This window comes from Streptomyces canus (assembly GCF_030815415.1).
Taxonomy (GTDB): Bacteria; Actinomycetota; Actinomycetes; order Streptomycetales; family Streptomycetaceae; genus Streptomyces; species Streptomyces canus_F.
In genome coordinates, this window is the sequence record NZ_JAUSWW010000001.1 from 8,315,032 (window position 1) to 8,430,374 (window position 115,343).

93 protein-coding genes, 3 rRNA genes, 5 pseudogenes and 2 riboswitches (2 of these 103 only partly in view) are annotated in these 115,343 nt (G+C 70.0%); of the genes and pseudogenes, 59 read left to right on the plus strand and 42 right to left on the minus strand.

The features are described 5' to 3' along the window. Positions 1–716: the 3' portion of an ROK family transcriptional regulator gene (locus tag QF037_RS38490; protein ID WP_307033358.1), read on the plus strand. 457 nt of this gene lie to the left of the window's left edge; the window shows 716 of its 1,173 coding nt (coding positions 458–1,173); its start codon lies beyond the left edge, outside the window; it ends in the stop codon at positions 714–716. A 25-nt stretch (positions 717–741) separates the two neighbouring features. On the opposite strand, the gene QF037_RS38495 is transcribed toward QF037_RS38490, so the two are convergent. From QF037_RS38495 to QF037_RS38505, 3 genes are all read right to left on the minus strand, one after another. Beyond that, positions 742–1,491: an SDR family oxidoreductase gene (locus QF037_RS38495; RefSeq protein ID WP_307033360.1), complete on the minus strand. Its 750-nt coding sequence runs from the start codon at positions 1,489–1,491 to the stop codon at positions 742–744. Between the two features lie 91 nt (positions 1,492–1,582). Continuing rightward, the gene (locus tag QF037_RS38500; protein ID WP_307033363.1) at positions 1,583–2,149 is read right to left on the minus strand and encodes a sigma factor-like helix-turn-helix DNA-binding protein; all 567 of its coding nucleotides are present in this window, start codon (positions 2,147–2,149) and stop codon (positions 1,583–1,585) included. Positions 2,150–2,199: 50 nt separating this feature from the next. Then, positions 2,200–2,502, minus strand: coding sequence for a sigma factor (locus QF037_RS38505; protein ID WP_307033365.1), 303 nt, complete (start codon positions 2,500–2,502; stop codon positions 2,200–2,202). Positions 2,503–2,724: 222 nt separating this feature from the next. After that, positions 2,725–2,855: riboswitch (FMN riboswitch) on the plus strand. Between the two features lie 146 nt (positions 2,856–3,001). On the opposite strand from QF037_RS38505, the gene QF037_RS38510 reads away from it, so the two are divergent. The 9 genes from QF037_RS38510 to QF037_RS38550 all read left to right on the plus strand — a co-directional run bounded on the left by QF037_RS38510 (position 3,002) and on the right by QF037_RS38550 (position 10,284). Continuing rightward, on the plus strand, positions 3,002–3,607 hold the full coding sequence (locus tag QF037_RS38510; protein ID WP_307033367.1) for a riboflavin synthase: 606 nt from the start codon (positions 3,002–3,004) through the stop codon (positions 3,605–3,607). Next, positions 3,604–4,245, plus strand: a complete 642-nt coding sequence (locus tag QF037_RS38515) for a nicotinamide mononucleotide transporter family protein (protein ID WP_307033369.1) — start codon at positions 3,604–3,606, stop codon at positions 4,243–4,245. Before QF037_RS38510 ends, QF037_RS38515 begins: the two co-directional genes overlap by 4 nt. Next, positions 4,242–5,540 carry a bifunctional 3,4-dihydroxy-2-butanone-4-phosphate synthase/GTP cyclohydrolase II gene (locus QF037_RS38520; protein ID WP_307033371.1) on the plus strand — a complete coding sequence of 433 codons (1,299 nt, stop codon included), beginning with the start codon at positions 4,242–4,244 and terminating at the stop codon, positions 5,538–5,540. Before QF037_RS38515 ends, QF037_RS38520 begins: the two co-directional genes overlap by 4 nt. Positions 5,541–5,557: 17 nt before the next feature. Next, positions 5,558–6,043, plus strand: coding sequence for a 6,7-dimethyl-8-ribityllumazine synthase (ribH, locus tag QF037_RS38525; protein WP_086764975.1), 486 nt, complete (start codon positions 5,558–5,560; stop codon positions 6,041–6,043). A 34-nt stretch (positions 6,044–6,077) separates the two neighbouring features. Beyond that, positions 6,078–6,350 (plus strand): phosphoribosyl-ATP diphosphatase, encoded by a 273-nt coding sequence (locus tag QF037_RS38530; RefSeq protein ID WP_307033373.1) that lies wholly within the window; start codon positions 6,078–6,080, stop codon positions 6,348–6,350. Between the two features lie 47 nt (positions 6,351–6,397). After that, a complete protein-coding gene (gene hisG / locus QF037_RS38535; protein ID WP_307033375.1) occupies positions 6,398–7,255 on the plus strand; it encodes an ATP phosphoribosyltransferase in 858 nt (285 codons plus the stop codon). A 14-nt stretch (positions 7,256–7,269) separates the two neighbouring features. Then, on the plus strand, positions 7,270–7,713 hold the full coding sequence (locus tag QF037_RS38540; RefSeq protein ID WP_307033377.1) for a PH domain-containing protein: 444 nt from the start codon (positions 7,270–7,272) through the stop codon (positions 7,711–7,713). 175 nt (positions 7,714–7,888) lie between these two features. Continuing rightward, entirely contained in the window at positions 7,889–9,217 is a 1,329-nt protein-coding gene (locus QF037_RS38545; protein WP_307033379.1) for a hemolysin family protein, read from the plus strand. Next, positions 9,214–10,284: a hemolysin family protein gene (locus QF037_RS38550; RefSeq protein ID WP_307033380.1), complete on the plus strand. Its 1,071-nt coding sequence runs from the start codon at positions 9,214–9,216 to the stop codon at positions 10,282–10,284. The genes QF037_RS38545 and QF037_RS38550 overlap by 4 nt, the downstream gene beginning before the upstream one ends. A gap of 129 nt (positions 10,285–10,413) precedes the next feature. On the opposite strand, the gene QF037_RS38555 is transcribed toward QF037_RS38550, so the two are convergent. Further along, positions 10,414–12,279 carry an AAA family ATPase gene (locus tag QF037_RS38555; protein WP_307033382.1) on the minus strand — a complete coding sequence of 622 codons (1,866 nt, stop codon included), beginning with the start codon at positions 12,277–12,279 and terminating at the stop codon, positions 10,414–10,416. A gap of 433 nt (positions 12,280–12,712) precedes the next feature. Continuing rightward, positions 12,713–13,333 carry a uridine kinase family protein gene (locus QF037_RS38560; protein WP_307033384.1) on the minus strand — a complete coding sequence of 207 codons (621 nt, stop codon included), beginning with the start codon at positions 13,331–13,333 and terminating at the stop codon, positions 12,713–12,715. 434 nt (positions 13,334–13,767) lie between these two features. Between QF037_RS38560 and QF037_RS38565 the strand changes: the two genes are divergently transcribed. From QF037_RS38565 to QF037_RS38575, 3 genes are all read left to right on the plus strand, one after another. Beyond that, positions 13,768–15,132: a peptidase C39 family protein gene (locus tag QF037_RS38565; RefSeq protein WP_307033386.1), complete on the plus strand. Its 1,365-nt coding sequence runs from the start codon at positions 13,768–13,770 to the stop codon at positions 15,130–15,132. Between the two features lie 99 nt (positions 15,133–15,231). Continuing rightward, on the plus strand, positions 15,232–15,372 hold the full coding sequence (locus tag QF037_RS38570; protein ID WP_307033388.1) for an SCO1431 family membrane protein: 141 nt from the start codon (positions 15,232–15,234) through the stop codon (positions 15,370–15,372). A gap of 62 nt (positions 15,373–15,434) precedes the next feature. Beyond that, positions 15,435–16,097: a TetR/AcrR family transcriptional regulator gene (locus tag QF037_RS38575; protein ID WP_307033390.1), complete on the plus strand. Its 663-nt coding sequence runs from the start codon at positions 15,435–15,437 to the stop codon at positions 16,095–16,097. 65 nt (positions 16,098–16,162) lie between these two features. Here QF037_RS38575 and QF037_RS38580 read toward each other — a convergent pair whose 3' ends face one another. After that, the gene (locus tag QF037_RS38580) at positions 16,163–17,401 is read right to left on the minus strand and encodes a glycoside hydrolase family 18 protein (protein WP_307033392.1); all 1,239 of its coding nucleotides are present in this window, start codon (positions 17,399–17,401) and stop codon (positions 16,163–16,165) included. A gap of 335 nt (positions 17,402–17,736) precedes the next feature. On the opposite strand from QF037_RS38580, the gene QF037_RS38585 reads away from it, so the two are divergent. Both QF037_RS38585 and QF037_RS38590 read left to right on the plus strand, forming a co-directional pair. Further along, on the plus strand, positions 17,737–18,945 hold the full coding sequence (locus tag QF037_RS38585; protein WP_307033394.1) for an acyl-CoA dehydrogenase family protein: 1,209 nt from the start codon (positions 17,737–17,739) through the stop codon (positions 18,943–18,945). Between the two features lie 341 nt (positions 18,946–19,286). Then, complete coding sequence (locus QF037_RS38590) at positions 19,287–20,216, plus strand: hypothetical protein (protein WP_307033396.1); 930 nt, start codon at positions 19,287–19,289, stop codon at positions 20,214–20,216. A gap of 148 nt (positions 20,217–20,364) precedes the next feature. Here the strand turns inward: QF037_RS38590 and QF037_RS38595 are convergent, their stop codons facing one another. Further along, the gene (locus tag QF037_RS38595; protein WP_307033397.1) at positions 20,365–20,799 is read right to left on the minus strand and encodes a hypothetical protein; all 435 of its coding nucleotides are present in this window, start codon (positions 20,797–20,799) and stop codon (positions 20,365–20,367) included. Between the two features lie 268 nt (positions 20,800–21,067). Between QF037_RS38595 and QF037_RS38600 the strand changes: the two genes are divergently transcribed. The 4 genes from QF037_RS38600 to fxsA all read left to right on the plus strand — a co-directional run bounded on the left by QF037_RS38600 (position 21,068) and on the right by fxsA (position 25,220). After that, positions 21,068–21,508 carry an Lrp/AsnC family transcriptional regulator gene (locus tag QF037_RS38600; protein WP_030677853.1) on the plus strand — a complete coding sequence of 147 codons (441 nt, stop codon included), beginning with the start codon at positions 21,068–21,070 and terminating at the stop codon, positions 21,506–21,508. 148 nt (positions 21,509–21,656) lie between these two features. Further along, positions 21,657–23,255: an amidohydrolase gene (locus QF037_RS38605; RefSeq protein ID WP_307033400.1), complete on the plus strand. Its 1,599-nt coding sequence runs from the start codon at positions 21,657–21,659 to the stop codon at positions 23,253–23,255. A 537-nt stretch (positions 23,256–23,792) separates the two neighbouring features. After that, a complete protein-coding gene (locus tag QF037_RS38610) occupies positions 23,793–24,587 on the plus strand; it encodes a polyprenol monophosphomannose synthase (protein ID WP_046262069.1) in 795 nt (264 codons plus the stop codon). A 78-nt stretch (positions 24,588–24,665) separates the two neighbouring features. Further along, the gene (gene fxsA / locus QF037_RS38615; protein WP_307033402.1) at positions 24,666–25,220 is read left to right on the plus strand and encodes an FxsA family membrane protein; all 555 of its coding nucleotides are present in this window, start codon (positions 24,666–24,668) and stop codon (positions 25,218–25,220) included. Between the two features lie 105 nt (positions 25,221–25,325). Here the strand turns inward: fxsA and QF037_RS38620 are convergent, their stop codons facing one another. The 4 genes from QF037_RS38620 to yczE form a co-directional block, all read right to left on the minus strand. Further along, positions 25,326–25,700 (minus strand): RNA polymerase-binding protein RbpA, encoded by a 375-nt coding sequence (locus QF037_RS38620; RefSeq protein WP_307033404.1) that lies wholly within the window; start codon positions 25,698–25,700, stop codon positions 25,326–25,328. Positions 25,701–25,955: 255 nt separating this feature from the next. Then, the gene (locus QF037_RS38625) at positions 25,956–27,302 is read right to left on the minus strand and encodes an MFS transporter (protein WP_307033406.1); all 1,347 of its coding nucleotides are present in this window, start codon (positions 27,300–27,302) and stop codon (positions 25,956–25,958) included. A 56-nt stretch (positions 27,303–27,358) separates the two neighbouring features. Continuing rightward, entirely contained in the window at positions 27,359–28,126 is a 768-nt protein-coding gene (locus QF037_RS38630; RefSeq protein ID WP_307033408.1) for a glycerophosphodiester phosphodiesterase, read from the minus strand. Continuing rightward, complete coding sequence (gene yczE / locus QF037_RS38635; protein WP_307033410.1) at positions 28,123–28,776, minus strand: membrane protein YczE; 654 nt, start codon at positions 28,774–28,776, stop codon at positions 28,123–28,125. Before yczE ends, QF037_RS38630 begins: the two co-directional genes overlap by 4 nt. 99 nt (positions 28,777–28,875) lie before the next feature. Between yczE and QF037_RS38640 the strand changes: the two genes are divergently transcribed. Beyond that, positions 28,876–30,375 (plus strand): SCO1417 family MocR-like transcription factor, encoded by a 1,500-nt coding sequence (locus QF037_RS38640; protein ID WP_307033412.1) that lies wholly within the window; start codon positions 28,876–28,878, stop codon positions 30,373–30,375. A 107-nt stretch (positions 30,376–30,482) separates the two neighbouring features. Here the strand turns inward: QF037_RS38640 and QF037_RS38645 are convergent, their stop codons facing one another. Further along, positions 30,483–32,039 (minus strand): ATP-binding cassette domain-containing protein, encoded by a 1,557-nt coding sequence (locus QF037_RS38645; RefSeq protein WP_307033414.1) that lies wholly within the window; start codon positions 32,037–32,039, stop codon positions 30,483–30,485. A gap of 40 nt (positions 32,040–32,079) precedes the next feature. After that, the gene (locus QF037_RS38650) at positions 32,080–32,274 is read right to left on the minus strand and encodes a hypothetical protein (protein ID WP_307033415.1); all 195 of its coding nucleotides are present in this window, start codon (positions 32,272–32,274) and stop codon (positions 32,080–32,082) included. Positions 32,275–32,536: 262 nt separating this feature from the next. Here QF037_RS38650 and QF037_RS38655 point away from each other — a divergent pair, with 262 nt between their 5' ends. The 3 genes and pseudogenes from QF037_RS38655 to QF037_RS38665 all read left to right on the plus strand — a co-directional run. Further along, positions 32,537–32,929: an ankyrin repeat domain-containing protein gene (locus QF037_RS38655; protein WP_307033417.1), complete on the plus strand. Its 393-nt coding sequence runs from the start codon at positions 32,537–32,539 to the stop codon at positions 32,927–32,929. Positions 32,930–33,229: 300 nt separating this feature from the next. Next, positions 33,230–34,648, plus strand: coding sequence for a HEAT repeat domain-containing protein (locus QF037_RS38660; RefSeq protein ID WP_307033419.1), 1,419 nt, complete (start codon positions 33,230–33,232; stop codon positions 34,646–34,648). Between the two features lie 141 nt (positions 34,649–34,789). Further along, a pseudogene (locus QF037_RS38665) lies at positions 34,790–34,989 on the plus strand (glycosyltransferase family 1 protein); the annotation flags it as partial. Positions 34,990–35,056: 67 nt separating this feature from the next. Here the strand turns inward: QF037_RS38665 and QF037_RS38670 are convergent. From QF037_RS38670 to QF037_RS38690, 5 genes are read right to left on the minus strand one after another with little or no spacing between them, the layout of a single operon-like run. Beyond that, complete coding sequence (locus QF037_RS38670; RefSeq protein WP_307033421.1) at positions 35,057–35,926, minus strand: 5-oxoprolinase subunit C family protein; 870 nt, start codon at positions 35,924–35,926, stop codon at positions 35,057–35,059. Next, positions 35,923–36,540, minus strand: coding sequence for a 5-oxoprolinase subunit PxpB (gene pxpB, locus QF037_RS38675; RefSeq protein WP_307033423.1), 618 nt, complete (start codon positions 36,538–36,540; stop codon positions 35,923–35,925). The genes QF037_RS38670 and pxpB overlap by 4 nt, the downstream gene beginning before the upstream one ends. Beyond that, positions 36,537–37,295, minus strand: a complete 759-nt coding sequence (locus tag QF037_RS38680) for a LamB/YcsF family protein (RefSeq protein WP_307033425.1) — start codon at positions 37,293–37,295, stop codon at positions 36,537–36,539. The genes pxpB and QF037_RS38680 overlap by 4 nt, the downstream gene beginning before the upstream one ends. A gap of 32 nt (positions 37,296–37,327) precedes the next feature. Beyond that, positions 37,328–38,149, minus strand: a complete 822-nt coding sequence (locus tag QF037_RS38685; RefSeq protein ID WP_307033427.1) for a putative hydro-lyase — start codon at positions 38,147–38,149, stop codon at positions 37,328–37,330. After that, positions 38,146–39,441 carry an MFS transporter gene (locus QF037_RS38690; RefSeq protein ID WP_307033428.1) on the minus strand — a complete coding sequence of 432 codons (1,296 nt, stop codon included), beginning with the start codon at positions 39,439–39,441 and terminating at the stop codon, positions 38,146–38,148. The genes QF037_RS38685 and QF037_RS38690 overlap by 4 nt, the downstream gene beginning before the upstream one ends. A gap of 130 nt (positions 39,442–39,571) precedes the next feature. On the opposite strand from QF037_RS38690, the gene QF037_RS38695 reads away from it, so the two are divergent. From QF037_RS38695 to QF037_RS38710, 4 genes are all read left to right on the plus strand, one after another. After that, a complete protein-coding gene (locus QF037_RS38695; RefSeq protein ID WP_307033430.1) occupies positions 39,572–40,267 on the plus strand; it encodes a GntR family transcriptional regulator in 696 nt (231 codons plus the stop codon). 77 nt (positions 40,268–40,344) lie between these two features. Continuing rightward, positions 40,345–41,871: a hypothetical protein gene (locus QF037_RS38700; protein ID WP_307033432.1), complete on the plus strand. Its 1,527-nt coding sequence runs from the start codon at positions 40,345–40,347 to the stop codon at positions 41,869–41,871. Positions 41,872–41,902: 31 nt separating this feature from the next. Then, entirely contained in the window at positions 41,903–42,778 is an 876-nt protein-coding gene (locus QF037_RS38705) for a hypothetical protein (protein ID WP_307033434.1), read from the plus strand. Between the two features lie 37 nt (positions 42,779–42,815). Continuing rightward, positions 42,816–47,471: a hypothetical protein gene (locus tag QF037_RS38710; RefSeq protein ID WP_307033436.1), complete on the plus strand. Its 4,656-nt coding sequence runs from the start codon at positions 42,816–42,818 to the stop codon at positions 47,469–47,471. 33 nt (positions 47,472–47,504) lie between these two features. Here QF037_RS38710 and QF037_RS38715 read toward each other — a convergent pair whose 3' ends face one another. Beyond that, positions 47,505–48,053: a hypothetical protein gene (locus tag QF037_RS38715; protein WP_307037582.1), complete on the minus strand. Its 549-nt coding sequence runs from the start codon at positions 48,051–48,053 to the stop codon at positions 47,505–47,507. A gap of 419 nt (positions 48,054–48,472) precedes the next feature. Here QF037_RS38715 and QF037_RS38720 point away from each other — a divergent pair, with 419 nt between their 5' ends. The 5 genes from QF037_RS38720 to QF037_RS38740 all read left to right on the plus strand — a co-directional run bounded on the left by QF037_RS38720 (position 48,473) and on the right by QF037_RS38740 (position 56,677). Then, complete coding sequence (locus QF037_RS38720) at positions 48,473–51,400, plus strand: nitrate- and nitrite sensing domain-containing protein (RefSeq protein ID WP_307033438.1); 2,928 nt, start codon at positions 48,473–48,475, stop codon at positions 51,398–51,400. Further along, positions 51,397–51,831, plus strand: coding sequence for a roadblock/LC7 domain-containing protein (locus QF037_RS38725; protein WP_307033440.1), 435 nt, complete (start codon positions 51,397–51,399; stop codon positions 51,829–51,831). Before QF037_RS38720 ends, QF037_RS38725 begins: the two co-directional genes overlap by 4 nt. 9 nt (positions 51,832–51,840) lie before the next feature. After that, positions 51,841–52,236, plus strand: a complete 396-nt coding sequence (locus QF037_RS38730; RefSeq protein ID WP_266832806.1) for a DUF742 domain-containing protein — start codon at positions 51,841–51,843, stop codon at positions 52,234–52,236. 219 nt (positions 52,237–52,455) lie between these two features. Further along, positions 52,456–56,088 carry a hydantoinase B/oxoprolinase family protein gene (locus QF037_RS38735; RefSeq protein ID WP_307033443.1) on the plus strand — a complete coding sequence of 1,211 codons (3,633 nt, stop codon included), beginning with the start codon at positions 52,456–52,458 and terminating at the stop codon, positions 56,086–56,088. Beyond that, a complete protein-coding gene (locus QF037_RS38740; protein ID WP_307033444.1) occupies positions 56,069–56,677 on the plus strand; it encodes a GTP-binding protein in 609 nt (202 codons plus the stop codon). Before QF037_RS38735 ends, QF037_RS38740 begins: the two co-directional genes overlap by 20 nt. Positions 56,678–56,774: 97 nt before the next feature. Here QF037_RS38740 and glpK read toward each other — a convergent pair whose 3' ends face one another. From glpK to QF037_RS38765, 5 genes and pseudogenes are all read right to left on the minus strand, one after another. After that, positions 56,775–58,286 carry a glycerol kinase GlpK gene (gene glpK, locus QF037_RS38745; RefSeq protein WP_307033446.1) on the minus strand — a complete coding sequence of 504 codons (1,512 nt, stop codon included), beginning with the start codon at positions 58,284–58,286 and terminating at the stop codon, positions 56,775–56,777. Between the two features lie 22 nt (positions 58,287–58,308). After that, entirely contained in the window at positions 58,309–59,034 is a 726-nt protein-coding gene (locus tag QF037_RS38750) for an MIP/aquaporin family protein (protein WP_307033448.1), read from the minus strand. A 303-nt stretch (positions 59,035–59,337) separates the two neighbouring features. Further along, positions 59,338–59,573 (minus strand): annotated as a pseudogene (locus QF037_RS38755) (diguanylate cyclase); the annotation flags it as partial. Between the two features lie 60 nt (positions 59,574–59,633). Continuing rightward, positions 59,634–60,824: a lipid-transfer protein gene (locus QF037_RS38760; RefSeq protein ID WP_307037584.1), complete on the minus strand. Its 1,191-nt coding sequence runs from the start codon at positions 60,822–60,824 to the stop codon at positions 59,634–59,636. Further along, positions 60,821–61,249: a Zn-ribbon domain-containing OB-fold protein gene (locus tag QF037_RS38765; RefSeq protein WP_307037586.1), complete on the minus strand. Its 429-nt coding sequence runs from the start codon at positions 61,247–61,249 to the stop codon at positions 60,821–60,823. Before QF037_RS38765 ends, QF037_RS38760 begins: the two co-directional genes overlap by 4 nt. Positions 61,250–61,347: 98 nt before the next feature. Here QF037_RS38765 and QF037_RS38770 point away from each other — a divergent pair, with 98 nt between their 5' ends. Together QF037_RS38770 and QF037_RS38775 are read left to right on the plus strand one after the other, a co-directional pair. Then, a complete protein-coding gene (locus QF037_RS38770) occupies positions 61,348–62,148 on the plus strand; it encodes a M15 family metallopeptidase (protein WP_307033450.1) in 801 nt (266 codons plus the stop codon). Between the two features lie 47 nt (positions 62,149–62,195). Beyond that, positions 62,196–62,732 carry an NUDIX domain-containing protein gene (locus QF037_RS38775; RefSeq protein WP_307033453.1) on the plus strand — a complete coding sequence of 179 codons (537 nt, stop codon included), beginning with the start codon at positions 62,196–62,198 and terminating at the stop codon, positions 62,730–62,732. A 1-nt stretch (position 62,733) separates the two neighbouring features. Here QF037_RS38775 and QF037_RS38780 read toward each other — a convergent pair whose 3' ends face one another. Further along, on the minus strand, positions 62,734–65,100 hold the full coding sequence (locus tag QF037_RS38780; protein WP_307033455.1) for a glycoside hydrolase family 31 protein: 2,367 nt from the start codon (positions 65,098–65,100) through the stop codon (positions 62,734–62,736). A 213-nt stretch (positions 65,101–65,313) separates the two neighbouring features. Here QF037_RS38780 and QF037_RS38785 point away from each other — a divergent pair, with 213 nt between their 5' ends. Together QF037_RS38785 and QF037_RS38790 are read left to right on the plus strand one after the other, a co-directional pair. After that, positions 65,314–67,281 (plus strand): acetoacetate--CoA ligase, encoded by a 1,968-nt coding sequence (locus tag QF037_RS38785; RefSeq protein ID WP_307033457.1) that lies wholly within the window; start codon positions 65,314–65,316, stop codon positions 67,279–67,281. Between the two features lie 130 nt (positions 67,282–67,411). Continuing rightward, the gene (locus QF037_RS38790; protein ID WP_307033459.1) at positions 67,412–68,305 is read left to right on the plus strand and encodes a hypothetical protein; all 894 of its coding nucleotides are present in this window, start codon (positions 67,412–67,414) and stop codon (positions 68,303–68,305) included. A 66-nt stretch (positions 68,306–68,371) separates the two neighbouring features. Here the strand turns inward: QF037_RS38790 and ptsP are convergent, their stop codons facing one another. Both ptsP and QF037_RS38800 read right to left on the minus strand, forming a co-directional pair. Then, positions 68,372–70,042: a phosphoenolpyruvate--protein phosphotransferase gene (ptsP, locus tag QF037_RS38795; protein WP_307033461.1), complete on the minus strand. Its 1,671-nt coding sequence runs from the start codon at positions 70,040–70,042 to the stop codon at positions 68,372–68,374. Between the two features lie 79 nt (positions 70,043–70,121). Then, complete coding sequence (locus QF037_RS38800; protein ID WP_266895217.1) at positions 70,122–70,571, minus strand: PTS sugar transporter subunit IIA; 450 nt, start codon at positions 70,569–70,571, stop codon at positions 70,122–70,124. Positions 70,572–71,128: 557 nt separating this feature from the next. Here QF037_RS38800 and QF037_RS38805 point away from each other — a divergent pair. From QF037_RS38805 to QF037_RS38865, 13 genes and pseudogenes are all read left to right on the plus strand, one after another. Continuing rightward, a 16S ribosomal RNA gene (locus tag QF037_RS38805) occupies positions 71,129–72,654 on the plus strand. A 315-nt stretch (positions 72,655–72,969) separates the two neighbouring features. Continuing rightward, positions 72,970–76,093, plus strand: a 23S ribosomal RNA gene (locus tag QF037_RS38810). Positions 76,094–76,188: 95 nt separating this feature from the next. After that, a 5S ribosomal RNA gene (gene rrf, locus QF037_RS38815) occupies positions 76,189–76,305 on the plus strand. Together the 16S, 23S and 5S rRNA genes form the textbook arrangement of a ribosomal RNA operon. Before the next feature lie 108 nt (positions 76,306–76,413). Next, a complete protein-coding gene (locus QF037_RS38820; protein WP_307033463.1) occupies positions 76,414–77,022 on the plus strand; it encodes a CDP-alcohol phosphatidyltransferase family protein in 609 nt (202 codons plus the stop codon). A gap of 112 nt (positions 77,023–77,134) precedes the next feature. Then, positions 77,135–79,630, plus strand: a complete 2,496-nt coding sequence (locus QF037_RS38825) for a mannose-1-phosphate guanyltransferase (protein ID WP_307033465.1) — start codon at positions 77,135–77,137, stop codon at positions 79,628–79,630. A gap of 99 nt (positions 79,631–79,729) precedes the next feature. Beyond that, complete coding sequence (locus tag QF037_RS38830; protein WP_307033467.1) at positions 79,730–80,644, plus strand: DUF881 domain-containing protein; 915 nt, start codon at positions 79,730–79,732, stop codon at positions 80,642–80,644. Beyond that, the gene (locus QF037_RS38835) at positions 80,641–80,973 is read left to right on the plus strand and encodes a small basic family protein (RefSeq protein ID WP_003988855.1); all 333 of its coding nucleotides are present in this window, start codon (positions 80,641–80,643) and stop codon (positions 80,971–80,973) included. The genes QF037_RS38830 and QF037_RS38835 overlap by 4 nt, the downstream gene beginning before the upstream one ends. 5 nt (positions 80,974–80,978) lie before the next feature. Further along, on the plus strand, positions 80,979–81,806 hold the full coding sequence (locus QF037_RS38840) for a DUF881 domain-containing protein (RefSeq protein WP_307033470.1): 828 nt from the start codon (positions 80,979–80,981) through the stop codon (positions 81,804–81,806). 61 nt (positions 81,807–81,867) lie between these two features. Beyond that, complete coding sequence (locus tag QF037_RS38845) at positions 81,868–82,761, plus strand: FHA domain-containing protein (protein ID WP_307033472.1); 894 nt, start codon at positions 81,868–81,870, stop codon at positions 82,759–82,761. Between the two features lie 45 nt (positions 82,762–82,806). Further along, positions 82,807–83,544: a transcriptional regulator FtsR gene (gene ftsR, locus QF037_RS38850; protein WP_307033474.1), complete on the plus strand. Its 738-nt coding sequence runs from the start codon at positions 82,807–82,809 to the stop codon at positions 83,542–83,544. Positions 83,545–83,621: 77 nt separating this feature from the next. Continuing rightward, positions 83,622–84,095, plus strand: a complete 474-nt coding sequence (locus tag QF037_RS38855) for a bifunctional nuclease family protein (RefSeq protein ID WP_004002801.1) — start codon at positions 83,622–83,624, stop codon at positions 84,093–84,095. A gap of 251 nt (positions 84,096–84,346) precedes the next feature. Further along, positions 84,347–84,994: a MerR family transcriptional regulator gene (locus QF037_RS38860; RefSeq protein ID WP_307033476.1), complete on the plus strand. Its 648-nt coding sequence runs from the start codon at positions 84,347–84,349 to the stop codon at positions 84,992–84,994. A gap of 57 nt (positions 84,995–85,051) precedes the next feature. Beyond that, positions 85,052–86,564, plus strand: a pseudogene (locus tag QF037_RS38865) (DNA polymerase IV). Positions 86,565–86,746: 182 nt separating this feature from the next. Here QF037_RS38865 and QF037_RS51120 read toward each other — a convergent pair. Beyond that, a pseudogene (locus QF037_RS51120) lies at positions 86,747–86,890 on the minus strand (PRC-barrel domain-containing protein); the annotation flags it as partial. A 98-nt stretch (positions 86,891–86,988) separates the two neighbouring features. Continuing rightward, positions 86,989–87,085, plus strand: a riboswitch (glycine riboswitch). A gap of 173 nt (positions 87,086–87,258) precedes the next feature. Here QF037_RS51120 and gcvP point away from each other — a divergent pair. Continuing rightward, complete coding sequence (gene gcvP, locus QF037_RS38875; protein WP_307033483.1) at positions 87,259–90,144, plus strand: aminomethyl-transferring glycine dehydrogenase; 2,886 nt, start codon at positions 87,259–87,261, stop codon at positions 90,142–90,144. A 61-nt stretch (positions 90,145–90,205) separates the two neighbouring features. On the opposite strand, the gene QF037_RS38880 is transcribed toward gcvP, so the two are convergent. The 4 genes from QF037_RS38880 to QF037_RS38895 form a co-directional block, all read right to left on the minus strand. Then, positions 90,206–91,270, minus strand: coding sequence for an ABC transporter ATP-binding protein (locus QF037_RS38880; protein WP_307037588.1), 1,065 nt, complete (start codon positions 91,268–91,270; stop codon positions 90,206–90,208). Positions 91,271–91,371: 101 nt separating this feature from the next. Then, positions 91,372–92,226 carry an ABC transporter permease gene (locus QF037_RS38885; RefSeq protein WP_307033485.1) on the minus strand — a complete coding sequence of 285 codons (855 nt, stop codon included), beginning with the start codon at positions 92,224–92,226 and terminating at the stop codon, positions 91,372–91,374. Beyond that, on the minus strand, positions 92,223–93,068 hold the full coding sequence (gene modA / locus QF037_RS38890) for a molybdate ABC transporter substrate-binding protein (RefSeq protein ID WP_307033487.1): 846 nt from the start codon (positions 93,066–93,068) through the stop codon (positions 92,223–92,225). The genes QF037_RS38885 and modA overlap by 4 nt, the downstream gene beginning before the upstream one ends. Positions 93,069–93,247: 179 nt before the next feature. Beyond that, complete coding sequence (locus tag QF037_RS38895) at positions 93,248–93,643, minus strand: TOBE domain-containing protein (RefSeq protein WP_307033489.1); 396 nt, start codon at positions 93,641–93,643, stop codon at positions 93,248–93,250. Positions 93,644–93,747: 104 nt separating this feature from the next. On the opposite strand from QF037_RS38895, the gene QF037_RS38900 reads away from it, so the two are divergent. Then, complete coding sequence (locus QF037_RS38900) at positions 93,748–94,344, plus strand: DUF1707 SHOCT-like domain-containing protein (protein ID WP_307033491.1); 597 nt, start codon at positions 93,748–93,750, stop codon at positions 94,342–94,344. Here the strand turns inward: QF037_RS38900 and QF037_RS38905 are convergent. Both QF037_RS38905 and QF037_RS38910 read right to left on the minus strand, forming a co-directional pair. Continuing rightward, positions 94,322–94,849 carry a hypothetical protein gene (locus QF037_RS38905; protein WP_307033493.1) on the minus strand — a complete coding sequence of 176 codons (528 nt, stop codon included), beginning with the start codon at positions 94,847–94,849 and terminating at the stop codon, positions 94,322–94,324. The two genes, QF037_RS38900 and QF037_RS38905, sit on opposite strands and share 23 nt — an antisense overlap. Positions 94,850–94,984: 135 nt before the next feature. Further along, the gene (locus QF037_RS38910; RefSeq protein ID WP_307033495.1) at positions 94,985–96,943 is read right to left on the minus strand and encodes an amino acid transporter; all 1,959 of its coding nucleotides are present in this window, start codon (positions 96,941–96,943) and stop codon (positions 94,985–94,987) included. Positions 96,944–98,452: 1,509 nt separating this feature from the next. Here QF037_RS38910 and QF037_RS38915 point away from each other — a divergent pair. From QF037_RS38915 to QF037_RS38930, 4 genes are read left to right on the plus strand one after another with little or no spacing between them, the layout of a single operon-like run. Then, positions 98,453–99,748 (plus strand): extracellular solute-binding protein, encoded by a 1,296-nt coding sequence (locus QF037_RS38915; protein ID WP_307033497.1) that lies wholly within the window; start codon positions 98,453–98,455, stop codon positions 99,746–99,748. A gap of 6 nt (positions 99,749–99,754) precedes the next feature. Next, positions 99,755–100,753 carry a carbohydrate ABC transporter permease gene (locus tag QF037_RS38920; RefSeq protein ID WP_307033499.1) on the plus strand — a complete coding sequence of 333 codons (999 nt, stop codon included), beginning with the start codon at positions 99,755–99,757 and terminating at the stop codon, positions 100,751–100,753. Next, a complete protein-coding gene (locus QF037_RS38925; protein ID WP_307033501.1) occupies positions 100,750–101,577 on the plus strand; it encodes a carbohydrate ABC transporter permease in 828 nt (275 codons plus the stop codon). The genes QF037_RS38920 and QF037_RS38925 overlap by 4 nt, the downstream gene beginning before the upstream one ends. Positions 101,578–101,633: 56 nt before the next feature. Then, positions 101,634–102,680 (plus strand): endo-1,4-beta-xylanase, encoded by a 1,047-nt coding sequence (locus tag QF037_RS38930; protein WP_307033503.1) that lies wholly within the window; start codon positions 101,634–101,636, stop codon positions 102,678–102,680. 99 nt (positions 102,681–102,779) lie between these two features. Here QF037_RS38930 and QF037_RS38935 read toward each other — a convergent pair whose 3' ends face one another. From QF037_RS38935 to QF037_RS38950, 4 genes are all read right to left on the minus strand, one after another. Then, complete coding sequence (locus QF037_RS38935) at positions 102,780–103,826, minus strand: LacI family DNA-binding transcriptional regulator (protein ID WP_307033505.1); 1,047 nt, start codon at positions 103,824–103,826, stop codon at positions 102,780–102,782. 211 nt (positions 103,827–104,037) lie between these two features. Continuing rightward, on the minus strand, positions 104,038–104,244 hold the full coding sequence (locus tag QF037_RS38940) for a DUF5999 family protein (protein ID WP_046258677.1): 207 nt from the start codon (positions 104,242–104,244) through the stop codon (positions 104,038–104,040). Positions 104,245–104,523: 279 nt separating this feature from the next. Further along, positions 104,524–105,108, minus strand: a complete 585-nt coding sequence (locus QF037_RS38945; protein ID WP_307033507.1) for a hypothetical protein — start codon at positions 105,106–105,108, stop codon at positions 104,524–104,526. A gap of 205 nt (positions 105,109–105,313) precedes the next feature. Next, positions 105,314–105,532, minus strand: coding sequence for a hypothetical protein (locus tag QF037_RS38950; RefSeq protein ID WP_307033509.1), 219 nt, complete (start codon positions 105,530–105,532; stop codon positions 105,314–105,316). Between the two features lie 127 nt (positions 105,533–105,659). Between QF037_RS38950 and QF037_RS38955 the strand changes: the two genes are divergently transcribed. After that, the gene (locus tag QF037_RS38955) at positions 105,660–107,180 is read left to right on the plus strand and encodes a glutamate--cysteine ligase (protein WP_307033511.1); all 1,521 of its coding nucleotides are present in this window, start codon (positions 105,660–105,662) and stop codon (positions 107,178–107,180) included. A gap of 60 nt (positions 107,181–107,240) precedes the next feature. On the opposite strand, the pseudogene QF037_RS38960 reads toward QF037_RS38955, so the two are convergent. After that, positions 107,241–109,011: pseudogene (locus QF037_RS38960) on the minus strand (substrate-binding and VWA domain-containing protein). 187 nt (positions 109,012–109,198) lie between these two features. Between QF037_RS38960 and QF037_RS38965 the strand changes: the two are divergent. After that, positions 109,199–110,008 carry a CPBP family intramembrane glutamic endopeptidase gene (locus tag QF037_RS38965; RefSeq protein WP_307033513.1) on the plus strand — a complete coding sequence of 270 codons (810 nt, stop codon included), beginning with the start codon at positions 109,199–109,201 and terminating at the stop codon, positions 110,006–110,008. Positions 110,009–110,105: 97 nt separating this feature from the next. Here the strand turns inward: QF037_RS38965 and QF037_RS38970 are convergent, their stop codons facing one another. Continuing rightward, complete coding sequence (locus QF037_RS38970; RefSeq protein WP_307033515.1) at positions 110,106–110,915, minus strand: PhzF family phenazine biosynthesis protein; 810 nt, start codon at positions 110,913–110,915, stop codon at positions 110,106–110,108. 163 nt (positions 110,916–111,078) lie between these two features. Here QF037_RS38970 and QF037_RS38975 point away from each other — a divergent pair, with 163 nt between their 5' ends. Together QF037_RS38975 and QF037_RS38980 are read left to right on the plus strand one after the other, a co-directional pair. Continuing rightward, positions 111,079–111,864: a cyclase family protein gene (locus tag QF037_RS38975; RefSeq protein ID WP_307033517.1), complete on the plus strand. Its 786-nt coding sequence runs from the start codon at positions 111,079–111,081 to the stop codon at positions 111,862–111,864. Beyond that, positions 111,861–113,489, plus strand: coding sequence for a thiamine pyrophosphate-binding protein (locus tag QF037_RS38980; RefSeq protein ID WP_307033519.1), 1,629 nt, complete (start codon positions 111,861–111,863; stop codon positions 113,487–113,489). Before QF037_RS38975 ends, QF037_RS38980 begins: the two co-directional genes overlap by 4 nt. 28 nt (positions 113,490–113,517) lie before the next feature. Here the strand turns inward: QF037_RS38980 and QF037_RS38985 are convergent, their stop codons facing one another. Both QF037_RS38985 and QF037_RS38990 read right to left on the minus strand, forming a co-directional pair. Next, complete coding sequence (locus tag QF037_RS38985; RefSeq protein ID WP_307033521.1) at positions 113,518–114,150, minus strand: response regulator transcription factor; 633 nt, start codon at positions 114,148–114,150, stop codon at positions 113,518–113,520. Then, a protein-coding gene (locus tag QF037_RS38990; protein WP_307033523.1) for a sensor histidine kinase crosses the window boundary here: on the minus strand, positions 114,147–115,343 show its 3' portion. The gene runs 27 nt beyond the window's last position; the window shows 1,197 of its 1,224 coding nt (coding positions 28–1,224); its start codon lies beyond the right edge, outside the window; the stop codon is at positions 114,147–114,149. Before QF037_RS38990 ends, QF037_RS38985 begins: the two co-directional genes overlap by 4 nt.

Genomic DNA, 115,343 nt, shown 5'->3' on the forward strand with positions numbered 1-115,343 from the left:
CGGCCACGGGCGAACTCCGCGACTCCACCGGCCTGCCCGAATGGCACCGCCGCCTGGTCGCCGCCCTCCAGGAGCGCCTCCCCGAGGCCCGTGTCCACGTCGAGAACGAGACCAACCTCGCGGCGCTGGCGGAACAGCGGGAGGGGGCGGCTCGGGACCGGGACACGTTCGTGCTGCTGTGGCTGGGACACGGGACGGGGGCGGCGGTGGTGCTGGACGGTTCGTTGCGCAGGGGCGCCTCCGGGGGGACGGGGGAGATCGGATTCCTGCCGGTGCCCGGGACGCGGGGGCTGCCCTCGGCGACGGGGTGCGACGGCGGGTTCCACTCGCTGGCGGGGTCGGCGGCGATCGCGGAGCTGGCAGCGGAGTACGGAGTGGTGGGGGCCGCGTCCGGGGCCGAGCCGGTGGCGGCCGTGCTGGTGGCCAGGGCGGTGGCGGAGGGAGCGGACGGTTTCCTGGGCGCGCTGGCGGACCGGCTCGCTGTCGGGGTCTCGTCCGTCGTGGCCGTCCTGGACCCCGGGTGTGTGGTTCTCGGTGGGGAGGTCGGGCAGGCGGGCGGGGAGGAACTCGCCGCCCGCGTGGAACGGCGAGTCCGCCGGATGTCACCCCTGCCGACCGAGGTACGTCCCAGCGTTCTCGGCGGTGAGGCCGTCCTGCGCGGTGCCCTGCTGACGGCCCGGGACCGGGCGCAGGACGACCTGTTCGCTCCCCGCTAGGGACGCGGGGCTGTGCCGGCCGTACTCAGCCCTTGCTGCCGGGCCTGGCCGCCAGATACTCCTCGAACGTCCCCTTCCCCACAGCCTGTTCCGGCGCCAGATGCCCACCCGCCCGGAAGCCCCGGTACGCCTTCCCCGCCAACGGCACGTTCACCACAGCCCGGCGGCGCCCCGTCGCCTTCACATAAGCCCGAGCCAGCGACTCGAACGACCGCACCTGGGGCCCACCCAGGTCCGCCACCCGCCCCGCGGGCGACCCGGCCGCCAACTCGGCCAGCCGGTCCGCGACTTCGGCCACCTCGACCGGCTGGTCGCTCACACCTGCGGGAAGCAGCATGACCGGCGACTTGGCCATCGCCCGGAACACCCTCACCAGCAGATCGTGGAACTGGGTCGCCCGCAGCACGGTCCACCCCAGCCCCGACTCCTCGACCTGCTTCTCCACGGCGAGCTTGATCCGGTAGTACGGGAACGGCACCTGGTCGATGCCGACGATCGAGATGTAGACCAGATGTCCCACCCCCGCCCGCCGCGCCGCGGCGATCAGGTTCGCGGCCGCCTTCTCGTCCCCACCGGTCGGTGTGGTCGCACAGTGCACGACCGTGTCCACACATTCGACGGCCGCGTCCAGCGCGGCGCCCCCCTCTCGCAGGTCGACGGCGTACGGCTGGGCGTGCCGGCTGAGCACCCGCACCTCGTGTCCGTCCGCCCGCAGCCGTTCGGCGACGAGCCGGCCGAGCGTTCCGGTACCGCCGGTCACCAGGATCGTGGTCATGCTGGTCAGTCCCTTCGGACGCCGGACGCTCCCGGGCGGAGCGCCCCTCGCCGAGTGAGACCACGTACCCCCGGCGAAATGTGACAGGCCGCTACGGGTGGGCGAGCTGACCGCGTACGAATTCCAGCATGTCCGAGTTCAACACGGCCCGTACGTCGCCGATCAGCCCGTCCCGCAGGTCGAAGGTGACCAGGGCGGTGAGCGCCTCGCCCGTCCACAGTGCGACCCCGGTCCCGCCGTTGACCTCCGCCGTCGTGAGCCGCAGGTCGGCGCCCCACTTCTGGAACGAACCCAGCGCGAAGCGGACCACCTTCTCGCGGCCCTCGACCGGCCGCCGGGCCGCGGACACCTTGCCGCCGCCGTCGCTCCACCAGGTCGCATCGGCGGCGAGCAGCTTCTCCGGACCGGCGAGATCGCCTTCCCGGGCCGCCGTGACGAACGTCGCGACCAGCTTCTCCTGCCGCTCGGGCGCGGCCTCGAACCGCGACCGCGGTTCGCCCACCCGCTGTACCGCCCTGCGGTGCAACTGACGGCAGTTGGCCTCGCTCAGATCGAGGACGTCGGCGATCGCCCGGTATCCGTAGGCGAACGCCTCCCGCAGCACGTACACAGCCCGCTCGGTCGGCGTGAGCCGCTCCAGCAGGACCAGCAGCGCCATCGACACGGCGTCGCGCTGCTCGGCGGACTCTGGGGGTACCTCCCACGCCCTTAAGGCAGTGGGGGAGGGCCGAGCGTGCCGTCCGAGGTGACGACGGGCTCCGGCAGCCAGCTTCCGACGTAGGTCTCGCGCCGTGCCCTGGCAGAGGTCAGCCGCGTCAGACAGAGATTGGTGACGACCTTCGCGAGCCAGGCCCCGAGGTGCTCGATGCCGCCCCGGTCGGCGCCGCTGAAGCGCAGAAAGGCGTCCTGGACGGTGTCCTCGGCCTCTTCCGCCGAGCCCAGCAGGCGATAGGCCAGGCCGAACAGCCGCGGACGGTGGCTCTCGAACTCGTCGGCGATAGCACTCGTCATGCCTGTCACCCTGCCATGCCGGGGCGGTGAGGGACCCGGCGGCGGGCAAGGGCCGTCGTCACCGCCGCCGGGCCGTCTGCGGAGATCCAAAAAGGACTAGACCAGAGGGTCCAACAGGTCGGGCGTGTTGAGAAGTCCAGCGACACCACCTGTGAGCCACTCCACATCACTCACCCGTATGGACCTCGATCAGCCGTGGCACACTGGCTCTGTACCTTAAAGCAGCGCACTCCGGGGTCGGTGAAAGTCCGAACCGGCGGTTACAGTCCGCGACCCGGTCACTTCCAGTGACCGGTTGACCAGGTGAAATTCCTGGACCGACGGTTAAAGTCCGGATGGGAGGCAGTGCGCGGCGGGCGGGCATTCGTGCGCGTCGCCGTATCTACTCGTCCATGTGGGCGGGTCTGTCCGGCGTCGCCCCCAGTGCTCCTGCCCGTTCATTCTGTCGTCATCGACAGCCCCGGAGTCCGTGCCCCGATGTGGCAGGAGGACCCGGGAAGTGTTCACCGGAATCGTCGAAGAGCTGGGCGAGATCACCGCCGTCGAGAACCTCGGCGATGCGTGTCGCTTCCGCCTGCGAGGCCCCGTCGTCACCGAGGGCGCGAAGCACGGTGACTCGATCGCCGTCAACGGCGTCTGCCTCACCGTCGTCGAGCACGAGGGCGACGAGTTCACCGCGGACGTCATGGCCGAGACCCTCGACCGCTCCAGCCTCGGCGCCCTCGCCGTCGGCTCCCGCGTCAACCTCGAGCGCCCCACCGCCGTGGGCGCCCGTCTCGGCGGCCACATCGTGCAGGGCCATGTCGACGGCACCGGCCAGGTCCTGGAGCGCAAGCCGTCCGAGAACTGGGAGATCGTCAAGGTCTCCCTCCCCGCGGACCTCTCGCGCTACGTCGTGGAGAAGGGCTCCATCACCGTCGACGGCATCAGCCTCACCGTCGTCGACGCAGGCCCCGACTACTTCACCGTCAGCCTCATCCCGACCACCCTCGACCTGACCACGCTCGGCCACAAGCAGCCCGGCGACCCGGTCAACCTCGAGGTCGACGTCGTCGCCAAGTACGTCGAGCGGCTGCTCGCGAGCACCCAGGGAGCGGGCCGGTGAACTGGCTGAACTCCGAGGCGTTCACCGCCTTCGACCAGCACATCCTCTGGTCGGACATGATCGGCAACATCACCGGCCTGGCCGCCCTCGCCCTCGGCTGGCGGCGCTCCATCTGGAGCTGGCCCGTGCAGTTCCTGGCCGGCCTCATCCTCTTCGGCGCGTTCTACGGCCATCTGACCGGCAGCGCGGGCAAGCAGGCGATCGTCATGGTCGTCGCCCTGTACGGCTGGTGGCAGTGGAACCGCAACAAGGGCGAGACCGGCGACGGCCACATCGTTCCGCGGTTCGCCACCTGGACCGAGCGCGCGGTGATGGCCGGAGCGGCCGCCGCCGGCACCGTCGCGGTCGCCCTGCTCTTCAAGGCGTACCCGAGTCTGTCCTGGGACCCTTGGCCGGACGCCTACATCTTCGTCGGCACCGTCGTCGCCATGTACGCCCAGGCACGCGGCATGGTCGAGTTCTGGTTCGCCTGGCTCCTGGTCGACCTGGTCGGCGTCCCCCTCAACTTCGCCAACGGCTACGCCTTCTCCGGCTTCGTCTACGTCATCTACGGCGCGCTCGTCCTGTGGGGCATGCGCGACTGGTGGCTGCGCTCCCGCCAGGGCGCGCGGCCCGCTCTGGAAGGAGCGCCGGCATGAGCACGGCACCGATCCTGTACAGCACCGACGGCTTGGAAGACCTCACGCTCGACCCGATCGAGCAGGCCATCGCCGACATCGCCGCCGGCCGCCCGATCGTCGTGGTCGACGACGAGGACCGGGAGAACGAGGGCGACCTCGTCATCGCCGCAGAGAAGGCGACCCCCGAGATCGTCGCCTTCATGATGAGCGAGTGCCGCGGCCTGATCTGCGCCCCCATGGAGGGCGAGGAGCTGGAGCGGCTCGAACTGCCGCAGATGGTCGCGGACAACACCGAGTCGATGAAGACCGCGTTCACCGTCTCCGTGGACGCCTCCGCCGCTCACGGGGTGAGCACCGGCATCTCGGCCGCCGACCGCGCGACCACGCTCCGGCTGCTGGCGGGCGGTGACGCCGAGCCCACCGACTTCGTGCGCCCCGGCCACGTCTTCCCGCTCCGCGCCAAGGCCGGCGGGGTCCTCACGCGCAACGGCCACACCGAGGCCGCCGTCGACCTCGCCCGGCTCGCGGGCCTGCGCCCGGCCGGCGCCATCGTCGAGATCGCCGGCGAGGACGGCCGCATGCTGCGGCTGCCCGAGCTGATCCCGTTCGCCCGCAAGCACGGCCTGACGATCATCTCCATCGAGGACCTGATCGCCTACCGCCGGACCGCCGAGCCCACCGTCCGCCGCGAGGCCGAGGTCCACCTGCCCACCTCCCACGGCGAGTTCACGGCGTACGGCTACCGCTCCACCGTCGACGGCGTCGAGCACGTCGCCCTCGTCCACGGCGAGATCGGCGACGGCGAAGACGTCCTGGTGCGCGTCCACTCCGAGTGCCTGACCGGCGACATCTTCGGTTCCGCGCGCTGCGACTGCGGACCCCAGCTGGACGCCTCCCTGGCCCGCATACAGGACGAGAGCAGGGGAGTGGTGGTCTATCTGCGCGGCCATGAGGGGCGCGGCATCGGACTGGTCTCCAAGCTGCGCGCGTACGAGCTCCAGGAGCGCGGCCGCGACACCCTCGACGCCAACCTGGAACTCGGCCTGCCCGCCGACGCCCGGGACTACGGCGCGGGCGCCCAGATCCTCGAGGACCTCGGGGTGCGCAGTGTGCGCCTGATGACCAACAACCCCGACAAGTCCGACGCCCTTCTGCGCCACGGCCTCAAGGTCAACGGACGGGAGCCGATGCCGGTACAGGCGGGCGAGCACAACCTCACCTACCTGCGGACCAAGCGGGACCGGATGGGACACGACCTGCCCTGGCTGGAGACGCCCGCGACGGCGTCGACGTCCACCTGCAGCAACCAGTAACGAGGAGATCAGAGAACGTGAGCGGCAAGGGTGCACCGGAGCTGTCCGTACGCAACGTGGGTGACCTGCGGGTCGCCGTCATCGCGGCGCAGTGGCACGAGAAGGTGATGGACGGTCTGGTGGACGGCGCCCTGCGCGCCCTGCACGACCTGGGGATCGACGAGCCGACCCTGCTCCGGGTCCCCGGCAGCTGGGAGCTCCCGGTCGTCGCCAAGGTCCTCGCGGGCCGCGGCTACGACGCGATCGTCGCCCTGGGCGTCGTGATCCGCGGCGGCACCCCCCACTTCGAGTACGTGTGCCAGGGCGTGACCCAGGGCCTCACCCAGGTCTCCGTCGACACCGGAGTCCCCATCGGCATGGGCGTGCTGACCTGCGATACCGAGGAGCAGGCCCTGGACCGGGCGGGCATCGAGGGCTCCAACGAGGACAAGGGGCACGAGGCGGTGACGGCGGCCGTGGCGACGGCGGCCACCCTCCGCTCAGTATCTGAACCGTGGCGCTGACGGAACCCGGGTGTGGCATAGGCTGAGCGTCACCATGTCCAATAAGACGTTCGAGGAGCTCTTCTCCGAGCTCCAGCAGAAGGCCGCCACCGGCGACCCCGCCACTTCCCGCACCGCAGAGCTGGTCGGCAAGGGCGTCCATGCCATCGGCAAGAAGGTCGTCGAAGAGGCCGCAGAGGTCTGGATGGCCGCCGAGTACGAGGGCAAGGAGGCGGCCGCCGAGGAGATCTCGCAGCTGCTGTACCACGTCCAGGTGATGATGGTCGCCCGCGGCATCTCCCTGGACGACGTCTACGCCCACCTGTGAATCCGTCCGTTCCGCACCCACCCCGTCACGCGAAGGAAGCCGACCTCATGCTGCGCATCGCCGTCCCCAACAAGGGTTCCCTGTCAGGCCCTGCGGCGGAGATGCTGCATGAGGCCGGCTACCAGCAGCGCCGGGAGTCCAAGGAGCTGCGGATCGTCGACCCGGTGAACGAGGTCGAGTTCTTCTACCTCCGCCCCCGCGACATCGCGATCTACGTCTCCTCCGGCCGCCTCGACATCGGCATCACCGGCCGTGACCTGCTGATCGACTCCGGCGCCAAGGCCGAGGAGATCCTCCCGCTCGGCTTCGCCCGCTCCACGTTCCGCTTCGCCGCCAAGCCGGGCACGGCCGAGGGCGTCGAGGACCTCAAGGGCAAGACGGTCGCCACCTCCTACGAGGGCATCGTCGAGGGCCACCTCGCCGACAGCGGCGTCGACGCCTCCGTCGTCCACCTCGACGGCGCCGTCGAGACCGCCATCGAACTCGGTGTCGCCGAGGTCATCGCGGACGTCGTCGAGACCGGCACCTCGCTGCGCAACGCGGGCCTGGAGGTCTTCGGCGAGCCGATCATGAAGTCCGAGGCGGTCGTGATCCGCCGGGTGGACGCCGACACCTCCGCCGAGAGCGAGCCCAAGGTCCAGCAGTTCCTGCGCCGCCTCCAGGGCGTCCTCGTGGCCCGGACGTACGTGATGATGGACTACGACTGCCGGGTCGAGCAGCTCGAGAAGGCCGTGGCGTTGACGCCGGGCCTGGAGTCCCCGACCGTCTCCCCGCTGCACAACGAGGGCTGGGTCGCCGTCCGTGCGATGGTTCCGGCCAAGGAAGCGCAGCGGATCATGGACGACCTGTACGACATCGGCGCACGGGCGATCCTGACGACGTCCATCCACGCCTGCCGTCTCTGAGGGGCCGCGCAGCCATGTCCGACGTTCCCACCCTCCCCGTCACCTTCCGGCCGGGCCGCACCAGGGCCGTCCTGCTCACCGCCGCCGTCGCGCTCTTCGTGGTCATCACGGCGATCGCGCTGCTGCTGGAGAAGCTCGGCCCGGGCGAGCGCCTGAGCTTCATCTTCACCGCCGCGCTCCTGGCCGGTGTGCTGGCCCTGCTCGCCCGGGTGAAGGTGGTCGCCGACGAGTCCGGCGTCACCGTCGTGAACATCGCCGGCAAGCGGCATCTCGACTGGGCCGAGATCGTCCAGGTCAATCTCCGGCCCGGCGACCCCTGGGTGTTCCTCAACCTCACCGACGGCACCAGCCTGCCCGCCCTCGGCATCCAGCCCGGTATCGCCAAGCAGCAGGCCATCGCCGACGCCCGCGCACTGCGCGCCCTCGTCGAGTCCCGCGGCCCGGGGGATCTGCCGTAGAGGGCCATGTCTTGATTAATCTGTTGGCGGAGGCGTTTTCGTTGGCGCCTCCGCCGCTGAGGTTCCCCCCGGTCCTCAGAGGCCCACTGCTATCCGAGGAGTGATTCCCTCCAGCGATGGACGGATCGTCCTGTAGTACCTGCGCCGCCCCCTCCCGGCATACCGAGGCGGCGGCATGACCATCCCCCTGCTGCTCCTGGCAGCCGCCTTCCTGCTGATTCTCGCCAACGGCTTCTTCGTGGCCGCCGAGTTCGGCCTCGTGACGGTCGAGCGACCGGACGCCGAGAGGGCCGCGGCCGAGGGCGACAAGCGAGCCCGTACGGTCGTGGAGTCGCTCAAGGAGCTCTCCTTCCAGCTCTCCGGCACCCAGCTCGGCATCACCATCACCTCTCTCGTCGTCGGCATGCTCGCCGAACCGGCGCTCGCGGAGCTGCTGCACGGCCCGTTCGCCGCGCTCGGTGTCCCCGAGGGCGCCGTCTCCGGTGTCACCGTGGTCGTCGGCATGCTGCTGGCCTCCGCCGTGCAGATGGTGATCGGCGAACTCGTGCCCAAGAACTGGGCGGTGTCCAAGCCCTTGCAGGTCGCACGTTTCGTGGCCGGCCCGCAGCACGCCTTCGCGCGTCTGTTCCGCCCGGTCATCGCCGCGCTGAACGCCGTCGCCAACCGTCTCGTCCGCGCCCTGGGCGTCGAGCCCACCGAGGAGCTGGCCTCCGCCCGCACCCCCGGCGAGCTCGTCTCCCTGGCCCGGCACTCGGCGCAGGCCGGCGCCCTGGAACAGGACACGGCCGACCTCTTCGTACGGACCCTGTCGCTGGCCGAGCTGACCGCACAGCACGTGATGACCCCGCGCGTGAAGGTCAGTTCGCTCCAGGTGTCCGCGACCGCCGAGGACGTGGTCAACCTGACCCGTGCCACCGGCCTGTCCCGCTTCCCCGTCTACCGGGAGAAGATCGACGAAATCGTCGGCATGGTCCACCTCAAGGACGCGCTGGCCGTTGCGGCCCACGACCGGCTGCGCACCCCGGTCGCCAGGATCGCCCGCCCGGCCCTGCTCGTGCCGGAGACCCTTCCGGTCCAGCCGCTGCTGGCCCGGCTGCGCAGCGAGCAGCCCATCGCCGTCGTCGTCGACGAGTACGGCGGCACGGCCGGTGTGGTCACCCTGGAGGACATCGTCGAGGAGATCGTCGGCGAGGTCCGCGACGAGCACGACGGTCTGGACGTCCCCGAACTCGCCGCCGCCCCGTCGGAGGACGGCCAGCCCGCCTGGGACGCCGACGGCAGCTGCCGTGTCGACATCCTCCAGCGCATAGGCCTCGACGTGCCCGAGGGACCGTACGAGACGGTCGCCGGGCTCGTCGCCGATCTGCTCGGCCGGATCCCGGCCGTGGGCGACCGGGCCGAACTTCCCGGCTGGCGGCTCTCGGTACGCCAGGTCGGGCACTACCGCGCCGAGCGCGTACGAATGGTCAGGACGGCCCCCGCGGTTGTGGAGGCCGCCCGATGAGCGTGCTCCAACTCCTGTTCGCCGCCCTGCTCGTGCTCGCCAACGGCTTCTTCGTCGGCGCCGAGTTCGCCCTCGTGTCCGTCCGGCGCAGTCAGATCGAGCCGCTCGGCACGGCCCGGGCCCGGCAGGTGCTGTACGGCCTGGAACGGCTGCCGCAGATGATGGCCGCGGCCCAGTTCGGCATCACCATCTGCTCGCTGACGCTGGGCGCGGTCGCCGAGCCGACCGTCGCCGAGTTGCTGGAGCCGGTCTTCGAGTGGATCCACATGCCGCACGGCATGATCCACCCGCTCGGCTATGTCATCGCCCTCGCCGCGGTGGTCTTCTTCCACCTCGTCATCGGCGAGATGGTCCCGAAGAACCTCGCGATGGCCGCCCCGGAGAAGGCCGCGCTGTGGCTGAGCCCCGGTCTGGTCGCCTTCGCCCGCGTCTGCCGGCCGATCACCATCGCCCTCGGTGCCTGCGCCCAGGGCATCCTGCGTCTCTTCCGCGTCGAGCCCAAGGACGAGGTCGAGGCGGTCTTCACCAGCGAGCAGCTCAACCGGCTGGTGGAGGACGCGGGTCAGGCGGGCCTCCTGGACCCCGAGGAGCAGGAACGCCTCGAGGACGCCCTGGAACTGGGCTCCCGCCCGGTCACGGACGTCCTGCTGAAGCGTGAGTCACTGGTGACGGTGGGGCCCTCGGTCACACCCGGCCAGGTCGTGGAGCTCACGGCCCGCACCGGCTACTCCCGCTTCCCGGTCGTGGCCGACAACGGCGCCTTCATGGGCTACCTGCATGTGAAGGACGTACTGGACCTGGAGGAATCGGAGCGGGCGGTGCCCCAGCACCTCTGGCGCAAGATGACGACCCTGCGGTCCGAGCTCCCCCTGGACGACGCCCTGACGGTCATGCGCCGAGCGGCGACGCACCTGGCCCAGGTGACGGACGCGTCGGGCAGGGTCCTGGGCCTGGCGGCCTTGGAGGACGTACTGGAACTCCTGGTGGGCGAGGTGACCGACCCGGCCCACCGGGAGACACCGCCGCAACCGAGGATGGCCGAGCAGAAGGAAACGGTACCGAGCTGACGCGGGTTCCCCGCACCCACCCAGGGGCGCGGGGCCGTGTCGATGTGCGGCTCCGCCGCGTGGGCGCGACAAGCCACGACGGGCCCGCAGTCGCGCGACGTCAGAAGTCACCGTGCTCTTGGGCGGAGCTCACATCGCCGACGGATCCTGGGGACCCCGCCCCGACAGCACTTCCCCGTACGCCTGCATAAGATCCGGCAGCCGCAGTGTCGACAAGTCGTCCCGCGTCAGCATCCCCGGATAGGTCGACAACCGAAGATCCCGGTACGCGCAGCTCTTCTCGTACAGCGTCCGCAGGAACCGCCCGTTCCCCAGCTCGTCGATCCACCCCTGGTCCACCACATGCCCGGCGATCGACCGCAGCTCGTCGAGGGCCTCCTCGTCCCACACGTCACCGTTCTCATGGGCCAGCACCTCGCCGATGGAGGTGAGTTCGAGGGGCCGGTACGAGGGGAAGTCCACCCGGGTGGTGAAGCGGGAGGACAGTCCGGGGTTGGCGGTGAGGAGCCGGTCCATGCCCTCGGGGTAACCGGCGAGGATGACGACCAGGTGGTCCCGGTTGTCCTCCGCCCGCTTCAGCAGCACCTGCAAGGCTTCGTCGCCGTACGCGTCGCCCTTGCCGTAACCGGAGTTGGAGAGCGCGTACGCCTCGTCCACGAAGAGCACCCCGCCGATCGCGGAGTCGATGAGCTCGTTGGCCTTCACGGCGGTCTGTCCGAGGTACTCGCCGACGAGGTCGGCGCGCTGCGCCTCCACGAGGTGGTCGCCGCCGAGCAGCCCGAGGGCGTAGAAGACGCGGCCCAGGATGCGGGCGACCGTGGTCTTGCCGGTGCCCGAGGGGCCGGAGAAGACGAAGTGCCGCTTGGGCGGCTGGACCGGCAGACCCTGCCCGGCGCGCAGCCGCGCCATGTTCAGCTGGGCCGACAACGCCTTGACCTGGCGTTTCACGGGTTCCAGCCCCACCATGCGCTCGAGTTCGGTGAGCGCCTCCTCCAGTAAGACGGGGTCGGTGGGGCCGGCGGGCAGCGCCTGAGTCGGGACGATCTTCTCGCGCACCGAAGGGTCGGTCACCGAGGGCAGCGGGCCGGCGGGCGGCAGGTCGGGGTCGGAGAACTTGAGGTCACGTCCGTCGGTGCCGCCGAAGAGCGGGTCGAGGCCGTCCGGTCCCTCCAGGACGTCCTGGGCGCCGGAGAGGGCGATCGAGGCGAGGTCCGCCGCGGCGTCGTCGTAGCCATCGCCCTCGGAGATCGCGGCGAGCCGGGCCGAGGTGTCCATGAACGCCGGGTCGACGCGGTGCACGGCACGGTAGAGGGGGAGGGCGGCGGCGGAGCGGCCGGTGCCTTCGTGCGCGCGGGCGAGCCAGTAGCGCAGCTCCTTGCGCTGGGGCTGTTCGCTGCGACAGCGCATCAGGGCCGCCGAGAGAAGCGGCTCGGCCTGTCCGAACATCTCCAGGCGCACCCGGGCCATGCCGCCGAACAGACCCGCCTCGATGCCCAGCAGGGAATCGTCGATCAGCGGGTCGGTGTGCCGCACGAGCTGGTCCCAGTCCTTGACCAGATAGGCGCGACAGGCGTGCAGGAAACGCACCTGGGCGTCGGTGTCCACGGGCGGCAGGCTCGCGAGGGCCCGGTCCAGCTCCGGGACATGGCGTCCGTCCAGCCAGTGCGAGGCGTGCGCGAGCAGCAGGTCGCGCGGGCTCTCCAGCACGGGCTGCACCCACCAGCCCAGCCAGTACCAGGAGTTGAGGGTGCGACGGTGCCGGGCCCGCTGTTCCCCGAAGCGCTCCCGGTGCCGGAACATCCGCAGCAGCGCGGTCGTCGTGTCGACGCGCAACGCGTGCAGCCCGAGCCAGCCGTCGGCCATTCCCGGGTCCATCCGCACCGCGGCGCGGAACTCCTCCTCCGCCTGCGGATAGGCGCCCATCGTGTAGGCATCCACACCTCGCAGCCAGGCGAGGTCGGCCGGGGCCTGCGGGCCCTGCGTGCCGAAGTCCATCACGTCCCCCACAAACCGTGCCCCCGTTGGTGAGTCACCGGGCCGTCGCCCGCCGACCTCCTTGATCGAACAGCCTTGCTGCGGACCGGAGTTGCAACGGTGCGCAGAGCTGCCCGTCCGTAGGTCGCACCGAGGGCATCGTACCTGCGGGGGTACGGCCCACCGAAGGGTGCCGCACAGGCCGTTTGGCGAGGTGGGAGCAGACGGGGCGCACACACAATGGTGACCCAGGGTGAGCGAATAACGGCTCGCAGCACCCGGAAAAGAAGTTGAGGGCAGAACGAAGCCCCCGATCACGGGGGAACAACCGGGGGCTTCGCGTCTGAGGGCGGCCGCTGAAGGCCGCACATTCAGAACGTAAGTCCTGTACGGCCCCCCGGTCAAGCCGAGTTGAAGCACTCCGGGAAGTTCAGAAGCAAGGGCCTTCACAAGTTCAGCACACAGCGGATGGTCCGTCACCCAGAGTGATTTTGTGGTCCGGTCCAACCGTCCCGGAAGGTCCCGGGAGCACCTCGTACCCCTGCTTTCCCTGCCGCACCAGAAGGTCGGCAGAGGGGCGCGAGGGGTCACCGGCGAAGTGTTCGGCCTCGGCCCGGACCCACTCGGCCCAGAACTCCCGCTGCTCCTCCCCGTCCCGCGACCTGCCACGCGTCCAGGACTCCTCGCGGGGCAACTCCATCCACAGCAGCCGCGCCAGATGCGGGCGCATCACGCGGCGGCCCGCTCCGACGCCTTCGACGAGGACCACGGGCGCCGCCGGGAGGGCGCGGGGCGGGCCGAAGCGGCGGGTGTGCCAGTCGTAGGGGGCATAGTGCGCGGTCTCGCCGTGGCGGAGCGGCTCGATCACCTGGGTCAGCAGTCGGCCGGTCCAGCCGAACAGCTCGTCATGGCTCGCGATGTCGTCGAGGTGCAGCACCGGCGCGTCGCCCAGCGCGGCCGCCAGCCGTCCGGCGAACGTGGACTTTCCGGAGCCGGCGTGACCGTCGACGGCGATCAGGCGGACCGGGCCGCAGGACGGCGGGAGGCCGCGGAGGTGGTCGGCGAGGGCGCGCATGGCCGAGTCCTGGAGCTTTCACGAGTCCGACGGGGAGCGGTCAGCACTCTAGTGCCGCGGCAGGCAACGTTTGCCCGTCAAGGAGCGGCGTCGTGGGGGTCCCTCCCGCCCGAGCCGTGCGAAGCGCGGTTCGAGGGTGGGGGAGCGTGCTCTCGGCGTGCCGGCCGGAAGCCCTCGTACTGGACGTACTTGGGCTTTCGGCCGGTGCGGCGAGAGTGCGTGCCGGGCGTCGCGACGGGGCAAACGTTGCCTGCCGCGGCAGTACCGGCGGTGCGGGGATACGCCGTCGCAGGTCATGTCAGTGGTCCAGTCCCATATTCGTGGGCGTGGCATGGCCCGAAGTGCTGGCAGGACCGTGCGGCTTTGGCCATAGTTGGCGCACAACCGTGCAGTGGACCTGCCCAGACTCGGACCACTTGGGGGTCATTCCGCCCATGAGCAGAGCCGAACAGCCGTCCCGCAGAACCGTCCTGGCCGCCGCGGTCGCCGCAGCGGTGGCCGGCGCGGCGAGCCCGGCGACCGCCGCCGACGGCACGACCGACGCAGCGGACACCGACCGGGCGCAACCCCGCCTCGTCGACAACCGTTTCTGGACCACGTACGCCGACTGGCGCGGCGGCAGCGCGAAGGGCGCCCGTGCCGTCGCCGGTCCCCGGCCGGGGGTGGTGATCGGCGCCGCCGCGGGCAGCGTCGACTACACGGACCCGCACACCGGGAAGACGGCTGCCTGGGAGTACGCCACCTGGACGTCCCCCGTCCACAGGCTCGCCGTCCCCGCCACCGAGGCGATCGCGTCCTGGAACGCGCACACCCCGGACGGCACCTGGCTCCAGGTCGAGCTGAAGGGGACCTACTCCGACGGCACGGACACCCCCTGGTACGTCATGGGCCGCTGGGCCGCCGGCGACCAGGACATCCGGCGGACCTCGGTCGACGACCAGACCGACGACAAGAGCAGCATCTGGACGGACACCTTCGCCGTCGACGACCCGGCGACGGGCCTGCGCCTCACCTCGTACCGACTGCGGCTGACCCTCTACCGCAAGCCGGGCACCAAGAAGACCCCCACGGCGTGGCGGCTCGGCGCGATGGGCTCCGACATCCCGGACCGCTTCACCGTCCCGGCCTCCACGCCCGGCCTCGCCCAGGAGCTGATCGTCCCGCGCTACTCGCAGGAGATCCACGCCGGCCAGTACCCGGAGTACGACAACGGCGGCGAGGCCTGGTGCAGCCCCACCTCCTCGCAGATGATCATCGAGTACTGGGGCGGCCGGCTCACCCGGGAGCAGCTCGCCTGGGTCGATCCGACCTACGCCGATCCGCAGGTGTGCCATGCGGCCCGGTACACGTTCGACTATCAGTACGCGGGCTGCGGGAACTGGCCGTTCAACGCGGCCTACGCGGCGACCTTCAAGGACCTCCAGGGCGTGGTCACCCGGCTCGGCTCCCTCACCGACCTGGAGACGCTGATCGCGGCCGGCATCCCGGCCATAACGTCCCAGTCCTTCCTCAAGGAGGAGCTGACGGACGCGGGTTACGGCACCTCCGGCCATCTGATGACCGTGATCGGCTTCACCGCCGACGGCGACGTGATCGCCAACGACCCGGCCTCGCCCAGCGACGAGGCGGTGCGACGGGTCTACAAGCGGGCCGAGTGGGAGAACATCTGGCTCCGCACCAAGCGGTACAACGCCAGTGGCAAGGTCGTCTCCGGCACCGGCGGTGTCTGCTACCTCTACTTCCCGGCGAAGCCGACCGCGCGGCAGTGCAAGGCCCTCGCAGCGGTGGGTGTGCGCTGAGTCACACAGCAAGCAGGTCAAGGCCCCGGGAAACCGGGGCCTTTCCCCTGTGACCGACGTCTCTGCCGCAAAGGCCCTGGTCGGTGGCAAGGTGGACACATGACTGCGAACTCAGCCACCGCCGCCCGTGTCCGCACCGGCGGGCCCAAGGAAGACGGCCCGAAGGCCCTCGAGCACGTCATGGGCTGGACCCTCGTCGTGGTGGTCGCGATGCTCGTGACCCAGCTCGGTCTGCTGTGACCTGATCCATAGTTGACCTGACATACTGCGGGTGTCCCGCCCCGTTGAGACCAGGGTCGAAATTGAATATCAGCCAGCAGCGTGACGGCGCTCGTCCCAAGGCGCGCGGTACTGATCGTTCGGTTGCCCGCCGAGCCGAGCTCATCGCGATCGGGCGGAGGTTGTTCGCCGACACGTCCTACGACGCGCTCTCGATGGACGACATCGCCCGCCAGGCGCATGTCGCCAAAGGGCTGATCTACTACTACTTCCAGTCCAAGCGCGGCTACTACCTGGCCATCATCCAGGACTCCGTCGCCGACCTGGTCACCTTCGCGGCGAGCGGCCTCCAGCTGCCCCAGGTGGACCGGGTCCAGCGCACGATCGACAGCTATCTGCGCTTCGCCGAGCACAACCAGGCCGCGTACCGCACCGTCGTCAGCGGCGGGGTCGGCTTCGACGCCGAGGTGCACGCCATCCGGGACAGTGTGCGTGAGGCGATCGTCGCGACCATCGCCGACGGGGCGTACGGCCGTACCGACATCTCACCGCTGGCCCGCATGGGCCTGTTCGCCTGGGTGTGCAGCGTCGAGGGCGCCACGCTCGACTGGATCGACCGCCCGGCCCAGCTCACCCGCGACACCATGCGCGAACTCCTGGTGAAGACGCTCGGCGCCACCATGCGCGCGATCGAGGAGCTGGACCCCGACTGTCCGGCCCCCGCCCCGGCCCGCCGGGACACCTGACGCCGGACCACGCGGAGGGGCGGAGGGCTCGTGGTCCCCCCGCCCCAAGTCCCGCTCGGGCCCGGCTAGTTGATCGCCTTGATCAGCTCACCGCCCGCGGTGTCCCCGCTCAGCTCCCAGAAGAACGTGCCGCCCAGCCCCTGCTGGTTCTTGTATGTCATCTTCGTGGCGATGGTCGACGGGGTGTCGTAACTCCACCAGTTGTTCCCGCACTTGGCGTACGCCGTGCCACCCACCGTGCCGGTCGCCGGGCACTTCGTCTTGAGCACCTTGTAGTCCTCGAAGCCCGCCTCGTACGTCCCCGCCGCCGGGCCGGTCGCCGTGCCGCCCGGTGCCGACTGGGTGACGCCGGTCCAGCCGCGTCCGTAGAAGCCGAGGCCGAGCAGCAGCTTCGAGGCCGGGATACCGAGGCCCTTGAGCTTCGCGATGGTCGCCGACGTGTGGTAACCCGCCTGCGGGATACCGCTGTACGAGGTGAGCGCCGAGTGCGGAGCCGTCGGCCCGGTCGCCGCCCAGGCGCCGAAGTAGTCGTAGGTCATCGGGTTGTACCAGTTGACGTACTGCGCCGCACCCGCGTAGTCCGCCGCGTCGATCTTGCCGCCCGGGGTGGCGTCGGCCGTGATCGCCGCGGTGACCAGGTTGCCGGAGCCGAACTTGGCCCGCAGTGCCGACATCAGGTTCTTGAAGGCCGCCCGGCCGCTGGTGTCGCAGGTGTTGCCGCAGGCGTTCGGGTACTCCCAGTCGATGTCGATGCCGTCGAAGACATCGGCCCACTTCGAGTTCTCGACCAGGTCGTAGCAGGACTGCGCGAACGCGGCCGGGTTCTTCGCGGCCTCGCCGAAGCCGCTCGACCAGGTCCAGCCGCCGAAGGACCAGATGACCTTCAGGCCCGGGTGCTTCTTCTTCAGCTCACGCAGCTGGTTGAAGGTGCCGCGCAGCGGCTGGTCCCAGGTGTCGGCGACACCGTCCACGGACTCGGCGGCGGTGTAGGTCCGCTCGGTGGCCGCGTAGGAGTCGCCCATCGCGCACTTGCCGCCGGTGACGTTGCCGAAGGCGTAGTTGATGTGCGTGAGCCTCGCCGCGGAGCCGGAGGTCTCGATGTTCTTGACGTAGTACTTGCGGTCGTAGGTGCCCCACTCGGTGAAGTAGCCGACGACCTTGGAGCCGGCCTTCACCGCGGGCTTCGCCGCGGGTTCGGCGGTCGCGGTGCCCGCGCCGGCGAGCAGTCCGGCGCCGAGGACCGCGCAACACGCGGCGGACACGAGCGCCCGGAACCGGGCGCGGGGACGAGGGGAGTCGTGCATCGAGTGTCTCCTCGTGGGGGTGAGGGAGCGTGCGTCGATTGGCATGGACGCGGTAAGGCGTTGGTTCGGAACAGTAGGAGGACTAGACCAGTGCGTCAATGGTTCGGACCAATTTCGAGGACCGGCGGATTCCGGGTAGGTTTCCTGAAGTAAGCGGTCGTTAACTGGTGACTCGATGACTCCGATCGGGCATACTCACAGCGCAGAGCCGCTGGTCAACAGCTTCCGAGACCCGAAAGTGCGACCATCGGCCAAGCCCTCGGCAAGACCCGGCGGAGCCGCCTCCATCCAAAGGCGCACGCCGATGTGCCCTACACAGGGAGGAGAGCGTCCTCATGCCCGACCGCGCCCCGCAGCCGGTGGATCGTCAACTGCCCACGGACGAGGCCCGGGAGTTGATCTCGCTCGTCCGCGACATCGCGCAGCGGGAGATCGCCCCGAAGGCGGCCGAGGAGGAGGACGCCGGACGCTTCCCGCGGGAGGTGTTCACCCTGCTCTCGCGGTCCGGACTGCTCGGACTGCCCTACGACTCGGAGTACGGCGGCGGCGACCAGCCCTACGAGGTCTACCTCCAGGTCCTCGAGGAACTCGCCGCGGCCCGCCTGACCGTCGGTCTCGGCGTCAGCGTGCACACGCTCGCCTCCTACGCGCTCGCCGCCTACGGCACCAAGGAACAGCGGACCGAGCATCTGCCCGCGATGCTCGGCGGCGGACTCCTCGGCGCGTACTGCCTCTCCGAGGCCTCGTCCGGCTCGGACGCCGCGAGCCTGCGCACCAAGGCCGTGCGGGAGGATGGGGGCCCCTCCCGCTCGAGCGCAGCCGAGAGTGGGGGAGACTGGGTCATCACGGGTACCAAGGCCTGGATCACGCACGGTGGTATCGCCGACTTCTACACCGTCATGGCGCGCACCGGCGAGGAGGGCGCCCGCGGGATCACCGCCTTCCTCGTGCCCGGTGACGCCGAGGGGCTGAGCGGGGCGGTGCCGGAGAAGAAGATGGGCATGAAGGGCTCGCCCACCGCCCAGGTCCACCTCGACGGCGTCCGCGTCCCCGACCACCGGCGCATCGGCGAGGAGGGGCAGGGCTTCGCGATCGCCCTGGCCGCGCTCGACTCCGGGCGGCTCGGCATCGCGGCCTGCGCGATCGGTGTGGCGCAGGCGGCGCTGGACCAAGCGGTGGCGTACGCGACCGAGCGACGGCAGTTCGGCAAGCCGATCGCGGACTTCCAGGGACTGCGCTTCATGCTCGCCGACATGGCGACCCAGATCGAGGCGGGCCGCGCGCTGTACCTGGCGGCGGCGCGGCTGCGGGACGCCGGCCGGCCCTTCGCCAAGCAGGCCGCGATGGCCAAGCTGCACTGCACCGACACCGCGATGAAGGTCGCCGTCGACGCCGTGCAGGTCCTCGGCGGATACGGCTACACCGCGGACTTCCCGGTCGAGCGCTACATGCGCGAGGCCAAGGTCCTCCAGATCGTCGAGGGCACCAATCAGATCCAGCGGATGGTCATCGCCCGTCATCTAGCGGGTCCGGAGACGCGCTGAACTGACCCGGCCTGACCTGCGGCGCCGCGAGCCGGACCCACTCCGGGTCGTGGCGCCCCGGCAGGGTCCGGCCCCGGTCGGCCCAGGTGCGCAGCAGATCCCGGTAGATGGGCGGGTCCTGCGGCGGCGGAACCGATTCTGCGGGCGGCGGCACGAACACTCGGCGTTGACGCCCGGTCGCTGTATATGTGGGGGTCATACCAGGGCAACGCGGTGACGGCCGGACAGGTCACCCGCCGACGGAATCGACCGTGAGTTCGCGGACGTCGTGCGGCACGATACCTGGCCACCTACGGCGGTCTGACGTACCGTCAGCCCAGCCGCCTCCAGGGAGGTGCGCCGTGGCCGACGACCGTCCCGTACCGCTCGACGAGTACCCGGTGCACCAGGTGCCGCTCTCCATGAAACACGTGGCGACGGGGGACCGGAACGCCTACGACCGGTGCATCTTCCATGTCCTCGATCACGAGGGGCGGGCGCTGCTGATCGTGGGGCTCGGGGTGTACCCGAACCTGGGGGTGATCGACGCGTACGCGACGCTGCGGGTGGGGGACACCTTGCACGCGGTGCGGGCCTCGGACGCGCTCGGCGAGGACCGGATGCGGCTCGCGGTGGGGCCGCTGAGGATCGAGGTCGAGCGGCCGCTGCACCGGCTGCGCCTCGTCTGCGACGACGACTCGTTGTCGTACGACCTGACCTGGACCGCCGCCTTCCCCGCCCTGTGGGAGCCCCGCCATGTGCAGCGCCGGGGCGCCCGGCTCACCTTGGAAGGGCGTCGCTTCGTGGGCTGCACGACCAAGTGCCCCTGCGGGAGGCCGAGTTCCTCGAGCTGCCCGGCGAGGGCGACGCGCCGCGCCGCCACGTGGCTGCCCAACTCGCCTATGACGAATGGGTCGTCGACGGCCTCGCACGCTCACCGCTCATCGAGGTTGGCTTCGACCGGCTGGAGCACCTCCGGCCCGCCGATCCGGGCCCGACTGTCCTCAACTGGGGTGACGCGCGCATCGGAAACGTCGTCTACGACGGATTCGAACCCGCGGCCGTCCTGGAACTGGGAGATGATGGCCCTGGCCCCGCGCGAGGCAACCTCGTGCGGGGCCATCAGGTGCAACTGCTGCCGAACCTGCACCACGGCAGCGTCTCTGACCGGCGAGGCGGGAGCGATCCCGGTGGTGCCGATCGCCTTCGTGCCCTGGTACCAACGAGCAAAGCCGTTGGCCCGCGTGGGCACGTCCCTCCGGACGCTGGCCAGTCAGGTGCGTTCGCTCTGACTGGGGAGGGTGCCCGGCGTCGCATGGGCGTCGGGCACCCTCGTCACACTCTGCCATGGCGCGACTACTGTTGGCTAATCGGACCGGCCTGGGAGCCATGGCGCAGGTACTGGGATTGAGCGAGGCGGTTTCCGCTACCGGTGCGCGCTCAGGCGGCGTCGCGCCGCATCACGGGGACCCTCATGGGGCGCGAGCCCGGTCCGCCGACGTGCGAGAAGGGCTGGGTCCTCCAGTCGAGGCCCTGAGGGAGCGTCAACAGCAGGGCGGTGTCCTGCTCCTGGGGCTCCAGGTCCTCGTCCGCGGCCCGCGCGTCGGAGGCGCGGCGGCCGGTGCCGGCGCAGACCGTGAGCCCGAACGGGTTCCAGGGCGAGGCGCACAGCGCGTGCTCCGGCAGGACCTCCTCGTCCGCCAGCAGCGCGATGGGCTGCGCGCAGTCCGGGCAGACCACCCGGAACATCTCGAAGGTGTCGTACGCGTCGAGTTCGTCGTCGAGGGCGTCGGGTTCGACGCCCTCCGGCTCGGGCTCGACTACCGCCTGGAGTCGCTTGGGTGCGGTACGACCAGGACGCTTAAGACTCTGCATTGGGTTCTCCCCCTCGGGCTGGGCCGTGAAGGCACTGCGGCCTCGACCACAGCAAGCACTTCCCGCCCCGTCTCGGCGGTAATCACGAGAACATCACGGAGACTGTTCGGGCGCTGTGGCGTTCGTCACATGCCGCTTGCAGATGCCCGGGGCGGCCGCTTTGTCCCTCAGATGGCTCACAGGTAGCTCTCGGCCACATCACGAACCGGGTATGACCTGCGCCGCTCAGGTATCCGAGGAGATCAACGGCACTGTAGGTTCTTGCGCCATGGAGGAGCTGGACCGTCAGATCGTGCAGCTGCTCGTCAAGGACGGGCGGATGAGCTACACAGACCTCGGCAAGGCCACGGGCCTGTCCACGTCGGCCGTGCACCAGCGGGTGCGCCGGCTGGAACAGCGTGGCGTCATCCGTGGGTACGCCGCCGTTGTCGACCCCGAGGCCGTCGGGCTGCCCATGACCGCGTTCATCTCGGTGAAACCGTTCGATCCCAGTGCGCCGGACGACATCGCCGAGCGCCTCGCGGGGGTGCCGGAGATCGAGGCCTGCCACAGCGTCGCGGGCGACGAGAACTACATCCTCAAGGTGCGGGTGGCCACGCCGCACGAGCTGGAGGAGTTGCTGGCCCGGCTGCGGTCGCTGGCAGGGGTGTCGACGCGGACGACTGTGGTGCTGTCGACGCCGTACGAGGCTCGCCCACCGAGGATCTGAGTGGTGTCCCGTCGGCGGGCGCGGGTCGGTTGTGGCCGGTCGCGCCCACGCGGCGGTAGCCGCAAATCGACACAGCCCCGCGCCCCTGAGGGGTGCTGAAGGCGCCCCCTGTCCCGGACCGTCCGGACAACACGCGAGACTGTTCCCCATGAGTGAGTCCAGCCCCGCGCCCAAGACTGTCCTGCTCCGTCGAGGAGAGGTCCACAGCCCCGCCGATCCCTTCGCCACCGCGATGGTCGTCGAGCGTGGCCAAGTCGCCTGGGTCGGCTCGGAAGGGGCCGCTGACGCCTTCACGGACGGGGTAGGCGAGGTCGTCGATCTGGACGGTGCCCTGGTCACGCCCGCGTTCACCGACGCGCATGTGCACACCACCTCCACCGGCCTCGCGCTGACCGGCCTGGACCTGTCCGACGCGCCCTCGCTGGAGGCTGCTCTCGCGCGCGTGCGGGACTTCGCCGGCTCCCGCCCGGACGACCGCGTCCTGCTGGGGCACGGCTGGGACGCGGCCCGCTGGCCCGGCGGACGGCCGCCCACGCGCGCGGAGCTGGACGAGGCCACCGGAGGCCGCCCCCTCTATCTGTCCCGTATCGACGTCCACTCGGCGGTCGTGACCACCGCCCTGCTCGACATGACGTCCCTGGGGCGCCCCGACGGCCCGCTCACCGCCGACGCCCACCACGCCGTACGCGCCACCGCCCTGGCCGCGATCACCCCGGCCCAGCGCGTCGAGGCGCAGCGCACCGCGCTCGCCCGGGCCGCCTCCCTCGGCATCGGCTCGGTCCACGAATGTGCCGGCCCCGAGATCTCCTCCGAGGACGACTTCACCGGCCTGCTGCGGCTCGCCGCCGAGGGGGCCGGACCGCGGGTCGTGGGCTACTGGGCGGAGCAGGACGTCGACAAGGTGCGGGAGCTGGGCGCTCTGGGCGCGGCCGGCGACCTGTTCGTCGACGGTGCCCTCGGCTCCCACACCGCCTGTCTGCACCAGCCGTACACCGACGCCGGGCACACCGGCACCGCCTACCTGGACGCGGCCGCCGTGGCCGCGCACGTCGTCGCCTGTACCGAGGCGGGCCTCCAGGCGGGGTTCCACGCGATCGGCGACGCCGCGGTGATCTCCGTGGTCGAGGGCATGCGCGCCGCCGCCGAGAAGGTCGGCCTGGCCCGTGTCCGCGCCGCCCGGCACCGCGTCGAGCACGCCGAGATGCTCACCCCCGAGACCATCGCCGCCTTCGCCGACCTGGGCCTGACGGCCTCCGTGCAGCCCGCCTTCGACGCGCTGTGGGGCGGCGAGGACGGCATGTACGCCCAGCGCCTGGGCGTGGAGCGGGCGCGCGCCCTGAACCCCTTCGCGGCCCTCCTGAAGGCAGGCGTGCCGCTCGCCTTCGGCTCCGACAGCCCCGTCACCCCGCTCGACCCGTGGGGCACGGTCCGCGCCGCCGCCTTCCACCGCACGCCCGGGCACCGCGTCTCCGTGCGCGCCGCGTTCACGGCCCACACGCGGGGCGGCTGGCGGGCGATCGGCCGGGACGACGCGGGTGTCCTGGTGCCGGGAGCGCCCGCCGACTACGCGGTGTGGCGCACGGACGAGCTCGTCGTCCAGGCTCCCGACGACCGCGTCGCCCGCTGGTCGACCGACCCTCGCTCCGGCACCCCCGGCCTGCCCGATCTGTCGCCGGGCGCCGACCTCCCGGTCTGCCTGCGCACCGTGGTGGGCGGCCGGACCGTGTTCGTAGGGCCGGGCGAGTGATCTCCCGGGGTGGCGCGGCTCCGATCGGGCGCCGCCGCCCCGTCTTGCGACCTGCGTATCCTCCGCGCTGACCAGGGCTTTGACTGAAGATGCGCAGCTCAAACGGCTGTTGACAGCCGACGGCAGGGGGCCGGTAGGTTCGGCCCAGTCCACCACCGGACGCCCGACCGGGGAACGTCCGTCAACTCGTCGCCGCGCCGCTGGGTCAGGGACGGTGTGCCGCACCGGGCACCGCCACTGGCAGCCAGGCTCAGCGCCCGCCCCGCCGCGAGGGGAACGTTCCGGCCGGTCGGGGAGGTGTGACCCGGGTGGGGCCCGGGCGCTCAGTAGACAACGGCTTTCGGTCGATCCGCAGCCAGCGGGTCCCAGGTCGGCCCGAAGGGCGCCGGGCCCCCATCCGCAGGACGCACAGCTGCCGAGAAGCGCGTTCTTACCCCGCTTTTGTTAAAACGACACCACCATACGAACGTCCTGTCACGTCGGCCCAGGCGGCGCCCACTATGGTGGACGCCTGCGTACGAACCTGAAGGGGCAGCAGTGAACGACGGCGACGGGACCCTCGCGGCACAGGGCCACGGGAGGCAGTTCGGCCCGCTCGGCACCGCCTTGGTGATCATTCCGACCTACAACGAGGCCGAGAACATCAAGTCGATCGTCGACCGGGTGCGCAAGGCCGTCCCCGAGGCACACGTCCTCGTCGCCGACGACAACAGCCCCGACGGCACCGGCAAGCTCGCCGACGAGCTGGCAGCCACCGACGATCATGTCCAGATCCTGCACCGCAAGGGCAAGGAGGGCCTCGGCGCCGCCTACCTCGCGGGCTTCGCCTGGGGTCTGGAGCACGGTTACGGCGTCCTGGTCGAGATGGACGCCGACGGCTCCCACCAGCCCGAGGAACTGCCCCGTCTGCTGACCGCCCTCAAGGGTGCCGACCTGGTCCTCGGCTCCCGCTGGGTGCCCGGCGGCCGGGTCGTGAACTGGCCGAAGTCCCGCGAGTTCATCTCCCGCGGCGGCAGCCTCTACTCGCGCGTCCTGCTCGACGTCCCGATCCGGGACGTCACCGGCGGCTACCGCGCCTTCCGCCGCGAAACCCTCGAAGGCCTCGGCCTCGGCGAGGTCGCCTCGCAGGGCTACTGCTTCCAGGTCGACCTGGCCCGCCGCGCGATCAAGGCCGGCTACCACGTCGTCGAGGTCCCCATCACCTTCGTCGAGCGCGAGCACGGCGACTCCAAGATGAGCCGCGACATCCTCGTGGAGGCCCTGTGGCGGGTCACCACGTGGGGCGTGGGGGAGCGGGTCGGCAAGGTGCTGGGCCGCGACAAGAAGGCCTGACAGCGGCCCTACGGCCGTACAGGCCCCGCTGATCGTCCCCTTATCCCGCGCTGAGCCGTGCCCAGGCACACTGGACACATGACGACTGGCGCTCCGACCCCGACGTACCCCGCCCGGCCCCCGCGCTCCCGGCTGCGCACCTTCCTGCCGCTGGGGATCGCCGCGTGGCTGGTGCTGGAGATCTGGCTGCTGACCGTGGTGGCGGGCGCCACCAGCGGGTTCCTGGTGTTCCTGCTGCTGCTCGCCGGTCTCGTGCTCGGCGCGGTGGTCATCAAGCGGGCCGGCCGGCGGGCCTTCCAGAACCTCAACGAGGCCCTGCAGCGCGGCACGGCCCCCTCCGGCGGCGGTGGCAACGGTCTGCTGATGCTGGGCGGGCTCCTGCTCATGCTCCCCGGTCTGATCTCGGACGCGGTGGGCCTGGTCCTGCTGATTCCGCCGGTCCAGAAGGTCATCGCCCGCCGTGCGGAGCGCACCTTCGAGCGCAAGCTCCGCGAAGCCGCCCCGGGCACCCTGGGCGATGCCTTCCAGCAGGCCCGTATGCAACGCCCCGACGGCAAGGTCGTCCAGGGCGAGGTCATCCGGGACGAGCCCGGGGACGCGCCCCGGGAGCCGCGTCCTCCGCTGATGGGCTGAGCCCCGCTCGGCTCGCGCCGAACGCACGAGACCGCGGGCGCCGTACAGGAAGTACGGCGCCCGCGGTCTCGATATTGCGTTGTGTTCCGCCAAACCGTGGCGGGACTACGCGGACTTGCGGCTGTCCCTGGGGTGAATCGCGATGTTCATCGCCCCTGAGCGCAGAACGGCCAGGCGCTCCGCGAGGACCTCTTCGAGTTCCTCGCGGGTGCGCCGCTCCATCAGCATGTCCCAATGCGTACGCGCGGGCTTGGCCTTCTTTTCTTCAGGGCCGTCGCCGTCCACGAGGAGTGCTTGGGCCCCGCAGACCTTGCACTCCCACTCCGGCGGGATCTCCGCCTCGACCGAGAAGGGCATCTCAAAGCGATGTCCCTTCTCGCATGCGTACTCCACGGCCTGGCGCGGGGCCAGGTCGATGCCGCGGTCCGTCTCGTAGCTGGTCACCACGAGGCGCGTGCCGCGAAGAGCTCGCTCACTCATGAATCGTGCCTCCCGGGCTTGTCGCCCACAGGACAGGTGTCGCTGTCGTCGTCATCCGGTCAACGTCCGGTCGGCGGTAAAGATTCCCGTTCCGGGTCATGCGTCGCCGTCGTAGCCGCCCCTTGTTGTACCCACCTACGCCCGCTTTGTCACATCTGCTAGCAGATGTCACCCAGCGTTTCGGCATCTTTGACGCGCAGTAACGGTACGCCTGGCAGGCCAAACGCGTACACTACCGCCCTTTGCCGCTGAACGCTAAATCTTCTTCGGAACGGGATTTCCCGCGTCGCTGATCGCCTGGCGCACCGGAACCCGTGCGAGCAGGCAGAACCCCAGGATGAAGAAGATCACCAGCGAGATGATCGCGTCCCGATAACTTCCGGTCAGCTGGTAGGTGATCCCGAACAGAAGCGGGCCCAGCCAGCTCATGCCGCGGTCGCTCATCTCGTACGCCGAGAAGTACTCGGCCTCCTTGCCCGGCGGGACGAGGTGGGAGAACAGGGAGCGGGACAGGGCCTGGCTGCCGCCGAGGACCAGGCCGATCCCGGCGGCCAGTACGAAGAACCACACCGGCGCCCCGGCGGGCAGGAAATAGCCGGCCCCCAGGGTCAGCGTCCAGGCCACCAGCGAACCGAGGATCGTGCGCTTCGCGCCGTACACACGGGCCAACCGGCCCATGCCCAGCGCGCCCGCCACCGCCAGCACCTGGACGAGCAGAACGGCACCGATGAGCGTCGACTGGCCGAGGCCGAGCTCCTCGGAACCGTAGACGGACGCCTGGGAGATCACGGTCTGGATGCCGTCGTTGTAGACGAGGTACGCCAGGAGGAAGGAGAGCGTCAGCGGGTGGCGGCGCATGTCGCGGACGGTGGCCGCCAATTGGCGGAATCCGGGCGCGGTCGCCTCCTGCTGCGGCATCCGGCGATCGTGCAGCCTCCGCAGCGGTACGAGGGTGAAGGCACCCCACCACAGCCCCGCCGACGCCAGACAGATCCGGACGGCCATGCCCTCCGAGAGGCCGAAGGAGTCGTGGGCGGTGTAGAGGACCAGGTTCACCACCAGCACCAGCGAGCCCGCCGCGTAGCCGAAGGCCCAGCCCCGGGAGGAGACCGCGTCGCGTTCCTCGGGCGGGGCGATCTGCGGGAGGTAGGAGTTGTAGAGCATCGCCCCGACGGCCGACGCGGCGTTCGCGACGATGAGCAGGACGCCGCCCAGCAGATAGCGGTCGCCGCCGAGGAAGAACATGGCCGCCGTCGCCGTGGCCCCGGTGTAGGCGGCGGCCGCCAGCAGCGGCTTCTTGCGGCCCGTGCGATCGGCCGCCACGCCGACCAGGGGCATGACCAGCACGGCCACGATCACTGACAAGGACACCGAGTACGCGAAGAAGGCGCCGGCCCGCACCGGAATGCCCAGAGGGTGGACGTATCCGTCCGCGTCGGCGGCCTTCTCCGCCACCGAGGTCAGATACGGGCCGAGGAACACGGTGAGCACGCTCGTCGAGTAGACGGAGCACGCCCAGTCGTAGAAGTACCAGCCGCGCTGTTCGCGCCGTCGCTCGGCGGCCTCGTCGGCGCCCGTCGTCCGTATGGCGTCGATGCCCAACCCGGCCCCCTCGCTGGTCCCGCGCCCAGTCCGCGGTTCCAGGGGAGCGTGGGCTGTCAGACCCAGACGCCCCGGTCCTCCATGACCTTGCGCAACATGTCGATGTGATCGGTCATGATGCCATCCACTCCCAGGTCCAGGAGCCGGTGCATGGCGCCGGGATCGTTGATGGTCCACACGTGCACCTGCAGCCCGCGCGCGTGCGCGGTCCGCACGAAACGGTCGTCGACGACCTGGATGCCGTTCTGCGCCTCGGGCACCTGGGCGGCGACCGCGGAAACACGCAGCGCGGCCGGCACACCCCAGGAGCGCAGCCGCAGATTGAGGACGCCCCGGGTGCCGTACGAGGTCGCCAGGCGCGGGCCGGCAAGGCGCTGGGCGCGCACGACCCGGGCCTCGGAGAAGGAGCCGACGCAGATCCGGTCCCAGGCGCCGGTGCGCCCGATCAGCTCCAGGAGCGGATGGAGCGCCGACTCGGCCTTGAGGTCGATGTTCCAGCGGGCCTTGGGAAACGTCTCCAGGAGATCCTCGAAGAGCGGCACCGGCTCCTTGCCCGCCACACGCGCGTGCCGCACCTCCGCCCAGGGCAGCTCCGCGATCAGGCCCGCCCCGTCGGTCATCCGGTCCAGGGTGCTGTCGTGGAAGGCGACGAGCTTCCCGTCCGCCGTGGCGTGGACGTCGGTCTCCAGATACCGGTAGCCGGTCTCGATCGCCCGCCGGAACTGCAGCAGGGTGTTCTCCAGACCGTCCGCCGCGCCGCCCCGGTGGGCGAAGGGGATCGGGCCGGGATGGTCGAGGTAGGGGTGGCGTATCCGGGTGCTCACCGACGCAGTATGGCGCGCCGGGGTTGCCCGGTGGCAACGACCGTGCTGCTGTCCGATGCCGAGGGGATATCGAACATCCGCAGGAAGAGCTGGGCGAGCGGGCCGATGGACACCGCGTAGAGCACCGTGCCGATGCCGATGGTGCCGCCGAGGGCGAAGCCGGTCGCGACGACCGCGATCTCGACGGCCGTCCGCATCAGACGGATCGAGCGGCCGGTGCGCTGGTGCAGGCCGGTCATCAGACCGTCCCGGGGTCCCGGCCCGAAGCGGGCGGCGATGTAGAGGCCGGTGGCCACCCCGTTGAGCAGGATGCCCGCCAGGAGAAGGAGGATCCGCACGGCCGGCGTGTGGGCCTCGGGCATCGCGGCGAGCGTTCCGTCCATGGCGATGCCGACCACGAAGACGTTGGAGACCGTGCCGAGGCCCGGGCGCTGGCGCAGCGGGATCCACAGCAGGAGCACCGCCGCGCCCACGAAGATCGACACGACGCCGATCGTGAGGCCCGTCAGCTCGGCGAGGCCCTGGTGCAGCACGTTCCAGGGCTCCAGCCCCAGGCCTGCCTCGACGAGCAGCGCGGAACTCCCTCCGTAGAGGGCGAGACCGGCGTACAGCTGGATCAGCCGACGCCCGAGCCGGCTCTGTGCGGACAAGTGGTGCCCCCTGTGGTCGTGGTGGCCTGGTGCATGACACCCTGTGGCTTGGGTGGAAGGATCATCCATGGCCAATTCGGGGAAGGTGGACTGATTTCCATGGCGCAGTGGACCTCGGCGGTGGGAGCGGCGCAGCTCGCCCGACTGCTCAACTCCCAGCAGGACCGTCCCGCGGGCCCCGGCACGCGCCGCCCGCCCGCCTACCGGGCGCTCGCCGACGGCATCCGGCTGCTGGTGCTGGAGGGGCGTGTCCCGGTGGCCGCCCGGCTGCCCGCCGAACGCGAGCTGGCGCTGTCGCTGTCCGTCAGCCGGACGACGGTGGCGGCGGCGTACGAGGCGTTGCGCGCCGAGGGCTTCCTCGAGTCGCGGCGCGGGGCCGGCAGCTGGACCGCCGTTCCGGCGGGCAACCCGCTGCCGGCACGTGGCCTGGAGCCGCTGCCGCCCGAGGCGCTGGGCTCGGTGATCGACCTGGGCTGTGCGGCGCTTCCCGCGCCCGAGCCGTGGCTGACCCGCGCCGTCCAGGGCGCCCTGGAGGAGCTGCCGCCGTACGCCCACACCCATGGCGACTACCCGGCGGGGCTGCCCGCGCTGCGCTCGATGATCGCCGACCGGTACACCGCGCGCGGGATCCCGACGATGCCCGAGCAGATCATGGTGACGACCGGGGCGATGGGCGCCATCGACGCGATCTGCCATCTCTTCGCAGGCCGCGGCGAGCGCATCGCCGTCGAGTCGCCGTCGTACGCCAACATCCTCCAGCTGATGCGTGAGGCCGGCGCGCGGCTCGTGCCCGTCGCGATGGCCGAGGGCCTGACCGGCTGGGACATGGACCGCTGGCGGCAGGTGCTGCGGGACGCGGCGCCCCGGATCGCGTACATCGTCGCCGACTTCCACAACCCGACCGGAGCCCTGGCCGACGACGACCAGCGGCGCCAGCTGGTGGACGCGGCCCGGTCGGCGGGGACGGTGCTGGTCGCCGACGAGACGATGAGCGAGCTGTGGCTGGACGAGGGGGTCGAGATGCCGCGGCCCGTGTGCGGGTTCGATCCCGCCGGGTCCACGGTGATCACGGTCGGCTCGGCCAGCAAGGCCTTCTGGGCGGGCATGCGCATCGGATGGGTGCGCGCGGCCCCGGACATCATCCGCAGCCTGGTCGCGGCACGCGCCTACGCCGATCTCGGGACGCCCGTGGTCGAGCAGCTGGCCGTGAACTGGCTGTTCAGTACGGGGGGCTGGGGGCAGGCTGTGGACATTCGGCGTGGACAGGCACGGGAGAACCGGGACGCCCTGGTCGCGGCGGTGCGCCGGGAGCTGCCGACGTGGGAGTTCGAGGTGCCCAGGGGTGGGCTGACGTTGTGGGTGCGCGCCGGCAGTCTGTCCGGGTCGCGGATCGCCGAGGCCGGCGAGCGGGTGGGAGTCCGGGTGCCGTCCGGGCCCCGGTTCGGGGTGGACGGCGCCTTCGAGGGGTATGTGCGGCTGCCGTTCACCGTGGGGGGAGCGGTGGCGGAGGAGGCGGCGGCGAGGTTGGCCGCTGCGGCTCGGGTCGTGGAGAGCGGGGGGACCGGAGGCGGCGAAGCGCCGCGCACATTTGTGGCATGACGCCGACTGGATCCACCTGAGGGGCGCGGGGCTGTGTCGATGTGCGGCTGCCGCCGCGTGGGCGCGATCAGCCCACGCACCCGCAGTCGCACGACTGGCGCAACCTCCTACGGCGCGTCGGCGACCACCGCTTCCACGGGGACCGAATCCGCCGGCGTCGTCAGCGGCGGCAGCAACGCCAGCACCGCCCGCCGGGCCGTGTCGCTCGTCTCCTCGTCGTGCGGGTCGGGTGTCGCCGGTACCTGAAGGCGATGGACCGGCCCTGTGCCCAGGCGGGCGTATCCACGGCCGGGCGGGACGTCGGCGGGCGGAGTCGTGTGCGGGGGAGCGCCCAGGACCGCGGCCAGCTGCTCCGGCGTCGCCGGGCCCAGGACGACCCGCGCGCGTGTGTGCTGGCGTACCGCGTCGCTCAGCGCGTCAACGCTGTCGAACTGGTCGGCCACGACCACGGTGACACCCGCCGCCCGGCCGTGCCGCAGGGGGACCTGGAGGAGGGACTGCGGGTCGCGATGGCCGTCGGCGGCGGCCAGGTGGGTGAACGCGCTCGGGCGGTCCAGGAGGATCCACAGCGGACGCTTCGTGTCGTCCGGTGGCTGGTGGCCCGCCTGGCGCGCCCGGTTCATGGCGATCAGGCGCCGCTCCGTCTCGGTGGCGGCCCACTCCAGGCTCGCCAGCGCCCCGGTCAGCCCGCACTCGACCGCCAGGACGCCGTCCCGGCCCGTGAGGCAGGTGTATTCCCCGGTGCCGCCGCCCTCGATGATCACCACGTCGCCGTGAAGGAGCGCCTGGAGCGCGATGGAGCGCAGCAGGGTCGAGGTGCCGCTGCCCGGCTGGCCCATGACCAGCAGATGCGGCTCGGTGGAGCGGGCGCCGGTGCGCCAGACGACCGGGGGGACGTCGCGCTGCTCCTCGCCGTAGGTGAGCGGGAGCGTGCGCCGGACCTCGGTGGGATCGGTGAAGCCCAGGACCGTCTCGCCGGGGGACGTGACGAAACGCTGGGCGGCGATGTCGGTCGGCAGCGGCGGCAGGACGGTGACGGAGAGCTGGTTGCCCTCCTCGTCCCATGCGAAGCGGTACTCACGGCCGCGGCCCGACTTGGCGTGCAGCAATTGCTCGATCCGCGCGCGGGAGTCGGCCTCGCCGTCCGTGAAGTACGCGGGGTAGCGGATCACGAGCTGGGTGATCCGCCCCGTCTCGTCGAACTCGTACATCGGGAACGCCTTGTCCCACTCGCCGCCGTGGGTGAAGAGGGGATCCGGGTCCTCGGCGGTCGAGAAGTACGGCACCAGAGCCTCGTACAGAGACCGCAGGCGTTGTGTCTGCGACTCGTCGGGGCCGTCCGGGGCCGCTGGGGTGCGGTCCCGGCCCTGCCAGGCTGCCGCCGCCATCAGGGTGATGACGGCGAGCAGCGGCCCGTACGGCACGAGCGCCACGACCAGGACGACCGAGGCCACCAGGAAAAGCAGCGGCCCGCGCTTGTCCTTGGGGGTGTCGGCCCACCTGCGCCACCCGGCCGAAGCCAGCCGGCGCAGACCGCGAGTGATCGTGATCAGCGGGTGGAGGACGTCGGTGGCGCTGTCGGCCGCCGTCCGGGCCAGCTCCCGGCTCCGGGCGATCTGCGCGCTGCCTGTGCTCAGGATGCGGGGGAGGGGGCGCCGGGCCACTGCTGTCTCCTGGAGGTGCGTACGGACGGGAGGAACGGCGTCAGAACTTGATGCCGCCGAGGAGGCTCGCGAGGCTCTCGCCGCCCGCCTTGATGCTGGGGGCGATGGCCGTGCTTGCCAGGTAGAAGCCGAACAGGACGGCGACCAGGGCGTGCGACGCCTTGAGGCCGTCCTTGCGGAAGAAGATGAAGACGACGATGCCGAGCAGCACGACGCCCGAGATGGAGAAGATCATGTGGGTGCTCCTGGTTCAGGTGGGGACAGTCACCATGAGTACTTCCAGGCTCACAGCATGTATCCATACGATAAAAGGTGCAACTGGGTGAATTTCTATTGATTTCACTCGCTCAGCGGGGTCGGCTTCGGCCGGATGGGCAGGGGACTTGCGTCCGACCGGGTCAGTGGTGATCTTTACCTCCGGCACATCGGGTCATGTGCCGCGCGAGCCAGTACCCTGGCGATTCACCTGAACGGTTGTATGAGAGGCGGTCCGGCCGATGACTGAAGCCCCCGACCCCGAGGTCGTGGAGCTGGCGACCAAGATCTTCGATCTGGCCCGCCGGGGTCAGACCGAGGCGCTCGTGGCGTACGTCGACGCGGGTGTTCCGGCCAACCTCACCAACGACCGTGGCGACTCCCTCGTGATGCTCGCCGCCTATCACGGCCACGCCGACGCGGTCCGGGCGCTGCTTGCCCGGGGTGCCGAGGCCGACCGGATCAACGACCGAGGCCAGACCCCGCTCGCGGGGGCCGTCTTCAAGGGTGAGGCGGACGTCATCAAGGCTCTTCTGGAGAGCGGTGCCGACCCGGCCGCGGGGACCCCGTCGGCGCTCGACACCGCTCGGATGTTCGCCAAGACGGAACTGCTCGACTTGTTCGGCGCACACTGACCCGGATGTTCTGACCAGTAAAAACACGGAAAACGGGGGAGGCGGTACAGGGCCGCCGAAATTTCGGTCGCGGCAGATGTGAGTGCCGAGTCATCATGACGTCGTGAATCACGGACGCGATGGCCGGGCAGGTGTTGCCGCACCGCGCGGGCCGTGATGCGGTCCGCATGGGCCACCGACGAGAGGCAGAGGAAGATGGTCTACAGCAAGCAGGAAACGGCGGGCGCCCCGACGTGTTGTCACGCGGCCAGGTAAAGCAAGATCCCGGTTGCGTCGACGCTTGATGTGAGGCTGTTTCCCATGTTCGAACCGGTCATAGCGCCCAGCGGTACGCTGCTCGGCCTCCTCCAGAGGGGCCGCGGCGACGGAACACTGCATGCGCTCACCGCACCGCGCGCCGAGGCGCTCGCGGCTCTGAACCACTGCGTGCTGCGGGATCCCCGCCACGACTGGCAGGTGGAGAACCGCTCCCTTTACTACGCCCGTCTCTACCTCGATCTGAGCGGCGAGCTGGACGAGATCGAGACCCATCTCTTCGACGTCGAGGACCACTTCGACGACGAGGAGTCCCGCACCGGGCTCGCCCTGGCGGTCCTCGGGCATCTCGCCTCATACGGCAGGCGGGACGCGCTCGAACTGCTGCGCAGGTACGCCGCCTCGGGCTCCAACTGGGCCTGGGCCCTGGACGAGCTCGCGCTCAGGGACGACGACGCCGGGCTGCGCGCCCTGGCCGCCCCCGTGCTGGCCCGCTTCGGCACCGACGCCGAGGGCGAGGCCGAGCTGGCCGCCACCGTGCGCGACGCCTTCGAACCACGGCCATGGCGGCTGTGGGCGGAGGATCCGCGCGAATCCATCGCCACACGCGTGCGTGCCGCCCAGGAGACCGGCTGTTTCGACCGCTGGCAACGCCAGATGCGACCCAGCGGGCCCCGCCCGGGGTGGAGCGTGCAGGCGGTCTTCGAGTGGGCCGAGCAGGGCATCGAACGCGGCGCCGCCCGCCATGTGCCCGCCGCCCGCTGCCTCATGGCCGTCGCGGGCCCGGAGGACCGGACCGAGATCGTCGCCGCCGCCGTGGACGGCACCGAGGGCGCCCGCTGCACCGCGCTGCGCTACCTCGCCGACAGCAGTGATCCGAAGGCTCTCGATCTCATCGAGGCGGCCGTGGTCACCGGATCGGCGCCGGTCGTGGAGGCCGCCGTCGACGCCTTCGAACGGATGCGCAGTGTCGCCGCCGTCGATCGGGCCCGCGGCTGGGTCCACCGGCCCGATCCGCTGGGCGCCGCCGCCGGGCGCATGCTCGCCTGCCGGGGCGGAACGCAGGACACGGACCTGGTGCTCGCGGCCCTGCGCGAGGCGGTACGAGGCGAAGGGCCGGACGCACCGACCCTGTGGACCCTCGTCGACGGCACCGGACGGCTCGGCATCGCCTGCGCCGCACCCGTGCTCCGCCACATCTACCGGGAGACGGCCTCCTCCCAGCTGCGCGGCCGGGCCGCCCGGGCCCTCGCCGCCACCGACCCCTCCTACCCCACCGGCTTCGCCGTCGAATGCCTCTGGGACTGCGAGGAGACCACCCGCGAGATCGCCGCCCGGCACGCCGAGACCGGTGACGCCCGGGTCGTCGAACAGCTCCGCCGCCTCGCCGCCGATCCGGCCGAGGAAGCCGAGGTCCAGACAGCCGTACGCAGCCGGATCGGACCGGACGCCACCATGATGTGAAGGCCTGCCCTCAGGGTGCACTCGGGGCGCCCCGCGGGTCAGGCGCGCATGGACACGGCCTGACCTGCACGGGGTGCGAGGCAACGCTCATGGGACGTTCCTCGTCCCGGAAGATCGACGTCGACGCGAGCACGTTCCGATGTGAGCGGCGTGGCCCACTGCGCGCTTCGGACCGCCCGGCACCTCGCGTAGATCGCGGTCACTCTCCGCTCGTCGTCGCACCGGCCACCGCGGCCGCCAGCGGGCCCGGCGCGGACACTCTCGCGCCCTGCCCCCTCGTCCGTGTCCCCGCCAGTTCCTTCGTCCTCGGCGTCCGCGGCGTGGCCGCCGCCGCGCACCTCACCCTCGCCCCGTCCAGCGCCGGAACGGGCGCCGGAGGCGGCGTGAGCGCCCCGCGCCCCTGAGCGGTCAGCGGCGGCGTACTTCCAGGAAGCGCACCGGAGTGCCTGGTACCGCTTGAGCGGCCGCCGGGAGATCGGCCGTGCGGACCACCGCGATCACCGGGTACCCCCCCGTTGTCGGGTGGTCCGCCAGGAACACCACCGGGCGGCCGTCCGGTGGGACCTGGATCGCGCCCAGCACCATGCCTTCACTCGGGAGTTCGCCCGGGACGGCACGCTCCAGTGCCGGCCCTTCCGTCCGTAGCCCGATGCGGTTGCTCGCGGAGGACACCCGGTAGGTGCGGGACGTGAAGGTGCGCAGCGCCTCCGGTGTGAACCAGTCGTGGCGCGGGCCTCGCGTCACGTGCAGGACCAGCTCCGCGGGAGGCGCCGGCTGCGGGGCGGCGTCCACGCGTGCGTGGAGGTGGGTCGGGGCGCCCAGGGGGAGGACCGCGCCGACCGTGAGCGGGGGCGGGCCGAGACCCGACAGGAGGTCCGTGGAGCGGCTGCCGAGGACCGGGTCGACGGTGATGCCGCCGGAGACGGCCACATAGGTCCGCAGACCGGCGACGGCCGTACCGACGTCCAGGAGGGCGCCCGCGGGCACCGGTACCGGAGCCCCCCAGGCGACCGGACGGCCGTCCACCGTCACCGGGCAGGGGGCGCCGCCGACGGCCACGAGGACCGCCGAACGGGGGCGTACGGCACAGCCGTTGAGGGTGGTCTCCAGGACGGCCGCGCCTCGCGCGTTGCCGACCAGGCGGTTGACGAGGGCCGCGGCGGGGCCGTCCAGGGCCCCCGAGCGGGGTACGCCCAGGTGGGCGTGGCCCGGACGGCCCAGGTCCTGCACGGTGGTCAGCGCCCCGGACCGTACGACGACGAGTGCGCGGTCCGTCATGCCGCGCCCACCGGTACGAACCTCACGCGCGTGCCCGGTGACAGCAGTGCCGCCGGCACGCGCGCGTGGTCCCACAGAACCGTGTCCGTCGTGCCGATCAGCTGCCAGCCACCCGGCGACGAGCGCGGATACACGCCCGTGTACGGGCCCGCCAGAGCCACCGAACCGGACGGGACGGCCGTGCGCGGGGTCGCTCTGCGCGGGACGTCGTACTCCTGCGGAAGGCCCGTGAGGTAGCCGAAGCCGGGGGCGAACCCGCAGAACGCGACGGTGAACTCGGTGGCCGCGTGGATGCGGGCCACCTCGTGCGGTGTGACGCCCCAGTGCGCGGCCACGTCGGCCAGGTCCGGACCGTCGTAGCGCACGGGGAGTTCGACGACGTCACGCGCGCGTGGGGGCGACGGCGGTACGGCGGAGGCGGTCAGTTCGGAGGCCAGCCGGGCCGGCTCGGCCAGGCCGTCCAGGAGGACCGTGCGGGCCGCGGGGACGATCTCGGCCACCGTCAGGGAGCCCTCCGCGCGGCGGCGCAGCAGCTCCGCGTGCAGCGACTGCGCCTCCTCGCCCGAGGAGACCTCGACGAGCAGCGCGTCGTCGCCGACCGGCAGCGCCCTCATGCGAAGGCCGCCACGAGGATGCCCGACGCCGTCAGCCGCTCCCGGACCCGGCGGGCCAGCTCCACGGCGCCCGGGGTGTCCCCGTGCAGGCACAGCGAGCGTGCCCGCACCTCGATGCGTGTGCCGGAGTGCGCGGTGACCACGCCGTCCCGGGCCAGGCCCAGCGAGCGCTCCACGACGGTGTCCGGGTCGGTGACGACCGCGCCCTCCTGGCCGCGCGGCACGAGCGTGCCGCCGTCGGTGTACGCGCGGTCCGCGAACGCCTCCGTGACCGTCGGCAGGCCCGCCTTCGCGGCCAGGTCCAGCAGACGCGAGCCCGGCAGGCCGAGGACGGGCAGGGTCGCGTCCGCGAGGAGCACACCGTCGACGACCGCGCCGGCCTGCTCGCCGTCGTGCACGACGCGGTTGTAGAGCGCGCCGTGCGGCTTGACGTACGACACGCGCGTGCCCGCCGCGCGCGCGAAGACCTCCAGGGCACCGATCTGGTAGGCCACCTCGGCCGCCAGTTCGTCGGGCGGCACATCCATCGCGCGCCGCCCGAACCCGGCCAGGTCCCGGTAGGAGACCTGGGCGCCGATCCGTACGCCGCGCTCGGCCGCCTGCTCGCACACCCGCCGCATGGTCGCCGCGTCCCCGGCATGGAAGCCGCAGGCCACGTTGGCGCTGGTGACGACGGACAGCAGCTGTTCGTCGTCGGTGAGCTCCCAGCGGCCGAAGCCCTCGCCGAGGTCGGCGTTCAGATCGATGGAGGTCATGGAACTTCCGAGTCTCCTTCTGAGGCCACTACTCAGGCCACTCGGTACTGCTGGTCGCGGGCGTCCGTGAGGAACATCTGGCCGGGCGCGTGGGTGATGGCGAACGGCGGGCGCGAGGCCATCACCGCGGCCTGCGGGGTCACTCCACAGGCCCAGAACACCGGGATGTCGTCCGGCTCGACGTCCACCGGGTCCCCGAAGTCGGGGTGATCGAGGTCATCGATGCCGAGGGTCGACGGGTCGCCGCAGTGTACGGGGCCGCCATGCACCGCCGGGAGCAGACTGCTCTCCCGGATCGCCGCCGACAGGTGCTCCGGCGGCACGGGACGCATCGACACCACCATCGGGCCGTGCAGGCGTCCCGCCGGCCGGCACTGCCAGCTGGTCTCGTACATCGGGACGTTGCGGCCCTGCTCCAGATGGCGGATCGGGACGCCGGCCTCGGTCAAGGCCCACTCGAAGGTGAAGCTGCAGCCGATCAGGAACGACACCAGGTCCTCGCGCCAGTGCGCGCGCACGTCGGTCGGCTCGTCCACCAGCCTGCCGTCCTGCCATACCCGGTAGCGCGGCAGATCGGTGCGCAGGTCGGCGCCGTCGGCCAGGACGGTCGTGGCGGAACCGGCGTCCGTGACGTCGAGCACCGGACACGGCTTCGGATTGCGCTGGCAGAACAGCAGCATGTCGTACGCCCAGTCCGCGGGCACCGAGATCAGGTTGACCTGGGTGTGGCCCGCCGCGACCCCGGAGGTGGGGCCGGTCAGGCCCGCGCGGAAGCGCATCCGGGCGTTGCGCGGGCTCCACGCGTGCGCGTGCTCGTCGACGAGGGTCAGGGGGCGGTCCTCCGTGCGGTTCACACCAGTTCCTTCCCGCGGGTCTCCGGCAGGCCGAAGAGCGCCAGTGCGGCGATGCCGTAGCCGATCGCGCCGAAGACCAGCGCACCGCCGACCCCCCAGCTGTCGGCCAGGAAGCCGACCGTGGTCGGGAAGACTGCGCCCACCGCGCGCCCGGCGTTGTACGTGAACCCCTGTCCCGTGCCGCGCACCGCCGTCGGGTACAGCTCGGCCAGGAACGACCCGAAGCCGCTGAAGATCGCAGACATGCAGAACCCGAGCGGGAAGCCGAGCACGAGGAGCAGGGTGTTGGAGCCCTCCGGGATGTTGCCGTACGCCAGGATGCAGACGGCCGACAGGAGCGCGAAGAGCCAGATGTTGCGGCGGCGGCCGAGACGGTCGGTGAGGTAACCGCCCGTGAGATAGCCGAGGAAGGCGCCGGAGATCAGGAACGTGAGGTATCCGCCGGTGCCGACGACCGACAGGCCACGGTCGCTCTTCAGATATGTCGGAACCCAGGTGGCGAGGGTGTAGTAGCCGCCCTGGACGCCGGTGGACAGCAGGCCCGCGAAGATCGTCGTACGCAGCAGGTCAGGCTTGAAGATCGCCGTGAAGGAGGTCTGCCCGCCGCTCTTCTCGCGGACCGCGATGGCCTCGGGCGCGTCCTGCACCCGGCGGCGCATCCAGACGACGAGCAGCGCGGGCAGCGCGCCCGTCCAGAACATCACGCGCCAGGCCACGTCGTCGTCGAAGACCGAGAAGACCAGCGTGTACACGATCACGGCCAGGCCCCAGCCGACGGCCCACGAGCTCTGGATCGCGCCGAGCGTGCGGCCCCGGTGTTTCGCGCTCGCGTACTCGGCGACCAGGATCGCGCCGACCGCCCACTCGCCGCCGAAGCCGATCCCCTGGAGGGCACGGAAGACCAGCAGTGACTCGAAGTTCGGCGCGAAGCCGCAGGCCACGGTGAAGACCGCGTAGGTGATCACCGTGATCATCAGGGCCCGGACCCGGCCGACGCGGTCGGCCAGCACGCCCGCGAGGGCGCCGCCGAGCCCGGAGGCCAGCAGCGTGACGGTGGTGAACAGGCCGGTCTGGCCGCTGTCCAGACCGAAGTAGGCGGCCAGCGCGACCATGCTCAGCGGGAGCGTGAAGTAGTCGTACGAGTCGAGGGCATAGCCGCCGAACGCGCCGGCGAAAGCGCGGCGGCCACGCGGACCGAGGGCGCGGAACCAGCCCAACGGCCCGTCGTCGGCGGGGTGTTCGGTCGTCGTGGGCTGAGCGGTCAGGGCCTGTGGCGGGGGAGTCGTGCTCATGTGCACCTCGCAGTGGGAGGACGGAGGGTGCGGGATTGAGCCGTGCGGTGAGCAGTAACGTAGAGGATTGTTCAACGATCCTTCAATACCCGTGTTGTTTCGTTCTCGTGTCTGCGGTTGAATTCCGGGCATGGCAGAGCAGCTGACCGGCCTGGCCGACGACCGTGCCCTCCTGGGCCGCACCAGCACGGCGGAGCGGGTCTCGGACATCCTCAGAAGCCGTATCGCCGAGGGCTACTTCCCGCCCGGGACCCGGCTGTCGGAGGACAGCATCGGAGGCGCGCTCGGGGTGTCCCGCAACACCCTGCGGGAGGCGTTCCGCCTGCTCACCCACGAACGCCTGCTCGTCCACGAGTTGAACCGGGGGGTCTTCGTGCGGGTCCTGACGGTCGAGGACGTCGAGGACATCTACCGCACCCGCCGCCTCGTCGAGTGCGCCGTCGTGCGCGGGCTGGGTGAGCCGCCGTACGCCGAGGACGGGCTCGCCGAGGCCGTCGCCGCCGGGCAGCGGGCGGTGCGTGAAGGTGACTGGAAAGCGCTGGGCACCGCCAACATCCACTTCCACCGGGAGCTGGTCGCGCTCGCGGGCAGTGAGCGCACCGATGAACTGATGCGCAGCGTCTTCGCTGAACTGCGGCTCGCCTTCCACGTGGTGGACGACCCGAAGGCGCTCCATGAGCCGTACCTGGCCCGCAACCGCCAGATCCTCGGGGCCCTCCAGGCCGGGGACCGCAAGGAGGCCGAGAAGCTGCTCGCCGTGTACCTGGACGACTCGCTGGAGCGGGTGGTCGAGGTGTACCGGCGACGGGTCGGCGAGGACGGTTAGCGTCGCGGTCGCGGTGGCGCGGGGTCGCTTCTGTGACGTTTGGGCCGTTGTCAGACCGAGGGCCTAGTCTGTGCACCGTGACTTCGCCTGCAACGACGGACAGCGTTCCGCCCCAGCTCAGCGCGGGGCCGCGCCCGGCACCGGGCCCGGCCGCCGACGAGGGGCTGGCCCGGCGGCTGCGCGCTCTCGCCTGCACCGCGCCGCTCCACGACCTCGACGCACGCAAGGCCAACCTCGCGGGCGAGTACTCGGTGTACGGCATGGCGGAGGTGGCCCTCTCGGCCATCGACCTGGTCACCCTGAACATGGACTTCGACACCGGCGCCGACCACGACCAGATAGTCGCCCGCCTCATCCCGCGCATCGTCGCCCAGGCACCGCAGCGGCCCGTCGCCGAGCATGAGCGGGTGGCCCGCTGGGTCCTGGAGAACCTGATCAACGTCGGCAGCGTGGACCGTGGATTCCGGGCGGTCTACGGCACTTTCGCGACGGACGGCACCTATGTCCGACGTGACTACGACTTCAAGCTGATCGAGGAGGTGCCCGGCCCCGGCGGCTCGGTGTATCTCCGCACGACGGACGAGGCCGTCAACGTCCTGGTCGGCGCCCTCGACACCGACGTCACCAGCGCCCAGATCGCCGCCGAGGTCAAGCTGGAGGTGCTGATCAGCCGCGGCCGCCTGGCCGACGCCCAACTCGCCGCCGAGCAGGCCCGGTACCGGACCGTGCAGTACTCGGAGACGCTGCGCCGCGCCCTGGACGCCACCCGGCGCAACGTCCGCGCGGTGGACTGGCTCAACGCCGTGCCCGACATGATCACCGAGGCACTCGACCACGTCGCCGACCGCTACCGCCACGAGAACGCGATCCTCACCAACATCCGCAAGGCCCGGGACGAGTCCGAGGACCCGGAGCAGAAGCGGCGGGCCGCCGAGCTGGTCGACATCGTCAAGGACTGCATCCGCCGCCACACGCAGCTCCAGTCCCGGCTGCTGGAGGCGGGACCGCTGTTCCGCGCCGAGCAGGACCGGCAGGCCTTCGCCACACCCATGACGACGTCGGGGATCGACCTCTACGGGCATCTGGTCGCTCCCGTGCTCCCGCTGCCCCTGGAGCAGGCGGTCCGGGTCACCGACGCGTTCTTCGCACAAGGGACCGGGCTGCGTACGCCGGTGTCGGTACGGGTCAGTGACCTCGTCGACATACTGCTGACGCCGCCGGTGGAGCGCGAGCACCTCGGTGCGGAGATGCCCGAGCCGGACCTCATCGCCACACCGGACGACAGCCGGTTCAGCGAGGAGCAGCTGGCCTCGGCGATGGAGCTGCTGGATCTTCCCGCCGACGCGCCGCGGCGGCTGTCGGGGCTGCTCGCGGAGGCTCGGCGGCAGGATCCCGAGCTGCCGTATCTGGTGGCCCTGTTGGCCGTTCACGCGGCCAGTCCGGCGGTGGGGACCGCGTACCGGCAGGGCGAGGAGAAGTTGTTGTTCGCCGTGGACGACGGGGCCGAGCTGGACGACCCCGAGTTCGGCGGGGCCGACCTGATCGTGGGGACGGCCCTGCTGGACGCGGCGGGGATGGCCGCGGACAGGACAGAGGCAGCATGAGCCGAGTGACAGGGCAGCAAGGAGACCGACCGTGACCGAGCACGTCGAGTGGAGTGAGCCGGAAGCCGGACCAGCGCCGACCACCGCCGCCGTCACGCCCGCCGACGCCGCCGACGCCGCTCGGCTGGTCGCCTTCGGGCTGCAGCCGAAACTGCAGCCCGCGCGGGACCAGGAGTACACCGAGCTGCTGCGGCGCCACCGCGAGGACCCGGCATTCGCGCGGCTCGCCGACGCGGTGGCCGCCGGGCTCGGGCTCGTCGTGCTGGAGGTCTCCCCGCGCGCGGGGATGGCCGTGACCGCCGCCGAGGACTCCGTGTTCGCCGTGCGGATGGGCGACTACGCGCGACGGACGTCCGCCGACGGCTCGGACCGTTTCCTGCACGGGCTGGCCCATCTCGCCGTGGCCGCCATGGCGTTCCCGCGGCCCGAGGACCTCGCCGACGACGGGTACATCGGGCGGGTGAGCGTCAACGGCGTCGACGCGTTCGTCCGGCAGGCCTGCCGGCGGCTGGAGGAGCGGGCCGACGAACTGGGCGAGAACACCGACCCCGCCACTGACGCGCCCGGTCTCGAGGCCGCCTGGCGGATCTGGGTGAGACGCAGCGCGACCGGTGCGACGAAGGACGCGCGCAGACTCGCGGGTTCCACCACCGGCATCGTCGGCAAGGCCGTCGCCTTCCTCACCGACTCCGGGTTCCTCCAGCGCACCGGCGACGACAACGGCGGCACGTACCGCACGACGGCCCGCTACCAGCTCCAGGTGCGGGACATGGCCGGCAGCGCCGCCATGGCCGAACTGCTGGAACTGGGGGTCGTCCCGGTCACCGACGGCACACCGACGCTGCTGCCCGCCGAGGACACCCACGACGAGCTGGTGGCCGACGCCGGACTGCCGTTCCACTCCTGAACTCCCCCCTCCTGCCGAAGACTTACGAGAGTCCGCCATGTACGAGCTGTCCCGGGTCCGCCTCTACTCCATCGGCCCCGCCGGTGCGCGCTATGCCGACACCGTGCTTGACCTGCGCGGCGTCGGCGCGGAAGTGCCCGACCCCGCCCCCACCCAGGCGGAGTTCTTCGCAGACGAGCCCGTAGGCCCGCCGCGCCGCCCCGCGCCCGCCGGCGTGCTCTTCCTGGAGAACGGCGGCGGCAAGTCCGTACTGCTCAAGCTGATCTTCTCCGTCATGCTGCCGGGCCACCGCAACACCCTCGGCGGCGCCAGCTCCGGTGTGCTGCGCAAGTTCCTGCTCGCCGACGACTGCGGGCACGTCGCGCTGGAGTGGCAGCACACGCTGACCGGCGAGTGTGTCGTCGTCGGCAAGGTGAGCGAGTGGCGGGGGCGGCAGGTCTCCAACGACCCGCGGAAGTTCGCCGAGGCCTGGTACTCCTTCCGGCCCGGGCCCGGACTGTCCCTGGACAACCTGCCCGTCGCCGAGTCCACCGCCGTACGGCCGGCCGTCGAGGGCGTCTCCGGAGCGCTGGGCCGACGCCGCACCATGAAGGGCTTCCGGGACGCCATCACCGAGGCGGGCAAGGCGTATCCGCATCTGGAGGTGCACTGGGAGGAGATCCACGACCGCTGGATCGAGCACCTCGGCGACCTCGGCCTCGACCCCGAACTCTTCCGCTACCAGCGGGAGATGAACGCCGACGAGGGTGAGGCCGCCGGCCTCTTCGCGGTCAAGAAGGACTCCGACTTCACCGACCTGCTGCTGCGGGCCGTGACCGACACCCGGGACACCGACGGGCTCGCCGACCTCGTCAGCGGCTTCGGCAACAAGCTGGGCCGCCGGGCCGAGCTGATCGCCGAACGGGACTTCACCGCCGGGTCGGTGGACCTCCTCGGGCGCATCGTCGAGGCCGCCGAGGCACGCTCACGCGCGCGTGACATCCACACCGGTGCCGAACGCCGTACGCGGACGCTGGCCCGCAGGCTCTCCGCGCGCGGCGCCCGGGAGCGGGTGCGCGCCGCCGACCTCGCGCAGCGGGTCACGGCCGCCGCGTACGCGGTCACGCACGCCGAGGGCTCGCGGGAGCGCAGTGCGCTGATCGCGGCCGAACTCGCCTTCCGGCACGCCTCGCTGGCGCTCGCCGCCGCCGAGAAGTCCGCCGCCGCGCAGAAACGCGAACTCGCCGACGCCCGCACCCTGCACGCGGCCTGGCAGGCCGCCGAGGCCGTACTGCGACACCGCGCCGCCGCCGACCGCGTCGCCCGCGTGTCCGCCGCGATCCAGGAGGCCGAGCGGGACGCGGCCCCCGCGCTGGCCGCCCGGGCCAGGGCCGCCGTCGATCTCGTACGGGCCCTGCACGCGGCCGCGGAGAGCGCCGAGACCCTCGCCAACGAGGGAGAGGAGCGGTCCGCCGCCCTTCAGGAGGTCGGCGAGGCCGCACACCGGGACGCCACCGTCGCCGCCACCGAGGCGCAGCGCGCCCGCAGCGAGGTCGGGCATCTGCGGCAGCGGCTGAGCGAGGTCGAGCAGGAGACCACCGAGGCCGTACGGGCCGGCTGGCTGGACGACAGCGCGCCCGACGCCGACCCGGCGCGTGCGGCCCTCGCGGCCAGCGACGCCGAGAAGACGGCCGTCGCCGCCTGGGACGCCGCGCGCGAGGCCTCGCACCGGGCCGGCGAGCACGCGCGCGAAGCGGGCTCCGCGGAGTCCCGCGCCGAGCTGACGGCCGCACGTGCCGCGGACGCGGCCACGGCCGCCGAGCGGTCCTACGAGGCCGAGAAGCGGCTCGCCGAGGCGCTGGCGGCGGAGCCCCGACTCGCGGAACTGCTCAGCCTGACCGGGGCCTCCGATACCGGGCACGGGGGAGTGCCGGTACCGCGGACGGGCGCCGACGGTGCGAAGAAAGACGGTCCGACCGGGCGCGACGGGGGCGAGGAGACCCTCACCCCCGAGGAACTCGACCGGTTCGCCGACGAGTTGCGTGAGCTGCTCGACGACGCCGTCTCCGCCGCCGAGCGCCACCTCTTCGAGCTGCGCACCGCCGCCGCCGACGACTCCCGCATCCTCGGCGCCCTCGGTGACGGCGGACTGCTGCCGCCGGGCCCGGACGTGCTGGCCACCGTGGAGTTCCTCGGGGAGCACGGCATTCCGGCGCTCCCCGGCTGGCGCTACCTCGCCCAGGCCGTCGACCCCGCCGACCACGCACGCGTGCTGGCCGCCCGGCCCGAACTCGTCGACGGCGTGATCATCACCGACCCCGACACGCACGCACGGGCCCGCGAGACGCTCAACGAGGCGGCACTGCTCCCGCGGTCCGCCGTCGCCGTCGGCACGGCCGCCGCCCTGCTCGCCCCGACCCCGGCGCCCGGCACCGGAAGCGAGGCCGTCTTCCTCGTACCGCCGAACCCGGCCATGCACGACGAGCACGCCGCCGACGAGGAGCGACAGACACTGCGGGCCCGGGCGACCGAGCGCGACGACGAGATCCGCTCCCTCGCGGCCCGGCTCGCCAAGGACCGGGAACTGGCCGCACGGCTGGCCTCCTGGCGTACCGGCTGTCCGGCCGGGCGGCTCGTCGAGCTGGCGCAGACCGCACACGACACGCACGCGTTCGCGGAGGAGTCCGAGGCCGAGCTGGCCGAGGCGCGGACTGTGCGGGCCGAGGCCGACGAGGCGGCGGCCGAGGCCGTGCAGGTGCGCGACGAGCGCCAGGAGGCCGCTCAGAAGGCCCGGCGTGCCGCCGACGCCCTCGCGGGGCTCGCCTTCCGGCTGCGTGAGCGGGCCGGCTGGCAGGTCAAGCTGCGCGAACTCGCCGATGAGGCCACCGAGTCGGAGACCCGTGCCCAGACCTGCCTGGAGCGCGCTCGGGCCGCCGACGAGGACCGGCGTGCCGCTCAGCGGGCCGCCGACGACGCCCGGCGCACCGCGCGTGCGCTGCGCGCCGAGCGCTCGGAGATCGCGGGCGCTCCCGACGACGTGCCGGAGAGTGGCGCCGACGATCCGAAGGCCTCGCTGCCCGCCCTGAGGGAGGCCTATCGGGCCGCCTCGCAGCTGTACGAGAAGGTCGGGGTCGGCGCCGACCTGCGGGCCGAGCAGGCCCGCGCGGAGAGCGAGTCCAGCGCGGCGCTGGCCGACCTGGACCGGCTGAGCAACAAGGTCCGCACCCGCGCGGAGCAGCTCCTGCAGTCGCCCGACGGTTCCGACGGCCCGTCCCGGCAGGCCGCCGCCGCCCGCGCCGAGGAGCTGGTGCAGCTTCTGGAGACGCGGATGTCCACCGCGAGCGAGCAGCTCGGACGGTTGCGCGGTGAGGCCGAGCGGCACGCGCCCGAGGACGGTGAGGCGCACACCGAGCTGTCCGAGGAGCTGGAGCCCCGGGACGCCGAGCACGCACAGGCGCTGCTGCGCACGGCGACCGCCGAACTCGCCTCCCGCACCGAGGCGTTGACGCAGACCAGGGAGGCGCACACCGAGCTCCTGGACGCCCATCGTGCCGCTGAGGACGCGGCCGGCGGCTTCGACGAGATCGCCGCGATGCTGCGCGACCTGCTGCGCGAGCACACTCCCGACGAGGATCAGGAGGAGCCGGAGCCGTACCCGGGCAGTCCGGAGGAGGCCCGTCAGTCCGCCGCCGAGGCCCGCCGGTCGCTGCGTGGCTGCGCCGCCGACCTGTCCGCCGCCGAGACCGCCGTACGCGAGGCGAGTGACATCCTCGTCCGTCACGCCAACTCCACGCGGTACGAGCAGGTCCGCACCCCCGCGCGTCAGCAGATCCGCGAGCTGCCCGCGTCCGCGCTGCCGGAGCACGCCCAGAAGTGGGCGGACGCCTTCGCGCCCCGACTGCGGGTCCTCACCGACGAGTTGGCGCAGCTGGAGCGGAACCGGGACTCGATCGTCGACCGGTTGCGCGGGCTCGTCGAATCAGCGCTCGCGACCCTGCGATCCGCTCAGCGGCTGTCCCGGCTGCCCGAGGGGCTCGGCGAGTGGTCCGGGCAGGAGTTCCTGCGGATCCGCTTCGAGGAGCCCGACCAGGCGACGCTGACCGAGCGGCTGGGCGAGGTCATCGACGAGGCCACGCGCGCGGCGGTGAAGAAGAACTCCGACCTGCGGCGCGACGGGATGTCCCTGCTGCTGCGGGGAGTCGGGGCCGCACTGCAGCCCAAGGGGATCGCCGTCGAGATCCTCAAGCCGGACGCCGTGCTGAGAGCCGAGCGCGTGCCGGTCGGGCAGATGGGCGATGTGTTCTCCGGTGGCCAGCTGCTCACGGCGGCCATCGCGCTGTACTGCACCATGGCCGCGCTGCGGTCGAACGACCGGGGCCGCGACAAGCACCGGCACGCGGGCACGCTCTTCCTGGACAACCCGATCGGTCGAGCCAACGCGACCTATCTGCTGGAACTCCAGCGGGCGGTGTCGGATGCCCTGGGTGTCCAACTCCTGTACACCACGGGCCTGTTCGACACCACGGCACTCGCTGAGTTCCCGCTGGTCATCAGGTTGCGCAATGACGCCGACCTCAGGGCGGGCCTGAAGTACATCAGCGTGGAGGAGCACCTCCGCCCGGGACTGCCGCAGCAGACCCGGTCGGAGGAAGCGGGCCACAGCGAGATCACGGCGACACGGATGTTCAAGCGGCCGACGCAGACGACGTCCTGAGCGCAGGGCCGGTGCGTGGGCCGGTGTCGCCTCTCAGGAGTGCGACAACTGCCCCGCGCCGCCCCGCCGCTGTATCCGGGCCTGTGCCCGCTCCGCGGACCGCGCCTGGCGCCGGGCCCTGCGCCGCTCGCGCCGCAGGGCCCGGGCGGTGCTGCTCGGGGCCGACACGACGCCGTTGCGCTGGTTCCACACCTGACGGGTCACCCAGATGTCCAGGGCGCCCCACGTCGCCACCACGGTGCTCGCCACGCTGCTGAGGACCATCGGGAACGCCAGCCAGGATCCGGCCAGTGTGCACAGGAACGCCACCATCGCCTGGATCAGCGTCACAGCGATGATCAGGACCGCCCGCACGGCCGACCTGCGCACGGGATCGGGCATCCGACGCCGCGGCGCGGCCTCGTCGATCCACAACGGCCGGTAGTACGGCTCCTCTTCCGGCGGGGCATGTTCGGTGGTCCCGGACCGGGTCCCGCCCTCGTGCGCTGGAATGTCGCGATCCAGTGCCTCGGGACTCCGCTGCTCCGTCAAGTGCGCCGCAGCGCCGTCCACGAGCGCCTCTTGCCGCTCCGCCGTGCCCATCACCGTGTCACTCCCCACCGCCGGCAGACCCCATGCTCCGTGTGCGAACACACGTCTCCCCAGCGGCTGCCCGGCTTGCGCTGTTTTACGCCGCCCGGATGCGGGATGCGGCTCGTGTGGCCGATTCTGCACCCATTTCCCGAAGAGAAGGACGAACGATACGCTCTGAAGATTCCCAAGAAACGAAAAATTCTGGCCAACTGGTCAGCCGTCACGGCCGGATCGGTGCGAGCTGTCGAGGCGTGTTTCGGGGAGGCAATCTCCCGCAATGCCCGGACAACTCACCATCTCGCGTCGCCGGTGCGGAAGTTCGCCTTCCGGACGGGTCTTCGAGTTAACTGCGTGACGGTAGTAGGCTCGCGCCGTTTGTTGACGTACATGTGTACCCCCGGCCGACGGGGGTCGAGCTGGGGGAGGCCATGCGCTTTCGCGGGAAGTCGATCCGCCGGAAGATCGTGGCGCTGCTTCTCGTGCCGCTGGTGTCCCTGACAGCGATCTGGGGCTTCGCCACGGTACTCACGGGACGGGCGGTCGCCCAGCTGTTCCACGTGTCGACGGTCGTGGAGGACCTCGGCTATCCCGCCGAGGACACCGTCCGCGTCCTCCAGCAGGAACGCCGCCAGACCCTCGTCTATCTGGCCGACCCACGGGCCTCGGACGCGCTCGCCTCGCTCCGTGAGACCCGCACGGCCACCGACGACGCCATCGCCAAGATCCGTAAGAGCGCGAAGGACCCCGACCTCCGCGACGGCATGGACCAGGACGACGAGGAACGTCTCACCGCTGTACTGGACGCCTTCGACGGCATCGACTCCCTGCGCCGCAGCGTCGAGGAAGACGCGGTGAACCGGGTCCAGGCCCTCGAGCGCTACAACCGCCTCGTGGATCCCTGCTACACCCTGCTGGCCTCCCTCGACGGGGTGGACAGCGTGGAGATGGACAAGCAGGCCCGCGCCCTCGTCAACATCACCCGCGCTCGTGAACTCCTCTCCCGAGAGGACGCCCTGCTCGGCTCCGCCCTCGTGGTCGGCGATCTGACGCACGGAGAGATCCGCGAGGTCTCCGACCTGATCGCGCAGCGCACCGTGCTGTACGACATCAGCCTGCCGGTGCTGCCCGCGGCGGAACGCGAGCGCTACGACCGGTTCTGGAAGAACGCGTCCACCGCGTCGCTGCGCTCCGCAGAGAAGATCGTCGTCGACTCCGAGCCCGGCGCCCCCCGTTTCATCACCGCCAAGAGCTGGGACGCCACCGCCGCCACCGTGCTCGAAGAACTCGCCAACCTCAACGACCAGGCGGGCGACCGCTATCAGGACCGGGTGCAGCCGGTGGCGATGGGCGTCATCCTCAAGGCGGCCTTCGCCGGTGTCCTCGGCCTGCTCGCCCTGCTCTTCTCGGTCGTCCTCTCCGTGCGTATCGGCCGCGGTCTCATCCGCGACCTGCGGCAGCTGCGCCTCGAGGCCCACGAGGCGTCCGGCGTACGGCTCCCGAGCGTCATGCGCAGGCTGTCCGCGGGCGAACAGGTCGACGTGGAGACCGAGGTCCCGCGTCTGGAGTACGACAAGAACGAGATGGGCGAGGTCGGCCAAGCCCTCAACACCCTGCAGCGCGCCGCCGTCGAGGCCGCCGTCAAGCAGGCCGAACTCCGCGGCGGGGTCTCCGAGGTCTTCGTGAACCTCGCCCGCCGCAGCCAGGTGCTCCTGCACAAGCAGCTCACCCTGCTCGACACCATGGAGCGCCGGACCGAGGACACCGACGAACTCGCCGACCTGTTCCGCCTCGACCACCTGACCACCCGTATGCGCCGCCATGCCGAGGGCCTCGTGATCCTCTCCGGCGCCGCCCCCTCCCGGCAGTGGCGCAAGCCCGTCCAGCTCATGGACGTCGTACGCGCCGCCGTCGCCGAGGTCGAGGACTACGAGCGCATCGAGGTCCGCCGGCTGCCGCGGGTCGCCGTCACCGGTCCGGCGGTCGCGGACCTCACCCACCTGGTCGCCGAACTCCTGGAGAACGCCACGGTGTTCTCCCCGCCTCACACCGCGGTCCAGGTGCTGGGCGAGCGCGTCGCCAACGGCTTCACCCTGGAGATCCACGACCGCGGCCTCGGCATGGCGGCCGACGCCCTCCTGGACGCCAACCTCCGGCTCGCGGAGACACCGGAGTTCGAGCTGTCCGACACCGACCGGCTGGGCCTGTTCGTGGTCAGCCGGCTCGCCCAGCGGCAGAACGTCCGGGTCTCGCTCCAGCCGTCGCCGTACGGCGGCACGACGGCCGTCGTGTTCATCCCGAACACCCTGCTGACGGACGACATCCCGGACACCAACGGCCTCGGCTTCCGACTGGACCGCCCCCAGCCCTCCAAGGAGGCCGAGCTGGAGGAAGCCCGCCGGACCCAGCTCGCCCACGCGGCGCTGCCGCTGCCCGGCCTGACGGGAGGGCTCCTGGACGGCCCCGTCGAGCTGGAGGCGCCCGTCGACCTGGACGCCGTCGACGACTTCCCCGGCGCGCTCGACGACGAGGACAGCGAACGCGGCGGACTGTTCCGCCCGCGCCGCTCCCTGGTCCGCGCGGACGCCACCCCGGGCGAGGACCGCCACGACGCCTCCGACCACGACCAGAACGCCCCGGTGCCGCTGCCCCGCCGCCACACCCCCAAGCTGGTCAGCTCGCACGGCCGCCCGGTGACCGAGCAACGGGAGCAGAGCGACGACGAGGCCTCCGCGGGCCCGAACAACCGGCCGTTCCCCCAGGAGGCACCGCCCCTGCCCGCCCGCAGGCGCACCACGGGGCCGCAGCGCCGTGCCACCGATGTCGCCGACCGCCGGGACGAGCAGCGCGCCGAAGCCCCGACGGCCACGGGCCGCGAACCCGGCGGAGCGCCGCACGGTGCTTCCGCCCTTCCCAGACGCACCCGGCGCGCCGAGATCGCGTCGAGCGGGGCGGCCGAGCCCTTCAAGGCCGCTCCAGAGGGAGTCGCACCCCACCGGAGCGGCCCCGGCGCCGCCCTGGAGCGGACCGGCTCCCGCCCCGGGCCCCAGGAGACCGGTGCCGAGACCACGCCCCAGCCGATCGGACGCGGTGCCACGCCGCGGGAGACCGCCCCGGGCACCGGCCCGCTGCCCCGCCGCGTACGCCAGGCCAACCTGGCCCCGCAGCTGAAGCAGAGTCCGGCCGGGCGCCGCACCGACGACAGCACGGGGGTCGACGAGCGGGACGCCGACCAGGTACGCAGCCGTATGGCATCGCTCCAGCGCGGCTGGCAGCGCGGCCGTGCGGAGAACGACGCCGCGGGCGATGACACCCACAGCGGCACAGCACCACGAGGAACTAAGGGGGACGGTCGATGACCGCACCGAAGGCGACCGGCCACAGCACAACCAACTCCGGCGAGCTCAACTGGCTCCTGGACGACCTGGTCGACCGCGTCGCAAGCATCCGCAAGGCCGTCGTGCTCTCCGGCGACGGGCTGGCGACGGGGGTCTCCAAGGACCTGACGCGGGAGGACGGCGAGCACCTGGCCGCCGTCGCCTCCGGCTTCCACAGCCTCGCCAAGGGCGTGGGCCGCCACTTCGAGGCGGGCAACGTCCGCCAGACGGTCGTCGAGCTCGACGACGCCTTCCTGTTCGTGACGGCCGCCGGCGACGGCAGCTGCCTCGCCGTCCTGTCCGACGCGGACTCCGACGTCGGCCTGGTCGCCTACGAGATGACGCTCCTCGTCAAGCGGGTCGGTGTACATCTGGCATCGACTCCGCGCACCGATCTGCCTCAGAGCGGGTAGTGAGATGACATGAGCACAGACGGTCAGGGAAGAAGTCACTGGTTCGACGACGAGGCCGGACCGGTCGTCCGTCCGTACGCCATGACGCGTGGCCGCACCACCAGTGCGGCCCAGCACCGCCTCGACCTCATCGCGGTGGTCGTCGCGGAGACCCAGGCGGACGACCCGGAGGGCGACCACACGCTGTCCCCGGAGCACGTGGACATCGTCGACCTGTGCCGGGACGCCCCGCAGTCGGTCGCCGAGCTGTCCTCCGAACTCGACCTGCCCATCGGCGTGGTACGGGTCCTCGTGGGTGACCTCGTGGACGCGGAGTTCGTCCATGTGAACCGGCCCGTGCCGCCCGCCGAGCTGCCGGACGAGAGCATTCTGCGCGATGTGATCAACGGCCTCCGGGCGCTCTGACCGAGTGCCCCGCCCGCAAAGGCGGCCGTTCCCTCGGGGCCGTGAGCCGCTCACCGACGGTCCTGGGGAACACGGCCGCACCCCCGCCGCCCCGTCGAGCGGACCAGGCGCCGTAACAGTGCTCCCGATATGATCTGACCGATCGTCGACGACCATCCGCAGACGGTCTGCCGCCACTCTGCGGACACGGTGCCGAACAGCGCGATCGGGGAGACGGACGTGACGACAGGCTGGCAGTTCTGGGTCGACCGGGGCGGCACCTTCACGGACATCGTCGCGCGTCGCCCGGACGGCCGACTGCTCACCCACAAACTGCTCTCCGACAACCCGGCCCGCTACGCCGACGCGGCGGTCACCGGAGTCCGTGAACTGCTGAACGGCTCCCAGGACCCCGTGGAAGCCGTCCGCATGGGCACCACCGTCGCCACCAACGCCCTCCTGGAACGCAAGGGCGAGCGGACCCTCCTGATCGTCACCCGTGGTTTCCGCGACGCCCTGCGCATCGCCTACCAGAACCGCCCCCACATCTTCGCCCGCCGCATCGAACTCCCCGCGCTGCTCCACGAGCGGGTCGTGGAGGTCGACGAGCGCATCGCCGCCGACGGCACCGTCCTGCGCGCCCCCGACCTGGACGCCCTCACCGGCCCTCTCCAGAAGGCGTACGACGACGGGATCCGCGCGGTCGCCGTCGTCTGCATGCACAGCCACCTCCACCCCGCCCACGAACAGGCCGTGGGACAGCTGGCCGCCCGGATCGGCTTCCCGCAGATCTCGCTGTCCAGCGAGGTCAGCCCGCTGATGAAGCTGGTCCCGCGCGGGGACACCGCCGTCGTCGACGCCTACCTCTCGCCCGTGCTGCGCCGGTACGTCCAGCACGTCGCCGACGAACTCCACGGCGTACGCCTGATGTTCATGCAGTCCAACGGCGGCCTCGCCGAAGCCGGTCAGTTCCGCGGCAAGGACGCCATCCTGTCCGGCCCCGCCGGCGGGATCGTCGGCATGGCCCGGATGTCGCAACTCGCCGGCTTCGACCGCGTCATCGGCTTCGACATGGGCGGCACCTCCACCGACGTCTCCCACTTCGCCGGCGAGTACGAACGCGTCTTCACCACACAGATCGCCGGCGTCCGGCTGCGCGCCCCCATGCTCGACATCCACACCGTCGCGGCGGGCGGCGGCTCGGTCCTCCACTTCGACGGCTCCCGCTACCGCGTAGGGCCGGACTCGGCGGGCGCGGACCCGGGCCCCGCCTGCTATCGCGGAGGCGGCCCGCTGACCGTCACCGACGCCAACGTCATGCTCGGCCGCATCCAACCCGCCCACTTCCCCATGGTGTTCGGCCCCGACGGCGACCAGCCCCTCGACGCGGACCTCGTCCGCGACCGCTTCGCCGCCCTCGCGCGCGAGATCCGGGAGCGGACCGGCGACGAGCGCACGCCCGAGCAGGTCGCCGACGGATACCTCCAGATCGCGGTCGCCAACATCGCCAACGCCGTGAAACGGATCTCCGTCCAGAAGGGCCACGACGTCACCCGCTACGCGCTCACCGCCTTCGGTGGTGCCGGCGGCCAGCACGCGTGCAGGGTCGCCGAGTCGCTGGGCATCCGCACCGTCCTCGTGCCGCCCATGGCCGGTGTCCTGTCCGCACTCGGCATCGGCCTCGCCGACACCACCGCCATGCGGGAACAGTCCGTCGAGGCCCCCCTGGAGGCCGCCGCGATGCCGGGCGTCCTCAAGACCGCCGACGACCTGGAGAGCGCCGCCCGCGCCGAACTCCTCGCCGAGGACGTCCCCGACGGCCGCGTCCGCGTCACCCGACGCGCCCAACTCCGCTACGACGGGACCGACACCACCCTCACCGTCGAGCTGACCGAGCCCGGCGAGATGCGCCAGGTCTTCGAAGCACGTCATCGCGCCACGTACTCCTTCACGCTCGACCGCCCGATCGTCGTCGAAGCCCTCTCCGTCGAAGCCACCGGCATCACACAACCCCCCGATCTCTCGTCCCTGACCCCGTACCAAGGCCGCACCGCCGCTCCCGGAACCGTCCGCCTCCACACGGGCGGCGCCTGGCGCGACGTACCCCTCCACCGCCGCGAGGACCTGCCACCCGGCGAGACGGTCACCGGCCCCGCGATCATCACCGAGGCCGGCACGACGACCGTCGTCGACGACGGCTGGCAGGCCGTTTCGCGAGACGACGGGCGTCTGGTCATGGAACGCACGGCGATTACGGAGAGTTCCGAAATCGACACGGAAGTCGACCCGGTTCTGCTCGAGGTCTTCAACAACCTCTTCATGTCCATCGCCGAACAGATGGGCGCCCGCCTCGAATCCACGGCCCAGTCCGTCAATATCAAGGAGCGCCTGGACTTCTCCTGCGCCCTCTTCGACCCGGACGGAAACCTGGTGGCCAACGCCCCGCACATCCCCGTCCACCTGGGCTCGATGGGCACCAGCGTCAAGGAGGTCATCCGGCGGCGCGGCGCCGGGATGCGGCCGGGGGACACCTACGCGGTCAACGACCCGTACCACGGCGGAACCCATCTGCCGGACGTCACGGTGATCACCCCGGTCTTCGACGCCGAGAGCACGGAGAGTGACCGGCAACTCCTCTTCTACGTCGCCTCCCGGGGCCACCACGCGGAGATCGGCGGCATCGCCCCGGGCTCCATGCCCGCGAACAGCCGCACCATCGAGGAGGAGGGGATCCTCTTCGACAACTGGCTGCTCGCCGAGAACGGCCGCTTCCGCGAGGACGAGACGCGCCGCCTCCTCACCGAGGCACGCCACCCCTCCCGCAACCCGCGGACCAACCTCGCCGACCTGCGCGCCCAGATCGCCGCCAACCAGAAGGGTGTCGAGGAAGTCGCCCGCATGATCGAGAACTTCGGCCTCGACGTCGTCCAGGCGTACATGCGGCACGTCCAGGACAACGCCGAGGAAGCCGTACGCCGGGTCATCGACGCCCTCGACGACGGCGAGTACGCCTACGAGACCGACTCGGGCGCCGTCATCCGCGTACGCGTACGCGTGGACCGCGACAACCGCTGCGCCACCGTCGACTTCACCGGCACCTCGGATCAGCTGGACAGCAACTTCAACGCCCCGTTCGCCGTGGTCAACGCCGCTGTCCTGTATGTCTTCCGGACCCTCGTCGCCGACGACATCCCCCTCAACGACGGTTGTCTGCGCCCCCTGAGGATCGTCGTCCCGCCCGGCTCGATGCTCGCCCCGCAGCCGCCGGCCGCCGTCGTCGCCGGCAATGTCGAGACCTCCCAGGCCATCACCGGCGCCCTGTACGCGGCGCTCGGCGTCCAGGCCGAGGGCTCCGGCACCATGAACAACGTCACCTTCGGCAACGCCCACCACCAGTACTACGAGACCGTCGCCTCCGGATCCGGCGCGGGCGACGGCTTCCCCGGCGCGCCCGTCGTCCAGACCCATATGACCAACTCGCGGCTCACCGACCCCGAGGTCCTGGAGTGGCGACTGCCGGTCCGGCTGGACGAATTCGCGGTACGGCAGAACAGCGGAGGCGCCGGTCGGTGGCGCGGCGGGGACGGTGCGGTACGCCGCATCCGGTTCCTGGAGCCCATGACCGTCTCCACCCTCTCCCAGCACCGCCGAGTGCCGCCGTACGGCATGGCGGGCGGCGCCCCCGGCGCGCTGGGCGCCAACCGCGTGGAGCGCGCGGACGGCACGGTCACCGACCTCGGCGGCAGCGGCGCGGCCGACGTCGGCCCCGGCGACGTACTCGTCATCGAAACCCCCGGCGGCGGAGGCTACGGCCCACCGTCGTCCCACCCCCACCAAGCAGGAGAAGAGACCGATGATCTTCGGGCGTTCTGAGCGCGGCAAGCCCCCGGTCGAGCCCGTCACGTTCAAGATCCTGGTGGCCGGCGGCTTCGGCGTGGGCAAGACCACGCTCGTGGGCGCGGTCAGCGAGATCCGGCCGCTGCGCACCGAGGAACTGCTCACCGAGGCAGGACGCCCGGTCGACGACATCAGCGGTGTCGAGAGCAAGAGCACCACCACCGTGGCCATGGACTTCGGGCGTATCACGCTCCGCGAGGACCTGGTGCTGTACCTCTTCGGGACGCCCGGGCAGGAACGGTTCTGGTTCATGTGGGACGAGCTCTCCGAGGGCGCGCTCGGTGCCGTCGTGCTCGCCGACACCCGCCGCCTGGAGGACTGCTTCGCCGCCGTCGACTACTTCGAGCGGCGCTCCATCCCCTTCGTGATCGGCGTCAACTGCTTCGAGGGCGCTGCCCGTTACCCCGTCGAGGAGGTCCGCCAGGCCCTCGACCTCGACGAGGACGTACCGCTCCTGCTCACCGACGCCCGTGACCGCGCCTCGGTCAAGGAGGTCCTCATCGGCGTGGTCCGGCATGCGATGGCCTACGCGGCGGAGCGTCGCCAGACCGCCGTCACGACCTGACACGGGCACGGCCCGTACCCCCGCCGACCGGGGTACGGGCCGCGTTTCCCGAGCACCACGCGTGCGTGCGGTCGTCGCAGCGCACGCACACGTGCCGCTAGTTGTCCCCGTCCTCCTGCCAACCGAAGCTCTTCTCCACGGCCTTGCGCCAGTTGTGGTACTCACGGTCCCGCACCGACGACTCCATGGCGGGCGTCCACTCGACGTCCTTCTGCCAGTGCGACTTGAGCTGGTCCAGGTCGTTCCACACGCCCGTGGCCAGCCCGGCGGCATAGGCCGCGCCCAGGCAGGTCGTCTCGGAGACCTTCGGGCGGACCACCGGCACATCGAGTACGTCCGCCTGGTGCTGCATCAGCAGGTTGTTCTTGGTCATGCCGCCGTCGACCTTCAGGGTCGTGATGTGCACCCCGCTGTCCTGGAACATGGCGTCCACGACCTCCCGCGTCTGCCAGCTCGTCGCCTCCAGCACCGCGCGCGCGAGGTGTGCCTTCGTCACGTACCGGGTGAGCCCGGTGATGACACCGCGCGCGTCGGAGCGCCAGTAGGGCGCGAACAGACCGGAGAACGCGGGCACGATGTACGCCCCGCCGTTGTCCTCGACACTCGCCGCCAGCGGCTCGATCTCGTCGGCGGTACGGATGATGCCGAGCTGGTCCCGGAACCACTGGACGAGCGCGCCCGTTATGGCGATCGACCCCTCCAGGCAGTAGACCGGCGCCTCAGTGCCGATCTTGTACCCCATCGTCGTCAGCAGCCCGCTCTTCGACGGCACCGGGCGGTTGCCGGTGTTGAGCAGCAGGAAGCTGCCCGTGCCGTAGGTGTTCTTCGCGGTGCCCACGTCGTAGCAGGCCTGTCCGAACACGGCCGCCTGCTGGTCGCCCAGGGCCGAGGCGACCGGCACACCGGCGAGTTGGCCGACAGCGGTGCCGTAGACCTCGGCCGAGGACCTGATCTCGGGCAGGATCGCCTCGGGGATGTTCATCGCGGAGAGGATGGACTGGTCCCACTGGAGGGTCTCGAGGTTCATCAGCATGGTGCGGCCGGCATTCGTGACGTCCGTGACGTGCCGTCCGCCGTCCGTGCCGCCCGTGAGGTTCCAGATCAGCCAGGAGTCGATGGTGCCGAAGGCGATCTCGCCGTTCTCGGCACGCGCGCGGAGCCCGGGCACGTTGTCGAGCAGCCAGGCCGCCTTCGGCCCGGAGAAGTACGTGGCCAGCGGCAGCCCGGTCTGCTCACGGAAACGGTCCTGCCCGTCCGAGCCGCCGAGTTGGCTGGTCAGCGCCGCGGTGCGGGTGTCCTGCCACACGATCGCGTTGTGCACGGGCTTGCCGGTGGCGCGGTCCCACAGCACCGTCGTCTCGCGTTGGTTGGTGATGCCGAGCGCGCTGAGCTGGTCGGCGCGCAGTCCGGCCTTGGCGATCGCCCCGGCCACCACCGCCTGCACCTTGGACCAGATCTCGGTGGCGTCGTGCTCCACCCAGCCGGGCTTCGGGAAGATCTGCCGGTGCTCGCGCTGGTCGACGGCGACGATGGCGCCGTCGTGGTTGAAGACGATGCAACGGCTTGAGGTGGTGCCCTGATCGATCGCGGCGACGAACTTGTCCGTCATGACGTCCCCTTCGTCGGATGCTTCAGAACGCTGCGTTGAAGATGACCCCGGACAGGGCTCCGCCGATCAGCGGCCCCACCACCGGGATCCACGCGTAACCCCAGTCCGAGGTGCCCTTGTTGGGGATCGGGAGCAAGGCGTGGGTGATGCGCGGGCCCAGGTCGCGGGCCGGGTTGATGGCGTACCCCGTCGGCCCGCCGAGCGACAGACCGATGCCGACGACGAGGAACGCGACGATCAGGACCGTGGTGCCCGACGTACCCAGCCCCTCGGTCAGACCGAAGGCGAGGATCGGCAGCACCAGGCCGACGGTCGCGATGATCTCCGTGATGAGGTTCGCCACGGGATTGCGGATCGCGGGCGCGGTCGAGAAGATCCCCAGCGTCGGCTGCGCCTTGTCCTCCTCGGCGTTGGCCTGGAACTGCGCGTAGTAGACCAGCCAGCACAGCACCGCGCCGAGAACGGCGCCGACCAGCTGTCCGGCGATGTAGATGTGGACCTGGTCCCAGTCGCCCGTGTCGATGGCGATCCCGAGCGTCACCGCCGGGTTGAGGTGGCCGCCGGACAGCGGCGCGGCGGTGTAGGCCCCGGCCAGCACGCCGAAACCCCAGCCGAACGCGATGACCACCCAGCCCGCGTCCTTCGCCTTCGAGTAGTTCAGTACGACGGCGGCGACCACTCCCGCGCCGAAGAGGATCAGGATCGCGGTCCCGATGATCTCACCGAGAAATACGTCTCCGTTGCTCATGGCGGCTCCTAGGCCCTGGCCCGGGGTGATCGACCCCGGTCCTCCGTGCAGGGTGCGTTTCCCATGGCGACTTCAGCCGAAGGCAGGGAGATCCCGCGCCCCGCTCGGCGTCCGTGACGAGCGTGCCGTTACAGCCGAATCGCTTGTGGGGGAACGGACCTTGACTCTGGGGGGCCCGCGCAGCGCAGTGCGTGGATACGCCGAGAATGTACGACGATGTCGACTGACATCGGAAGTGTTCACCGGTGTCCAGAAGGCGTCAAGGATGCGGACGGCAACGGTTGGGGGGACGAGCCCGCTTCCTGGCGGGCCGCTCAGCCCAAGGGTGCCGGCGAACACGTTGACGTGCAGCGGCAGCAGCGTTTCCCTGCGCCGCCGCCCGGACCGCCGACACGGCCAGTCGGCCGTCGAGTTCCGGATCAACAGCGGGCCTCGGCCGAGATGTCGCCGGTGTCCGGGTGGACGAGTATCTCCAGCGCTGCGACCCTTCCGGTCGTCAGATTGACCACCGGCTGGAAGGCGAGACGTTCACACAGGATTCCCGGGCGATCATGGAGCGTACGAGAATGCCCCTGCCCCGTCCGGATGCCCGATGAGCCTCACCGCACCGCGATCACGGCCGAACCGTGCCCGAACAGCCCCTGGTTCGCCGAGATCGCCACCCGCGCCCCGGCCACCTGCCGGTCACCCGCCGCACCTCTCAACTGCCAGGTGAGCTCACACACCTGGGCGATCGCCTGCGCCGGCACCGCCTCCCCGAAGGAGGCCAGTCCGCCACTCGCATTCACGGGTATGCGCCCGCCCAGAGCCGTGGCGCCCTCCCGCAGGAGCTTCGCCCCCTCACCCTCGCCGCACAGCCCGAGGTCCTCGTACCACTGCAACTCCAGGGCGGTGGAGAGGTCGTAGACCTCGGCGAGGGACACGTCCTCGGGCCCGACACCCGCCTCCTCGTAAGCGGCCCGGGCGATCGACTCCCGGAAGGTGTCGTCGCCGGGCTCCACCGCCACCGCGGAGTCCGTGGCGATGTCGGGCAGGTCCAGCACCGTGCTCGGGTATCGCGGTGTCACCGTCGACACCGCCCGGATCCGCACCGGGTCCACAATCCCGTGCCGCCGCGCGAACTCCATGCTGGACAGCACCACAGCCGCTCCGCCGTCCGAGGTCGCGCAGATGTCGAGCAGCCGGAGCGGATCGGCGACCACGGCGGAGGCGGCGACCTCCTCGGCGGTGACCCGCTTGCGGTAGCGCGCGTTCGGATTCAGCGCACCCATGGCGGCGTTCTTCACTTTGACCTGCGCGAAATCCTCCGGTGTATCCCCGTGCACGGCCATCCGCCTGCGCGCGTACAGTCCGAAGTACGTCGGATTGGTGGCTCCGAGGACGCGGAACCGGAGCCAGTCCGGATCGTCGGGCCGATCTCCGCCCGCCGGCCGGAAGAACCCCTTGGGCGCCGCGTCGGCACCCACCACGAGCACCACGTCCGCGAGCCCCGAAAGGATCTGCGCCCGTGCGGTGTTGACGGCCTGCGCTCCCGACGCGCATGCCGCGTACACGCTCGTGACCCGGGCTCCCTGCCAGCCCAGCGCCTTGGCGAAGGTCGCCCCGGCCACATACCCCGGATACCCACCACGCACCGTGTCCGCCCCGACGATCGAACCGACGTCCCGCCATTCCAGCCCGGCGTCGGTGAGCGCCGCGCGGGCGGCCGCCACTCCGTACGCGACGAAGCTTCGGCCCCACTTGCCCCATGGATGCATGCCTGCACCGAGCACCGCCACCTCACTCGTCACGCCGTCACCCCCGTCGTCGGCCGCCACCGCCACGTCGTCCACACCGTCTCCGCGTCCTCGTGGAGCACACCGGGAACGAGCTCCACCTCCATGCCCACCGCCAGATCGGCGACAGCGAGCCCCGGAACCCCCTGCCCCAGCACCACGATCCGCTCGGCCTCCAACTCCACAGCGATCAACGCGTACGCCTCCCACGGAAGTTCCGGATCGGTCACATAGGGTGACGGAGGCCGGTACCGGCTGTCTGTGTAGGACCACACCCGCCCGCGCCGCGGCAACGGAACCTCCTCCAGCTCGTCCCCGGGGCAGGCGGGATTGCGGCAGTGGGTGTCCTCGCGAGGGAAGAAGACCGAGGCGCAGGCCGAACAGCGGGTGCCGAGGAGATGGAAGTCGCCCTCCTCGCCGGCGAACCAACCTGCCACCACGGGCGTTCGCGCACGTGACACAGTTCCTCCCGGACATAGGATCTGACGGAACGTCAGAAGTGTGTCACGGGAGGCCGGACATGGGCAGAGGCAGAGGCATGACACGACTCTCCAGCGCAGTACGCGGCCTGGTCACCACACTCGCCGCCCTGCTGACCGTCACCACCACCGCCCGGGCGACACCGCAACCCAAGGCGCCGAAGGACTTCGTCTCGCTGAGAACTGTGGATCCCACGATCCTCCAGGAGATGCGTTACTTCACCCCGCACAACTTCGTAGGGGAACGCATCGACGGTTACGCGCAGCCGATCTGCATCCTCACCAGACCCGCCGCCGAGGCCCTCCACCAAGCCCAGACGAAGCTGCTCCGGCAGGGCTACACCCTCAAGGTCTACGACTGCTACCGCCCCCAGCGCGCGGTCGATCACTTCGTCCGCTGGGCCAAGGACCTCGACGACCAGGCCATGAAGGCCGAGTTCTACCCGAACGTCGACAAGACCCGCCTCTTCACGGACGGTTACATCGCCGAGAAGTCCGGCCACAGCCGCGGCTCGACCATGGACCTCACCATCGTGAAGCTCCCCGCGAAGCCGACGCGGCCCTACCACCCCGGCGAAACCCTCGTCCCCTGCTACGCGCCCCAGGACGAGCGCTTCCCCGACAACTCCGTCGACATGGGCACCGGATTCGACTGCTTCGACACCCTCTCCCACACCCTCGACCCCCGCATCCAGGGCGCACAACGAGACAACCGGCTCCTGCTCAAGACCACCCTGGAGGACCTCGGTTTCGTGAACCTGGCCGAGGAATGGTGGCACTACACGTTCAAGCCGGAGCCCTACCCTGACACCTTCTTCGACTTCCCGGTGTCCTGGAAGTCCCTCACGAGCAAACACTGAGCAGCCCCCGGAAGACGCTCTTCCTATGATCGGATACAGTCCGCCGCGTGTCCGAAACCCAACACCCCACCCCCAACTCCGCGCGCGACTCCCACTGTTCGAGCTGCGGAGCGCCCTACGGAGAGGGCGTCTCCGGTTGGCCCCGCACCTGCCCCGCCTGCTCCACCGTGGCCTACCGCAACCCGCTGCCCGTCGCGGTGGCACTCCAGCCGGTGTACGACACCAAGGGCGCCGCCCTTGTCGTCATCACCCGAACCATCGCCCCCGCGCGCGGGGGCATCGCCCTGCCCGGCGGTTACATCGACGACCGGGAGGACTGGCGCCAGGCCGTCGTCCGTGAACTCAAGGAGGAGACCGGCATCGACGCCGCCAGCCGCGACGTACGCCTCGTCGACGCCATGAGCTCTCCCGACGGCCACCTCCTGCTGTTCGGGTCCCTTCCGGAACGCCCGGCAGAAGGCCTGCCCGACTCCGCCGCGACGGACGAGACGGAGGGCTGGCATCTCCTGCGCAGGACCGAGGAGCTTGCCTTCCCCCTGCACACACGTGCCGTACGGGCCTGGTTCGAGGGCCGGTACATCTGACCTAGCGCTCCCCGACCCCCCGCACACGCACCGGGTGAGGCGGCGCACTCACGCCGTCCTCGCCCTCCCGCTCGACGACCACCCTCCGGCCCTGCCAACGGGCCACATACCGCTCGATCCCCGGCTCGTCCCACCCGTCACCCACGTCGGGCACGACCAGCCCCCCGCCGGTCCGTCCCCGGGCCGGCGCCCACACCTCCAGCTCCAGGCCGCCGTCCCCCCCGCGCACGGGAAGGACGGCACCCGCGCGCGCGAGCACCGGGATCCGCGACAAGGGGGCGTCCACAAGGACCTGCCCCGGCCCCTGATACGCCTGCTCCGTCACGGTGTCGTACCAGCGCCCGCGCGGCAGCTGCACCGCACGCCGGTCCGCTCCCGGATCGAGCACCGGCGCCACCAGCAGACTGTCGCCCAGCAGAAACGCGTCCTCGCAGTCACGCAGCGCCCGGTCCTCCGGCGCCCCCCACCACAACGGCCGCACATACGGCGCTCCCGTACGCCTCGCCAGATGCGCCAGTGTCACGAAGTACGGCAGCAGCCGCCGGCGTTCCAGCAGCGCCACGCGCGCGTGCTCCAGCACCTCGGGACCGAACTCCCACGGCTCCCGGCGCCCCGCCCGCAGACTCGCGTGCGTACGGAACAACGGCAGATACGCGCCCAGCTGAAACCAGCGCAGATACAGCTCGGGCGACGGACTCCCGTCGAAGCCGCCCACGTCCGGCCCCGAATAGGGCACCCCGCACAGACCGAGCCCCATCACCAGCGACAGCGACGCCCGCAACCCCGGCCAGCCAGTGGCCACGTCACCCGACCACGTTCCCCCATAGCGCTGCATGCCGGCCCACCCGGAGCGCGAGAACACGAACGGACGCTCCTGGGGCGCCAGTTCCCGCACGCCCTCGTACCCCGCACGGGCCATGCAGAGCGCGTACACGTTGTGGGCCTCGCGATGGTCACCGCCCTGCCCGTCCAGCTGATGCCGCGCCGAACGCGGCAGGGTCGACTCGCCGAAGGCGGCGAACGAGGTGGGCTCGTTCATGTCGTGCCAGAAGCCCGAGAATCCCTGAGCGAGCCGCTCCTCATAAAGGCGGCCCCACCACTCACGCACACGCGCGTGCGTGAAATCCGGGAAAACCGCCTCACCGGGCCACGCGACTCCCCGTACGAGCCGCCCGGAAGCGTCCCGTACGAAGGCATCCTCGGCGACACCACTGCCGAAGACGGCGTTGCCCGGTTCGGCCCGGACCGCCGGGTCCACGATCGACACCAGCCGGATCCCGTCCCGCCGCAGCTCCTCGGCGAGCTGGGGCAGCTTGGGGAAGCGCTCCTGGTCGACAGTGAACACCTGGTGCTCGTCATAGTGGTCGATGTCCAGGTGGACGGCGTCCAGCGGAAGGCCGCGCTCCTGGTAGCCCGCGACGATCCGCCGCACCTCCTGTTCGCTCCCGAACCCCCACCGCGCGTGATGGTGCCCCAGCGCCCAGGTAGGCGGCAGAGCGGGCGCACCGGTGAGCGAGGCCCAGGCGAGCAGCACGCGCGCGGGGGTGCCCACCATCACCCAGCAGCGCAGCGGACCACCGGACATCCGCAGCTCGCACGTACCGGAGCGGTCGTGCCCGGAACCGGCACCCTCCTCACCCTCCCGCAATGTCACCGTGCCGTCCCACGACGTGTCGTGGAACGCCAGATGCGTCGCCGCGTCGGACACCACGAACTGCACCGGCATCGTGATGTACAGCGGATCGTCGGCGGGACCGAAGGACCTTCCGGGATCGGTGTTCCACAGCCGGTACGTCCCGTTCCGCAGCCGAGGCCCCGAAGCCCGCCCGCCGAGCCCGAAGAAGCGCGCGTCCGCGGGCACTTCCGACCGCTGCATCCAGCGCGCCGCACCACCGCCCACCGGCTCCCACCACCGGGGCGGCAGATCCCGGCGCACCGTCACCCCACCGGGCGTACGCACCTCGATCGCACCGTGCCGCGAGACGACGACAGTCGCCCGTTCGGCCACCACCCGCCAACCGCCGTCCTTGTCCGGCTCCAGCACCGCCCGTGGATCCGGCTCAGGACAGCGCCCCGCCAGCGCGTACGACGGCTCGGGACCCGTGCCGTCCCAGCCCCAGAAGACCGCCCCGTTCACCGTGACCGTGATCCGCAGCTCGGAACGGCTGAACCGGACGACCCCGCCGCCGGGCCCCGGCTCGACATCCCGCACCGGCCCGGGCACCCGAGCGCGCTCGGCCCCTCGCGGCGGCAGCCCCGCGGCATCCGTTCGCCGCATACGCCACGAGGCCCGAACGGAACGCAACCCCTGGGCCGCCCCCGCCGAACCGACCGTCTTTATCGAACGCACCAGGTCACGACCGTTCATGCTGCTCACCCTGCCACTGACCGCCCCACGCGCGGGTGTCGTTCAACTGCCGTTCACCCGTGCCGGGACCACATCTTCACGACACCGACTATGTGGGGCGCGCCCTGGTGTGGAAGTCGATCACATGGCATCGTCCGTGTCATCCGCGTCGCGCGCACACCCCAGCCCGTGCGCGGGAGACGCACACGACGCGCACAGTCCGGGAGCCGCCCCATGTCGACCGTGAACCCCCAGCCGCTCTGGCAGCCAGATCCGGAACGCATCGCCCAGGCGCAGGTCACCAGGTTCCACGCCTGGGCAGCCGAGCACCACGGCGCCCCGGCCGAAGGCGGCTACCCCGCCCTGCACCGCTGGTCCGTCGACGAGCTGGACACCTTCTGGAAAGCCGTCACGGAATGGTTCGGCGTACGCTTCTCGACCCCCTACGCGCGCGTACTGGGCGACCGCTCGATGCCCGGCGCCCAGTGGTTCCCCGGCGCGACCCTGAACTACGCCGAACACGCGCTGCGCGCGGCCGCCACCCGCGCGGACGAACCGGCCCTCCTGCACGTCGACGAGACCCACGAAGCACGCCCCGTCACCTGGTCCGAACTGCGCCGCCAGGTCGGTTCCCTCGCCGCCGAGCTGCGCGCCCTCGGTGTACGCCCCGGCGACCGCGTCAGCGGCTACCTCCCCAACATCCCGCAGGCCGTCGTCGCCCTCCTCGCCACAGCCGCGGTGGGCGGCGTCTGGACGTCCTGCGCCCCCGACTTCGGCGCCCGCAGTGTCCTCGACCGCTTCCAGCAGGTCGAACCCGTCGTCCTGTTCACCGTCGACGGCTACCGCTACGGCGGCAAGGAGCACGACCGTCGCGACACCGTCGCCGAACTCCGCCGCGAACTGCCCACCCTTCGTGCCGTCGTCCACATCCCCCTCCTCGGCACCGACGCCCCGGAAGGCGCCCTGGACTGGGCGGCCCTCACGAGCGGTGACGTCGAACCCGCCTTCGAGCAGGTGCCGTTCGACCACCCCCTGTGGGTGCTCTACTCCTCCGGCACGACCGGCCTCCCCAAGGCCATCGTCCAGTCGCAGGGCGGCATCCTCGTCGAGCACCTCAAACAACTCGGCCTGCACTGCGACCTCGGCCCCGACGACCGCTTCTTCTGGTACACGTCGACCGGCTGGATGATGTGGAACTTCCTCGTCTCCGGCCTCCTCACCGGCACCACGATCGTCCTCTACGACGGCAGCCCCGGCTACCCGGACACCGGCGCCCAATGGCGCATCGCCGAACGCACCAGGGCCACCCTCTACGGCACCTCGGCCGCGTACGTCATGGCCTGCCGCAAGGCGGGCGTGCACCCCGGCCGCGACTTCGACCTCTCCTCGGTGCAGTGCGTGGCCACCACCGGATCACCGCTGCCGCCCGACGGCTTCCGCTGGCTCCACGACGAGGTCCGCGAAGACCTCTGGATCGCCTCGGTCAGCGGAGGCACGGACGTCTGCTCCTGCTTCGCGGGCGCCGTACCCACCCTCCCCGTCCACATCGGCGAACTCCAGGCCCCCGGCCTCGGCACCGACCTGCAGTCCTGGGACCCCAGCGGCACGCCCCTCACCGACGAGGTCGGCGAACTCGTGGTCACCAACCCCATGCCGTCGATGCCGATCCACTTCTGGAACGACCCCGACGGCAGCCGCTACCACGCCAGCTACTTCGACACCTACCCCGGCGTATGGCGCCACGGCGACTGGATCACCGTCACCTCCCGCGGCTCCGTCGTCATCCACGGCCGCTCCGACTCGACGCTGAACCGCCAGGGCGTACGCATGGGGTCCGCCGACATCTACGAAGCCGTCGAGCGCCTCCCCGAGATCAAGGAATCCCTCGTCATCGGCATCGAACAGCCCGACGGCGGCTACTGGATGCCCCTCTTCGTACACCTGGCCCCCGGGGCCGTCCTCGACGAGACCCTGCTCGGCCGCATCAAGCAGACCATCCGCGAACAGCTCTCCCCGCGGCACATCCCCGACGAGATCATCGAAGTACCCGGCATCCCGCACACCCTCACCGGCAAGCGCATCGAAGTCCCCGTCAAACGTCTCCTGCAGGGCACCCCCCTCGACAAGGCCGTCAACCCGGGCTCCATCGACAACCTCGACCTGCTCCACTTCTACGAGGACCTGGCCCGCAAGCGCGCCTGACCGACGCGGGCGCCGACGCAGTCCGAGCCCCCCTCACTGCGTCGGCGTCGCCCACCGCTTCGCCCAGCCCCGTTGTCAGTGCCTCCGGTTACTGTGAGTGAGCATTGATCGACAGCGCACAGGGGGAAACATGGCGCACACCGACCACCAGACCATGCGACGCGTTCTGCGCCGCGAGATCGCCGGCACCATCGGCCTGCTCACCGACGAGCACGACTTCCGCAGCATGCGGCACTACCGCAGCTTCACCTTCGACGACCACGCCCTCTATCTCCAACAGGTGGAGGAACTGCTCAAGACCCGCGCCTCCCAGGGCACCCACACCGCGGTAGCCCTCTTCGACCCACAGGAGTACGCCGACTACTGCGCCGACACCGGCCTCGAACCCGACATCCCCTCCAGCCGCACCCGCTTCACCGCCGAACTCGCCACCACGGGCCCGACCATCCCGTACGACGGACGCCCCCTGGCGGAACTCGTCCCCGACCTGATCGACGAAGCAGTACGGCAAGCCACCTGGGAGTACGCCTCCACACTCCTGGCACGCCTCGGCGCCTGCGCCTCCTGCGGTGAGGACATCGGCCGAGCAGCCTTCGCCCGAGCCTCCGGCCTTCTCGTCCGCATCCTTGACACGGCCCAACCAGGCAACCGCCACCTCGTCTGCAGCGTCACGACAACACCGGAAACACTCGTCTCCGTCCTCCACGCCGACATCAACGCCGACGGCACCACGCAACTCGACGAGGCCGAAGCCCTCGAATTCGCCACGGTCCTGGCTCTCGGCCTGGCGACACACACCCCCGGCGGACTCGTCATGCGGACCAGCGTTCCCGGAACCACCGACCGCATCTACGGCTGGAGGCTGCGCGGAGAAGGACTGGAACCCCTCACCGCGGGCGAGGTCTTCGACGCCTACTGCACCGACATCGAATCCGGAGACCTCATCTCACCGGAATCCGGCGTCGACTACTGCGTGCCGCCCGACCTCGGGCCCGACGACCCGACGCCTTCACACCACCACTGAACGCAGGAGGGGCGCCCCACCCGCAGGTGGAGCGCCCCTCACGAAGCACCGACGAGTTACGGCCGACTACTCGCCGGACAGCACCGCCTGAGCGGCGTTGCGCGCCTCATCGGCACTGTCCGCCGCCCGAGCGGCCGCCGCGGCACGCTCGCACTGCGCCAGCGTGTACTTCGCCAGAGTCGCCCGCACATAAGGAATCGACGCCGCACCCATGGAAAGGGAGGTGACACCCAGACCGGTCAACACACACGCCAGCAGCGGGTCGGACGCCGCCTCACCGCAGACACCACAGCTCTTGCCCTCGGCCTTCGCCGCCTCGGCGGACAGCGAGACCAGGTCGAGCAGAGCCGGCTGCCAAGGATCCTGCAGTCGGGACACCGCACCCACCTGACGGTCCGCGGCGAAGGTGTACTGCGCGAGGTCGTTCGTCCCCAGCGACAGGAACTCGACCTCCTGCAGAACCGAACGCGCCCGCAGGGCCGCCGACGGAATCTCGACCATCGCACCGAACTTCGCGCGCAGCCCCGCCTCACGGCACGCATCGGCGAACGCCTTGGCATCCGCACGGTCCGCCACCATCGGAGCCATGACCTCGAGGTAGACCGGCAGCCCCTCAGCGGCCTTCGCCAGGGCCGTCAGCTGCGTACGCAGCACGTCGGGGTGGTCGAGCAGCGTCCGCAGACCCCGCACACCCAGCGCCGGGTTCGGCTCGTCGCCCGGCGTCAGGAAGTCGAGCGGCTTGTCCGCACCGGCATCCAGCACACGTACGACGACACGGCCCTCGGGGAAGGCCTCGAGGACCTGTCGGTAGGCCTCGATCTGCTTCTCCTCGGAGGGAGCGCTCTTGCTGTCGTCGAGAAAGAGGAACTCGGTACGGAAGAGACCGACACCCTCCGCACCAGCCTCGACAGCGGCCGGAACGTCCGCAGGGCCGCCGATATTGGCGAGCAACGGCACCTTGTGGCCGTCGGCCGTGGCACCCGGCCCGGTCGACGCCGCGAGCGCGGCCTTGCGCTCGGCGGCGGCAGCCTCCAGCTGTGCCTTCTTCTCCTCGCTCGGATTCACGAAGATGTCGCCGGTGCTGCCGTCCACGGCGATCACGGTGCCTTCGGTGAGCTCACCGGCACCCGGCAGCGCCACCACGGCAGGGACACCGAGTGCTCGCGCCAGGATCGCGCTGTGGCTGGTCGGCCCGCCCTCCTCGGTCACGAAGCCGAGCACCAGAGTGGGGTCCAGCAGAGCCGTGTCAGCGGGCGCGAGGTCACGAGCCACAAGGACGTACGGCTCGTCACTGTCCGGAATGCCCGGCATGGGCACCCCGAGCAGACGGGCGACGATACGGTTCCGCACGTCGTCGAGGTCCGCGACGCGTCCGGCGAGGTACTCACCGGCACCCGCCAGCAGCTCGCGGTACGCGGCGAACGCGTCGTACACAGCCCGCTCGGCCGTGCTGCCGACGGCGATGCGCCGATCCACATCGGCCATCAACTCGGGGTCCTGGGCCATCAAGGCCTGCGCCTCGAGCACCGCCTGCGCCTCGCCGCCGGCCAGATTGCCGCGCGCCATCAGGTCGGCCGCCACAGCTTCCACTGCCTTGCGGGCGTTCCCCTGTTCACGCTCCGCGTCCTGAGCCGGGATCTGCTTGGCAGGCGGCTCCAGGACCGCCGTTCCCATGTGCCGAACCTCGCCGATCGCCACACCATGGCTCACGCCGACGCCTCGCAGCGTTGTCTCCATCTCACCCGTCTCCGATAGTGCGGCGGGTCCCGCCGCCGCGATGGTTGTCACTACTTGCCGCCCCAGGACGGAGTTGATGTCACTTCCAGGCGAAGAGACTGTCGCCGGCTTTCACATCGCCGTCGTCACGCAGTTCGGAGAGCGCTTCGGCGGTGGCTTCGAGCGCCACGATCGGGCAGACCGGGGACTTGCCGGCAGCCTCCACGGCGGCCGGGTTCCAGCGCACGATGCTCTGGCCGCGCGTCACGGTGTCGCCCTTGTTCACGAGCAGCTCGAAACCCTCGCCGTTGAGCTGCACGGTGTCGATACCCAGGTGAGTGAGCACACCGTGACCCTGATCGTCGACAACGACGAAGGCGTGGGGGTGGAGCGAGACGATGACTCCGTCCACGGGCGCGACAGCCTCAGAGGCCTCGCGCACGGGGTCGATCGCCGTACCCGGGCCGACCATGGCCCCGGAGAAGACCGGATCGGGCACAGCTGCCAGTCCGATGGCGCGTCCTGCGAGCGGGGACGTCACGGTGGTCATGGGAAGCCTCCCAGGGGTGGAGATCGATATGCGTCGTCACTGCCTGTCCAGGACGGCGCACTGTGAGCAGCGTATGTCATACGAACTGACGGTTCCGCATGGAAGATACCGCGAAGTGGTCTAGACCACCAGTCCAATCGATTTGCACGCGCTTCGGGGCCGCGTGTAGAGTCGTACTCCTGCTTGAGGCCGAGCGGCGCTAGCAAGCGCCCTTGCTCAGCAGTAACCAAACTTGTCAGATCCTATCTCGGGGTCACCTTCTGCATGTCCGCAGGAGAGTGGTCAGAGGGCCGGAAAAACACTGATAGAGTTTGGAACACCGAAGGGAAGCGCCTGGAGGAAAGCCCGAGAGGGTGAGTACAAAGGAAGCGTCCGTTCCTTGAGAACTCAACAGCGTGCCAAAAATCAACGCCAGATTAGTTGATACCCCGTCTCCGGCCGTCATGGTCGTAGATGAGGTTCCTTTGAAGAAAAACACAGCGAGGACGCTGTGAACCATCGGCTTATTCCGCCGGTGGTTCCGCTCTCGTGTGTGTGCACCCGATTACGGGTAAACATTCACGGAGAGTTTGATCCTGGCTCAGGACGAACGCTGGCGGCGTGCTTAACACATGCAAGTCGAACGATGAACCACTTCGGTGGGGATTAGTGGCGAACGGGTGAGTAACACGTGGGCAATCTGCCCTTCACTCTGGGACAAGCCCTGGAAACGGGGTCTAATACCGGATACCACTACCGCAGGCATCTGTGGTGGTTGAAAGCTCCGGCGGTGAAGGATGAGCCCGCGGCCTATCAGCTTGTTGGTGAGGTAATGGCTCACCAAGGCGACGACGGGTAGCCGGCCTGAGAGGGCGACCGGCCACACTGGGACTGAGACACGGCCCAGACTCCTACGGGAGGCAGCAGTGGGGAATATTGCACAATGGGCGAAAGCCTGATGCAGCGACGCCGCGTGAGGGATGACGGCCTTCGGGTTGTAAACCTCTTTCAGCAGGGAAGAAGCGAAAGTGACGGTACCTGCAGAAGAAGCGCCGGCTAACTACGTGCCAGCAGCCGCGGTAATACGTAGGGCGCAAGCGTTGTCCGGAATTATTGGGCGTAAAGAGCTCGTAGGCGGCTTGTCACGTCGGGTGTGAAAGCCCGGGGCTTAACCCCGGGTCTGCATTCGATACGGGCTAGCTAGAGTGTGGTAGGGGAGATCGGAATTCCTGGTGTAGCGGTGAAATGCGCAGATATCAGGAGGAACACCGGTGGCGAAGGCGGATCTCTGGGCCATTACTGACGCTGAGGAGCGAAAGCGTGGGGAGCGAACAGGATTAGATACCCTGGTAGTCCACGCCGTAAACGGTGGGAACTAGGTGTTGGCGACATTCCACGTCGTCGGTGCCGCAGCTAACGCATTAAGTTCCCCGCCTGGGGAGTACGGCCGCAAGGCTAAAACTCAAAGGAATTGACGGGGGCCCGCACAAGCAGCGGAGCATGTGGCTTAATTCGACGCAACGCGAAGAACCTTACCAAGGCTTGACATACGCCGGAAAGCATCAGAGATGGTGCCCCCCTTGTGGTCGGTGTACAGGTGGTGCATGGCTGTCGTCAGCTCGTGTCGTGAGATGTTGGGTTAAGTCCCGCAACGAGCGCAACCCTTGTCCTGTGTTGCCAGCATGCCCTTCGGGGTGATGGGGACTCACAGGAGACCGCCGGGGTCAACTCGGAGGAAGGTGGGGACGACGTCAAGTCATCATGCCCCTTATGTCTTGGGCTGCACACGTGCTACAATGGCAGGTACAATGAGCTGCGAAACCGTGAGGTGGAGCGAATCTCAAAAAGCCTGTCTCAGTTCGGATTGGGGTCTGCAACTCGACCCCATGAAGTCGGAGTTGCTAGTAATCGCAGATCAGCATTGCTGCGGTGAATACGTTCCCGGGCCTTGTACACACCGCCCGTCACGTCACGAAAGTCGGTAACACCCGAAGCCGGTGGCCCAACCCCTTGTGGGAGGGAGCTGTCGAAGGTGGGACTGGCGATTGGGACGAAGTCGTAACAAGGTAGCCGTACCGGAAGGTGCGGCTGGATCACCTCCTTTCTAAGGAGCATCTAGGCCGCCAAGCTTGCTTGGTGGTCCAGGACCATTACGCAGGCAAACGTTCTGCGGTGGTTGCTCAAGGGTGGAACGTTGATTATTCGGCACTCTCAGTCATCTCGGGCTGCCAGTACTGCTCTTCGGAGCGTGGAAAGCTGATCACGAGTGGCGAGGGTGCCGGGCACGCTGTTGGGTGTCTGAGGGTATGGCCGTATCGGCTGCCTTCAGTGCCGGCCCCAGTGCACTCGAACCGGATGGTTCGGGGTGATGGGTGGCTGGTCGTTGTTTGAGAACTGCACAGTGGACGCGAGCATCTGTGGCCAAGTTTTTAAGGGCGCACGGTGGATGCCTTGGCACCAGGAACCGATGAAGGACGTGGGAGGCCACGATAGTCCCCGGGGAGCCGTCAACCAGGCTTTGATCCGGGGGTTTCCGAATGGGGAAACCCGGCAGTCGTCATGGGCTGTCACCCATACCTGAACACATAGGGTATGTGGAGGGAACGCGGGGAAGTGAAACATCTCAGTACCCGCAGGAAGAGAAAACAACCGTGATTCCGGGAGTAGTGGCGAGCGAAACCGGATGAGGCCAAACCGTATGCGTGTGAGACCCGGCAGGGGTTGCGCATTCGGGGTTGTGGGATCTCTCTTTTACAGTCTGCCGGCTGTGAGACGAGTCAGAAACCGTATGGATAGGCGAAGGACATGCGAAAGGTCCGGCGTAGAGGGTAAGACCCCCGTAGCTGAAATCTGTACGGCTCGTTTGAGAGACACCCAAGTAGCACGGGGCCCGAGAAATCCCGTGTGAATCTGGCGGGACCACCCGCTAAGCCTAAATATTCCCTGGTGACCGATAGCGGATAGTACCGTGAGGGAATGGTGAAAAGTACCGCGGGAGCGGAGTGAAATAGTACCTGAAACCGTGTGCCTACAAGCCGTGGGAGCGTCGCGCATCAAGTTTACTTGGTGCGTCGTGACTGCGTGCCTTTTGAAGAATGAGCCTGCGAGTTTGCGGTGTGTTGCGAGGTTAACCCGTGTGGGGAAGCCGTAGCGAAAGCGAGTCCGAATAGGGCGGTTTAGTAGCGCGCTCAAGACCCGAAGCGGAGTGATCTAGCCATGGGCAGGTTGAAGCGGAGGTAAGACTTCGTGGAGGACCGAACCCACCAGGGTTGAAAACCTGGGGGATGACCTGTGGTTAGGGGTGAAAGGCCAATCAAACTCCGTGATAGCTGGTTCTCCCCGAAATGCATTTAGGTGCAGCGTCGTGTGTTTCTTGCCGGAGGTAGAGCACTGGATAGGCGATGGGCCCTACCGGGTTACTGACCTTAGCCAAACTCCGAATGCCGGTAAGTGAGAGCACGGCAGTGAGACTGTGGGGGATAAGCTCCATGGTCGAGAGGGAAACAGCCCAGAGCATCGACTAAGGCCCCTAAGCGTACGCTAAGTGGGAAAGGATGTGGAGTCGCACAGACAACCAGGAGGTTGGCTTAGAAGCAGCCACCCTTGAAAGAGTGCGTAATAGCTCACTGGTCTAGTGATTCCGCGCCGACAATGTAGCGGGGCTCAAGCGTACCGCCGAAGTCGTGTCATTTCAGCATGAGGGCCAACGCCCGCTGGGATGGGTAGGGGAGCGTCGTGTGCCGGGTGAAGCCGCAGCGGAAGCTAGTGGTGGACGGTTCACGAGTGAGAATGCAGGCATGAGTAGCGATACACACGTGAGAAACGTGTGCGCCGATTGACTAAGGGTTCCTGGGTCAAGCTGATCTGCCCAGGGTAAGTCGGGACCTAAGGCGAGGCCGACAGGCGTAGTCGATGGATAACCGGTTGATATTCCGGTACCCGCTGTGAAGCGTCAAACATCGAACCCATTAATGCTAAGGCCGTGAAGCCGTTCCGGACCCTTCGGGGAATGGAAAGTGGTGGAGCCGCCGAACCACGGTGGTAGTAGGTGAGTGATGGGGTGACGCAGGAAGGTAGTCCAGCCCGGGCGGTGGTTGTCCCGGGGTAAGGGTGTAGGCCGAGTGGTAGGTAAATCCGCCATTCATTAGGGCTGAGACCTGATGCCGAGCCGATTGTGGTGAAGTGGATGATCCTATGCTGTCGAGAAAAGCCTCTAGCGAGTTTCATGGCGGCCCGTACCCTAAACCGACTCAGGTGGTCAGGTAGAGAATACCGAGGCGTTCGGGTGAACTATGGTTAAGGAACTCGGCAAAATGCCCCCGTAACTTCGGGAGAAGGGGGGCCATCACTGGTGATCCGATTTACTCGGTGAGCTGGGGGTGGCCGCAGAGACCAGCGAGAAGCGACTGTTTACTAAAAACACAGGTCCGTGCGAAGCCGTAAGGCGATGTATACGGACTGACGCCTGCCCGGTGCTGGAACGTTAAGGGGACCGGTTAGTCCGACTTCGGTTGGGCGAAGCTGAGAACTTAAGCGCCAGTAAACGGCGGTGGTAACTATAACCATCCTAAGGTAGCGAAATTCCTTGTCGGGTAAGTTCCGACCTGCACGAATGGCGTAACGACTTCTCGACTGTCTCAACCATAGGCCCGGTGAAATTGCACTACGAGTAAAGATGCTCGTTTCGCGCAGCAGGACGGAAAGACCCCGGGACCTTTACTACAGTTTGATATTGGTGTTCGGTTCGGCTTGTGTAGGATAGCTGGGAGACTGTGAACTCTGGACGCCAGTTCAGGGGGAGTCGTCGTTGAAATACCAGTCTGGTCGTGCTGGATGTCTAACCTGGGTCCGTGATCCGGATCAGGGACAGTGTCTGATGGGTAGTTTAACTGGGGCGGTTGCCTCCTAAAGAGTAACGGAGGCGCCCAAAGGTTCCCTCAGCCTGGTTGGCAATCAGGTGTTGAGTGTAAGTGCACAAGGGAGCTTGACTGTGAGACCGACGGGTCGAGCAGGGACGAAAGTCGGGACTAGTGATCCGGCGGTGGCTTGTGGAAGCGCCGTCGCTCAACGGATAAAAGGTACCCCGGGGATAACAGGCTGATCTTCCCCAAGAGTCCATATCGACGGGATGGTTTGGCACCTCGATGTCGGCTCGTCGCATCCTGGGGCTGGAGTCGGTCCCAAGGGTTGGGCTGTTCGCCCATTAAAGCGGTACGCGAGCTGGGTTTAGAACGTCGTGAGACAGTTCGGTCCCTATCCGCTGCGCGCGCAGGAATATTGAGAAGGGCTGTCCCTAGTACGAGAGGACCGGGACGGACGAACCTCTGGTGTGCCAGTTGTTCTGCCAAGGGCATGGCTGGTTGGCTACGTTCGGGAGGGATAACCGCTGAAAGCATCTAAGCGGGAAGCCTGCTTCGAGATGAGTATTCCCACCCCCTTTGAGGGGTTAAGGCTCCCAGTAGACGACTGGGTTGATAGGCCGGATCTGGAAGCACGGTAACGTGCGGAGGTGACCGGTACTAATAGGCCGAGGGCTTGTCCTCAGTTGCTCGCGTCCACTGTGTTGGTTCTGAAACCACGAACAGCCCCATACCCGTATTCGGGTGTGGTGTGGCATGGTTCGACAGTTTCATAGTGTTTCGGTGGTCATAGCGTGAGGGAAACGCCCGGTTACATTCCGAACCCGGATGCTAAGCCTTACAGCGCCGATGGTACTGCAGGGGGGACCCTGTGGGAGAGTAGGACACCGCCGAACTCCTTTTATAGCTCTGGCTCTTGGGCATACCGCCCAGGAGCCAGAGCTTTTTGCGTTGAGGTAGGGTCAGGGGGCATCGTTGGCACGTTTCCCACAGGAGGCCCCCGGGTGGAGGTCCAGGAGACTCGCGTCCAGACGGAACGAGTCCTCACCATCCCCAACATCCTCAGCATGGCGCGCCTCGTTGGCGTACCTGTCTTCCTGTGGCTGATTCTCAGGCCCGAGTTCGGAGGCCCCCAGAGTGACGGCTGGGCCCTTCTGGTGCTGGCCTTCAGCGGAGTCAGCGACTACCTGGACGGCAAGCTCGCACGGCGTTGGAACCAGATCAGCAGTCTCGGCCGGCTCCTGGATCCCGCGGCAGACCGGCTCTACATTCTCTCTACTTTGGTCGGTCTCACCTGGCGTGAGATTCTTCCAATCTGGTTGACCGCTGCACTTCTGGCGCGTGAGCTGGTCCTGCTGGTGATGGTGGGTATCCTCAGGCGCCATGGCTATCCGCCTCCGCAGGTGAACTTCCTGGGCAAGGCTGCCACGTTCAACCTGATGTACGCCTTCCCCCTCCTGCTGCTCAGTGACGGAAGTGGCTGGCTCCAGTCACTCGCTGCTATTTTCGGATGGGCGTTCGCCGGATGGGGTACAACCCTGTACTGGTGGGCAGGAGTTCTCTACGTGGTACAAGTCCGCCGCCTCGTCCGTGCGGACACCATGGCCGATTGAACCGATAGGCGCGGCCGACAGTGGCTCGATGGCCCGCGGCGAGAAAGTGCGGGACAATCAGTGCGGGTGAAGTCGGCTAGACCGTCGTCTTTTAGAGGAGGACGCTTCCGACATGAAGGCCGTCGTGATGGCCGGAGGTGAAGGCACACGCCTTCGCCCCATGACCTCAAGCATGCCCAAGCCGCTCCTGCCGGTGGTGAACCGCCCGATCATGGAGCACGTGCTACGGCTGCTCAAAAGGCATGGTCTCAACGAGACCGTCGTAACTGTCCAGTTCCTGGCCTCTCTGGTCAAGAACTACTTCGGTGACGGCGAAGAGCTCGGGATGGAGCTTTCCTATGCCAATGAGGAGAAGCCACTCGGTACCGCCGGAAGCGTCAAGAACGCCGAAGAGGCGTTGAAGGACGATGCTTTCCTTGTTATCTCCGGCGATGCCCTGACCGACTTCGACCTCACCGAGCTGATCAATTTCCACAAGGAGAAGGGCGCGCTGGTCACGGTCTGCCTGACGCGCGTGCCCAATCCTCTGGAATTCGGCATCACCATCGTCGATGAGGAAGGAAAGGTCGAGCGTTTCCTTGAGAAGCCGACCTGGGGCCAGGTTTTCTCCGACACGGTGAACACCGGTATCTATGTGATGGAGCCCGAAGTCTTCGACTACGTCGAAGCCGATGTGCCCGTCGACTGGTCCGGCGATGTCTTCCCGCAGTTGATGAAGGAAGGCAAGCCGATCTACGGCTTCGTGGCCGAGGGGTACTGGGAGGACGTCGGTACCCACGAGAGCTATGTGAAGGCCCAGGCCGATGTCCTGGAGGGCAAGGTCGACGTCGAGATCGACGGCTTCGAGCTCTCGCCCGGTGTGTGGGTGGCTGAGGGTGCCGAGGTGCATCCGGATGCCGTTCTCCGCGGCCCCCTGTACATCGGGGACTACGCCAAGGTCGAGGCCGGCGCCGAAATCCGGGAGCACACCGTCGTGGGCTCCAACGTGGTCGTGAAGAGCGGGGCTTTCCTGCACAAGGCGGTCGTGCACGACAACGTGTACGTCGGGCAGCAGAGCAATCTGCGGGGCTGTGTCGTCGGGAAGAACACCGACGTCATGCGTGCGGCCCGGATCGAGGACGGCGCCGTCATCGGCGACGAGTGCCTCATCGGTGAAGAATCGATCGTGCAGGGCAATGTACGGGTCTACCCGTTCAAGACCATCGAGGCGGGCGCCTTCGTCAACACCTCGGTCATCTGGGAGTCCAGGGGCCAGGCGCATCTGTTCGGCGCCCGTGGGGTGTCCGGCATCCTGAACGTGGAGATCACGCCCGAGCTCGCCGTACGCCTCGCCGGCGCCTATGCGACGACGTTGAAGAAGGGCTCCACCGTCACCACGGCCCGCGACCACTCCCGTGGTGCGCGTGCGCTGAAGCGGGCGGTCATCTCCGCGCTCCAGGCCAGCGCCATCGACGTACGGGACCTGGAGAACGTACCGCTGCCCGTTGCCCGGCAGCAGACCGCGCGGGGCAGTGCGGGCGGGATCATGATCCGGACCACGCCTGGGGTGCCGGACTCCGTCGACATCATGTTCTTCGACGGGCGCGGTGCCGACCTGTCGCAGGGCAGTCAGCGGAAGCTGGACCGGGTGTTCGCGCGGCAGGAGTACCGACGTGCGTTCCCCGGCGAGATCGGGGATCTGCACTTCCCGGCCAGTGTCTTCGATTCGTACACCGGATCGCTGCTGCGGAATGTGGATACGACGGGGGTCGCCGAGTCGGGTCTGAAGGTCGTCGTCGACGCGTCGAACGGCAGTGCCGGCCTTGTGCTGCCCAGTCTGCTCGGGAAGCTCGGTGTGGACTCGCTGACCGTCAATCCCGGTCTGGACGAGTCGCGGCCGACGGAGACGGCGGATGCGCGGCGGTCGGGGCTGGTGCGGCTCGGTGAGATCGTGGCTTCGTCGCGAGCCGCGTTCGGCGTGCGCTTCGACCCGGTGGGCGAGCGGCTGTCGCTGGTCGACGAGAAGGGCCGGATCATCGAGGACGATCGAGCACTGCTCGTCATGCTGGATCTCGTGGCGGCGGAGCGTCGTAGTGGACGCGTGGCGCTGCCGGTGACCACTACGAGGATCGCCGAGCAGGTGGCGGCCTACCACGGCACGCAGGTGGAGTGGACGACCACGTCGCCCGACGACCTGACACGGGTCGGGCGGGACGACTCGACCATTTTCGGCGGTGATGGCAAGGGCGCCTTCATCGTGCCGGAGTTCAGCGGTGTGTTTGATGGTACGGCGGCGTTCGTACGGCTCATCGGGCTGGTGGCGCGGACGCAGTTGACCCTCAGCCAGATCGATGCGCGGATACCGCGGGCGCATGTGCTCAAGCGGGATCTGGCGACTCCGTGGGCCGTCAAGGGTCTTGTGATGCGGCGGGTCGTGGAGGCCGCCGGGGATCGCTTTGTCGACACGACTGACGGTGTGCGGGTCGTGGAGACCGACGGGCGGTGGGTGATGGTGCTGCCCGACCCCGCCGAAGCCGTCACCCATTTGTGGGCGGAAGGACCGGACGACGCGTCCGCGCAGGCGCTGCTCGACGAGTGGGCGGCGGTCGTGGACAGCGCCGGCCGCTGATAGAACGCAGCACGCGTGCGTGCCGGACAGGTGTCCCCAAGGGGGCCTGTCCGGCACGTCGGTGGGGCCATTCGGAGGTAGTGGGCGCGACGTGCGACGATGTGCGGCATGCCGCAGCAGCCCCCCGTTCGGAGCGCCCCTACGCGCCCCTCTCGCCCGGACGCGTCCATGTCGCTGCTCACCAACGTCATGGACCACAGCCTCGACGACGGGTACGCGGAGGCGGCCGCCCGGAAGAAGGCCGCGGGCGACAGCGGTATGCCGAAGACGCTCCGGGCGAAGCTCGGGCTGGCTGGCGGGCTGGTACTCGCCGCGCTGGTCGTGACCGTCGGGGCGGCGCAGGCGCGGGTGGCGGCGCCCGTCGTGGCCAAGGAGCGTGAGGAGCTCATCGACCGCATCGACCGTGAGACGGACGCGGCGGACAAGCTCGAGGACAGCGTCGACGAGTTGCGCGACGACGTGAGCGCGCGCCAGCGACAGGCGCTCAGGGACAGCGGCGGCAGCGGCCAGGCGGACCTGGTGGGCATTCTGTCGGGGGCCACCGCGGTGCACGGTCCCGGTGTGAAGCTGGTCGTGAACGACGCCAAGGCAGCCAGCACCGGCGGCGACGGCGGCCCGCGCGAGACCTCCGGGTTCTCCGACACCGGGCGGGTGCGGGACCGGGACATGCAGCGCGTGGTCAACGGACTGTGGGAGTCGGGCGCGGAGGCCGTCTCCATCAACGGGCAGCGGCTGACCGCGCTGTCGGCGATCAGGGCCGCGGGTGACGCGATACTGGTCGACAACAGGCCGCTCGTACCGCCGTACACGGTGCTCGCGGTGGGGGACGGGCAGCGGCTGAGCACCAAGTTCCAGAACAGCGCCGACGGGCTGTATCTGCACGCTTTGCAGGAGAACTACGGCGTCCGGACGAGCATCTCCACGGAGGGCGACCTCCGGCTGCCCGCAGCGCCGAGTGTGATTGTGCGTACAGCACAGCCGAAGATCGAGAAAAGTGAGAAGGGCACATCGTGATCGCCGTACTGGGCCTCGTCGTGGGAGTCGTGGCCGGCCTGTTGGTCCGGCCCGAGGTTCCGGCGGTCGTCGAGCCTTATCTGCCGATCGCCGTCGTGGCGGCGCTGGATGCCGTCTTCGGCGGGCTGCGGGCCATGCTCGACGGCATCTTCGACGACAAGGTCTTCGTGGTGTCGTTCCTGTCCAACGTGGTCGTCGCCGCGCTCATCGTGTTCCTGGGCGACAAGTTGGGCGTGGGGGCGCAGCTGTCCACGGGGGTCGTGGTCGTCCTCGGCATCCGCATCTTCTCCAACGCCGCGGCTATCCGCCGACACGTGTTCCGGGCGTGAGGCCGATGAGCAACCAGGAAGAGCCGAACAGGCTGCGCAAGGAGCTGCCCGAGGAGGTGCCCTCGACGGAGGCCGAGGCCGCCGAACCGGCCGGGGAGCAGGAAGCCGGGCTCACCGGCCGCCAGCGGCTGGCGCAGGGCCTGTGGCCGCCGCGGGTGACTCGGGCCCAACTCATCGTCGCCCTGCTGCTGTTCGGCCTCGGCTTCGGTCTGGCCGTCCAGGTGGCGTCGAACAGCGACGGTGACAGCGCTCTGCGCGGCGCGCGTCAAGAAGATCTTGTTCGCATCCTCGATGAACTGGATGACCGTACTCAGCGTCTTGAAGACGAGAAGGCGGGCCTCGAGAAGCAGCGTGACGAGCTGGAGAACAGCTCGGACCAGGCCGAGGAGGCCCGCAAGCAGACGCTGGAGAAGGAGAGGCAGCTGGGGATCCTGGCGGGCACGGTGGCCGCGCAGGGGCCCGGCATCACGATGACCATCGACGACACGAAGGGGACGGTCGAGGCGGACATGCTGCTCGACGCGATCCAGGAGCTGCGTGCGGCCGGCGCCGAGGCGATCCAGGTGAACGGCGTACGCGTGGTCGCGGGCACTTATCTGACCGACTCGGGCCAGAGCGTGAGTGTCGACGGGAACAAGATCAACGCTCCCTATCGTTTCAAGGTCATCGGCAAGCCGCAGGATCTCGAACCGGCGCTCAACATTCCTGGAGGCGTGGTGCAGACTCTTGAGAAGGAGCAGGCCACCGTTACCGTCGAGCGGTCTACCAAGATCGTCGTGGACGCCTTGCGAGCGGCGAAGCAGCCTGACTACGCTCGGTCGTCCTCCCAGTGAACCGCGGGTGCATGGGCGGCGTCCGGCCAGGGCATGAGGTTGCGGGGGGTCGGCGCACCGATTGGGTGGTGCGTGGTGGAAACTGTCAGGTGGATACGGACGTTGTGAGAATGTCCGGGTCGGCCGGTGTATGCAATCAGGGTTCGTCCTGCCCCACGGGCGGGTCTGTTTCGGTCAAGGGGAATCGCCCGTGAAGTTGTTTGCGAAGTTGTTCGGCAAGAGCGCGCGAGAGGGTAGCGACAACGCGAACGCGACCGCTCGTCATCGCGCACAGCCCGACGCGGAGGGCCAGCGCCCGCTGTTCCGGGACCAGCTGGGCGGCGACGTTCCCGGAGGTCAGGGCGCGCCGTCGGTTGACCCTGCGCAGTCCGGCGGCATAGGTTTCGGGCAACCGTCAACCTCGAGTACGGGTGGAGAGTTTTCCATGTCGGCCCTGGTGTGTACGAGGTGCGGTAACCGCAACGCGGAGAACAGCCGCTTCTGCTCCAACTGTGGTGCGCCGCTGCGGGGGACGCCCGAGCGCCCGTCGGAGACGACCTCCACGATCTCCATCTCCGGTCTCGAGGCCTACGACGCCGAGGTCACCGGCCAGACGCAGATGCCCATGCTCTCCCCGGAGGCACAGGCGGCCGTCGACGCGCTGCCGCTGGGCTCCGCGCTCCTGGTGGTGCGCCGCGGACCGAACTCGGGCAGCCGCTTCCTGCTGGACGGCGAACTGACCACGGCCGGACGTCATCCGCAGAGCGACATCTTCCTGGACGACGTCACGGTGTCGCGCCGGCATGTGGAGTTCCGTCGCCAGCCGGACGGCTCGTTCACCGTCGCCGACGTCGGCAGCCTCAACGGCACGTACGTGAACCGTGAGCGGATCGACTCCGTGCCGCTTCACAACGGCGACGAGGTGCAGATCGGCAAGTACCGGCTGGTCTTCTACGCGAGCCAGCGGGGCTACTGACCCGCCCCCGGGCTCCGTCCGGGGGGACACCCCCAGGGAAGGTCCATGCTTCAAACACCGAGCGGCGGTGCCCGGGACGGTGCCGCCGCCGCGGACAGTGGGCTGATGAGCATCGGCACGGTGCTGAACGCGCTGCGTGACGAGTTCCCCGAAGTCACCATCTCCAAGATCCGCTTCCTGGAGTCGGAGGGGCTCATCGAGCCGCGGCGGACCCCCTCGGGTTATCGCAAGTTCAGTCCGGAGGATGTCGAGCGCCTCGCGCACGTGCTGAGGATGCAGCGGGACCACTATCTGCCGCTCAAGGTGATCCGGGAGCACCTGGACGCGATGGAGCGGGGCGAGGCCGTCGCGCTGCCCGTCGTGGGGCGTCAGCGGGACGGTGAGGCGCTGCCCGACACCTTCGAGGCGCCCACCGCCGTACGGATCGGGCGGGCCGAGCTGCTGGTCGCGGCCGACATCGGCGAGCGGGAGCTCGAGGAGTGGGAGTCGTACGGGCTGATCGCCGCACTGCCGGACGGGGCGTACGACGCCGAGACGGTCACTGTGGCGGCGCTCGTCGTCGAGCTGGGGCGGTTCGGGATCGAGCCGAGGCATCTGCGGGCGATGAAGGCTGCCGCCGACCGGGAGGCCGGCCTGGTGGACCAGGTGGTGGCCCCGTTGAGGCGGCACCGCAATCCGCAGACGCGGGCGCACGCGGAAGCCCGTACGAAGGAACTGGCGGGGCTCACGGTGAAACTGCATGCGGCGCTGGTGCAGACCGCCCTCGGTGTGCGGCTGCCCTGAGGGCCTCGTGCGCCGGATCCGTCCCCCGTTTCCTGCCCGACTACCCAAACGTCCCGGGCACGGCCTAGGGTTGCTGTGTGAACGAGCTCGATGTCGTAGGTGTCCGGGTCGAAATGCCCTCCAACCAACCGATCGTGCTCCTGCGTGAAGTGGGAGGCGACCGCTACCTCCCGATCTGGATCGGGCCGGGTGAGGCGACGGCGATCGCCTTCGCCCAGCAGGGCATGGCCCCCGCACGACCGCTGACCCACGACCTTTTCAAGGACGTGCTGGAAGCCGTCGGTCAGGAGCTCACCGAAGTACGCATCACGGATCTGCGTGAGGGCGTCTTCTACGCGGAGCTGGTCTTCGCCAGCGGAGTCGAGGTGAGTGCCCGGCCCTCCGATGCCATAGCGCTGGCGCTGCGCACCGGCACGCCGATCTACGGGAGCGACGGTGTGCTCGACGACGCGGGCATCGCCATCCCGGACGAGCAGGAGGACGAGGTGGAGAAGTTCCGCGAGTTCCTCGACCAGATCTCGCCCGAGGACTTCGGCACCAGCAGCCAGTGAGGCACGGCCGGGCGCGCGGTCCAAGACGGGGCGGCCGTGCCTGGTGACCACTGAAATGCCGGCATTTGCCAGCGGCGAGCGAGAGCGTCCTGCGGCCCGTCCCGAGCGCATTCGGCTAGCCTTTCCCCGCGGTGGGGTACGGGAAACCACTCCTAGGGTGATTATCACTCGGCGTGCCGAGTGTGGCGATCGTTGACGCGCCCCGGGCGACTGCCTACCGTCGAGAAGGCAGGTCAAGGACGGAGGTCGGCGTGAGAAGCAGCGGCGACGGTACGGCTGGGGGTGCTCCCGGACGCAGTCTGGGGGCGAGCGGCCCGTACCCGCTTCACAGCAACGCGGCCGACCACGCTCCGCAGCGACCGGCGGTCGTGCCGAGCAGCGGCGGAGGGGCGACGTCCATGGCGTCCGAGGAGATCGGCTACCGCGGTCCGACGGCCTGTGCGGCCGCCGGCATCACCTACCGCCAACTGGACTACTGGGCGCGCACCGGGCTCGTGGAGCCGAGCGTGCGGCCCGCCCACGGGTCGGGGACGCAGCGCCTCTACAGCTTCCGGGACGTCGTCGTCCTGAAGATCGTCAAGCGGTTCCTCGACACCGGGGTCTCGCTGCAGAACATCCGCACCGCCGTGCTGCACCTGCGTGAGCGCGGGTTCCGGGACCTGGAGCGCATGACGCTCATGAGCGACGGTGCCACGGTCTACGAGTGCACCTCGCCGGACGAGGTGCACGCGCTGCTCCAGGGCGGTCAGGGGATCTTCGGCATCGCCGTGGGCGTCGTGTGGCGGGACGTCGAGAGCGCGCTGTCGCAGCTGCACGGGGAGCGGATCGACACCGGGGAGACCCTCGTCGGGCACAACCCGGCGGACGAGCTGGCGCGGCGGCGCAACCGGGCGGTCTGAGGGCCGCTCCACACCTGCGGCGGGGCATTGTCAGTGGCGTAGGGCAGCATCGGACATGTGAGAACCGCGCCCACGATCCTGCATCTCGACATGGATGCCTTCTTCGCCTCGGCGGAGCAGGCGTCCAAGCCGAGCCTGCGAGGGAAGGCCGTTGTGGTGGGCGGGCTCGGGCCGCGTGGGGTGGTGGCCACGGCGTCGTACGAGGCCCGGGTGTTCGGTGTCCATTCCGCGATGCCCATGGCCCAGGCACGGCGGCTCGCGCCGAACGCCGCGTACCTTGTGCCGCGCTTCGGGTTCTACCGGTCGATCAGTGAGCAGGTGATGGGGCTGCTGCGGGCGCTGTCGCCGCTGGTGGAGCCGCTCAGCCTCGATGAGGCGTTCGTGGATCTGGAGGCCGGGGGAACGGCCTGGGACGAGGAGTCGGCGCGGCTGGCCGCGATCAAGCTCCGCGCCGACATACGGGCCGTCACGGGGCTCACGGGGTCGGTGGGGCTCGCCGCGTCCAAGATGCTCGCGAAGATCGCCTCCGAGCAGGCCAAGCCGGACGGGCTGGCGCTGATCGAGCCGGGGACCGAGCGGGCGCTGCTGGGGCCCAAGTCGGTGCGGATCCTGCCAGGGGTGGGGCCGGCGACGGGGGACCATCTGCGGCGGGCCGGTATCCACACGGTCGACGAGATCGCGGAGGCGGGCGAGGACGAGCTCGTACGGCTGTTGGGGAAGGCCCATGGGCACGGGCTGTACGCGATGGCGATGGCGTACGACGAGCGGCCCGTGGTGGCCGAGCGGGAGACCAAGTCCGTGTCGGTCGAGGACACGTATGACGTGGACATCCATGACCGGGTGCGGGTGGGGCTGGAGGTGCAGCGGCTGGCGGATCGGTGTGTGGGGAGGTTGCGGGGGGCCGGGCTGTCGGGGCGGACCATTGTGCTGAAGGTGCGGCGGTACGACTTCTCCACGTTGACGCGGTCCGAGACGTTGCGGGGGCCGACCGATGACGTGGCGGTGGTGCGGGAGGCCGCGGCGCGGTTGCTGGACTCCGTGGACACGACGGGTGGGGTGCGGCTGCTGGGGGTCGGGGTGAGTGGTCTTGCCGACTACACGCAGGAGGATCTCTTCGCCCAGGCCGCGGGGGAGCGTGCCGAGCTCGCGGAGGAGGAGCAGCGGGTCGAGGTGGCCGAGGAGTCGCCGGTGGTTCCGGTCGAGCGGCGGTGGGTCTCGGGGCACGATGTGCGGCACGACGAGTTCGGGCATGGGTGGGTGCAGGGCAGCGGGCTGGGGAGGGTGACCGTCAGGTTCGAGACGCCGGATTCCGAGCCGGGGCGGGTGCGGACGTTTTCGGTGGAGGATCCCGCGTTGGTGGTGGCTGAGCCGTTGCCGTTGGTGCCGGTTGTGTGTGCGGGTGGCCCCTCTGGGGGCTGAGCGCCAGCGGCTGTCGGTTCCGTGAGCCTGCGGCGCGTGGGCCCCCGCTCATCGTGCGTCGCTGTGTCAGGCTTCCGCGTCCTCCGTGCCTGCCAGCCTGCCGAAGTCCCGGTCCGGGAAGGGGGGTGCTGGGGCCACGTCCAGGCCGTAGTGGTGGTAGAGCTGGAGTTCCTGGTCGGGGGAGAGGTGACGGCCTACGCCGAAGTCCGGGGCGTCCTTGATCAGGGCTCGTTCGAAGGGGACCCGGAGGCTGCCCTCGAGGAGCTCGCTGGGCTCCAGGGGGACGAAGGCGTCCCTGCTGAAGAGGCCGGTGCGTATGGCCGCCCATTCCGGTACGCCGGTGGCGTCGTCGAGGTAGACCTCGTCGATCGTGCCGATCTTGGTGCCGTTGCGGTCGAAGGCCTTGCGGCCGATCAGGTTCCGAGGATCGATATCGGTCTGCACGGGCCCTCCACTAGGTCGCGGCTCGCAGCTCATCCGTAAGCACTACGAAAGAGCACATTGGGGGAGGTGGCCACTCGAGGGGAGCTCGGGGGATCCGCGACGGCCTCGCTGCTAGGCTGACAAGCGGCTGCCGACCCTGTGCGGGAGAGTCCTCCGGACACCGTCCGGAGGCGCCGAAGGAGCAAATCCTCCCCGGAATCTCTCAGGCACACGTACCGCATGGACGAGGCCACTCTGGAAAGCAGGGCGGGAGTACGGCTTCCGCTCTCACCGACGGTGAAAGCCGGGAGCCCTCGGGCGCCCGGTGAAGCTCTCAGGTTGAGATGACAGAGGGGGAGGCCGTCCGGGTACCCGTGCCGTGGTGCCCCTCGCAGGTCGTGTCAGACCAGGAGGCCTCCGTAATGACCGCCCACCGCACTCCGCTCACCGAGCTCGAGCAGGGGATCCCCTTCGAGCAGCGCCACATAGGGCCCGACCAGGAGGCGCGGGCCAAGATGCTCGCGCACGTCGGCTATGGCTCGCTGGACGAGCTCACCGCCGCCGCGGTACCGGATGTGATCAAGAACGCCGATGACCTCGACCTGCCCGGTGCCCGCACCGAGGCCGAGGTGCTTACCGAGCTTCGCTCGCTCGCCGATCGGAACCAGGTGCTCGGCTCCATGATCGGGCTCGGGTACTACGGGACCTTCACGCCGCCCGTCATCCTGCGCAATGTCATGGAGAACCCGGCCTGGTACACCGCCTACACGCCGTACCAGCCCGAGATCTCTCAGGGACGGCTCGAGGCTCTGCTCAACTTCCAGACCATGGTCGCCGAACTGACCGGACTGCCCACCTCCGGTGCCTCGCTGCTCGACGAGGGCACGGCGGCCGCCGAGGCGATGTCCCTGTCCCGGCGTATGGGCAAGAACAAGAAGGGGCTGTTCCTGGTCGACGCGGACGCGCTTCCGCAGACCATCGCCGTGATCGAGACCCGTGCCGAGCCGACCGGCGTGGAGGTCGTGGTCGCCGACCTCAGCGACGGCATTCCGGCCGACGTCGCCGGTCGTGAGATCAACGGCGTGCTCGTCCAGTACCCCGGCGCCTCCGGTGCCGTACGGGACATACAGCCTCTGATCGAGCAGGCGCACGAGCTCGGAGCACTGGTCACCGTCGCCGCGGATCTGCTCGCGCTGACGCTGCTGAAGTCGCCCGGTGAGCTCGGGGCCGACATCGCCGTCGGCACCACACAGCGCTTCGGTGTGCCGATGGGCTTCGGCGGGCCGCACGCCGGCTACATGGCGGTGCGCGAGAAGTTCGCGCGCAGCCTGCCCGGGCGGCTCGTGGGTGTGTCCGTGGACGCCGACGGGCACAAGGCGTACCGGCTGGCTCTGCAGACCCGTGAGCAGCACATCCGCCGGGAGAAGGCGACCAGCAACATCTGCACCGCGCAGGTGCTGCTCGCCGTGATGGCCGGGATGTACGCCGTCTACCACGGGCCCGAGGGGCTGAAGGACATCGCGCGGCGGACCCACCGTTACGCGGGCATCCTCGCCGCCGGACTCACCGCCGGTGGCGTCGAGGTCGTGCACGGCGCCTACTTCGACACGGTGACCGCCCGGGTGCCGGGCAGGGCCGCCGAGGTCGTCGCCGCCGCGAGCGAGAACGGCGTCAACCTGCACCTCGTGGACGCCGACCGGGTCTCCGCCTCCTGCGACGAGACGACCACGCGGGCCCAGCTGAGCGCCGTATGGTCGGCGTTCGGGGTCGAGGGCGACGTCGAGGCGCTCGACGCCGTCACCGAGGAGGCTGTGCCGGCCGCGCTGCTGCGGAGCGACGAGTTCCTCGCGCACCCGGTCTTCCACCAGTACCGCTCCGAGACGGCGATGCTGCGCTACCTGCGCAGGCTCGCCGACCGGGACTACGCGCTCGACCGCGGCATGATCCCGCTGGGCTCCTGCACCATGAAGCTCAACGCGACCACCGAGATGGAGCCGGTCACCTGGCCCGAGTTCGGGCAGCTGCACCCCTTCGCGCCCGCCGAGCAGGCGCAGGGCTATCTCACGCTCATCCGTGAGCTGGAGGAGCGCCTCGCCGAGGTCACCGGATACGACAAGGTGTCGCTGCAGCCCAACGCCGGGTCGCAGGGTGAGCTGGCCGGACTGCTCGCCGTACGCGGATACCACCGGGCCAACGGGGACGAGCAGCGGACCGTGTGTCTGATCCCGTCCTCCGCCCACGGGACCAACGCCGCCAGCGCGGTCATGGCCGGGATGAAGGTCGTCGTCGTGAAGACCGCCGAGGACGGCGAGATCGACGTCGAGGACCTGCGGGCGAAGATCGAGCAGTACCGCGACGAGCTGTCGGTGCTGATGATCACATACCCGTCGACGCACGGTGTGTTCGAGGAGCATGTCGCCGACATCTGTGCGCAGGTGCACGAGGCCGGCGGGCAGGTGTACGTCGACGGTGCCAACCTCAACGCCCTGGTGGGGCTTGCCAAGCCGGGCCACTTCGGCGGGGACGTCTCCCACCTGAACCTGCACAAGACCTTCTGCATCCCGCACGGCGGTGGCGGTCCGGGCGTCGGGCCGGTCGGTGTGCGTGCGCACCTGGCGCCGTATCTGCCCAACCACCCGCTGCAGCCGGCCGCCGGGCCGGAGACGGGTGTCGGGCCGATCTCGGCCGCGCCGTGGGGATCCGCGGGGATACTGCCGATCTCGTGGACGTACGTCCGGCTCATGGGCGGTGAAGGGCTCAAGCGCGCCACGCAGGTGGCGGTCCTCGGTGCCAACTACATCGCCAAGCGGCTCGAACCGCACTACCCCGTGCTCTACACCGGCCCTGGAGGGCTGGTCGCGCACGAGTGCATCATCGATCTGCGGCCGCTGACCAAGGCGACCGGAGTCAGCGTCGACGACGTTGCCAAGCGGCTCATCGACTACGGGTTCCACGCGCCGACGATGTCGTTCCCGGTGGCGGGGACGCTGATGATCGAGCCGACCGAGTCCGAGGACCTGATCGAGCTCGACCGGTTCTGCGACGCGATGATCGCGATCCGCGCGGAGATCGAGAAGGTCGGCGCCGGCGAGTGGCCCGCGGACGACAACCCGCTGCGGAACGCGCCGCACACCGCCCGGGCGCTCGGCGGGGAGTGGGAGCACGCGTACACGCGCGAAGAGGCCGTGTTCCCGGCCGGGGTGTCGGTCGCGGACAAGTACTGGCCGCCGGTGCGCCGGATCGACCAGGCCTACGGTGACCGGAACCTGGTGTGCTCCTGCCCGCCGATGGACGCCTACGAGGACTGAGCCGGTTGTCGAGATGGGCCCCGCTTACGGCGGGGCCCATCTTTTTAGGGCCGCGTGGCGTTTACGCCGGGTATGCGTGTGTTTGCGTCGCCTTGACCGTGGCCCAGATCTCCGCGCCCGGGTGCAGGTCGAGTTCGGCCGCGGCGACCGTGGTGAGGTCCGCCGCGAGGGGGAGTTCGCCGGTGAGGTCGGCGCGGATCTGGTCGCCGTGGGTCTCCAGGCCGGCCACTTCGCAGCGCCAGAGGTTACGGGCGCTGGAGCCGGTGGGGCGGTCGCGGTAGAGGGTCACGGCGGACGGGGGGAACGCGACGAAGGCCTCTCCCGTGAGGTCCTCGGTGGTGGTGATGTCGGGGCCGGCCTCCAGGTGGACCGTGTGGCCTTCCGACCGGCCCTTGTAGAGGTTCAGGCCTACGAGCTGGGCGATGTAGTCCGTACGGGGGTGGCGGGCGATGTCGGACGGGGTGCCCTCCTGGACGACCTGTCCCTGCTCGATCACGACCAGGCGGTCGGCCAGGACCATCGCGTCCAGGGGGTCGTGGGTGACCAGGACGGCGACCGCCTCGAAGTCGGCCAGGTGGCGGCGGAGTTGGGAGCGGACCTCCAGGCGGGTGCGGGCGTCCAGGGCGGCGAGGGGTTCGTCGAGGAGGAGCAGGCGGGGGCGGGTGGCCAGGGCGCGGGCCAGGGCTACGCGTTGGGCCTGGCCGCCGGAGAGGCTGCGGGGTTTGGCTGTGGCGTGGTCGCTGAGGCCCATGCGGGCCAGCCACTCGGTTGCCTGTCGGCGGGCCTCCGCCTTTGTCGCGCCCTGGCAGCGGGGGCCGAACGCGATGTTGTCCAGGGCTGTGAGGTGGGGGAAGAGGAGGTAGTCCTGGAAGACGACGCCGACGGGGCGGGATTCGGGGGGTGTGCGGTCCAGGTCGGTGCCGTCGAGACGTAGGTGGCCGGCGGTGAGGGGGGTGAGGCCAGCGAGGCCGCGCAGGGCGGTGGTCTTGCCTGCGCCGTTGGGGCCGAGGAGGGCCACCACCTCGCCGGGGGCTGCCGTGAGGGTGATGTCGAGGTGGAAGGTGGGGTGGGTGACGATCAGGTGGGCGTGGAGGCCGGTGGTCGGGTGCGGGTGTGGTGTGGGCATCCGGCCTTCGGCCGGATGTGTTTTTCCGCCCGCACCGCCCGTGCTGCTTTCGTTGTCGGGTGCGGGTGGCCCCTGTGGGGGCTTGGCGCCGTCGGTGTTCGTCATGACGCCGTCATCCAGCGGTCCCGCAAGCCCGCCAGTACCGCGATCGACACCGCCAGGAGCACCAGGCTCAGGGCGATCGCCGCTGCCGGGTCGCTCTGGAGGGCCAGGTAGACCGCAAGGGGCATGGTCTGGGTGCGGCCGGGGAAGTTGCCGGCGAAGGTGATCGTGGCGCCGAACTCGCCCAAGGCCCGGGCCCAGGCGAGGACGGCGCCAGCTGCTATGCCCGGGGCGATCAGGGGGAGGGTCACGCGGCGGAAGGCGGTGAAGCGGGAGGCGCCCAGGGTGGTGGCCGCCTCCTCGTAGCGGGGGTCCGCCGCGCGCAGAGTGCCCTCCACGCTGATGACCAGGAACGGCATCGCCACGAAGGTCTCCGCGACGATGACGCCTGCCGTGGTGAAGGGGAGCGTCACGCCGAACCAGGAGTCCAACCACTGGCCCACGATGCCGTTGCGGCCCAGGGCCATCAGGAGGGCCACGCCGCCCACCACCGGAGGCAGGACCAGGGGCAGGGTGACCAGGGCGCGCACCAGGCCGCGGCCGGGGAACTCGGTGCGGGCCAGGAGCCAGGCCAGGGGGACGCCGATCAGGAGACTGAGGGCGGTCGCGGCCGTGGCGCACACCAGGGACAGGCGTAGCGCCTGCCATACCTCGGCGCTGGTCAGCTGTTCCGGGAGGGTGCTCCAGGGGGCCCGGACCAGCAGGGCGACCAGGGGGAGGATCAGGAACGCCAGGCCCAGCAGGGCCGGGAGGAGGAGGGGCAGCGGTACGCCCTTGAACGGCTGCCGGCCGCGGCCCCGTCGAGGACCGCCCTTGAGGGTGTCCGCGGCGCCGGTCCTGTCGAGGGACGTCACGGCTTGAGGAACCCGGCCGCGGTCAGGACCTTCTGGCCCTCGGCGGACTGGACCAGCTCGATGAACGCCTTCGCCGCGGTGGCGTTGGGGGCGTCCTTGAGCAGGGCGATCGGGTAGTCGTTGATGGCGTCGGCCGACTCGGGGAAGTCCACGCCCTCCACCTTGTCACCCGCGGCCTTCACATCGGTCCTGTAGACCACCGCGGCGTCGGCCTCCTTGAGCTCGACCTTCGTCAGCGCGCTCTTGACGTCCTGCTCGTAGGAGACCGGGGTGAGATCGAGGCTGCCGGCGTCGAGGGCCTTCTGGGCGGCGGCACCGCAGGGCACCTCCGCGTCGCACAGCACGACCTTCAGGCCGGACTCGGTGAGGTCCTTGAGGGAGGAGATGTTGTCCGGGTTGCCCGGCAGGGTGGCGATCTCCAGCTGGTTGCGGACGAAGGTGGCGGGCGTGCCCGTGGCGTCCCCCGCGTCCGTGACGATCTTCATCGTCTTCGGGCTGGCGGCGGCGAACACGTCGGCGCCGGCCCCGTTCGTGATGCTGGCGGCCAGGGTGTCGCTGCCGCCGAAGTTGAAGGTGACCTCGGTGCCGGGATGCGCCTCCTCGAACTCCTTGCCCAGGGTCGTGAAGCTCTCCTTCAGGGAGGCCGCGGCGAAGACGTTCACCGTGCCGGACGGCTTCGCCGACGCGGTGGCCGAGGTGCCGGAGCCCGCGGAGTCGGAGTCGGAGGAGGAGCAGGCGGTCAGGGCCAGCAGCGCGGCGGCTCCGGCACCGGCCAGCCGCAGGGGCCGGCGGGTGCGACGGGTCCGGTGCGCGGGACGGGTCCGGTGCGCGGGACGGGTCATCACGGTCTGCTCCTTCACGTGCTTCGGGCAGGGGCCTGTCGGAGACCCTGCGGCGACGATACTGCCGCATATGCAAGGTGTAAGTCTCCTGTTGCATCGCATGAACCGGCCCTATCGCGGATTAGGGGCGCATGTGCGTTACTACGGGACTGCCCGGGTCTGAGAAGCCTGGTGGGGGCTCAGGTGCGGTCGATGTGTACGTTTGTCGACTTCACGCGGGCCGTGGCCTCCATGCCGACCTCCAGGCCCAGTTCCTCGACGGCCTCGCGGGTCAGCAGGGAGACCAGGCGGTGCGGGCCGGCCTGGATCTCGACCTGGGCGGCGACGTCGCCGAGCTTGATCGCGGTGACGATGCCGGGGAAGGCGTTGCGGGCCGACGTGTACGACGGCTCCTCGTCGCCGGTGTCGCCCCTGGCCAGCTCGACGGAGAACGCGGCCAGGTCCCGGCCGTCGATGAGTCGACGCCCGGCCTCGTCGCGGTGGGTCGTCATCCGGCCCGCGTCCGCCCAGCGGCGCGCGGTGTCGGGGCTCACGCCCAGGAGTCGGGCTGCCTGGCCGATCGTGTACGACTGCATGCGGATCACGATAGGGGCATCAACGAGGAACGGAGGGTGCGGGGTTGAGCGTTGGGTATAACGCGATATAGCTTTAGTTCGGCATCGGGGATCGGAGCGAGGGCATGTCGGGTGAGTTGGCGCGGGGTGGCGGGGACGCACCGGTCGAGCTGAGGGCCTCGCATGCGGACCGGGACCGGGTCGTGGACATGCTGCGTATCGCGGCGGGGGACGGCCGGCTGACCGCTGAGGAGCTGGACGAGCGACTGGAGGCCGCCCTGTCCGCCCGCACTCTGGGGGAGCTGGCCGGGCTGACGGCGGACCTTCCGGCGGACGCGGCCGGCGAGGTCAAGGACGTCGTCCGGATCGAGCAGCAGGGCGGTTCGGCCGTGCGCGGCGACCGGTGGGCGGTACCCCGGCGGCTGGAGGTCGAGTCGTCCTGGGGTGACGTGACGCTCGACTTCACCGACGCGGTGATCACGTACGACACGCTCCATGTCGACCTCGACATGCGGGGCGGGACGCTGCGGCTGGTGACGCGGCCCGGCGTCGTGGTGGAGACCGACTCGCTCGTCGTCGAGTACGCCCAGGTGAAGACGCGTCCTGCCGGTGACTCCGGGGTACCTGTCGTGCTGCGGGTGGAGGTCGGCGGGCGGCTGAGGTACGGCAAGGTCGTGGTCCGGGGGCCGCGGGGGTTCTTCAGGAGATCCCGGACGCCCTGAGCACCGACAGGGCGGTCTCGTAGTCGATCTCCCGGCCGAGGTGGCGTAGGGCGTCCGTGCTCTGGCGCAGAGTGCCGTTTTCGAGCGAGTGGCGTACGCCCGTGTCCAGTTCGTGCCAGAGGAACGGATTGGTGATCAGGACACGGGGGTCGCACTCCAGGCGGTTGCCGTGGGTGTCGCGGAGGATCAGATGCGAGGAGATCCGACCGTAGAGCTGTACCGATACCAGGGCGTCCGTGTGGACCCGGTGGTGGCCGGCGAGGCCCTGTACTTCCAGCCAGCCCGGTCCTGCGGTGATGCGTTGGGGGAACAGGACCGCGAAGACCGTCGTGGACAGGGTGAGCCAGAGCAGGGCTCGGGTGAGGGTCAGGGTGCCCATGTCCCAGTCGACGAACAGGGTCAGGGCGCCGAAGGTGAGGGCGAGGCCTGCCGCCAGCCGGACGGTGCCGCGCCAGTGGCGGTCGTCGGCCGGGGGTGGGGGGTTGCTCCGTCCGCTCGGTCGCATGAGTCGACGGTAGGGCGGGACGGGGGTGAGTGTGCCGCCACTGACGGTGCTCTGACGTCGTTCCGTTGAAGATTGACGCGATTTCTATGGCAGAGCGGGTGCCGGTGTGGTGTGGGCATCCGGTCTCTTCGTACGTCAGCCCGTGTGCACCCTCGGGCGGCGGGCCCTGTCCGGTTCTGCCTCGCGGAGGACCTCTCGGGTGACGGGGGCCACCTCGCCCTGGCCGAAGAGGAAGAAGCGGAGGAAGTTGGCGAAGGGGCTGCCCTCGGTCCATTCGAAATAGATGTGGGGGGTGCAGCCTGTGGTGTCGCGGACGTGGAGCAGCAGCGCGGCCAGGGCGTTGGGGATCGAGGAGGACTCCAGGGTCAGGATGCGATAGCGGTGGTGGAGGACCTCCCCGCGCACCGTCAGGCCCGCCTCGAACTCGGAGGGGTCCAGGACCGTGACCTCCACGAAGACGAAGTCTTCTTGGCCGGGGATGTCGTTGTCCTCGCGGATCTGCTCGATCTTGTCGCGGTACTCGGCTTTGTCGCGCTGGCCGGGCTCGTTGGCGATGAAGCGGATCTTGCGGCTGGCGATGTCTCTGATGAAACGTTCCGCCATGGGGTCGAGCGTCACGCTCGTCACGCGGAGCTCGAAGGCCCGGGCCAGGCGGGAGAGCAGGGAGACCAGGATGATTCCGGCGATGAAGCAGGCGCCGATCTTCACGCCGTCCGGGCGCTCGATGACGTTGACGACCGTCGTGTAGAGGAACACCGCCGAGATGACGGCGAAGCCGATGGTCCAGTTGCGCTGTCCTGCCTTACGGGCGGCGATGGTCACCGCGATCGCGGCGGAGCTGATCAGGACCAGTACGCCGGTGGCGTAGGCGCCGCCCTGGGCGTCCACGTCGGCGTCGAAGATCCAGGTGACCAGGAAGGCGATCAGAGTGAAGACGATGACCATCGGGCGGACGGCCCTGGCCCAGTGCGGGGCCATGCCGTAGCGGGGCAGGTAGCGCGGCATCAGGTTCAGCAGACCGGCCATCGCGGAGGCGCCGGCGAACCAGAGGATGGCGATCGTCGAGACGTCGTAGACCGTGCCGAAGGCGCCCCCCAGGTACTCGTGAGCGAGGAAGGCGAGGGCGCGGCCGTTGGCCTGGCCGCCGGACTCGAACTCCTTCTCCGGGATCAGGAGGGTGGTGATGAAGCTGGTGGCGATCAGGAAGCAGCTCATGATCACGGCGGCGGTGGTGAGCAGCTTCTTCGTGTCGCGAATCCGACCGGCCGGGTTCTGCTCGACCTCGCCGGGGTCGCCCTTGACGTGGGGCATGACGGCGACGCCGGTCTCGAAGCCGGAGAGGCCGAGGGCGAGCTTGGGGAAGACGATCAGGGCCACACCGATCATCACGAAGACATTGCCGTGCTCGTTGGTCAGGGCGGTCGACCAGTCGGTGACCACGTGTCCGGCGGTGATGACGTGCCAGAGGCCGACGAGCACGACGACGACGTTGAGCGCGAGGTAGATGCCGACCAGGACGACCGCGACGCCGATCGCCTCCAGGAAGCCCTTGAGGAACACCGCGCCGAGCAGGGCCACCAGGATGAGGGTGATCAGCAGCTGTTTGTCGTGCAGGGCACTGTTCAGATGCGGGTTCTCGACGAGGTGGGTCGAGGCGTCGGCGGCCGACAGGGTGATGGTGATCAGGAAGTCGGTGGCGGCGAAGCCGAGCAGGGTGAGGACGAAGAGCTTGCCCTTCCAGAAGGTGAGCAGGCGCTCCAGCATCGCGATCGAGCCCTGGCCGTGGGGGCTCTCCTCGGCCACGCGCCGGTACACGGGCAGCGCTCCCGCCAGGGTCACGATCACCAGGACGATGGTCGCGATCGGGGAGAGCAGACCGGCCGCGAGGGCCGCGATGCCGGGCTGGTAGCCGAGGGTCGAGAAGTAGTCGACGCCGGTGAGGCACATGACCCGCCACCACGGCCGGCCCTCCGGCTCCGGCTGGGGCTCCGTGGGCCGGGCCGGCCGGCCGTGGTCGCCCTTGCCCATGTCGGACAGGCCTTCCAGCATCCAGGCGCGCAGCCGACTGGGCGGCGCGTGTTCGGTGGTGGCCATCGGGGCTCCTGTGCGGCTCAGCGTGTGGTTCCGGCCATCACCTGGACGGCCGCATCAGCGTAAGCGGAGAGTGACGCCAGGGCCCACGGATGAGGGGGCTGGGGGCGTCAAGCTTCCGTTAAGACTGGCTTTGGGGATGTCCGTGGCACGGCAAGTGGGGAGCGTAGGGGCCGCTTCGAGGGGATTGTGTGGGAGTGGGGGCTGAGAGGGCGAGGCGTCGGCAGCGGACACTCAGCGTCATGTCGCACGTCCGCGCGCGGGGCGATTCCTGGCGGGACGGCGGCCGCGTCGGCCACCAACGTCGCGTCGGCGTCGGCAACTTCGGAGCGAAGTATCCGCGGACGGAACCCTGAGCGACCTCCGTGTGAAGGAGCAGCCCGTACGTCGGCCCTGACCGCCCGTACGTCGGCCCTGACCGCCCGTACGCCGGCGCTGACCGCCCGTCCGTCGATGCCGATCGTGCCTGGCCGCTCGTATGCCGTGCGGCCCTGGACGGCATCCGCAGCGAGGGCGTTGGCCTGTGGCCCGGGTGTCTTGTCGCCGGCCTCCTGGCCACCTACAGTGCCACTCCGTAACGTTCGCCAGATCATCCGAAAGTTTCGCCACGGGGCGACGCTCGTAGGGACTGACGCACATGCGGACGTACGGCAATCCTGCGATCGGAGGTTCCATCCGGAGCCGAGTGTGTGCCGGGTGGGGGAGGACTGCTGCCTCGTCAACGTCCTCGACCGGAACGGGCGGTTGGTTGGAGTCGCCGGACGACCTGCGTGCCTCGGCCGGTATCGACCCCGACCGCGAGACGTTCCTGCCCCCGGTGGAGTGGGTCGACGGCTGGCCGAGGGTGGAGCCGGCACCCGGCGCCGGTCGCCTCGCCTGCCGTGGAACCACCGCCCGCACGGGACGACTTCTACGCCGACCTGGCCCCGGACCGGATCTCTCCGCGCCGCAGGCCGGGCGGCTCGGGTCGCGGCCCGGCTGGACCCATGAAGCGCATCACTACGACATCGAGGTCGCCGGGGCGAGGCGGCCGTGTTCGCGCTGCGGACGGTGGAGCCGGGGCCGGTCACGCTCACCGTGGAGGTCCGTACGGACTCGCCGGTGTCCCCGACGGGGCAGGAGGAGCCGGGAGTTCGCGCAGGCGACCCCGACGTGGTGGCGCTCGGGATCGACGGCGTACGGCTCGCCGGGCTCGACGGCCGTTGTCCGTCCACGCAGGTCGCCGGTGGCTTCACCGGGCGGGTGGCGGGGACGGCCTTCGACTGGTTCGAGTGTGTGCCCGAGCCGCAGCCGTGGTTCCGGAAAGCGTCGGAACTCTCGGTCCGGGCCGATCGGTGCCAACCGGCCCGGACACCGGGGAAGTCGGCCGCGAATTCACCGCGTACAAGGGGTTGCCACCGTTTGGCCGCTGTCTCTAGGGTGCGGCTTCAACGAACCTTTCTGGATCAACTCCGAAACTTTCGGTCCAGCGGACGGGCGCAGACGCCCCGTCCCGTACCCAAGGAGCACACCATGGGCGACCCGGCACTGTCCCGCCGCGGCTTCCTGGCGGCGTCCGCCGCGGCCGGTCTGGGCATGACCGCACTGAGTGGCTGCGGTGACTCGGATGATGAGGGGTCGTCCGACGGGACGACCACCATCGAATGGTGGAACATCTCCACCACCGAGCCGGCCAAGAGCGTCTGGGCGGCCCTCGCCAAGAAGTTCGAGGCCCAGAACCCCAAGGTCAAGCTGAAGATCGTGCAGTTGGAGAACGACGCCTACAAGTCGAAGATGACGGCACTGATCGCCTCCGGGAAGCTCCCCGACATCTTCCACACCTGGGGCGGCGGCGTCCTCAAGCAGCAGGTCGACGCGGGTCTCGTCGAGGACCTCACCGACCGGACGAAGCCGTGGGCCGACAGTCTGCTGAAGGTGTCGAAGGAGGCCTACCTCCTCGACAACAAGGTGTACGGCATCCCGTTCGACATCGGCATGATCGGCTTCTGGTACAACAAGGCCCTCTTCAAGCAGGCCGGCATCACCGAACCCCCCACCACCTGGGGCGCGTTCCTCGAAGCCGTCAGCAAGCTGAAGTCGAAGAACATCACCCCCATCGCGCTCGCCGGCAAGGAGAAGTGGCCCGGCATGTACTACTGGGCCTACCTCGCGATGCGCACCGCCGGTGCGAGCGCCCTCCAGAAGGCCTATGACGACAAGGACTTCACCGGCCCCGAGTTCATCCAGGCGGGCGCCCACCTCAAGACCCTCGTCGATCTGGAGCCGTTCCAGAAGGGCTACCTCAACGCCGCCTACTCCACCCCGACCGGCCAGGCGGCCACCGTCGGCAACGGCAAGGCGGCCATGGAGCTCATGGGCCAGTGGGCCCCGAACGTGCAGGCCGACTCCGGCAAGGGCCTCGGGAAGGACCTGGGCTTCTTCCCGTTCCCCGCGGTCGAGGGCGGCAAGGGCACCATCACCGAGGTGTTCGGCGGCGGCGGTGGGCACGCCCTGCGCCGGGACGCCCCGCAGGCGGCCGTCGACTTCCTGAAGTTCTTCGCCTCCGAGGCCACCGACCTGGAACTGGTCAAGAAGACCGGCACCCTCCCGGTGGTCCCCGGCGCCGAGAGCGCCATCACCGACCCCAACATCAAGGCCGTACAGACCCAGTTGAACGCCGCCACCGGCTTCCAGCTCTACCTCGACCAGGCGTACGCCCCCGCCGTCGGCCAGGAGGTCAACGACAGCGTGGCCGCGCTCATCGCCGGCTCCAAGTCCCCCGAGCAGGTCGCCCAGTCGATCACGAAGTCCGCGAAGGAAGAGCAGTAGCAGGCGATGACCTCCACGTTCCTCGCAGACAAGCGGAGCGGCCCCGGCGCCGAGCCCCCGCCCCCGGACACCGTCAGGGCCCGGGGGCGGGCCCGGCGGCGCGCCCTCAACTGGCTCACGGCGATGGGCTTCCAGCTGCCCGCCCTGGTCCTCTTCACCGGGCTCGTGCTGCTGCCGATGCTGTTCGCGCTGTACGCCGCCTTCTTCCGCTGGGGCGGCTTCGGGATGCCCGAGGACTACGTCGGCGTCGACAACTTCACCGATCTCTTCGACAACCCGGTCTTCCTGGGCGACCTGTGGCGCTGCCTCGTCCTGGTCGTCCTCACGCTCGCGCTCCAGCTGCCGTTCGCGCTCGCCATGGCGGTCCTGCTCAACCAGCGGCTGCGCGGCCGAGCCGTCTACCGGATGCTGTTCTTCGCGCCCTACGTGCTCTCCGAGGCAATCACCGGCGTGCTCTTCAGCATGGTGTTCGCCCCGGACGACGGACTGGCCGACCATCTCCTCGGCAGCATCGGCCTGGACAGCCTCGGCGGCGAATGGTTCGCCGATCAGTCGTATGTGATGGCGACCCTGTTCATCGTCATGACCTGGAAGTACTTCGGCTTCCACATGATGCTCCTGCTGGCCGGACTCCAGTCCGTCCCCCGGGAGTTGACCGAGGCGGCGCTGATCGACGGTGCGAGTGCCTGGCAGCGCTTCCGCAGCGTCACCCTGCCGCTGCTCGCGCCCACCATCCGCATCAGCGTCTTCCTGGCCGTCATCGGCTCGATCCAGCTCTTCGACCTGGTGTGGGTGATCACTCAGGGCGGCCCCGACCACCACTCCGAGACCATGGCCGTGACCATGTTCCAGTACGGCTTCAAGCGCTACCAGGTCGGCTACGCCAGCGCGATCAGCGTGGTCATGTTCGGGATCTGCCTCGTCTTCGCCCTCGCCTACCAGCGGTTCGTGCTCCGCCGCGACCTCGAAGGGGCCACCACCACGATGAGGGGGGCCGGGAAATGAGCCGCAGGAACGCCCGCACGCTGCCCTTGCACCTCATCCTCGTCGCCGTCGGCGTTGTCATGCTCGTCCCCCTGGTGTACGCCGTCCTGTCCGGCTTCAAGTCCACTGACGAGCTCTCCAGCAACCCCTTCGGACTGCCGAAGCGCTGGCTGGGGAGCAACTACACCGACATCCTCGGCGGAAGCGACTTCTGGAAGCTGCTCGGCAACAGCACCCTGATCGCGGTCGCCACGACCGTGCTCGTCGTCGCGGTGTCCGCGCTCGCGGCCTTCTCCTTCGCCCGGTTCGCCTTCCGGGGCCGGGAGGTGCTGTTCACCTTCTTCACGATGGGGCTGATGTTCCCCTTCGCGGTGGCCGCCCTGCCCCTGTTCCTGCTGCTGCGCTATCTCGGTCTGCTCGACAACCCGCTGGGCGTGATCCTGCCGCAGGCCGCGTTCGGGCTGCCGATGACCATCATCATCCTGCGCGCCTTCTTCCGGGAGATCCCCGGCGAACTGGAGGAGGCGGCCACCCTCGACGGGTGCAGCTCCTTCGGCTTCTTCTGGCGGGTGCTGCTGCCCATGGCCCGGCCCGCACTCGGCACCGTCTCGGTGCTCGCCGTCGTCACCAGCTGGAACAACTTCATGCTCCCGCTGCTGGTGTTCACCGACAACACCTGGTGGACGCTGCCCATCGGCGTCCAGCAGTTCCAGGGCCAGTACTCCGCGGAGTACGCCCGCGTCTTCGCCTATCTCGTCCTCGCGATGGTTCCCGCCCTCGCCTTCTACTCGGTCGCCGAGCGCCAGCTCGTCGGAGGCCTCACCGCCGGAGCTACGAAGGGATGACCAGCGCCGGCGGCTTGTACGGCTCGCCCCCACACCCGCACGTGAGGAGTCGCACCATGCACAAGAACCGTCTCAGACTCGTCGGCGCCCTCGCCGTCGCCCTGATGGCCGCCGGGGTCGGTACCGGTGTGCCCGCCCAGGCGCACGACAAGCCGACCACGCTCGCCGACCTCGCCCAGCGGCACGGCCGCTACTACGGCAGCGCCACCGACAACCCCGAACTCGTCGACGAGCCCTACAAGGCGATCCTCGGCAGCGAGTTCGACATGATCACCCCCGGCAACGGCCAGAAGTGGTACGCCACCGAACCCCAGCAGGGTGTCTTCGACTTCTCCAAGGGCGACGAGATCGTGAACCTCGCTCGCGCCAACCACCAGCGAGTACGCGGCCACACCCTGGTCTGGCACAGCCAGCTGCCCGACTGGCTGACCAGCCGCGAGTGGACGGCGACCGAGCTGCGGGCCGTGCTGAAGAAGCACATCCAGACCGAGGTACGGCACTACCGCGGCAAGATCTACGCCTGGGACGTCGTCAACGAGGCCTTCAACGAGGACGGCACCTACCGCGAGACGATCTTCTACAAAACACTCGGCCCCGGCTACATCGCCGACGCGCTGCGCTGGGCCCACCAGGCCGACCCGAAGGCCAAGCTCTACCTCAACGACTACAACGTGGAGGCGGTCGGCCCCAAGAGCGACGCCTACTACAAGCTGGCCAAGGAGCTGAAGGCACAGGGCGTCCCGCTGCACGGCTTCGGCCTCCAGGCGCACCTCGCGCTCCAGTACGGCTATCCGACCACCCTCGAGGACAATCTGCGGCGCTTCGCCAGGCTCGGCCTGGACACCGCGCTCACCGAGGTCGACATCCGGATGATCCTGCCCGCGGACGAGACCAAGCTGGCCACACAGGCCCAGTGGTACCGGGACCTGACCGAGGCCTGCCTCGCGGTGCGCCGCTGCGTCGGCATCACGCTCTGGGACTACACCGACAAATACTCCTGGATCCCGGCCTTCTTCGAGGGCCAGGGCGCGGCGCTGCCGTGGGACGAGCAACTGCAGCCCAAGCCCGCCTACTTCGCCATCAAGGAGGCGCTCAAGAAGTAGCGGTACGGCGATGAGACGCCCGGCGGCTGGGCACGGAGGGGAGTCCGCCGGGGTGCGGCCCGGCCCGGCGGTGTGGCTCACCGCCGGGCCGGTGCCGGGTCAGCGCGCCGGGGGTGCGGTGCTCGCGCGGACCACCAGTTCCGTGCCGAGCTCCACCCTCGGCGAGTCCGGCTGCTCGTCGCGGGCCAGCTTGAGCACCGTGCGGACGGCCAGCTTGCCCATGTCGGCGAGCGGTTGACGGACCGTGGTGAGCGGCGGGGCGGACCAGCGGACTTCCGGAAGGTCGTCGAAACCGACCAGGCTCATGTCCTCCGGGACCCGGAGCCCGCGTCTGCGCAGTGCCTCGATCGCGCCGAGCGCCATCTGGTCGCTGGCCGCGAAGATCGCCGTCGGCGGTTCGGGCAGGTCCAGCAGCGCGTTGCAGCCCTCGAAGCCGGACTCGGGGTGGAAGTCGCCGGGGACGACGAGGGAGTCGTCGACCGTGAGCCCCGTGCCCTCCAGGGCGGCGCGGTAGCCGTCGAAGCGGGCTCGGGAGCACAGCAGCCGGGGCGGGCCCGAGATCAGGCCGATCCTGCGGTGGCCGAGCGACAGCAGATGCTCGGTGGCCGCCATGCCGCCCGACCAGTTCGCGGCGCCGATGGTGGGGGCGTCCAGCGCGGGGGAGCCCGCCGGGTCGACGACGACCAGCGGGACGCCGAGGATGCGCAACTCCTCGTGCAGCATCGGCTCCAGGACCGAGGTGACCAGGATGACGCCGTCGGAGGCGCGGGCCCGCAGATTGCGCATCCACTCGCGGGCGTCGCCGGAGCGGCCGTGGATCGCCGAGACCACGGTGCCGACACCGGCCGCGTGCGCCACCTCCTCCACCCCGCGGATGATCTCCACCGCCCAGGGGCTGTCGAGGTCGTTGAAGACCAGGTCGAGCAGGGCCGCACCGCTGGGGGAGGTGCTCGGGCGCTTGCGGTAGCCGTGCCGGCGGAGCAGTTCCTCCACGCGGGCCCGGGTCCTGGGCGACACGTCGGAGCGGCCGTTGACGACCCGGGAGACGGTCGGCACGGAGACGCCGGCCTGTCGGGCGATCTCGGTGATCGTGACCCGGCCCCCGGTCTCGGGCGCCCCCTCGGTGCCGACCTCGTGTGCTGCCAACTCCCCACCTCCGTCGACGGATCGAAACTTCCAGGAGTCTTCCGGAAAACGGGTGCTCATGGGAAGTGCGTCAGGGAGAAGAGCGCATTCCGCATGAGGGACTACACGCAGTGATCACCCCGGGACATGCGTCGGGGCCGGTTCGCAGCACAGGTCTGCGGGCCGGCCCCTCAAGTCACCGGGCGGTCGGTCCCACCGCCCGGCAGCGCCCTCAGGCGGCGGTCATCACCTGTTCGGTGCCCATGGGGCGGTGCGGGGCGATGATCTTGCCGTCGGGCAGGAGCTCACCGGTGTCCTCGAATTGCAGAACGCCGTTGCACAGCAGGCTCCATCCCTGCTCCGGGTGGTGCGCCATGAGTCGGGCGGACTCCCGGTCGGCGGATTCGGCTGTCGGACACGGCGGCTGGTGCTGGCACATTGGTGGGATCTTTCGCTTTGTCGTGGTGTTCATCGCTGCCCCCGTTGTGATAAGTCGGTCGGAACCAGTGTTGCCCCACGGGCGTCAATCCGCAGGGATTTGGCAGCACCGCTACTCACAGGTTCATGACGCATCACCCGCGCGGACGGTTCATTCCAACTGCACTGTCTCTTCGGGTGGTTCGGGATGGTCGGATGGGGCTAGTCCGGACGGGGCGCGGGCAGGAAAAGGGCTCGTACGAGCTGCAATTCGCTCGTACGAGCCCAGTGATCGAAGAGGTCAGGCGAGCTGTCCCAGAAGCGGGGCCGGAGTCGCCCGGTGGGTCAGCACCGGGAGCAGTTCGGCGACGCGGTGCGGCCGGTGGGCCGCGATACCGGGCGGAGCGGGCGCCAGCGGGACGAGCAGATCGGTGGCGGCGGGGTGGCCGGTGGCGCCGTCCGCCGTGAGGTCGCCGTGCAGCCAGAGGGTGAGCATGTAGAGGCCCGGGACCGACAGCAGGCGGGGCTGATAGGGCTGTTGCATGGTCTCGGCCTGGCGCAGCGCACGCTCGGTGGAGGCGATGTAGGGGCCCTCGAAGAAGTGCGAGAAGGCCCAGCCGTCCGGGGTCAGCCGGGTCTCGGCGGCGGCCACCGCACGCTCCTGGCAGCGGATCAGGAAACGCCACCCGGTCAGTCGGGTGGCGGAGGCGCCCGCGGCGGTGATCTCGTCAAGTACGTGTACGGGCAGTGGGAGTTCGGGTGTCGCGGGTCCCTGGGCGGTGCGCAGGGAGGGGGTGCGGGCCTCGCGGAGCGCGGTGGGCGAACCGAGCGCGGTGAGGACGGAGCGAAGTGCGGGCGCGGGAGCCGGGGGGACATGCAGCGGCATGGTGGGTCGCCTCTCATTCGACAGGCACAGTGGCGCGAGGGCGTGGGCGGACGGCGCTGTCAGCTCGCGGGGCCAGAGAGGCGGGGGCCGGGTCATGGGTGCGTGGGGCGTGCGTGAGACCTGTCGTACGTCACCTTGACGACAGGAACAACAGACCGTCGGCGCCAACCTTCTGCCTCGTTCGCGGAGTTTATACGACACGTGTTCAGACGGTGTTTCGTCTACCCGTTTCCGACGTGAACAGCAAGGGCCCATTCGGTCGGCGATACGTGGGAATCATCCCGGTTTTCGGCGGCGGTACGGCGATGACCTCGATGAATACCGGAGGCGCGGTCGGCCGTTTTTCGTCGGCGTTTTTCACGAGGCGGGTGGGGAACCCGAAACTGCACAGTGCCGCATGCCCGGTGAATGTGCCGCCGGTCACTTCCACAGCGTAGCGGGCGCCAAGGGCGGCGCGGGACGTTATCGATCGTCTCCACTGGGCATCATCCCACGTGACCCGACACCGGCGGCCGGATCTTCGGTCCGCCCATCCGAGGAGGGAAGCTTCGATGGGGGAGAAGGTCGCGGCAGGCCGATTCGACCTGTCCGATCGGCAGCTCTACCGCGGCAAGCTCCGCAAGTGCCTGACGGGACTGGAGCGGCTGCTGGCGGAGAAGCGGTTCGATCGCCCGAAGAACCTCATGGGGCTGGAGATCGAACTCAATCTCGCCGGTGCCGACGGTATGCCGAAAATGTTGAATGCGCAGGTTCTCGAGCGTATCGCAAGCCGAGATTTCCAAACAGAACTCGCCATGTTCAACCTGGAAGTCAACATAGCCCCACATCCCTTGGGTGGCCGGGTATTCGACCGGCTCGCCGAAGAACTCCGCACCTCGCTGGCATACGCCCATCGGAAAGCGGGCGAGCTCGATGCGGGAATCGTGATGATCGGCATTCTGCCGACTCTCGACCGGGACGACCTGGTCTCCTCCAACCTCTCGGACGTCGACCGTTACGCGCTGCTCAACGAACAGATCGTGGCCGCCCGGGGCGAGGACTTCGTCCTGGACATCGACGGGGTCGAGCATCTCGTCTGCACCTCGAAGTCCATAGCCCCGGAAGCCGCCTGCACCTCCGTGCAGTTGCATCTCCAGGTCACCCCGGGCCGCTTCGCCGACGTGTGGAACGCGGCGCAGGCCGTCGCCGCCGCCCAGGTCGCCGTAGGAGCCAACTCCCCCTTCCTGTTCGGGCGTGAGCTGTGGCGCGAGTCGCGGCCGCCGCTGTTCCAGCAGTCCACGGACACCCGCCCGCCCGAGCTCCAGGCACAGGGTGTGCGGCCGCGGACCTGGTTCGGGGAGCGGTGGATCTCCTCGGCGCACGACCTGTTCGAGGAGAACCTGCGCTACTTCCCGGCGCTGCTGCCGATCTGCGACGACGAGGATCCGCTGCGGGTCCTCGACCAGGGGGGCGTCCCCTCGCTCGCCGAACTCGTCCTGCACAACGGCACCGTGTACCGCTGGAACCGGCCGGTGTACGGCATCGCCGACGGTGTCCCGCACCTGCGGGTGGAGAACCGCGTCCTGCCCGCGGGGCCCACCGTCACCGACGTCGTCGCCAACGCGGCCTTCTACTACGGCGTGGTCCGCGCCCTCGCCGAGGACTCCCGGCCGGTGTGGACCCGGCTGCCCTTCGAGGCCGCCGCCGCCAACTTCGACGCGGCCTGCCAGCACGGCATCGAGGCCCGTTTCGACTGGCCGCGGCGCGGACGGTACGGCGGCGGGCTGACCCAGGTCGACGCCGTCACCCTGGTGCGCGACGAACTGCTGCCGCTCGCGGCGGCGGGCCTGGACGCGTGGGGGGTCGAACCCGCGGACCGCGACCTGTACCTGGGCGTGATCGACGAGCGGTGCCGGCGGCGGGCCAACGGGGCGACCTGGCAGGCCGCGACGTTCCACCGGGCCCTGGAGTCGGGTCTCGACCGTGACGCCGCGCTCGCCGCGACGACCCGGCGGTACGCAGAGCTGATGCACCTCGGCGAGCCGGTGCACACCTGGCCGGTGGGGTTGCCGAAGCCGGTGCCGCTGGGGTGAGTGGCGGGGGAAGGCGCTGGGGGAAGGGCACGGCCGGACGGCCCGCTCGGCCCTGACCGCTCAGCCTCCGCTCCCCTCCGCCCCCGCCGCCACGATCGCCTTGAGGATCACCTCGTGGATCTGGGACGGGTCGGAGACCTCCTGGCCCGTGCCGCCGGTGGACCCCGCGATCTGCTGGGCCTCTTCGCGGTCGGCGTCGGGGCCGACGGCGATCATGATCAGCGGGACCGGACGGTCGGGGTCGGTGAGTTCCTGCAGGCGCCTGATGAGCGTGGAGCGGGAGATGCTGCCGGGGTCCTGGTTGACGCCGTCGGTCAGCACGACCAGGGCGTTGAACTTGCCCTTGGCGTAGGAGGCGGTGGCCTCCGTGTACGCGGCGAGCGTGGTGTCGTACAGGCCCGTCGCGCCGTTCGGGACCGGCGCCAGTTCGCTGAAGGCCGCCGACAGCTTGTCGCGTTGGGTTCCGCCGTCCTTGCTGTCGCCGAGGCGTCCGGTCGGGACGAGGACGCGGTAGTCCTTGTCGCCGTCCAGCTTGGTGGAGAACTGCCACAGACCGATCTCGTCCTCCGGCGTGAACGTGGCGAGCGCCTGGAGGAGGGATGCCTTGGTCACGTCCATGCGGGACCGGTTCGTGCCTGGGACCAGCTCGGACATGGAGGAGGACGCGTCGACGACCGTGGTGACCCGCGCGCTCTGCACCGTGATCGTCCAGGTGCCGAGAGCCTCCTGGAGGGCCCCCTCCGAGGCCGGCTTGAGGGCGTCCTGCGCGTACGGCTGCGGCTTGCTGCCGCCCGGCCCGCGTCACCAGCGTCCGCGCGACCCCGTCGGCGGAGGTGCGGAACCCGTACTTCTCCATGAGCCGGCGCTGCTCGGGCTTACGCAGATAGTTCATGAACTTCAGCGCCGCCCGGCTCTCGTCGGTGCTCAGCGCCGCCTGGTCGACCAGCGAGTACGGGTAGTCGAGCCGGGGCGAGCCGTCCTTCGGGTAGAAGAGGTCGAGACCCTCGCCGTCGGCCGCGGTGTTGTAGGTGAACGCCGCCTGCTCGCTGAGGATCAGCGCCTGGTTGCGCTTCGGGTTGCCCTGCTCGGTGCCCGAGGCGTCGCGCGGCAGGGTGTCCAGGACCTGGGTGTCGCTGTCGGAGGTGCGCTGCGACAGGCTCTTCATCATGGCCGCGGCCTGGGTGTCCCCGCCCTTGATCTTGGCGGCGCCGGTCCCCAGCTGGGTCAGGGCGAGCAGTCCGGTGGCACTGCGCGAGGGGTCGGCCGAGCCGAGCTTGAGGGAGTCGTCCCGCATCGTGGCGCCGACCAGCTCGATCCAGCTGTACGACTTCTGAGGCCACCCCAGCGACTTGGCGGCCTCCGGGACCATGGCCACACCGACCGGGCTGGAGGCGAAGCTGCCGACCGGGGTCACCTCCGTCGCCTTGGTGTCCGCCGCGATCCGCTGGACCCACAGCTCCGAGTCCGGTACCCACACCTGGACGTCGGTCGGCCTGCCTGCCAGCAGCGTGTCCGTGAGCTTGTACGAGTCGTGCGCCGTCACCTCGACGTCGACGCAGCGGCCGTCGGAGGTGAGGCCGATGTCACGGGCCCGCTCCGCCGCGGCGCGCAGGGCCGGGGCCATGTCGGGCGAGGCGGCGACCTTCAGGTCCACCGCGTCGTCCTGACAGGAGGAACCGAAGGAGAGCAGTCCGCTCTGGACGGCGGCCGCCGTCCCGCCCGCGACGGTCAGCACGAGCACGGTCGCGATGGCCACCGTACGGCGGCGGGTGCGTGGCCGGGGGTCGCTGCCGCCCGCCCCATACTGATCGGGCAAGCTGTGACGTCCCATGACTGTGGTGCCCCTCCCTGTTGTTACCTTCTGCCGGTCTCACGGCCGTATGGCATGCAAAGGGGAGGTCGGCCCCGTACGGTGTCCGTCCCCCAACGGCCAGTCGCGCACGATCTTCGCAACTTCTTTCGAGACCCTAGCGGGGCGGTGGTGGGGATGGGACGGGATTACTGAATTGGAGTCAGGTGTGCAGGGAGAGGCGGGCCGCGTGGCCGATTCTTTTCCGGAGGAGGGGCGTTCGCGGCGGACCTTCCGGGATGAGACGCTGCTCGTTCTGGGGCTTTCGCTCGGTGCGAGCGGAGTGTCCGCCCTGATCAGCTTTGTCGGATCGGTCACCAGACCGGGTGGACTCAAGGACCAGGCGGCCACCCTCAACGCCTCGGCCGCGCCGGGCCGCCCCTGGCTCGATCTGGCCTGGCAGCTCTTCGGGATCGCCTCGTCCCTCGTGCCCGTCCTGCTCGTCGCGCACTTCCTGCTGCGCGAGGGCGGAAGCCTGCGCACCCTAGGCTTCGACCGCACCAGGCCGTGGCCCGACCTCGGCCGCGGCGCGGCGGTCGCGGCGGTGATCGGCAGCACCGGAATCGCCTTCTACCTGGCCGCACGCGGGCTGGGGTTCAACCTCACGGTGGTGCCGGAGGCACTGCCCGAGGTGTGGTGGAAGTACCCGGTACTGATCATGTCCGCGATGCAGAACGCGATCCTCGAAGAGGTCATCGTCGTCGGGTACCTGCTGCGCCGGCTGGGTCAGTTGGGCTGGACGCCCGGGGCCGCGCTGATGGCCAGTTCCGTACTGCGCGGGTCGTACCACCTCTACCAGGGCATCGGCGGCTTCATCGGCAACATGGTGATGGGCGTGGTGTTCGTCTGCCTCTACCGCCGGTGGGGACGGGTGGGGCCCCTGGTGGTGGCGCATTCGCTGCTCGACATCGGGGCGTTCGTCGGCTACGCGCTGCTGGCCGGGAAGGTGGGCTGGCTGCCGACGCCTGCCGGCGGCTGAACCGTGTGCCGGGGTGCGGGCCGTGAGGAAGCCGCCGACCGGTGGGGGCCGTATGTCGATACAGCCCCGCGCCCCTTTCGGGGCGCGGGGGAGCCGCCTACACGAGCAGCTCGCCCTCGATCGTCGTGACCGCCCGGCCGGTGAGGAGCGTGCGGTCGCCGAGCAGCCGGGTGCGGACGCGGCCGGAGCGGGGCGAGGCCTGCAGACCGGTCAGTTCGGTACGGCCCAGCCGCTCGGACCAGAAGGGCGCCAGGGCGGTGTGGGCGCTGCCGGTCACCGGGTCCTCGTCGATGCCGACGTTGGGGAAGAAGCAGCGGGAGACGAAGTCGTAGCCGAGCGCCGGGTTCTCGGCGCGGGCGGTGGCGATGATGCCGCGCTCCGAGTAGGCGCCGAGGGCCTTGTGGTCGGGGGTGAGGGCGTGGACGGTCCTCTCGTCGGCGAGCTCGACGAGGAGGTCGCCGACGTTCGGACCGGTGTCGAAGGCGAGGAGCGGTTCGGCGCCGAGGGCCGTGGCGACCCCCTCCGGGGGCTCGACCGGGGTCAGCGGCGCGGTCGGGAAGTCCAGGGTGATCGACCCGTCCGCAGCGGGCGTCGCGATGAGCACACCGCTCCGCGTGGCGAACCGCACCGGTCCCTCGTGGGCGCCGGAGGTGTGCAGCACATGGGCCGTGGCCAGCGTCGCGTGTCCGCACATGTTGACCTCGGCGGTCGGTGTGAACCACCGCAGCGCCCAGTCGGCCTCGCCGCCCCCGGGAAGACGGTGGGCGAACGCCGTCTCGGCGTGATTGACCTCGACGGCGATGTTCTGCAGCCGGTTGTCGTCCGGGAAGGCGTCCAGCAGCAGGACCCCGGCCGGGTTGCCGGCGAAGGGCCGGTCGGTGAAGGCGTCGACTATTCGGATACGCATGACGCGGAGGCTAGGCCGACCGCGAAGCCGCAGGCCAAGGCCAATCCCGGGTCACTGGACCGATTTGGGGACACCCGGGGGGCCGTGGCCTCTGGACGGGCTCGTCGATGCGGTGCGACTGTCGTCAACGCGTCTCGCGCACACGACAGTTCAGGAGGCCGCCATGTCCCAGCCGTCCGTTCTCGCCGCGCTGCTGTCCGGGCTGCGGAGCGGTGCGATCGAAGTCGTCGATCTCACCTCGCCCCTGTCGTCGCAGACGCCGGTGATCCGGTTGCCCGAAGAGTTCGGGCAGACGCAGGTGTTCGAACTGGAGGAGATCAGCCGGTACGACGACCGGGGGCCGGCCTGGTACTGGAACAACTTCCGCACGGGTGAGCACACCGGTACGCACTTCGACGCGCCCAACCACTGGGTCACCGGCAAGGACCTCGCGGACGTGGCCTCCGTACCGGCGAGCCGGCTGATCGCGCCCGCCGCCGTGCTGGACTTCTCCGCCGCGGCCGCCGAGGACCCGGACTTCCTCGTCGAGGTGGACCACATCAAGGCCTGGGAGGCGGAGCACGGTCCGTTGCCCGAGGGCGGGTGGCTGTTGCTGCGCACCGGCTGGGACGCGCGCTCGCACGCGCAGGAGGAGTTCCTCAACGCCGACGAGAACGGCCCGCACACCCCGGGCCTGTCCCCGGAGTGCGCCCGCTGGGTCGCCGAGGAGTCGCCGGTGATCGGCCTCGGCACCGAGACGGTCGGCACCGACGCCGGAGGCGCCCACTCCTTCGACCCGGCCTTCCCGTGCCACTCCTACCTGATGGGCAACGACAAGTACGGCCTGACCCAGTTGCAGAACCTCGCGGAACTGCCCGCCACCGGTGCCGTCGTCATCGCCGGCCCGCTGCCGATCCTCAACGGCTCCGGCTCACCCGCCCGCGTCCTCGCCCTCGTGGAGCGGTCATGAAGGTCGCCGAAGCCGTCGGCCGGGCCCTGACCGCGGCCGGCGTGGACCATGTGTTCGGCGTGGTCGGCTCGGGCAACTTCCACCTCACCAACGCCATGGTGGCCACCGGGGCCCGCTACGTCGCCGCCCGCCACGAGGGCGGAGCGGCCACCATGGCCGACGCCCACACACGCATGAGCGGGAAGGTCGCCGCGCTGAGCGTGCACCAGGGGCCCGGGCTGACCAACGCCCTGACCGGCATCGCGGAAGCCGCCAAGAGCCGCACGCCCCTCCTCGTGCTCGCGGCCGAGGCGACCCGGCCCACCTCCAACTTCCACGTCGACCAAGAGGCGTTGGCCCAGGCCGTCGGCGCGGTCACCGAGCGCGTGACGTCCCCGCACGCCGCGGTCGAGCAGGCCTGCGACGCCGTACGACGCGCCCTGCACGAGCGCCGTACGGTCCTGCTCAACCTCCCCCTGGACGTGCAGGCCCTGGAGCTGCCCGACACCGCCGCGATCGCCGCCGCCCCGCCACCCGCGCGGGCCGCCGTCGAGCCGTCGGAGTCCGATGTGGCTGCCCTGGTGGCGGCTCTCCGACGCGCCCGCCGCCCCGTGTTCGTGGCCGGCCGGGGCGCCCGCTCACCCGGCGCCCGCGACGCCCTCACCGCGCTCGCCGACCACCACGGCGCGCTGCTCGCCACGTCGGCCGTGGCCCACGGTCTGTTCCACGGCGACCCCTGGTCGCTCGGCATCTCCGGCGGCTTCGCGTCCGACCTGACGGCCGAACTGATCCGGGGCGCCGACCTGATCGTCGGCTGGGGCTGCGCCCTGAACATGTGGACCATGCGGCACGGCCACCTCATCGGCCCGGACGCCACCGTCGTCCAGGTCGACGACGACGCGTCCGCCCTCGGCGCCCAACGGGAGGTCCACCTCGGTGTCGTCGGCGACGTGACCCGCACCGCCCGGCGCGCACTCGACGCGGGCGGCGCTCGGCGGCAGGGGTACCGCGCGCAGGCCATCGGCGCGGGGGTGCGCCGACGGGACGTGCCGTACGAGGACGAGAGCACCCGGGACCGCATCGACCCGCGGACGCTGAGCATCGCCCTTGACGACATCCTCCCGGCGGAGCGGGTCGTCGGCGTGGACTCCGGGAACTTCATGGGATATCCGAGCGCCTATCTGTCGGTGCCCGACCAGGACGGCTTCTGCTTCACGCAGGCCTTCCAGTCGATCGGCCTGGGCCTGGCGACCACGATCGGCGCGGCCCTGGCCCGGCCCGACCGGCTGCCGGTGGCCGTGCTCGGCGACGGTGGCGCGCTGATGGGCGCGGCCGAACTGGACACCGTACGCAGGCTGGGGCTGCCGATGGTGGTGGTCGTCTACAACGACGAGGGGTACGGGGCGGAGGTGCACCACTTCGGTCCGGACGGCTTCCCGCTCGACACGGTCACCTTCCCGCCGACCGACATCGCCGCCATCGCCCGCGGTTACGGCTTCGAGGCGGTGACCGTGCGGACGCGCGCCGATCTCAAGGCGGTCGAGGACTGGGTGGCGGGGCCGCGGTCGGTGCCGCTGCTGGTCGACGCCAAGGTGGCGGGCGAGCACGGGGCCTGGTGGCTGGAGGAGGCCTTCCGAGGGCACTGAGGGAAGGTCGGGCTGTCCGGTCGCGCTGTCAGTCGAGCTGGATGAGCCCCCGGCGCGCGGCCTCCGTCACGGCGGCCGCGCGGTTCTCCACCCTCAGCTTGCGGTAGACGCGCACCAGGTGGGTCTTGACGGTCGCCTCGCTGAGGAACAGGGCCTGGGCGATGGCCCGGTTGCTCAGACCCTCCGCCGCCAGCCGTACGACCTCGACCTCGCGCCCGGTGAGATCCACGTCGGGGCCGACCACCTGGCCGACGAGTTCGCCGACGACCTCGGGGGCGAGGGCCAGGGCGCCGGCGGCGGCGCCACGGACCGCCCGGAAGAGCTCCTCGGGCGGCCCGGCCTTCAGCACGTATCCCCGGGCGCCCGCCTCCAGGGCCCGCACGACGTCGGTCCGCCCGGAGAAGCTCGTCAGCATCAGCGCGGGCACGGCCGGGGCCTCGACGCTCAACCGGCGGACCGCCTCGATGCCGTCGACGGCGGAACCCGCGAACCGGAGGTCCATCAGCACGACGTCCGGCTTCAGCTCCGCGGCGAGACGGACGGCCTCCTCGCCGCTGCCCGCCTCCGCGATCACCTCGAGATCCGGTTCCCCGTCCAACAGGGCCCGCAGCCCGGCGCGGACGACGGCGTGGTCGTCCGCGATCACCAGCCGCACGGTCATCCGGCGGTCGCCGGGGTCAGCCGGGGAGCCGCCGCCGGCAGCACGGCCCGGACCCGGGTGCCCCGGCCGGGTGCGCTGGTGACCCGCAGGTCGCCGCCGCACTCGCGGAGCCGGGCGCGGGCGGCGGGCAGGCCGAAACCGCGGGTCGGGCGGGCGAGGGCCCCGGCGCCCGCGGGGTCGAAGCCCACTCCGTCGTCCTGTACGTCGAGTTCGATCCGGTCCGCCTCGTGGTGAAGGGTGACCAGGACGTTCACCGCGCGGGCGTGCTCGCGCACATTGGCCAGCGTGCCCTGCGCGACCCGGAAGAGGGTGGCGGCCGCCTGCTCGTCCAGGACGGGACGGGGCTCGCCCGCGGACCGGAACCGCACCTGGGCGGCCGGCCCCTCCTGCTCCGCCTGGGCGCACAGCAGCCGCAGCGAACCCTCGAGTCCCTCCTCGGCGACGGCGGACGGTGTGAGGTCGTGGATGATCCGGCGGGTCTCGGCGAGATTGCCGTCCAAGCCGTCGGCCACCGCGCGCACCCGGGCGCGGGCCGCGTCCGGCCGCCGGTCCCAGTCCCGCTCGGCCGCCTGGAGCAGCATCAGGCTGCCCGCGAGTTCCTGGGCCAGCGTGTCGTGCAGGTCGCGGGCGATCCGGGTGCGTTCGGCCAGCACGCCGGCCTGGCGCTGCTGTTCGGCGAGGATGTCGCGGGTGCTCCGCAACTCGTCGAGGAGGCGCTGGCGTTCGGCGGCGTCCCGCTGCTGCGTCCGGTAGAGGGCCACGGTGCCCCAGACCGCCGCGACCGGGACCAGCGCCATCTCCATGTCGAACCGGCCGGTCGAGCCGACCAGTCGCCAGGCCAGTACGCCGGAGATCGCGGCCACCGCGACCAGCGCCGCCCGCTTCCCCAACGCCCGCAGGGCCGCGCACGCCAGCGGTACACCGCACCAGGCGTACGCCCAGGTCACCGGCGCCTCGGCGAGGAACAGGAGGAAGCCCCACAGACCGAGCAGCGTCGTGATCCAGGCGAGCCGGAGGCCGGGGCCGAGTCGGCTCCACAGGCCCAGACCCGCCCCGTACACCACGGCCAGCAGCCCGCTGAGGCTGACCATGTGCCAGCACAGCGGGCTGTGGAGATCGACGAGCCGCACGGCGGCGGCGCCGACGACCAGGAAGAACACGAAGTGCGGGGCGTGTTCCAGGGCGTGTCGGGT

What these genes read in the sequence shown, in the direction of transcription:
- QF037_RS38505 (WP_307033365.1), bottom strand. Translation starts at nt 2,502, where the DNA reads ATGACGAGTGCTATCGCCGACGAGTTCGAGAGCCACCGTCCGCGGCTG.
- ptsP (WP_307033461.1), bottom strand. Translation starts at nt 70,042, where the DNA reads ATGGAGACAACGCTGCGAGGCGTCGGCGTGAGCCATGGTGTGGCGATC.
- QF037_RS38770 (WP_307033450.1), top strand. Translation starts at nt 61,348, where the DNA reads ATGACACGACTCTCCAGCGCAGTACGCGGCCTGGTCACCACACTCGCC.
- QF037_RS38670 (WP_307033421.1), bottom strand. Translation starts at nt 35,926, where the DNA reads ATGACGGACCGCGCACTCGTCGTCGTACGGTCCGGGGCGCTGACCACC.
- QF037_RS38750 (WP_307033448.1), bottom strand. Translation starts at nt 59,034, where the DNA reads ATGAGCAACGGAGACGTATTTCTCGGTGAGATCATCGGGACCGCGATC.
- modA (WP_307033487.1), bottom strand. Translation starts at nt 93,068, where the DNA reads ATGACCCGTCCCGCGCACCGGACCCGTCCCGCGCACCGGACCCGTCGC.
- QF037_RS38930 (WP_307033503.1), top strand. Translation starts at nt 101,634, where the DNA reads ATGCACAAGAACCGTCTCAGACTCGTCGGCGCCCTCGCCGTCGCCCTG.
- QF037_RS38565 (WP_307033386.1), top strand. Translation starts at nt 13,768, where the DNA reads ATGAGCAGAGCCGAACAGCCGTCCCGCAGAACCGTCCTGGCCGCCGCG.
- glpK (WP_307033446.1), bottom strand. Translation starts at nt 58,286, where the DNA reads ATGACGGACAAGTTCGTCGCCGCGATCGATCAGGGCACCACCTCAAGC.
- QF037_RS38725 (WP_307033440.1), top strand. Translation starts at nt 51,397, where the DNA reads ATGACCGCACCGAAGGCGACCGGCCACAGCACAACCAACTCCGGCGAG.
- QF037_RS38740 (WP_307033444.1), top strand. Translation starts at nt 56,069, where the DNA reads ATGATCTTCGGGCGTTCTGAGCGCGGCAAGCCCCCGGTCGAGCCCGTC.
- QF037_RS38570 (WP_307033388.1), top strand. Translation starts at nt 15,232, where the DNA reads ATGACTGCGAACTCAGCCACCGCCGCCCGTGTCCGCACCGGCGGGCCC.
- QF037_RS38690 (WP_307033428.1), bottom strand. Translation starts at nt 39,441, where the DNA reads ATGAGCACGACTCCCCCGCCACAGGCCCTGACCGCTCAGCCCACGACG.
- QF037_RS38980 (WP_307033519.1), top strand. Translation starts at nt 111,861, where the DNA reads ATGAAGGTCGCCGAAGCCGTCGGCCGGGCCCTGACCGCGGCCGGCGTG.
- QF037_RS38580 (WP_307033392.1), bottom strand. Translation starts at nt 17,401, where the DNA reads ATGCACGACTCCCCTCGTCCCCGCGCCCGGTTCCGGGCGCTCGTGTCC.
- QF037_RS38940 (WP_046258677.1), bottom strand. Translation starts at nt 104,244, where the DNA reads ATGTGCCAGCACCAGCCGCCGTGTCCGACAGCCGAATCCGCCGACCGG.
- QF037_RS38830 (WP_307033467.1), top strand. Translation starts at nt 79,730, where the DNA reads ATGTGCGGCATGCCGCAGCAGCCCCCCGTTCGGAGCGCCCCTACGCGC.
- QF037_RS38900 (WP_307033491.1), top strand. Translation starts at nt 93,748, where the DNA reads ATGTCGGGTGAGTTGGCGCGGGGTGGCGGGGACGCACCGGTCGAGCTG.
- QF037_RS38915 (WP_307033497.1), top strand. Translation starts at nt 98,453, where the DNA reads ATGGGCGACCCGGCACTGTCCCGCCGCGGCTTCCTGGCGGCGTCCGCC.
- QF037_RS38585 (WP_307033394.1), top strand. Translation starts at nt 17,737, where the DNA reads ATGCCCGACCGCGCCCCGCAGCCGGTGGATCGTCAACTGCCCACGGAC.
- QF037_RS38955 (WP_307033511.1), top strand. Translation starts at nt 105,660, where the DNA reads ATGGGGGAGAAGGTCGCGGCAGGCCGATTCGACCTGTCCGATCGGCAG.
- QF037_RS38945 (WP_307033507.1), bottom strand. Translation starts at nt 105,108, where the DNA reads ATGCCGCTGCATGTCCCCCCGGCTCCCGCGCCCGCACTTCGCTCCGTC.
- QF037_RS38500 (WP_307033363.1), bottom strand. Translation starts at nt 2,149, where the DNA reads ATGGCGCTGCTGGTCCTGCTGGAGCGGCTCACGCCGACCGAGCGGGCT.
- fxsA (WP_307033402.1), top strand. Translation starts at nt 24,666, where the DNA reads ATGACGACTGGCGCTCCGACCCCGACGTACCCCGCCCGGCCCCCGCGC.
- QF037_RS38925 (WP_307033501.1), top strand. Translation starts at nt 100,750, where the DNA reads ATGAGCCGCAGGAACGCCCGCACGCTGCCCTTGCACCTCATCCTCGTC.
- QF037_RS38680 (WP_307033425.1), bottom strand. Translation starts at nt 37,295, where the DNA reads ATGACCTCCATCGATCTGAACGCCGACCTCGGCGAGGGCTTCGGCCGC.
- QF037_RS38715 (WP_307037582.1), bottom strand. Translation starts at nt 48,053, where the DNA reads ATGGGCACGGCGGAGCGGCAAGAGGCGCTCGTGGACGGCGCTGCGGCG.
- QF037_RS38695 (WP_307033430.1), top strand. Translation starts at nt 39,572, where the DNA reads ATGGCAGAGCAGCTGACCGGCCTGGCCGACGACCGTGCCCTCCTGGGC.
- QF037_RS38905 (WP_307033493.1), bottom strand. Translation starts at nt 94,849, where the DNA reads ATGCGACCGAGCGGACGGAGCAACCCCCCACCCCCGGCCGACGACCGC.
- QF037_RS38895 (WP_307033489.1), bottom strand. Translation starts at nt 93,643, where the DNA reads ATGCAGTCGTACACGATCGGCCAGGCAGCCCGACTCCTGGGCGTGAGC.
- QF037_RS38985 (WP_307033521.1), bottom strand. Translation starts at nt 114,150, where the DNA reads ATGACCGTGCGGCTGGTGATCGCGGACGACCACGCCGTCGTCCGCGCC.
- QF037_RS38495 (WP_307033360.1), bottom strand. Translation starts at nt 1,491, where the DNA reads ATGACCACGATCCTGGTGACCGGCGGTACCGGAACGCTCGGCCGGCTC.
- QF037_RS38650 (WP_307033415.1), bottom strand. Translation starts at nt 32,274, where the DNA reads ATGATCTTCTCCATCTCGGGCGTCGTGCTGCTCGGCATCGTCGTCTTC.
- QF037_RS38520 (WP_307033371.1), top strand. Translation starts at nt 4,242, where the DNA reads ATGAGCACGGCACCGATCCTGTACAGCACCGACGGCTTGGAAGACCTC.
- QF037_RS38880 (WP_307037588.1), bottom strand. Translation starts at nt 91,270, where the DNA reads ATGCCCACACCACACCCGCACCCGACCACCGGCCTCCACGCCCACCTG.
- QF037_RS38780 (WP_307033455.1), bottom strand. Translation starts at nt 65,100, where the DNA reads ATGAACGGTCGTGACCTGGTGCGTTCGATAAAGACGGTCGGTTCGGCG.
- QF037_RS38920 (WP_307033499.1), top strand. Translation starts at nt 99,755, where the DNA reads ATGACCTCCACGTTCCTCGCAGACAAGCGGAGCGGCCCCGGCGCCGAG.
- QF037_RS38970 (WP_307033515.1), bottom strand. Translation starts at nt 110,915, where the DNA reads ATGCGTATCCGAATAGTCGACGCCTTCACCGACCGGCCCTTCGCCGGC.
- QF037_RS38720 (WP_307033438.1), top strand. Translation starts at nt 48,473, where the DNA reads ATGCGCTTTCGCGGGAAGTCGATCCGCCGGAAGATCGTGGCGCTGCTT.
- QF037_RS38730 (WP_266832806.1), top strand. Translation starts at nt 51,841, where the DNA reads ATGAGCACAGACGGTCAGGGAAGAAGTCACTGGTTCGACGACGAGGCC.
- QF037_RS38560 (WP_307033384.1), bottom strand. Translation starts at nt 13,333, where the DNA reads ATGCGCGCCCTCGCCGACCACCTCCGCGGCCTCCCGCCGTCCTGCGGC.
- pxpB (WP_307033423.1), bottom strand. Translation starts at nt 36,540, where the DNA reads ATGAGGGCGCTGCCGGTCGGCGACGACGCGCTGCTCGTCGAGGTCTCC.
- QF037_RS38790 (WP_307033459.1), top strand. Translation starts at nt 67,412, where the DNA reads ATGGCGCACACCGACCACCAGACCATGCGACGCGTTCTGCGCCGCGAG.
- QF037_RS38595 (WP_307033397.1), bottom strand. Translation starts at nt 20,799, where the DNA reads ATGCAGAGTCTTAAGCGTCCTGGTCGTACCGCACCCAAGCGACTCCAG.
- hisG (WP_307033375.1), top strand. Translation starts at nt 6,398, where the DNA reads ATGCTGCGCATCGCCGTCCCCAACAAGGGTTCCCTGTCAGGCCCTGCG.
- QF037_RS38530 (WP_307033373.1), top strand. Translation starts at nt 6,078, where the DNA reads ATGTCCAATAAGACGTTCGAGGAGCTCTTCTCCGAGCTCCAGCAGAAG.
- QF037_RS38640 (WP_307033412.1), top strand. Translation starts at nt 28,876, where the DNA reads ATGGCGCAGTGGACCTCGGCGGTGGGAGCGGCGCAGCTCGCCCGACTG.
- gcvP (WP_307033483.1), top strand. Translation starts at nt 87,259, where the DNA reads ATGACCGCCCACCGCACTCCGCTCACCGAGCTCGAGCAGGGGATCCCC.
- QF037_RS38600 (WP_030677853.1), top strand. Translation starts at nt 21,068, where the DNA reads ATGGAGGAGCTGGACCGTCAGATCGTGCAGCTGCTCGTCAAGGACGGG.
- ftsR (WP_307033474.1), top strand. Translation starts at nt 82,807, where the DNA reads ATGCTTCAAACACCGAGCGGCGGTGCCCGGGACGGTGCCGCCGCCGCG.
- QF037_RS38710 (WP_307033436.1), top strand. Translation starts at nt 42,816, where the DNA reads ATGTACGAGCTGTCCCGGGTCCGCCTCTACTCCATCGGCCCCGCCGGT.
- QF037_RS38840 (WP_307033470.1), top strand. Translation starts at nt 80,979, where the DNA reads ATGAGCAACCAGGAAGAGCCGAACAGGCTGCGCAAGGAGCTGCCCGAG.
- QF037_RS38555 (WP_307033382.1), bottom strand. Translation starts at nt 12,279, where the DNA reads ATGGACTTCGGCACGCAGGGCCCGCAGGCCCCGGCCGACCTCGCCTGG.
- QF037_RS38655 (WP_307033417.1), top strand. Translation starts at nt 32,537, where the DNA reads ATGACTGAAGCCCCCGACCCCGAGGTCGTGGAGCTGGCGACCAAGATC.
- QF037_RS38620 (WP_307033404.1), bottom strand. Translation starts at nt 25,700, where the DNA reads ATGAGTGAGCGAGCTCTTCGCGGCACGCGCCTCGTGGTGACCAGCTAC.
- QF037_RS38975 (WP_307033517.1), top strand. Translation starts at nt 111,079, where the DNA reads ATGTCCCAGCCGTCCGTTCTCGCCGCGCTGCTGTCCGGGCTGCGGAGC.
- QF037_RS38545 (WP_307033379.1), top strand. Translation starts at nt 7,889, where the DNA reads ATGACCATCCCCCTGCTGCTCCTGGCAGCCGCCTTCCTGCTGATTCTC.
- QF037_RS38660 (WP_307033419.1), top strand. Translation starts at nt 33,230, where the DNA reads ATGTTCGAACCGGTCATAGCGCCCAGCGGTACGCTGCTCGGCCTCCTC.
- QF037_RS38785 (WP_307033457.1), top strand. Translation starts at nt 65,314, where the DNA reads ATGTCGACCGTGAACCCCCAGCCGCTCTGGCAGCCAGATCCGGAACGC.
- QF037_RS38910 (WP_307033495.1), bottom strand. Translation starts at nt 96,943, where the DNA reads ATGGCCACCACCGAACACGCGCCGCCCAGTCGGCTGCGCGCCTGGATG.
- QF037_RS38550 (WP_307033380.1), top strand. Translation starts at nt 9,214, where the DNA reads ATGAGCGTGCTCCAACTCCTGTTCGCCGCCCTGCTCGTGCTCGCCAAC.
- QF037_RS38800 (WP_266895217.1), bottom strand. Translation starts at nt 70,571, where the DNA reads ATGACCACCGTGACGTCCCCGCTCGCAGGACGCGCCATCGGACTGGCA.
- QF037_RS38825 (WP_307033465.1), top strand. Translation starts at nt 77,135, where the DNA reads ATGAAGGCCGTCGTGATGGCCGGAGGTGAAGGCACACGCCTTCGCCCC.
- QF037_RS38540 (WP_307033377.1), top strand. Translation starts at nt 7,270, where the DNA reads ATGTCCGACGTTCCCACCCTCCCCGTCACCTTCCGGCCGGGCCGCACC.
- QF037_RS38605 (WP_307033400.1), top strand. Translation starts at nt 21,657, where the DNA reads ATGAGTGAGTCCAGCCCCGCGCCCAAGACTGTCCTGCTCCGTCGAGGA.